Annotated in this window: 111 protein-coding genes and 1 riboswitch (2 of these 112 running past the window's edge); of the genes, 50 read left to right on the top strand and 61 right to left on the bottom strand. The window is 67.6% G+C overall.

The window, feature by feature from the left end:
• A protein-coding gene (locus IEV93_RS06630) for a TetR/AcrR family transcriptional regulator (RefSeq protein WP_188488071.1) crosses the window boundary here: on the bottom strand, window positions 1-495 show its 5' portion. The gene continues 81 nt to the left of window position 1, outside the view; 495 of the gene's 576 nt are visible here — the first part of the coding sequence; it begins with the start codon at window positions 493-495; its stop codon lies beyond the left edge, outside the window.
• Between the two features lie 35 nt (window positions 496-530).
• Here IEV93_RS06630 and IEV93_RS06625 point away from each other — a divergent pair, with 35 nt between their 5' ends.
• Window positions 531-1,568 carry a DMT family transporter gene (locus IEV93_RS06625; RefSeq protein WP_188488069.1) on the top strand — a complete coding sequence of 346 codons (1,038 nt, stop codon included), beginning with the start codon at window positions 531-533 and terminating at the stop codon, window positions 1,566-1,568.
• Here IEV93_RS06625 and IEV93_RS06620 read toward each other — a convergent pair.
• The 5 genes from IEV93_RS06620 to IEV93_RS06600 all read right to left on the bottom strand — a co-directional run bounded on the left by IEV93_RS06620 (window position 1,453) and on the right by IEV93_RS06600 (window position 5,671).
• Window positions 1,453-1,893, bottom strand: coding sequence for a DoxX family protein (locus IEV93_RS06620; protein WP_188488067.1), 441 nt, complete (start codon window positions 1,891-1,893; stop codon window positions 1,453-1,455). The genes IEV93_RS06625 and IEV93_RS06620 overlap by 116 nt on opposite strands.
• 79 nt (window positions 1,894-1,972) lie before the next feature.
• The gene (locus IEV93_RS06615; RefSeq protein WP_229704933.1) at window positions 1,973-2,365 is read right to left on the bottom strand and encodes a PLD nuclease N-terminal domain-containing protein; all 393 of its coding nucleotides are present in this window, start codon (window positions 2,363-2,365) and stop codon (window positions 1,973-1,975) included.
• Window positions 2,366-2,513: 148 nt separating this feature from the next.
• Window positions 2,514-3,833: an alpha-hydroxy-acid oxidizing protein gene (locus IEV93_RS06610; RefSeq protein ID WP_188488065.1), complete on the bottom strand. Its 1,320-nt coding sequence runs from the start codon at window positions 3,831-3,833 to the stop codon at window positions 2,514-2,516.
• The gene (locus IEV93_RS06605; RefSeq protein WP_188488063.1) at window positions 3,830-4,432 is read right to left on the bottom strand and encodes a DinB family protein; all 603 of its coding nucleotides are present in this window, start codon (window positions 4,430-4,432) and stop codon (window positions 3,830-3,832) included. Before IEV93_RS06605 ends, IEV93_RS06610 begins: the two co-directional genes overlap by 4 nt.
• Before the next feature lie 27 nt (window positions 4,433-4,459).
• Complete coding sequence (locus IEV93_RS06600; RefSeq protein WP_188488062.1) at window positions 4,460-5,671, bottom strand: glycosyltransferase; 1,212 nt, start codon at window positions 5,669-5,671, stop codon at window positions 4,460-4,462.
• A 52-nt stretch (window positions 5,672-5,723) separates the two neighbouring features.
• Here IEV93_RS06600 and IEV93_RS06595 point away from each other — a divergent pair, with 52 nt between their 5' ends.
• Entirely contained in the window at window positions 5,724-6,401 is a 678-nt protein-coding gene (locus IEV93_RS06595; RefSeq protein WP_188488060.1) for a DUF1275 family protein, read from the top strand.
• A 35-nt stretch (window positions 6,402-6,436) separates the two neighbouring features.
• Here IEV93_RS06595 and IEV93_RS06590 read toward each other — a convergent pair whose 3' ends face one another.
• The 5 genes from IEV93_RS06590 to IEV93_RS06570 all read right to left on the bottom strand — a co-directional run bounded on the left by IEV93_RS06590 (window position 6,437) and on the right by IEV93_RS06570 (window position 10,593).
• Window positions 6,437-7,078, bottom strand: a complete 642-nt coding sequence (locus tag IEV93_RS06590) for a response regulator (protein WP_268237458.1) — start codon at window positions 7,076-7,078, stop codon at window positions 6,437-6,439.
• Window positions 7,075-8,271 carry a sensor histidine kinase gene (locus IEV93_RS06585; protein WP_188488056.1) on the bottom strand — a complete coding sequence of 399 codons (1,197 nt, stop codon included), beginning with the start codon at window positions 8,269-8,271 and terminating at the stop codon, window positions 7,075-7,077. The genes IEV93_RS06590 and IEV93_RS06585 overlap by 4 nt, the downstream gene beginning before the upstream one ends.
• A gap of 50 nt (window positions 8,272-8,321) precedes the next feature.
• Window positions 8,322-9,119 (bottom strand): ABC transporter permease, encoded by a 798-nt coding sequence (locus IEV93_RS06580; RefSeq protein ID WP_229704932.1) that lies wholly within the window; start codon window positions 9,117-9,119, stop codon window positions 8,322-8,324.
• Window positions 9,116-10,024, bottom strand: coding sequence for an ABC transporter ATP-binding protein (locus IEV93_RS06575; RefSeq protein ID WP_188488054.1), 909 nt, complete (start codon window positions 10,022-10,024; stop codon window positions 9,116-9,118). Before IEV93_RS06575 ends, IEV93_RS06580 begins: the two co-directional genes overlap by 4 nt.
• A 101-nt stretch (window positions 10,025-10,125) precedes the next feature.
• Entirely contained in the window at window positions 10,126-10,593 is a 468-nt protein-coding gene (locus IEV93_RS06570) for a DUF4334 domain-containing protein (RefSeq protein WP_188488052.1), read from the bottom strand.
• A gap of 409 nt (window positions 10,594-11,002) precedes the next feature.
• Here IEV93_RS06570 and IEV93_RS06565 point away from each other — a divergent pair, with 409 nt between their 5' ends.
• Window positions 11,003-12,259, top strand: a complete 1,257-nt coding sequence (locus IEV93_RS06565; RefSeq protein ID WP_188488050.1) for an EAL domain-containing protein — start codon at window positions 11,003-11,005, stop codon at window positions 12,257-12,259.
• On the opposite strand, the gene IEV93_RS06560 is transcribed toward IEV93_RS06565, so the two are convergent.
• Complete coding sequence (locus IEV93_RS06560; protein WP_188488048.1) at window positions 12,260-12,874, bottom strand: LysE/ArgO family amino acid transporter; 615 nt, start codon at window positions 12,872-12,874, stop codon at window positions 12,260-12,262.
• A 72-nt stretch (window positions 12,875-12,946) separates the two neighbouring features.
• Between IEV93_RS06560 and IEV93_RS06555 the strand changes: the two genes are divergently transcribed.
• A complete protein-coding gene (locus tag IEV93_RS06555) occupies window positions 12,947-13,855 on the top strand; it encodes a LysR family transcriptional regulator ArgP (RefSeq protein WP_188488046.1) in 909 nt (302 codons plus the stop codon).
• On the opposite strand, the gene IEV93_RS06550 is transcribed toward IEV93_RS06555, so the two are convergent.
• The gene (locus tag IEV93_RS06550) at window positions 13,843-15,183 is read right to left on the bottom strand and encodes an MFS transporter (RefSeq protein ID WP_229704931.1); all 1,341 of its coding nucleotides are present in this window, start codon (window positions 15,181-15,183) and stop codon (window positions 13,843-13,845) included. The two genes, IEV93_RS06555 and IEV93_RS06550, sit on opposite strands and share 13 nt — an antisense overlap.
• 111 nt (window positions 15,184-15,294) lie before the next feature.
• Between IEV93_RS06550 and IEV93_RS06545 the strand changes: the two genes are divergently transcribed.
• The 4 genes from IEV93_RS06545 to IEV93_RS06530 all read left to right on the top strand — a co-directional run bounded on the left by IEV93_RS06545 (window position 15,295) and on the right by IEV93_RS06530 (window position 18,831).
• The gene (locus tag IEV93_RS06545; protein WP_188488044.1) at window positions 15,295-16,020 is read left to right on the top strand and encodes a DUF2071 domain-containing protein; all 726 of its coding nucleotides are present in this window, start codon (window positions 15,295-15,297) and stop codon (window positions 16,018-16,020) included.
• A 254-nt stretch (window positions 16,021-16,274) separates the two neighbouring features.
• On the top strand, window positions 16,275-16,874 hold the full coding sequence (locus tag IEV93_RS06540; protein WP_229704930.1) for a DUF3159 domain-containing protein: 600 nt from the start codon (window positions 16,275-16,277) through the stop codon (window positions 16,872-16,874).
• A 2-nt stretch (window positions 16,875-16,876) separates the two neighbouring features.
• Entirely contained in the window at window positions 16,877-18,274 is a 1,398-nt protein-coding gene (locus IEV93_RS06535; protein WP_188488042.1) for a carotenoid oxygenase family protein, read from the top strand.
• 116 nt (window positions 18,275-18,390) lie between these two features.
• Entirely contained in the window at window positions 18,391-18,831 is a 441-nt protein-coding gene (locus tag IEV93_RS06530; RefSeq protein WP_188488040.1) for a hypothetical protein, read from the top strand.
• Here the strand turns inward: IEV93_RS06530 and IEV93_RS06525 are convergent, their stop codons facing one another.
• The gene (locus tag IEV93_RS06525; RefSeq protein ID WP_188488038.1) at window positions 18,832-20,373 is read right to left on the bottom strand and encodes a hypothetical protein; all 1,542 of its coding nucleotides are present in this window, start codon (window positions 20,371-20,373) and stop codon (window positions 18,832-18,834) included.
• Between the two features lie 94 nt (window positions 20,374-20,467).
• Here IEV93_RS06525 and IEV93_RS06520 point away from each other — a divergent pair, with 94 nt between their 5' ends.
• Complete coding sequence (locus IEV93_RS06520) at window positions 20,468-21,256, top strand: alpha/beta fold hydrolase (RefSeq protein WP_229704929.1); 789 nt, start codon at window positions 20,468-20,470, stop codon at window positions 21,254-21,256.
• Here the strand turns inward: IEV93_RS06520 and IEV93_RS06515 are convergent.
• The gene (locus IEV93_RS06515) at window positions 21,243-22,748 is read right to left on the bottom strand and encodes a flavin-containing monooxygenase (RefSeq protein ID WP_188488034.1); all 1,506 of its coding nucleotides are present in this window, start codon (window positions 22,746-22,748) and stop codon (window positions 21,243-21,245) included. The two genes, IEV93_RS06520 and IEV93_RS06515, sit on opposite strands and share 14 nt — an antisense overlap.
• A 127-nt stretch (window positions 22,749-22,875) precedes the next feature.
• A complete protein-coding gene (locus IEV93_RS06510; protein ID WP_188488032.1) occupies window positions 22,876-25,683 on the bottom strand; it encodes an ATP-binding cassette domain-containing protein in 2,808 nt (935 codons plus the stop codon).
• Window positions 25,684-25,844: 161 nt separating this feature from the next.
• On the opposite strand from IEV93_RS06510, the gene IEV93_RS06505 reads away from it, so the two are divergent.
• The 5 genes from IEV93_RS06505 to IEV93_RS06485 are packed head-to-tail and all read left to right on the top strand — an operon-like array spanning window position 25,845 to window position 31,066.
• Window positions 25,845-26,888 (top strand): hypothetical protein, encoded by a 1,044-nt coding sequence (locus tag IEV93_RS06505; protein WP_188488030.1) that lies wholly within the window; start codon window positions 25,845-25,847, stop codon window positions 26,886-26,888.
• Window positions 26,885-27,904: a crotonase/enoyl-CoA hydratase family protein gene (locus IEV93_RS06500; protein ID WP_188488028.1), complete on the top strand. Its 1,020-nt coding sequence runs from the start codon at window positions 26,885-26,887 to the stop codon at window positions 27,902-27,904. Before IEV93_RS06505 ends, IEV93_RS06500 begins: the two co-directional genes overlap by 4 nt.
• Window positions 27,905-27,925: 21 nt before the next feature.
• Entirely contained in the window at window positions 27,926-28,546 is a 621-nt protein-coding gene (locus tag IEV93_RS06495) for a TetR/AcrR family transcriptional regulator (RefSeq protein WP_188488025.1), read from the top strand.
• 58 nt (window positions 28,547-28,604) lie between these two features.
• Complete coding sequence (locus IEV93_RS06490; protein WP_229704928.1) at window positions 28,605-30,221, top strand: FAD-dependent oxidoreductase; 1,617 nt, start codon at window positions 28,605-28,607, stop codon at window positions 30,219-30,221.
• Window positions 30,218-31,066, top strand: a complete 849-nt coding sequence (locus IEV93_RS06485) for an SDR family NAD(P)-dependent oxidoreductase (protein ID WP_188488021.1) — start codon at window positions 30,218-30,220, stop codon at window positions 31,064-31,066. Before IEV93_RS06490 ends, IEV93_RS06485 begins: the two co-directional genes overlap by 4 nt.
• Before the next feature lie 32 nt (window positions 31,067-31,098).
• On the opposite strand, the gene IEV93_RS06480 is transcribed toward IEV93_RS06485, so the two are convergent.
• From IEV93_RS06480 to IEV93_RS06470, 3 genes are all read right to left on the bottom strand, one after another.
• Window positions 31,099-31,968, bottom strand: a complete 870-nt coding sequence (locus tag IEV93_RS06480; protein ID WP_188490415.1) for an AurF N-oxygenase family protein — start codon at window positions 31,966-31,968, stop codon at window positions 31,099-31,101.
• 125 nt (window positions 31,969-32,093) lie between these two features.
• The gene (gene ku, locus IEV93_RS06475) at window positions 32,094-33,032 is read right to left on the bottom strand and encodes a non-homologous end joining protein Ku (RefSeq protein ID WP_188488019.1); all 939 of its coding nucleotides are present in this window, start codon (window positions 33,030-33,032) and stop codon (window positions 32,094-32,096) included.
• 151 nt (window positions 33,033-33,183) lie between these two features.
• Entirely contained in the window at window positions 33,184-34,107 is a 924-nt protein-coding gene (locus IEV93_RS06470; protein WP_188488017.1) for an FAD:protein FMN transferase, read from the bottom strand.
• 155 nt (window positions 34,108-34,262) lie between these two features.
• Here IEV93_RS06470 and IEV93_RS06465 point away from each other — a divergent pair, with 155 nt between their 5' ends.
• Both IEV93_RS06465 and curA read left to right on the top strand, forming a co-directional pair.
• Window positions 34,263-34,718, top strand: coding sequence for an NUDIX hydrolase (locus IEV93_RS06465; protein ID WP_229704927.1), 456 nt, complete (start codon window positions 34,263-34,265; stop codon window positions 34,716-34,718).
• Between the two features lie 92 nt (window positions 34,719-34,810).
• A complete protein-coding gene (gene curA / locus IEV93_RS06460) occupies window positions 34,811-35,842 on the top strand; it encodes an NADPH-dependent curcumin/dihydrocurcumin reductase (protein ID WP_188488013.1) in 1,032 nt (343 codons plus the stop codon).
• A gap of 17 nt (window positions 35,843-35,859) precedes the next feature.
• Here the strand turns inward: curA and IEV93_RS06455 are convergent, their stop codons facing one another.
• On the bottom strand, window positions 35,860-37,485 hold the full coding sequence (locus IEV93_RS06455; RefSeq protein WP_229704925.1) for a serine hydrolase: 1,626 nt from the start codon (window positions 37,483-37,485) through the stop codon (window positions 35,860-35,862).
• Window positions 37,486-37,637: 152 nt separating this feature from the next.
• On the opposite strand from IEV93_RS06455, the gene IEV93_RS06450 reads away from it, so the two are divergent.
• Window positions 37,638-38,102 (top strand): SRPBCC family protein, encoded by a 465-nt coding sequence (locus IEV93_RS06450; protein ID WP_188488011.1) that lies wholly within the window; start codon window positions 37,638-37,640, stop codon window positions 38,100-38,102.
• Between the two features lie 11 nt (window positions 38,103-38,113).
• On the opposite strand, the gene IEV93_RS06445 is transcribed toward IEV93_RS06450, so the two are convergent.
• On the bottom strand, window positions 38,114-38,677 hold the full coding sequence (locus IEV93_RS06445) for a hypothetical protein (protein WP_188488009.1): 564 nt from the start codon (window positions 38,675-38,677) through the stop codon (window positions 38,114-38,116).
• A gap of 273 nt (window positions 38,678-38,950) precedes the next feature.
• On the opposite strand from IEV93_RS06445, the gene IEV93_RS06440 reads away from it, so the two are divergent.
• The gene (locus tag IEV93_RS06440; RefSeq protein WP_188488007.1) at window positions 38,951-41,311 is read left to right on the top strand and encodes an ATP-dependent DNA ligase; all 2,361 of its coding nucleotides are present in this window, start codon (window positions 38,951-38,953) and stop codon (window positions 41,309-41,311) included.
• A 58-nt stretch (window positions 41,312-41,369) separates the two neighbouring features.
• Window positions 41,370-42,110 carry a metallophosphoesterase gene (locus IEV93_RS06435; RefSeq protein WP_188488005.1) on the top strand — a complete coding sequence of 247 codons (741 nt, stop codon included), beginning with the start codon at window positions 41,370-41,372 and terminating at the stop codon, window positions 42,108-42,110.
• A gap of 16 nt (window positions 42,111-42,126) precedes the next feature.
• On the opposite strand, the gene IEV93_RS06430 is transcribed toward IEV93_RS06435, so the two are convergent.
• The 3 genes from IEV93_RS06430 to IEV93_RS06420 all read right to left on the bottom strand — a co-directional run bounded on the left by IEV93_RS06430 (window position 42,127) and on the right by IEV93_RS06420 (window position 45,525).
• Window positions 42,127-43,380, bottom strand: a complete 1,254-nt coding sequence (locus IEV93_RS06430) for an acyl-CoA dehydrogenase family protein (protein WP_229704924.1) — start codon at window positions 43,378-43,380, stop codon at window positions 42,127-42,129.
• Between the two features lie 89 nt (window positions 43,381-43,469).
• Window positions 43,470-44,087 (bottom strand): TetR/AcrR family transcriptional regulator, encoded by a 618-nt coding sequence (locus IEV93_RS06425; protein ID WP_188488003.1) that lies wholly within the window; start codon window positions 44,085-44,087, stop codon window positions 43,470-43,472.
• 52 nt (window positions 44,088-44,139) lie between these two features.
• Window positions 44,140-45,525 (bottom strand): DUF2252 domain-containing protein, encoded by a 1,386-nt coding sequence (locus IEV93_RS06420; RefSeq protein WP_188488001.1) that lies wholly within the window; start codon window positions 45,523-45,525, stop codon window positions 44,140-44,142.
• 107 nt (window positions 45,526-45,632) lie between these two features.
• Window positions 45,633-45,810, top strand: a riboswitch (cobalamin riboswitch).
• 183 nt (window positions 45,811-45,993) lie between these two features.
• Here IEV93_RS06420 and metE point away from each other — a divergent pair.
• From metE to IEV93_RS06405, 3 genes are all read left to right on the top strand, one after another.
• Window positions 45,994-48,264 carry a 5-methyltetrahydropteroyltriglutamate--homocysteine S-methyltransferase gene (metE, locus tag IEV93_RS06415; RefSeq protein WP_188487999.1) on the top strand — a complete coding sequence of 757 codons (2,271 nt, stop codon included), beginning with the start codon at window positions 45,994-45,996 and terminating at the stop codon, window positions 48,262-48,264.
• 73 nt (window positions 48,265-48,337) lie between these two features.
• Window positions 48,338-48,727, top strand: a complete 390-nt coding sequence (locus tag IEV93_RS06410; RefSeq protein ID WP_188487997.1) for a VOC family protein — start codon at window positions 48,338-48,340, stop codon at window positions 48,725-48,727.
• A gap of 163 nt (window positions 48,728-48,890) precedes the next feature.
• A complete protein-coding gene (locus IEV93_RS06405) occupies window positions 48,891-49,307 on the top strand; it encodes a CARDB domain-containing protein (RefSeq protein WP_188487995.1) in 417 nt (138 codons plus the stop codon).
• Window positions 49,308-49,401: 94 nt separating this feature from the next.
• On the opposite strand, the gene IEV93_RS06400 is transcribed toward IEV93_RS06405, so the two are convergent.
• From IEV93_RS06400 to sigK, 5 genes are all read right to left on the bottom strand, one after another.
• Complete coding sequence (locus IEV93_RS06400; protein WP_188490412.1) at window positions 49,402-50,916, bottom strand: NAD(P)(+) transhydrogenase (Re/Si-specific) subunit beta; 1,515 nt, start codon at window positions 50,914-50,916, stop codon at window positions 49,402-49,404.
• A gap of 11 nt (window positions 50,917-50,927) precedes the next feature.
• On the bottom strand, window positions 50,928-51,236 hold the full coding sequence (locus IEV93_RS06395; RefSeq protein WP_188487992.1) for an NAD(P) transhydrogenase subunit alpha part 2: 309 nt from the start codon (window positions 51,234-51,236) through the stop codon (window positions 50,928-50,930).
• A 58-nt stretch (window positions 51,237-51,294) separates the two neighbouring features.
• On the bottom strand, window positions 51,295-52,377 hold the full coding sequence (locus tag IEV93_RS06390) for a Re/Si-specific NAD(P)(+) transhydrogenase subunit alpha (RefSeq protein WP_188487990.1): 1,083 nt from the start codon (window positions 52,375-52,377) through the stop codon (window positions 51,295-51,297).
• Between the two features lie 209 nt (window positions 52,378-52,586).
• Window positions 52,587-53,447 (bottom strand): anti-sigma factor, encoded by an 861-nt coding sequence (locus tag IEV93_RS06385; protein ID WP_188487988.1) that lies wholly within the window; start codon window positions 53,445-53,447, stop codon window positions 52,587-52,589.
• Window positions 53,437-54,012, bottom strand: coding sequence for an ECF RNA polymerase sigma factor SigK (gene sigK, locus IEV93_RS06380; RefSeq protein ID WP_188487986.1), 576 nt, complete (start codon window positions 54,010-54,012; stop codon window positions 53,437-53,439). Before sigK ends, IEV93_RS06385 begins: the two co-directional genes overlap by 11 nt.
• Before the next feature lie 361 nt (window positions 54,013-54,373).
• On the opposite strand from sigK, the gene IEV93_RS06375 reads away from it, so the two are divergent.
• Complete coding sequence (locus tag IEV93_RS06375; protein WP_188487984.1) at window positions 54,374-55,024, top strand: fasciclin domain-containing protein; 651 nt, start codon at window positions 54,374-54,376, stop codon at window positions 55,022-55,024.
• Between the two features lie 154 nt (window positions 55,025-55,178).
• Here the strand turns inward: IEV93_RS06375 and IEV93_RS06370 are convergent, their stop codons facing one another.
• From IEV93_RS06370 to IEV93_RS06360, 3 genes are all read right to left on the bottom strand, one after another.
• The gene (locus tag IEV93_RS06370; RefSeq protein ID WP_188487982.1) at window positions 55,179-56,636 is read right to left on the bottom strand and encodes an FAD-binding protein; all 1,458 of its coding nucleotides are present in this window, start codon (window positions 56,634-56,636) and stop codon (window positions 55,179-55,181) included.
• A 72-nt stretch (window positions 56,637-56,708) separates the two neighbouring features.
• On the bottom strand, window positions 56,709-57,185 hold the full coding sequence (locus IEV93_RS06365) for a hypothetical protein (protein ID WP_188487980.1): 477 nt from the start codon (window positions 57,183-57,185) through the stop codon (window positions 56,709-56,711).
• 29 nt (window positions 57,186-57,214) lie between these two features.
• Window positions 57,215-57,958, bottom strand: coding sequence for an RNA polymerase sigma factor (locus IEV93_RS06360; RefSeq protein WP_229704923.1), 744 nt, complete (start codon window positions 57,956-57,958; stop codon window positions 57,215-57,217).
• Window positions 57,959-58,175: 217 nt separating this feature from the next.
• Here IEV93_RS06360 and IEV93_RS06355 point away from each other — a divergent pair, with 217 nt between their 5' ends.
• From IEV93_RS06355 to IEV93_RS06320, 8 genes are all read left to right on the top strand, one after another.
• Window positions 58,176-58,658, top strand: a complete 483-nt coding sequence (locus tag IEV93_RS06355) for an Asp23/Gls24 family envelope stress response protein (protein WP_188487978.1) — start codon at window positions 58,176-58,178, stop codon at window positions 58,656-58,658.
• Window positions 58,655-58,960, top strand: coding sequence for a hypothetical protein (locus IEV93_RS06350; RefSeq protein WP_188487976.1), 306 nt, complete (start codon window positions 58,655-58,657; stop codon window positions 58,958-58,960). Before IEV93_RS06355 ends, IEV93_RS06350 begins: the two co-directional genes overlap by 4 nt.
• Before the next feature lie 18 nt (window positions 58,961-58,978).
• Window positions 58,979-59,287, top strand: a complete 309-nt coding sequence (locus IEV93_RS06345) for a hypothetical protein (RefSeq protein ID WP_188487974.1) — start codon at window positions 58,979-58,981, stop codon at window positions 59,285-59,287.
• Window positions 59,288-59,321: 34 nt separating this feature from the next.
• Window positions 59,322-59,504: a DUF2273 domain-containing protein gene (locus tag IEV93_RS06340; RefSeq protein WP_188487972.1), complete on the top strand. Its 183-nt coding sequence runs from the start codon at window positions 59,322-59,324 to the stop codon at window positions 59,502-59,504.
• Window positions 59,497-59,883 (top strand): Asp23/Gls24 family envelope stress response protein, encoded by a 387-nt coding sequence (locus tag IEV93_RS06335; RefSeq protein WP_188487971.1) that lies wholly within the window; start codon window positions 59,497-59,499, stop codon window positions 59,881-59,883. Before IEV93_RS06340 ends, IEV93_RS06335 begins: the two co-directional genes overlap by 8 nt.
• Window positions 59,880-60,602, top strand: a complete 723-nt coding sequence (locus tag IEV93_RS06330) for a DUF6286 domain-containing protein (protein WP_188487969.1) — start codon at window positions 59,880-59,882, stop codon at window positions 60,600-60,602. The genes IEV93_RS06335 and IEV93_RS06330 overlap by 4 nt, the downstream gene beginning before the upstream one ends.
• Complete coding sequence (locus IEV93_RS06325; protein ID WP_188487966.1) at window positions 60,599-61,174, top strand: Asp23/Gls24 family envelope stress response protein; 576 nt, start codon at window positions 60,599-60,601, stop codon at window positions 61,172-61,174. The genes IEV93_RS06330 and IEV93_RS06325 overlap by 4 nt, the downstream gene beginning before the upstream one ends.
• Before the next feature lie 196 nt (window positions 61,175-61,370).
• Window positions 61,371-61,937 (top strand): dihydrofolate reductase family protein, encoded by a 567-nt coding sequence (locus tag IEV93_RS06320; RefSeq protein WP_188487964.1) that lies wholly within the window; start codon window positions 61,371-61,373, stop codon window positions 61,935-61,937.
• Here the strand turns inward: IEV93_RS06320 and IEV93_RS06315 are convergent.
• From IEV93_RS06315 to IEV93_RS06305, 3 genes are read right to left on the bottom strand one after another with little or no spacing between them, the layout of a single operon-like run.
• A complete protein-coding gene (locus IEV93_RS06315) occupies window positions 61,924-64,152 on the bottom strand; it encodes a heavy metal translocating P-type ATPase (protein ID WP_268237456.1) in 2,229 nt (742 codons plus the stop codon). The genes IEV93_RS06320 and IEV93_RS06315 overlap by 14 nt on opposite strands.
• A complete protein-coding gene (locus IEV93_RS06310; RefSeq protein ID WP_188487962.1) occupies window positions 64,149-64,358 on the bottom strand; it encodes a heavy-metal-associated domain-containing protein in 210 nt (69 codons plus the stop codon). Before IEV93_RS06310 ends, IEV93_RS06315 begins: the two co-directional genes overlap by 4 nt.
• Window positions 64,355-64,648 (bottom strand): metal-sensitive transcriptional regulator, encoded by a 294-nt coding sequence (locus IEV93_RS06305; RefSeq protein ID WP_188487960.1) that lies wholly within the window; start codon window positions 64,646-64,648, stop codon window positions 64,355-64,357. Before IEV93_RS06305 ends, IEV93_RS06310 begins: the two co-directional genes overlap by 4 nt.
• A gap of 266 nt (window positions 64,649-64,914) precedes the next feature.
• Here IEV93_RS06305 and IEV93_RS06300 point away from each other — a divergent pair, with 266 nt between their 5' ends.
• Window positions 64,915-66,690, top strand: coding sequence for a S53 family peptidase (locus IEV93_RS06300; RefSeq protein ID WP_188487958.1), 1,776 nt, complete (start codon window positions 64,915-64,917; stop codon window positions 66,688-66,690).
• A 15-nt stretch (window positions 66,691-66,705) separates the two neighbouring features.
• On the opposite strand, the gene IEV93_RS06295 is transcribed toward IEV93_RS06300, so the two are convergent.
• Complete coding sequence (locus IEV93_RS06295; protein WP_188487955.1) at window positions 66,706-67,293, bottom strand: hypothetical protein; 588 nt, start codon at window positions 67,291-67,293, stop codon at window positions 66,706-66,708.
• Between the two features lie 229 nt (window positions 67,294-67,522).
• Window positions 67,523-69,118 carry an FMN-binding glutamate synthase family protein gene (locus tag IEV93_RS06290; RefSeq protein WP_371873796.1) on the bottom strand — a complete coding sequence of 532 codons (1,596 nt, stop codon included), beginning with the start codon at window positions 69,116-69,118 and terminating at the stop codon, window positions 67,523-67,525.
• Window positions 69,119-69,564: 446 nt separating this feature from the next.
• Here IEV93_RS06290 and IEV93_RS06285 point away from each other — a divergent pair, with 446 nt between their 5' ends.
• The 3 genes from IEV93_RS06285 to IEV93_RS06275 all read left to right on the top strand — a co-directional run bounded on the left by IEV93_RS06285 (window position 69,565) and on the right by IEV93_RS06275 (window position 72,250).
• Window positions 69,565-70,518, top strand: a complete 954-nt coding sequence (locus IEV93_RS06285; RefSeq protein ID WP_188487953.1) for a TIGR03557 family F420-dependent LLM class oxidoreductase — start codon at window positions 69,565-69,567, stop codon at window positions 70,516-70,518.
• Complete coding sequence (locus IEV93_RS06280; protein WP_188487950.1) at window positions 70,515-71,540, top strand: iron-containing redox enzyme family protein; 1,026 nt, start codon at window positions 70,515-70,517, stop codon at window positions 71,538-71,540. Before IEV93_RS06285 ends, IEV93_RS06280 begins: the two co-directional genes overlap by 4 nt.
• 152 nt (window positions 71,541-71,692) lie before the next feature.
• A complete protein-coding gene (locus IEV93_RS06275; RefSeq protein WP_188487948.1) occupies window positions 71,693-72,250 on the top strand; it encodes a TetR/AcrR family transcriptional regulator in 558 nt (185 codons plus the stop codon).
• Between the two features lie 74 nt (window positions 72,251-72,324).
• Here IEV93_RS06275 and IEV93_RS06270 read toward each other — a convergent pair whose 3' ends face one another.
• The 3 genes from IEV93_RS06270 to IEV93_RS06260 all read right to left on the bottom strand — a co-directional run bounded on the left by IEV93_RS06270 (window position 72,325) and on the right by IEV93_RS06260 (window position 75,802).
• Complete coding sequence (locus tag IEV93_RS06270; RefSeq protein ID WP_188487946.1) at window positions 72,325-74,769, bottom strand: cytochrome P450/oxidoreductase; 2,445 nt, start codon at window positions 74,767-74,769, stop codon at window positions 72,325-72,327.
• Window positions 74,770-74,912: 143 nt separating this feature from the next.
• Window positions 74,913-75,113, bottom strand: a complete 201-nt coding sequence (locus IEV93_RS06265) for a CDGSH iron-sulfur domain-containing protein (RefSeq protein ID WP_188487945.1) — start codon at window positions 75,111-75,113, stop codon at window positions 74,913-74,915.
• Window positions 75,110-75,802, bottom strand: coding sequence for a HemK2/MTQ2 family protein methyltransferase (locus IEV93_RS06260; RefSeq protein WP_268237455.1), 693 nt, complete (start codon window positions 75,800-75,802; stop codon window positions 75,110-75,112). Before IEV93_RS06260 ends, IEV93_RS06265 begins: the two co-directional genes overlap by 4 nt.
• A gap of 126 nt (window positions 75,803-75,928) precedes the next feature.
• On the opposite strand from IEV93_RS06260, the gene IEV93_RS06255 reads away from it, so the two are divergent.
• Window positions 75,929-76,429, top strand: coding sequence for a winged helix-turn-helix transcriptional regulator (locus IEV93_RS06255; RefSeq protein ID WP_188487943.1), 501 nt, complete (start codon window positions 75,929-75,931; stop codon window positions 76,427-76,429).
• Here the strand turns inward: IEV93_RS06255 and IEV93_RS06250 are convergent.
• Complete coding sequence (locus tag IEV93_RS06250; RefSeq protein WP_188487941.1) at window positions 76,426-77,568, bottom strand: acyl-CoA dehydrogenase family protein; 1,143 nt, start codon at window positions 77,566-77,568, stop codon at window positions 76,426-76,428. The genes IEV93_RS06255 and IEV93_RS06250 overlap by 4 nt on opposite strands.
• Window positions 77,569-77,803: 235 nt before the next feature.
• On the opposite strand from IEV93_RS06250, the gene IEV93_RS06245 reads away from it, so the two are divergent.
• The 5 genes from IEV93_RS06245 to IEV93_RS06225 all read left to right on the top strand — a co-directional run bounded on the left by IEV93_RS06245 (window position 77,804) and on the right by IEV93_RS06225 (window position 82,845).
• The gene (locus IEV93_RS06245; protein WP_188487939.1) at window positions 77,804-78,736 is read left to right on the top strand and encodes a hypothetical protein; all 933 of its coding nucleotides are present in this window, start codon (window positions 77,804-77,806) and stop codon (window positions 78,734-78,736) included.
• A 49-nt stretch (window positions 78,737-78,785) separates the two neighbouring features.
• Entirely contained in the window at window positions 78,786-79,316 is a 531-nt protein-coding gene (locus IEV93_RS06240) for a pyridoxamine 5'-phosphate oxidase family protein (RefSeq protein ID WP_188487937.1), read from the top strand.
• Window positions 79,317-79,420: 104 nt separating this feature from the next.
• Window positions 79,421-80,197 carry a hypothetical protein gene (locus tag IEV93_RS06235; RefSeq protein WP_188487935.1) on the top strand — a complete coding sequence of 259 codons (777 nt, stop codon included), beginning with the start codon at window positions 79,421-79,423 and terminating at the stop codon, window positions 80,195-80,197.
• 286 nt (window positions 80,198-80,483) lie between these two features.
• Window positions 80,484-81,803, top strand: coding sequence for a hypothetical protein (locus IEV93_RS06230; protein WP_229704920.1), 1,320 nt, complete (start codon window positions 80,484-80,486; stop codon window positions 81,801-81,803).
• A 61-nt stretch (window positions 81,804-81,864) separates the two neighbouring features.
• Entirely contained in the window at window positions 81,865-82,845 is a 981-nt protein-coding gene (locus tag IEV93_RS06225) for an SMI1/KNR4 family protein (protein ID WP_188487931.1), read from the top strand.
• A gap of 369 nt (window positions 82,846-83,214) precedes the next feature.
• Here IEV93_RS06225 and IEV93_RS06220 read toward each other — a convergent pair whose 3' ends face one another.
• Window positions 83,215-84,186, bottom strand: a complete 972-nt coding sequence (locus tag IEV93_RS06220; protein ID WP_188490608.1) for a hypothetical protein — start codon at window positions 84,184-84,186, stop codon at window positions 83,215-83,217.
• A 507-nt stretch (window positions 84,187-84,693) separates the two neighbouring features.
• On the opposite strand from IEV93_RS06220, the gene IEV93_RS06215 reads away from it, so the two are divergent.
• Both IEV93_RS06215 and IEV93_RS06210 read left to right on the top strand, forming a co-directional pair.
• Window positions 84,694-85,641 (top strand): ferritin-like domain-containing protein, encoded by a 948-nt coding sequence (locus IEV93_RS06215; RefSeq protein WP_229704919.1) that lies wholly within the window; start codon window positions 84,694-84,696, stop codon window positions 85,639-85,641.
• Between the two features lies 1 nt (window position 85,642).
• On the top strand, window positions 85,643-86,725 hold the full coding sequence (locus tag IEV93_RS06210) for a ferredoxin--NADP reductase (RefSeq protein WP_188487929.1): 1,083 nt from the start codon (window positions 85,643-85,645) through the stop codon (window positions 86,723-86,725).
• Here IEV93_RS06210 and nadB read toward each other — a convergent pair.
• On the bottom strand, window positions 86,712-88,307 hold the full coding sequence (gene nadB, locus IEV93_RS06205) for an L-aspartate oxidase (RefSeq protein WP_188487927.1): 1,596 nt from the start codon (window positions 88,305-88,307) through the stop codon (window positions 86,712-86,714). The genes IEV93_RS06210 and nadB overlap by 14 nt on opposite strands.
• 142 nt (window positions 88,308-88,449) lie before the next feature.
• On the opposite strand from nadB, the gene IEV93_RS06200 reads away from it, so the two are divergent.
• The 5 genes from IEV93_RS06200 (at window position 88,450) to IEV93_RS06180 (ending at window position 94,853) form a co-directional block, all read left to right on the top strand.
• Complete coding sequence (locus IEV93_RS06200) at window positions 88,450-90,789, top strand: acetyl-CoA acetyltransferase (protein ID WP_229704918.1); 2,340 nt, start codon at window positions 88,450-88,452, stop codon at window positions 90,787-90,789.
• Window positions 90,790-90,836: 47 nt separating this feature from the next.
• Window positions 90,837-92,519 carry a DUF7800 domain-containing protein gene (locus tag IEV93_RS06195; protein ID WP_188487925.1) on the top strand — a complete coding sequence of 561 codons (1,683 nt, stop codon included), beginning with the start codon at window positions 90,837-90,839 and terminating at the stop codon, window positions 92,517-92,519.
• A 101-nt stretch (window positions 92,520-92,620) separates the two neighbouring features.
• Complete coding sequence (locus IEV93_RS06190) at window positions 92,621-92,842, top strand: hypothetical protein (protein WP_188487923.1); 222 nt, start codon at window positions 92,621-92,623, stop codon at window positions 92,840-92,842.
• Window positions 92,842-94,218: an NADP-dependent succinic semialdehyde dehydrogenase gene (locus IEV93_RS06185; protein WP_188487921.1), complete on the top strand. Its 1,377-nt coding sequence runs from the start codon at window positions 92,842-92,844 to the stop codon at window positions 94,216-94,218. Before IEV93_RS06190 ends, IEV93_RS06185 begins: the two co-directional genes overlap by 1 nt.
• 17 nt (window positions 94,219-94,235) lie before the next feature.
• Entirely contained in the window at window positions 94,236-94,853 is a 618-nt protein-coding gene (locus IEV93_RS06180) for a lipocalin family protein (protein ID WP_229704917.1), read from the top strand.
• Window positions 94,854-94,868: 15 nt separating this feature from the next.
• Here the strand turns inward: IEV93_RS06180 and IEV93_RS06175 are convergent, their stop codons facing one another.
• From IEV93_RS06175 to IEV93_RS06150, 6 genes are all read right to left on the bottom strand, one after another.
• Window positions 94,869-95,939 carry a serine hydrolase domain-containing protein gene (locus IEV93_RS06175; protein WP_188487917.1) on the bottom strand — a complete coding sequence of 357 codons (1,071 nt, stop codon included), beginning with the start codon at window positions 95,937-95,939 and terminating at the stop codon, window positions 94,869-94,871.
• Window positions 95,940-97,019, bottom strand: a complete 1,080-nt coding sequence (locus IEV93_RS06170) for an HTTM domain-containing protein (protein ID WP_188487915.1) — start codon at window positions 97,017-97,019, stop codon at window positions 95,940-95,942.
• Window positions 97,016-97,690, bottom strand: coding sequence for a DUF5819 family protein (locus tag IEV93_RS06165; protein ID WP_188487913.1), 675 nt, complete (start codon window positions 97,688-97,690; stop codon window positions 97,016-97,018). Before IEV93_RS06165 ends, IEV93_RS06170 begins: the two co-directional genes overlap by 4 nt.
• 9 nt (window positions 97,691-97,699) lie before the next feature.
• Window positions 97,700-98,137 (bottom strand): hypothetical protein, encoded by a 438-nt coding sequence (locus IEV93_RS06160; protein ID WP_188487911.1) that lies wholly within the window; start codon window positions 98,135-98,137, stop codon window positions 97,700-97,702.
• A 316-nt stretch (window positions 98,138-98,453) separates the two neighbouring features.
• Entirely contained in the window at window positions 98,454-99,068 is a 615-nt protein-coding gene (locus tag IEV93_RS06155) for a class I SAM-dependent methyltransferase (RefSeq protein WP_188487909.1), read from the bottom strand.
• Between the two features lie 94 nt (window positions 99,069-99,162).
• Window positions 99,163-99,777: a dihydrofolate reductase family protein gene (locus IEV93_RS06150; protein WP_188487907.1), complete on the bottom strand. Its 615-nt coding sequence runs from the start codon at window positions 99,775-99,777 to the stop codon at window positions 99,163-99,165.
• A gap of 153 nt (window positions 99,778-99,930) precedes the next feature.
• Between IEV93_RS06150 and IEV93_RS06145 the strand changes: the two genes are divergently transcribed.
• A complete protein-coding gene (locus IEV93_RS06145; protein ID WP_229704916.1) occupies window positions 99,931-101,637 on the top strand; it encodes an alpha/beta fold hydrolase in 1,707 nt (568 codons plus the stop codon).
• Window positions 101,638-101,658: 21 nt separating this feature from the next.
• On the opposite strand, the gene IEV93_RS06140 is transcribed toward IEV93_RS06145, so the two are convergent.
• From IEV93_RS06140 to IEV93_RS06110, 7 genes are all read right to left on the bottom strand, one after another.
• Window positions 101,659-102,570 carry an NADP-dependent oxidoreductase gene (locus tag IEV93_RS06140; protein ID WP_188487903.1) on the bottom strand — a complete coding sequence of 304 codons (912 nt, stop codon included), beginning with the start codon at window positions 102,568-102,570 and terminating at the stop codon, window positions 101,659-101,661.
• Between the two features lie 125 nt (window positions 102,571-102,695).
• Complete coding sequence (locus IEV93_RS06135; protein WP_229704915.1) at window positions 102,696-103,127, bottom strand: GNAT family N-acetyltransferase; 432 nt, start codon at window positions 103,125-103,127, stop codon at window positions 102,696-102,698.
• A gap of 127 nt (window positions 103,128-103,254) precedes the next feature.
• Complete coding sequence (locus IEV93_RS06130; RefSeq protein ID WP_188487899.1) at window positions 103,255-104,379, bottom strand: MBL fold metallo-hydrolase; 1,125 nt, start codon at window positions 104,377-104,379, stop codon at window positions 103,255-103,257.
• A 254-nt stretch (window positions 104,380-104,633) separates the two neighbouring features.
• The gene (locus IEV93_RS06125; protein WP_188487896.1) at window positions 104,634-105,494 is read right to left on the bottom strand and encodes a hypothetical protein; all 861 of its coding nucleotides are present in this window, start codon (window positions 105,492-105,494) and stop codon (window positions 104,634-104,636) included.
• A gap of 122 nt (window positions 105,495-105,616) precedes the next feature.
• The gene (locus IEV93_RS06120) at window positions 105,617-106,240 is read right to left on the bottom strand and encodes a GNAT family N-acetyltransferase (RefSeq protein ID WP_229704914.1); all 624 of its coding nucleotides are present in this window, start codon (window positions 106,238-106,240) and stop codon (window positions 105,617-105,619) included.
• A gap of 172 nt (window positions 106,241-106,412) precedes the next feature.
• On the bottom strand, window positions 106,413-106,568 hold the full coding sequence (locus IEV93_RS06115) for a hypothetical protein (protein WP_188487892.1): 156 nt from the start codon (window positions 106,566-106,568) through the stop codon (window positions 106,413-106,415).
• An 83-nt stretch (window positions 106,569-106,651) separates the two neighbouring features.
• Entirely contained in the window at window positions 106,652-107,923 is a 1,272-nt protein-coding gene (locus tag IEV93_RS06110; protein ID WP_308690892.1) for a cytochrome P450, read from the bottom strand.
• Between the two features lie 219 nt (window positions 107,924-108,142).
• Between IEV93_RS06110 and IEV93_RS06105 the strand changes: the two genes are divergently transcribed.
• A complete protein-coding gene (locus IEV93_RS06105; RefSeq protein WP_188487890.1) occupies window positions 108,143-108,670 on the top strand; it encodes a TetR/AcrR family transcriptional regulator in 528 nt (175 codons plus the stop codon).
• A gap of 83 nt (window positions 108,671-108,753) precedes the next feature.
• Here IEV93_RS06105 and egtD read toward each other — a convergent pair whose 3' ends face one another.
• The 5 genes from egtD to IEV93_RS06080 all read right to left on the bottom strand — a co-directional run.
• On the bottom strand, window positions 108,754-109,725 hold the full coding sequence (gene egtD / locus IEV93_RS06100; protein WP_188487888.1) for an L-histidine N(alpha)-methyltransferase: 972 nt from the start codon (window positions 109,723-109,725) through the stop codon (window positions 108,754-108,756).
• Between the two features lie 73 nt (window positions 109,726-109,798).
• The gene (gene egtC, locus IEV93_RS06095) at window positions 109,799-110,551 is read right to left on the bottom strand and encodes an ergothioneine biosynthesis protein EgtC (protein WP_188487885.1); all 753 of its coding nucleotides are present in this window, start codon (window positions 110,549-110,551) and stop codon (window positions 109,799-109,801) included.
• Between the two features lie 4 nt (window positions 110,552-110,555).
• Window positions 110,556-111,869, bottom strand: a complete 1,314-nt coding sequence (egtB, locus tag IEV93_RS06090; RefSeq protein WP_188487883.1) for an ergothioneine biosynthesis protein EgtB — start codon at window positions 111,867-111,869, stop codon at window positions 110,556-110,558.
• Complete coding sequence (egtA, locus tag IEV93_RS06085; RefSeq protein ID WP_188487881.1) at window positions 111,866-113,119, bottom strand: ergothioneine biosynthesis glutamate--cysteine ligase EgtA; 1,254 nt, start codon at window positions 113,117-113,119, stop codon at window positions 111,866-111,868. The genes egtB and egtA overlap by 4 nt, the downstream gene beginning before the upstream one ends.
• A 157-nt stretch (window positions 113,120-113,276) precedes the next feature.
• Window positions 113,277-114,606 carry the 3' portion of a HAMP domain-containing sensor histidine kinase gene (locus tag IEV93_RS06080; RefSeq protein WP_229705127.1) on the bottom strand. It continues 248 nt past the right edge of the window, so only the last 1,330 of its 1,578 coding nucleotides appear in the window; its start codon lies off the right edge, out of view; the stop codon is at window positions 113,277-113,279.

Genomic DNA, 114,606 nt, shown 5'->3' with positions numbered 1-114,606 from the left:
CAGGGCTCCCTCGTGCAATGCCATGACGGCCTCGATCACGCCCTCATCGGTGATGCCGCCGACGGCCAGGATCTGCCGGAAGAAGTCCAGGGTCTCGCGCTTCTGGTCGGCGATCAGCACCGCCACCGGGTGCGTCGCGTCGCTGAACTCGGCGTGCGCGTTGATCGAACCGCACCCTTTGCCGCCGTCGGTGTCCGACCAGGTGGCCGACGCGTCGAACGCCGCCCGTAACCGCTCCGCGCATCCCGGACCCGCGGCCTCGACGGCGCCGTCGCGTCGACCACGCCACCGTTGGTCGCGGTCCCGCAGATAGGTCAGGACCAGCCCGTCCTTCGATCCGAACCTCTCGTAGAGCGTCTTCTTCGTCACCCCTGCGTCGTGCGCGATCGTGTCCACGCCGACGGCGTGAATCCCCCTTTCGTAGAACAACTTCGAGGCGAACTCGAGGATGCGCCGGGCTTTCGGGGTCAGCTCGATGTCGGTGTCGGTGGCCATGGACGTCGAGTATACCGATCTGTATAGTCGCCGTCATGACTAAACAGATCGGTATACCCGCTGGCGTACGTGCGCACCCCGCCGTGACCGTCGGCCTGTCCGCCCTGTTCGTCGCGTGTTGGAGCTCGGGGTTCATCGGCGCCAAGCTCGGAGCGGGAGACGCCGAGGTCACCACTGTGTTGATGTGGCGGTTCCTACCCCTGGCCCTGGTGCTGCTGCCCATCGCCTGGTGGTCGGCCCGCCGCCGCGCCACGATGCCCACCTCCCGCACCCTGGCCCGGCAGGCGGTCATCGGCGTGCTGTCGCAGAGCGGGTATCTGCTCACCGTCTACTGGGCCATCGGGATCGGGGTGAACACCGGGACCACCGCCCTTGTCGACGGCATCCAGCCGTTGGTGGCCGCAGCCCTGATCGGGCCGCTGCTCGGCGTCGCCGTCTCCGGCCGCCAGTGGATCGGACTGCTCCTCGGGCTCGGCGGGGTCGCCATCGTCACCGCGGCCGACGCCGGGTCGAACGCCCTCGCGCCGTGGTGGTCATACACGATCCCGTTCGTCGGGATGCTCAGCCTGGTCGCGGCCACCTTCGTCGAACAACGTGGCTCCGCGGCGGTGTCACCGCTGCAGGGCCTGGCCGTCCACTGCTCCACGAGCGCGATCGTCTTCACGCTGCTCGCCCTGGCCACCGGCCACGCCACGCCCCCCGATGATTTCGCGTTCTGGCGGGCGATGGTCTGGCTCGTCGTGCTGTCGACGTTCGGGGGCTACGGGCTGTACTGGATCCTGTTGCGCAGGGTCGGGGTGACTCGCGTCAACACGCTGATGTTCCTCATCGCCCCGGTGACCGCGGTCTGGGGAGCGCTGATGTTCGGCGAATCCTTCACCGTCGTCACCGCTGCGGGACTGGCAATCGGGATCGCCGCCGTCACGGTGGTGACGGCGACGCCCGGGGACGGTCCGGTCAGACCGAGCGGTGCGGGGCGCGCAACCCGAGGACCTCGAGCAGCTGCGGGCGTCGCAGGATCATCGCGATCCACAGCGCCACACCGAAATACACCGCGAACAGTGTCGTGCTGACCAGCGGCGCATCGTTGTTCCAGTTCGCACTCACCGCGCCGCCCAGGTAGGCGGTCAGACCGATCGCGCCGAGGACGGCGGTCCGCGGGATGGCCCACACGATCACGCACAGCGCGAGCACGATGGCCATGACGGTCGCCTGGGTCATGGTGAACCCGAGCTTCTCCGTCCCCTCGACGACACTCTCGGGCTGGAACAGCTTGCCGAGGATGTCGAAAAGCAGGAAGGCGCCGATCAGGACGCTGAGGACCACTCCTGCGAGGCGGGTGCGCGAGCGCGTGCCGGACGATGTCGCTGCGGGGGAGGTGGAGACGGTGGCGGTCATGGTGGCTCCTGGGGATGAGTTCGGGTGCTGCTGTCGTACGGGTAGACACCGGCCACCGGGAAAACTCATCGTGAGCCGCTCAGCCGGCGTCGAACCCCCGACGACGGCGTTCGATCTCCGCGGTCCGACGCTGCTGCTCGGCCCGTTCACGGCACTGTCGGAGGAAGGCCGCGTCGGCGACCGGGTCCGCGGGCACGAACCGACCCTTGCGGTCGTATTCGGGGAAGGCCTCGATCACGCGGTCCGATGTGGTCGGCCGTGGTCGGCGACGACGGCGACGCCCGATGGTCAGCCACGCGAGCAGCCCGACGCCCGGCAGTGCCACGACCACCAGGAACCAGGCCCACTGCGGGAGCCCGCGGATGTACACCGAGTCGCGCCCGAGCACATCGATGGCCCCGATCAGCGCCAACAGGATGAGCACACCCGCTATCGCCGCCGAGTACGGCAGCGCCGGAGAACCGATCATCATCACGTAGTCCACGACCCCGCCGACCCACCTCTCTGCCCATGGCGTCGATCAGGATCCCACAGCCGACCGCCGACGACCAGAGAGCTTTCAGACGACAGCAAACCGCGCGCGGCCGATCGTTCATCGCCCCCGGCCGGGGTCGGCGAGGTCACCGGTCGCGGTGATCGCACCCCATGTGGCGCAGGACGTCCGGGGTGAGGGACGCGATGTCGGTGTGCCCGGACAGGCCGAGGGTGAGATCGAGTTCGGCGATGATGTTGGCGACCGCGTCACGCGCGCCGTCGCGGCCGTTGATCGCGAGGCCGTACATGTGCGGACGTCCGATGCAGACCGCGTCCGCACCCAATGCCAGGGCCGTGAACGCGTCCGAGCCGGTGTAGATCCCGGAGTCGATGAGAACCTTCGCCCGTCCGCCGACCGCCTCGACGACGTCGGGCAGAGCGTCGAGCGACGAGATCGAACCGTCGACCTGCCGGCCACCGTGATTCGACACGATGATCCCGTCGATGCCGAGGTCGACGGCCTGCCGGGCGTCGTCGGGATGCAGGATGCCCTTGAGGACGACCGGAAGACTGGTCCGCTTCTGCAACCCGGCGATGTCGTCCCAACTCAGCGAGGGCCGGGAGTAGATGTCGAGGAAGGTCTGCACCGACTGCTTCGGCACCGGCGACCGCAGGTTCGACAGGAACGAACCCGGGAGGTGCCGAGCCATCGAGAACAGTGCCGACACCGCCGCCCGGGTGATCTCCACCTTCGGTCCGGCGTCAGCCGACGGGTTGGCGATCCGCTCGGCCACGATCTCCCGGAACCGTGGGTCCGAGGTGTACTGCGCGATGCCCTCGGCGCGGGCGAACGGCAGTGATCCGATGTTGAGGTCCTGCGGACGCCACCCCAGCATCGTGGTGTCGAGGGTGACGACGATGGCCTGGGCGCCCATCGTCTCGGCGCGGTGGACGAGGCTGTCGACGAGCGCGTCGTCGGTGGACCAGTAGAGCTGGAACCACCGCGGGGCGCCGGGGACCACGGCCTCCATCGCGGCGGCGACGTCCTCCATCGGGTTACAGCCCTGGTTGGAGAAGATGTACGGGACACCGAGATCGGCTGCGGCGCGGCCGATGTGCAGATCGGAGTCGGAATGGGCGAGCTCACCGGCACCCACCGGGGAGAAGAGGATCGGTGCCGGGAGCGTCGTCCCGAACAGGTCGATCGACAGGTCGCGTCGCGACACGTCGCGCAGGACCCGGGGCACGATGGCCCAGCGGTCGAAGGCCGCCCGGTTGGCCCGCATCGTCGCGCCCTCGCCGGCACCGCCCGCGATGTAGGCCCACCCACGGGGACCCATCGCCTTCTTCGCGCGACGTTCGAGTTCGGCGAAGTCGGCGGGCACCGACGGGTGGTGGCCGAACACGCCTGCGGAGTAGATGGCGTTCTGGCGGGCGCGACCTGGCGCGGCAGCGGGCTGGGTCATCGGGGTCCTCTCACGGAATCTGCGACCTCCTGGAGTTTGGCGACGTAGTCGCGCAGTGCGGAGGCCTCCTTGTGGGCCATGTTGTCATTGGTCGCATAGAGCCCCGCCGCTCCGTCGACGGACTCGCGCAGGATGTCCATCTGGCCGACGTGTCGCGCGGTCTCGCCGAGCATGTGGACCAGGATCTGCCCGAGCGTCACGTCGCGGCGATCGTCCGGCCACCAGGGCACCACCCCCGGTGTCGCGAGGTCGGAGGCGTCGAAAGTCTCCTGCGCGTGGGCCCACGCCCCACGATAGAGACCGACGATGTCGTCGACCGATTCGTCTGCGGTGGCCCACATGTCGGCGTTGTCGGACCACTCGCCCTCGAGCCAGGGCGTCGCGATCTCGGGTGGGCGACCGAACGTGTCACCGAAATAGCCGTACTCGACGACTGCGAGGTGTTTGACGACGCCCAGCAGGTTCAGTCCGGTCGGTGTCAGTGGACGCCGGAGGTCGTGTTCGTCGACGCCGTCGATCTTCCACAGTGCGGCGTCCCGGTTGAACTGCAGGCGTGCGAGAAGGAAGTCCTTGAGGTCCGCGGCATCATCGGTGGCCATGGAGAACGACAGTAGCCGCCGGTCCGGTCATCGTGAGCTGACCTGGTTCAGGACGTCGGCAAGGCTCTCCGTGAAGGCCGCGGGTGAGCAGAAACGATCGACGTAAGCCAACCCGCCGTCCCGGATCACCTCCCACGCGGCCGGATCGGAGTACAGACGCGCGCAGGCCTGCGCGAAGCCATCCGCGTCGTCCGCACTCGCCATCGTCGAGTCGTCCGCCCGGAGCTGCACGGCGAGTAGCCGCGTCACGACCGACGGCACCCCTTCGCTCATCGCCCCGATGACCTTCAGCGGGATACCTGCCGCAAATCGTGTGGGGGCCACGAACACCCGACAACTGTCGTACAGCGGTTCCAGGTCCTCGACGACTCCCTCGAACACGACGCGGTCGGACTCCAGCGCCCGTACCTCCGCCGAATCCACGAGGCCCGCGATCCGGAGTCGGTGATCCGACCCGATCAGGAGGTCGAGCCGCGGCATCACCTCGGTCACGAAATACCGGACGGAGTCGACGTTCGGCGATTCCGAGGGGTCGCCGACAAGCGGGCCGACGAACAGGAGGTCGCGGCGCTCGGCGAACCCGGGCGCCCCGACACGGACGGTCTCGGCGTGGGGCACCACGAAGGTGGGGACGCCGAGGCGGGTGCGGAGCAGGTCGGCGTCGGCGGGTCCGACCGTGGTGACGGCGTCTGCGCCGCGCACCGCGTCCAGCTCCTCCGAGAGTTCACGCTCGAACGCGTCGTCGGACATCGCAGGCGGGTACAGCGCCCGGCGGATCTTCTCACGCAGTACGACAACAGTTTCCGCGTCGTAGATGACGGCCGGCCGAGCGGAACTGTCCCGCGGCCGCCACCGGATGCCCATGAACTTTTTCATGGTCGTCGGCCTGCTGACGAACAGCACGTCGAACGCGTCGCCGTCCCGCCAGAGGAGTCGGCGCAACCCTCGCACACCCTGTCCCTTGTGGAATCGGACGGCTCCGTCGAACAGGGAGGTCACCCGCGCCCGCTCGGCCGGCGTCGACGTCATGGGATAGAGGTCGACCTGATGGCCGGAGTCCACCAGGGTCCGCACGATCTCGTGAGCACGCGGGAACCCTGCGCCGAACAGGGGGTCGGGCACCAACTCGTCGATGACCAGGATCCTCGGTCGGGCGTCTGGATCCCGGGTGCGTCCGCGGCGCGGCACCATCGCGCACCGCACACGCGTGAACAGGTCCATGACCACATCGACCCACATCTGCCTCTCCTTCGCCGATCGAACCTATCGACTCAGGCCCTATTGTGACGCCGTGAGCCCCACCACGCGACCCTCCGCCATCGCGTTCGCGGCGCTGCTCGGCGCGCTGTCGGGATCCGTTGACGTCCTCGTGTTCACCCGTCTCGGCGAGGTGTTCGCCAGCGTCATCACCGGCAACGTCGTGGTCGTCGGTGTGGCCATCGGGGGCGGTCACCTCGGCGTGATGTCGCACGCGGCGATCTCCGTGGGGTGTTACGCGATCGGGGTCGTCGTCGCGACGCTGATGACCCGTCGGGACGACGAACATCCGGTGCACGGTGCCGCGAACCCGGTCATCGCCGTCTACGGGATCGAGTTCGCGCTGCTGTGTGGCCTGGGCGCGATCTGGGTGGCGACCGACGGCCGGCCGACAGGGATCGCCCAGTTCGTTGCGCTCGCACTGACCGCGGCGGCGATGGGCATGCAGAGCAGGGCGTTCGCGATGTACCGGCTGCCGGGCGTCACCACGACCTATTTCACGGGCACACTCACCAATCTGTTGACCGGACTCGTGACCGATTCGACGGTGAACCGCGCGGCCGCCGTCGCGCTCATGTCGTTGCTGGTGGGAGCGGCCGCGTCAGGAGCGCTGGTGTCGGTGCTCCCGATCGCGGCGCCCGCGCTTCCCCTGGGTCTGCTCGCCGCGGCGCTGGCGATGATCGCCGTCCGCCGGTACCGCCACACCACCTGACGCCACCGTGTCGGGCCGTGGCCGTCGTGTCGGGGTCAGAGAAGCCCGCGTTCGTAGGCGACGCGGACCGCCGCGGCCCGATCACGAACGCCCAGCTTCGAATAGATGTGCAGCAGATGCGTCTTGACGGTGGCCTCGCTGATGACCAGCCCCTTCGCGACCGTGCGGTTGGTGCCGCCGTCGGCGATCCGCGCGAGCACCTCGATCTCACGGTTGGTCAGCTCCTCCAGATGACGACGCGCCATGAGGCTCTGCGCCGCACTCGACGCCAGCACACTCCGTCCCGCCGCGACATCGATGATCGCCGCGATCAACTCCTCCCGACTCAACGCCTTCAGCAGGTAGCCGTCGGCGCCCGCGTCTATCGCCGAGGCGATGTCCCGGTCGGTGTCGTATGTCGTCAGCACGAGGATCCTGGGTCGCCGCTGATCACGTTGTCGCAGAGCTCGGATGGCCGGCACACCGTCGCCGTCGGGCATGCGCAGGTCCATCAGCACGACATCGGGGTCCAGGCGCGCCACGAGCGCCTCGGCCTGCGGCCCCGAGGACGCCTCCGCCACCACCGTCACCCCGTCGTCGGTGGCCAACATCCCGGTGACCCCGTCACGGACGATCGGGTGGTCGTCGGCGATCACCACGGTGATCGCGACGTTGACCGGAGAACCGGCAACGGTCACGCCGGCACCACCGCACTGACCAGACATCCGGCGCCCGGTCCGGCCGAGATGTCAACCGTGCCACCGGACGCGGACACCCGTTCGCGCATACCCCGCAGTCCGTTGCCCTCGTGGAGACCCACCGGGTCGAAGCCCCGGCCGTCGTCTTTGATGTCGAGCAAAACCCCCTCCTCCACGTAGGACAGGCAGACGCCCACCGAGGTCGCGTCAGCGTGCCGGGACACGTTCGACAAGGCCTCCTGGCAGATCCTCAGCAGGTTCTGGTCGTCGTCGGTGGGTATCGGATCTCCGTCGATGTCGATACGGGCACGCAGGTGATGCACTGTCGCCCAGGCGTTCACGAGCTCGGTGAGCGCCAATGGAAGGGGCTGCGAGTCGAGCATGGGCGATCGCAGCGCGTACACCGCCCGACGGGCCTCCCCGAGCCCCGAACGGGCCAGCGTCTTCGCGGTCTCGACCCGCCCGGCCCAGTCGGCGTCGCCGTCGATGGCCTCGAGCTGGCTGACGATCGCGACGAGGTCCTGGGCGACCGTGTCGTGGATCTCGCGGGAGAGTCGAGCGCGTTCCTCGAGTACACCCTGCTCGCGTGCACGTTCGAGAAGCTGCTCGTGCAGAACGACATTGCGCTGCTGAGCCTCCTCGAGCGCCGCGACCGCGGCCTCACGCTCGGCGACCTCGCGGTCCCGTCGGGCGCCCACCCAGCTGAACAGGACCACCAGGCCGGTGTTGATACCGACGAGCACGATCAGGGCCGGCCAGGCGTGCGGGATCTGGGTGAAGCCACCGATCTGCGACACCGCGGCCAGAACGGCGTTGGCACTCATCGCCGTCCACAGCGCGATGCCCGAGAACATCATCAACGCGGTCATGTATCCCATGAAGGCGTAGATGCCGAAGAACGGGCTCGCCCAGATCAGGGCCGCGGTCACCGCGAACTGCGCGACGAAGATCAGACAGCGCGCGGGCATCGACAGCGTCGGGCGTCGGATCCAGGTGCACTGCAGCGCGAACGCCCCGGCCGACACCGCGATGAGGAGTCCCGGTGACCAGTTGCCCGATGTCGAACCGGTCAGCACGCTGATGAGCAGTGACGCGAGGATCAGACCACCGGGGACGACGACGAGCAGCCCGGGCGCGATGTCGAAACGGTCCCAGTTCAGGGGCTGTGGCGGGTGTGCGTCGTGCTCACGCATGCGCTGATCCTCCCACGGATCGTCGGTGTCGTCGGGGCTTCGTCGTCGCGTCATTCCCATCGGAAGATGCGCACCGACACCGCCGCGAGAACGACCATCCACACCGCGAGCACCCCGAGATGGAGCAACTGTGGCCACGCGCCGTCGACCCCGTCGGTCAGCGCTCCCACCGCGGCGCCGGTGGGGGTGGCGTCGGAGATCCCGCGCAGCCATCCCGGCATCGTGGCCCGTGGAATCCACAGTCCGGCAAAGAACTGCAGGACGAAGAACAGCACCGTGCCCACCGCGCCCGCGACCTTGCTGTTGCGGAATGCGCTGGCCAGGACCATTCCGATCGCCAGCATCGCGCCGGTCGAGAAGACGAACGCGATCGCGAACCCGACGATGTCGCGGGGCAGCGGGGCACCGAACGCGGCGGGCACGAACACCATGACCGCTGCGACCACGATCTCGACGGCCACCGCGAGGATCACCTGCGCCGCGAGCAGTGCAGTCGGCGAGGCCGGCGTGGTGCGCAGACGTTTGAGGATGCCCATCTCGCGGTAGCGGGTGAGGACATCGGGCAGGATCTGCACGCTCAGCAGAACCGCCGAGAACATGATCAGGATCGGTTGGTACACCGCGAACCAGCTCAGCCCGTCCAGTCCGTCGCGCGGTTCGCGGGTCGCAGGTAGGGCACCCAGGACGATCGATGCGATCACCGGTATCGCGGCGACCCACGCGATCAACGCCGGGTTGCGCAGCATCAGCCGCGACTCGGAGACCAGGAGGCCACGAAGCCCCCTGGGCATCGCGCTCCGCGAGGCGTGCGGGCGCGGTGCGGTGGTCAGTGTGGTGGTGGTGCTCATCGATTCACCTTTCCGGAAGACACGAGGGACACGAATGCGTCGTCGAGGCTGGGCCGGTCGACGCGCAGGTGCGCGGCGGTGGCGCCCTGCGCACCGAGTTCGACGATCACCTCGGCGACGACGTCGTCCCCGCCGCTGACGTGGAGTTGCTCGCCGCGCTGGTCGACCTCCCCGACCGAGGGGAGCGTCCGGAGGCGGCCGAGATCGACCGGCACCGACGGGGTGAAGACCATCACCTGGACCCCGGCCCGGTCCGCGAGCTCGTTCGGCGTCCCGATGGCAGCCACCCGACCGTTGTCGATCACCGCCACGCGGTCGCAGAGTCGCTGCGCTTCCTCCATGAAGTGCGACACCAGCAGCAGCGTCACGCCGGTGGAACGCAGGTCTTCGAGAAGCCCCCACACGTCGCGGCGGGCCTGCGGATCCAGACCTGTCGTCAGCTCGTCGAGGATGGCGACCCTCGGCCTGCCGATCAGCGCCAACGCCACCGACAGCCGCTGCTTCTGACCGCCGGACAGTTTGCCGTACTGCATACGGGCGTGGGCGGCGAGTCCGAGTCGCTCGGCGAGTTCGCCGGCATCCGCCGGATCGTCGTGGAACGACGCGAACAGCGCGAGTGCCTCGCCAACGCGGATCTTGTCCGGCAGCGTCGACTCCTGCAGTTGGACGCCCAGCACCTCCCGCAGACCGACGGAGTCGGACGCCGGATCGAATCCGGCGACGTCGATGACGCCGCCGTCCCGAGACCGGAGACCGCCGATGCACTCGACGGTCGTGGTCTTCCCGGCACCGTTGGGTCCGAGGATCCCGAAGATCTCGCCCTCGTCGACGGTGAAGCCGACATCGGCGACACCACGGCCGCCCGGATACGCCTTGCTCAATTGCTCGACTCGAATGATTGACATGCATCCACCGTCGTCGAGCGGGACGGCGGCGGCATCCACCGGTCGGCTACGCCGCCATCAACCGATCGGTGGACTCGCGCGGTGTCCAGGCACCGCCGGGGTCAGTCCCGCCGCAGGTAGAAGTAGTAGTGATGGTCGCGGACGAGGCTGCTCTTGCCGTTCATGATCCCCATGACGGTCTGCTCGTCCACGCGCTTGAAGTGGTCGATCACGGGCTGGCCGTCGTAGACCATCGACGCGGTCACCTCACCCCGGAACTCGACCGGCCACAGACTCGCCTCGCCCTTGCCCAGATCGATGTTCGAGAAGAGCTCACCGGTGTCGTCACGGCAGATGAGCGGCTTGACGTCGGTGACCGAATCGAAGGTCTTGCCGTACCAGCGGGCCTTCTCGAGCGCCCCGTCCATCGCGTGGCCGGACGGGAGCTCACCTCCCCGCCATGCCCCGAGCATCTCCTCGACCGCCACCGTCGGCAGCGGCGCCCAGATCTCGTCGAGCAGGTCGGTGGTGCTCACCTCGCCGGATGCTGCGATGGCGTTGAACTTCTCGACTGCGGCGGTGACGTCCATGCCCACACAGTAGGACGCGCGTCACATCGGACGGAAGACCCGGACAACGGCCCTCGACGCCATTCGTAATTGTGTACACATTGCAGAACGTGAATTGAATTCGAAGCAGAGCATCAACAATTGCGTGAATAGACATCGCAATACATGTCGGCCCCGCGAATAATGTCCGTTAATCGGACATGGTGAGAGATCACAGATCGCGGCCGTCCCCGAGCACTCATCGGTGAAATACGACGCCGCAGCGGGCTTTTGCGACGGTGCAGGGTATCGTCGGCCCCAGCGGTGTCGGGGGCCGCATCAACGGGGATATCGACTCGTCACCACATGTATTCGGGTCGATCATCAATTCATCGCACGACTGACGGACATTCTTCTGCGCGCGCGGAGGAAGAAGACGGGTGGGGCCGAGTTGTCGAACACAGACGATTTCGCCGCGGGCAAGAACGGTATGACGCAGATACTGGACGACCCCTCCGGCGTGGTGCCGGTGTTCCAACCGGTGGTCGAACTGAGCGGTCGACGCATCATCGGTTTCGAGGCTCTCGCGCGCTGGCCCGAGTTCCCCGGCATCAACCCCGCCGACGCCTTCGATCGGGCCCGCCGTGAGGGCTCACTTCCCGGACTCGACTGGTGGTGTCGCCGCCGCGCCGTCGAGGTCACCCGCGCCCGCCGGATGGACCCGTCGCGGTACCTCTTCATCAATGTCGAGCCGCACTCGATGTCGACTCCCCCACCGTGGGGCTCGGCCGACGACCTGCTGCGCGAGGTGCTCGACGACGACACCGAGATCATCCTCGAACTGACCGAGCGCACCCTGCTGTCGGATCCGCCCGCCATGCTCGCGACGGTGGCGTGGGCGCGCCGCAATTCCTTCGGCATCGCACTCGACGACGTCGGATCCCGCCCCGAATGCATCGCATTGCTCGACGTGATCGCTCCCGATGTCGTGAAACTCGATCGCGACATCACCCAGATGACCGACGTCTCGGTCGAGTCCGCCACCGTCATCAGTGCGACCGCCGACTACGCCCGCCGCCACGGGGCCACGGTCCTCGCCGAGGGGATCGAGCAGGACTTCGACGCGACCTGCGCCGATCACATGGGTGCGACGCTGGGTCAGGGCTTCCTCTACGGGCGGCCCGGCCCCCTACCGGATCTCGCACCGCTGGCCGGCCCACGTCCCGAGCTGATCTCGGCCGAGCGCGGCAGCATTCGGGCTTTGGGCGACATCCTCGCGGCGAGCCCGACCACCGTCGGGCCGCTCGCCGACGTCATCGCGATGTGCGAGCTGATCGAGAACAGCGCCGCCACCGACTACGCACCCGGATGTGTCGTCGCCGCGCTCCGAGGTCCGCGCCACGTCGGCGCCGACCTCGGCGTGCGATACCGGGCCATGGCCGGGCGTCACCACCTGGTCGGCCTGTCCGGCTCCGGCCTGGGAGACCGCCCGATCCCCGGCGTCTACGGTCCGACGACGCCGACCGGCTCCGGCGACGGGGTGTTCGCGGTGGCCGCGATCGGCGCCGACTACGCGATCGCGGTCCTCGGGCGCGGAGTCGGTGCCCCGGTCGACCCGACCGACAGCTATCGCTGGTCGGTCACCACCGACCGCGCCGTGGTCGCCGACATCGCGCGGTCGATCGCCACGGAGCTGTCGCGGGTCTGATCACCACACCGAGACGATCAGGCTCACACCGACCGTCAGCATGATCGCGGCGACCACCCCGTCGAGGATCCGCCAGGCGCGCGGACGAGCGAACAGGGGCGCCAGCTTGACCGCGGCCAGGGCCAAGGCGGCGAACCAGACGACGCTGGCGATGCAGGCACCGAGCGCGAACTGCCACTTGCCCTCCGGCCCATGACTGTTCGCGATGGCTCCCAGCGTCAGCACCGTGTCGAGGTAGACGTGTGGGTTGAGCCAGGTCAGAGCCAACGCGGTGCCGATCGTCGCCCACCGACCACCGATGCCGCCGGTGGTGATGGTCATCGCCGACGGCGCCAGACTGCGCCGCGCCGCCATCAGCCCGAGAACGATGACGTAGCCGCCGCCGACCACCGTCGCCACCGTGACCAGCATCGGGTGCCCGGACACCAGAGCGCCGAGACCGGCGACGCCGGCGGTGATCAGGATCAGGTCGGACACCGTGCAGACGGCCAGCACCGACACGACGTGACGACGGGCCACACCGGTGCGCAGGACGAGGACATTCTGTGGCCCGATGGCGATGATCAGGGCGGCTCCGGTCATCAGACCGGCCGCGGCGGTGAGCAGTGCGTTCATGTCGGTAACGGTAAGAGGCCTTCGCTGATGAATCCAGCGAATGTTTTTCACGATTGATTAGGATGTCTGTTCATGGCGATCAACAGCGACGGTCTGGCGACACTGGCGGCGGTGGTGCGAGGCGGGACGTTCGAGGCCGCAGCCCGGTCGCTGCACATCACGCCGTCGGCGGTCAGTCAACGGATCAAGGCGCTGGAGACATCCGTGGGACGAGTGCTGGTACAGCGAACCAAGCCGGCGGTGGCCACCGCAGACGGTGAGGTGTTGCTACGCCTGGCCAAGCAGTGGGATCTGTTGACCACCAGCGCCTTCGCCGAGCTGACCGGTGAGGACGACGGTGCGCACGCCGACCCACGTGACCGCCCGCGCGTCCACCTCCCGATCGCGAGCAATGCCGACTCCCTCGCGATCTGGTTGCTACCGGTCATCGTCGCGATGCAGGAACGTTTCGCCGTGGCGGTCGAGGTGCTCCGCGACGACGAGAGCCACAACACCGAGTTCCTGCGAACGGGGGCGGTGTTGGGCGCGTTGACCTCCGACCCGCACACGGTCCGAGGTTGCACGACCCGGCGACTCGGGGCGACCCGGTATCTGGCCGTCGCGAACACCGAGTTCGCGGCACACTGGTTCCCGAACGGCCTGCACTCACGCGATCTCGGCCGCGCACCCATGGTCGCCTTCGACCGGAAGGACACCATCATGGCGGCGCTGATCCGGCGCCACACCCGCGCCGCGATCTCCCCGCCGACGACGTACATCCCGTCGTCGACCGAGTACCACCGCGCGGTCGAACTGGGAGCCGGATGGGGCACCGTACCGCAGGCACAGATCGCCGACGCCCTGGCGGCGGGCACGGTGACGCAACTGTCCGACCACCACGTCGACATCGAACTGTTTTGGCAGCACTGGACGTTGAACTCGCCGCTGATCGACGAGCTGACCGCGCTCATCGTCGCCGCGGCCGTCGACTACCTGGTCTGAGCGGGCAGTGGGTCGGATTCGACGGTCTCGTTGCTCAGCGGATTCTCGATCTCGTCCCGATCCAGCCGCGCCCACACGAAGGCGATCACCGCCAGCGGTACCGGAACGAGTCCACCGATGAGGAAGGTCGCGGTCAGACCGATCGTGGCCGCCACGGGCGCCGCCACCGCCATGGAGATGGGCATGAACGCGATCGAGACGAAGAAGTCCAGGCTCGCCACCCGCCCGAGCATCTCCGGTGGGACACGTCGTTGCAGGAGCGTCCCCCAGATGACCATCGGGCAGTCGAGCGCGAGACCCATCACGAAACCGGCGATCACGAACGCGAGCAGTCGATCCCCGAACGCGAACACCACCATCGGCAGACTGCTGACACCCCAGATCGCGAACATCACACTGAGGTAGCGCCGCGGCATGGGCAGCGACGCCATCAGCAACGATCCTACTGCTCCGCCGAATCCGAACGCCGCCAACACCATCGCGTGCGATCCGGCGTCGCCACCGAACCGATCCCGCATCGCGAAGGGAACCAGGACCTCGATGGGACCCATCGTCATCATCACCAGGATCGAGGCGAACAACAGAGTCGAGAGCAACCACGGCGTGCGCCACATGTACGCGAAACCCGCGGCGATGTCGGACAGCGCGGACCGTACCGGGTGGGGTCCCGCCGCGTCGGTCTGGACGACCCGTCGCGGGGGAACGCGCCGCATGAACACGTAGAGCACCGCTGAACCCGCACTCGCACAGGCCGAGCCGATGATCGCCAGCGCCGGGGAGGAGACCGCGATCAGACCGCCGGCCATCGCCGGGCCCGCCGCACTGAGGATCACCGGCCGAAGGGTTCCCTCGATCCCGTTGGCCGCCATCAGCTCTCCCGGGGGCACCAGCGCGGGTAACAGCGCCGAGTACGCGGGGTAGTAGATGCCGGTGGTGACGCCGCCGATCAACGCGACCGCCATCAGCATCGGCAGGTCGAGCACACCGGCGGCGGCCAGCACACCCACCACACCGATCGCCGTCAGCTTGATCAGCTCCAACGCGATCAGGATCGTGCGTTGCGACATCCGGTCGGCCAACACCCCGCCGAACAGCGTGGATGCCACCATCCCGACCGCGGCGACGCCGGTGACGAGCGACAGCTGGACCGGGCCACCCCCCATGGCGATCACCTGCCAGACGACGCCCACCGTCCAGATGCCGTCGGCGAACATCGCCAACACCAGACCCATGGCGAGGAAGCGGTACTGGGTGCGCGCGAACGGCGCCAGGGCCCGCGGGTAGCGCGTCGCCCTGGCGCTCGTCTTCGTCTCGGACGGGGCGCTCACGGGTCCAGCATGCCCGATTCGACAGCTGGTCAGCGACCGGATTTCTCCCCTACCGAGGTGGTCCGGAACCGAGGGGCCGATACGCTTTCCGGTCAGACGTAGTGTGACGACATGCCGCTGTCACTGGGACGCATGAACGCAACCATCGAACGTCGGATGCTGATCAACTACCGGGTCGACCCGGCGCTGGCGCAGACGTGGCTACCCGACGGCTTCCGCGTGCAGGTCGTCGACGGGGTCGCGATCGCGGGAATCTGCATGATCCGGCTCGCGCGAATGGCTCCGGTGGGCGTGCCCACGGTGTTGGGATGGGGCGGAGAGAACGCCGCCGAACGTGTGGCGGTCGAATGGACCTCGTCCGATGGAACGCCGTCACGGGGCGTGTTCATCACCCGACGATTCAGCGCATCGCGGACCGCGGTGGCTCTGGGCGGACGACTGTTCCCCGGGGTGCACACGAAGGCGGCCATCACGAGCGACGAATCGCCGGAGCGGATCGCACTGCGCATGACAACACCCACCGACACCGTCGATGCCGACGTCCGGTTGTCCACGACGTTGTCGAACAGTGTTCTCGGGAGCATCGACGAGGCGTCGGAGTTCTTCCGAGCCGGCAGCACCGGTTGGTCACCGGCATCGAAGAAGGGTGACCTCGACGGGTTGCGGCTCGACACCGATGCGTGGCGGGTCGAGCCGACCACCCCGGTGCATGTGCGCGCCTCACTGTTCGACACCCTGCCCACAGGTTCCGCCGAGTTCGACAGCGTGCTCGTGATGCGAAACGTGCCCGCGGTCTGGAATCCGGTCGGCAACGCCGAGCGGGGGATCCGCGTCTGACGACCAGACCTGCACCCTTCCGAGATCGTTAGCTGCGCACTGCAAAGCATTCCCCGCCAACGGTACTCACGGTGCGTCGTGTTCGGATCCGACAACTTTTTCACCAAAACGGCCCCACGAGACATGTGACGCAGCGCACAATCCGACTACGACGGACACCTCCGGTGAGGTCCGTGGGTCACTGGTCCACCCACGACAGCCGTCGACGCGATGAACGCACACGACAGGGCCATGTGACACCTAGGACGAAACCCATGAGCAGTGTCGAGGCCACCAATTCCTCGTCGATCGCGAACACCGCGTCACGCCTGTCCAGCAACCCCGTGGTCGGGTTCGCACCGTGGATCATCTTCTGGATCGTGGCGTCCGGCCCGAGCAACTGGCTCTTCGGAGCCATCGCAGCAGCGATCGCCGCGATCATCTTGGCCGTTCCGGACATGTACCGCCGACGGCCGAAGATTCTCGACTACGGGACGATCGCGTTCTTCGTGGCGTTGATCGTCGCGGGGATCACTCTGTCGGCCAAAGACGGGGACTGGCTCGACCGCTATTCCAACCCCATCTCCACCGGCGTACTGGCCGTCATCGCCCTGGGATCACTGCTGTTCGTGCCCTTCACCGAGCAGTACGCCCGTGAGACGACCCCGCGCGAGTACTGGGACACCCCTCTGTTCAAGAAGATCAACCGCGTTCTCACCTTCATGTGGGGCGTGGTCTTCGTCATCAGCGCAGTGTGCGGGCTCATCGCGATCTGGGCGCCGAGTACCAGGGACTGGACCAGCTGGGTCATCCCGATCGTGCTACTGGTGGGCGCCATCAAATTCACCTCCCGCTACCCCGACACCGCGAAGTAGTCGTGTCCGTCGACTCCGGTATCAATCGCCCAGCGCCGGTCGACATCACGCGCCATGCGCACCTGTCGGGCGTCTTCGCCCCGCAGCGCGATGAGGTGTGGGTCGACCGCCTCGAGGTGATCGGACAGATCCCCGCAGACCTGCAGGGCAGGTACCTGCGCAACGGACCGAATCCCCGGTTCGATCCGATCGGCAGCTACGTCTACCCTCTCGACGGCGACAGCATGGTGCACTCGCTGTCGATCTCCGAGGGAGAAGCGGCGTACACGAACCGGTTCGTCCGCACCCCGATGGTGCTCGCCGAAGAGGCAGCCGGACACGCTATCTGGTCGGGCATCACCGATGGGTACACCCCGTCGGCCGAGGAGGTCGGGTCGGAGCTGGCCGGAACGATGCGTGAGTTGCCCGACATCAACGTCGTCCGTCACGGCGGCCGGTTGCTCGCCATGGCCGAATCCGACCGGCCGTACCGACTCGACCCGACGGATCTCTCGACGCTGGGCCGCGACAGTTGCGACGGCGCAATGGAGGTCGGCAGCACGGCGCACCCGAAGATCGATCCGACCACCGGCGAGATGATCGTCTTCAACTACGCATTCGAGCGCCCGTACCTCACCTGGTCGGTCGTCGGACCGGATGGCCGCACGGTACGTCCCCCGACCGGGGTGGACGGCGTGGACTCGACGCTCATGATCCACGACATGGCCCTGACCTCGCGCTACGTCGTGTTGTTCCTGTGTCCGTTGGTGTTCGACCTCGCCGCCGCCATGGCCGGGGGATCGATCCTGGACTGGCGGCCCGACGACGGCACCCGGATCGCGCTGGTCCCGCGCGACGGTTCGCCGGTGCGGTGGCTGCACGGTGACCCGTTCTGGGTGTGGCACTTCGGCAACGCGTTCGACAATCCCGACGGCACGGTCACCGTCGACTACGTGGAGTGGAGCTATCCCGGCGGCTTCGCCGAGATTGCGGATCCATCGGTAGCCAGTCTTGTACGCGCGGTGCTGCATCCCGATTCAGGGCGAATCGCCAAGACGGTCGTCAGTGACCGGAACATGGAGTTCCCGCGCGTGGACGATCGCCTTCTCACGAGAGACCACCACGTGGTGGCGAGCGTCGGGCAGGTCGACCGAGCCCCGGAAGCGACCGACGGCCTGCTGTTCCATGACATGGACCGGGGGACCGAACGGTCGTGGGACCCGGGCGTGGCGGTCGGTGAACCGATCCACATGCCCGGCGACGACCACGACTACTGGGGTGCATACGGAACCGACCCGACCGATCTGACGTCCGCGTTCTACATCCTCTCCGCCGACGACCCCGCCGCCGGCCCGCTGGCGACCATCCGGATGCCGATCCGCGTTCCTGCCGGCCTCCACGGTGTCTGGCTGGCGGACTGACCACTCGCCCCCTCACTCGACGAGGATGGCTTGCCGTGTAACGAGCCGCCGTGTCGTTTCGATGTTTCGTATGCGTCACGAACAAGTGTGGCGCGCCACGACAAGGAGCGTTCGACATGCGAACCACACGTACGACAGCAATCGCCGGAAGCGCGGTGGCTTTGGCCGCCATCGCCGCGACTGCTCTGGGCACGGGCACCGCAGCCGCGGACACCGCAGCCAACAGTCCGATCTACACCCTGGCGACCAACGGCGCCTGTGCGGGGACCTTCACCTCCGGGCTGGGCCACTATCCCGGCCAGGTCGACCTGGGTGCGCAGGGGTATCTGGTCGGAGTCGGACCCTGCAGCCTCGGCATCGATTTCGTCTTCACCAGCCGGGCAGACGGTCACGTCGCCACATTCACACGCCACCTGAGCGGACCGGGCGCCATCGGACTCGCGGGCAAGGATGTCGTCAGTCCCGGCAAATCAGGCGTCTACGACGTCACCGTGGAGCCTCGCGCACAGTTCATCGGCAAGCAGAGCTTCACGTTCGACACGACCTACCGGCCCTGATCAGCGTGTGACGGACGCCGCCGACGGATGTGCTTTGCCGAGCAGCCCCGAGAGGTCGATCATCTCCGGCTCCAGCATCGACTTTTCGCTCAGCAGACGCAGTCCGTCGGCGACAACCCAGATACGTCCGCTCGCATCGGATGCCACACGTGGGCCACTCGTGAAGATCGGTGCGGTGTGGACCACCTCCATCGTGGCCGGATCGCGGAGTTCGAGCATCCAGTACTGCCGCGTGTCGCCCGCCTCATCGGACGGGCCGATGGGCCACCGCCCGACGCAACCGGTGCGTCCACTCGGATGCGACACCGTCCACAAGAGACGGCCGGCGCCACCACCTCCGAAACGCATGTGCGGCAACCTCGTAACGGCGCCGACCGTGAGATTGTCGTGCACCTCGGCGATGTCCGACCCGGAGATGACGTGCACCGGGTCGCCACCCAGGCGGGGTCGATCGTGATTGTCCGGCAGGGCCTGCACCGGCCCGATCTCCACGTCGCCGGCCACGGAGACCCGGACCATGCGGTAGGCCATCTCACGTTCGTCGCGCCGTTTGTCGGTGACGACGACCAGGAGGAACCGGTCATGGAACCCCGTTGCGGCACTGACTGACCCGGGACAGTCGTCAATCGCCAGGGGCACGCATCCCGGGGTGTGCAGCCACCACCCGCTGTCGTGGGTACAGGTGAGCAGCGTCTCGCCGACCACCGCGGACACCGACACCGGATCGCCGGCGATCAGCCGGGGTCGGGTCTCCATCTCACAGCGATACACACCGTCGGTACCGACCACCCAGCATCCGGTGGGTGTCGCATGAACCCGGCGCGCGTGACTGCCGATGGCACCGGGTAGGACATGTTGTGTCGCAGTACCACCCGCATCCAGACGGACAACCACGGGTAGATGCGTGTCGACGGTCCACACCGTGTCGCCGGCGCAGGAGACGTCGCCGGGCACCACGTCCGGTCGCGGCGCGGGCGGCGACACGTCGTCGAGGTCGAGGTCGACCAACACACCCACCGGGACGTCGATGGAAGCCGCCTCGTCGTAGGGGGATTCGAGGTCTGCGGGGCGCTCGAAGAACCGCGGCGCGGCGTCGAGATCAGCACCGATGCTGGTCGGGAATCCTGGTGTCGGTTCCCAGTGTGGCGGGTTGTGCCCGGTTGCGCGGTACTCCACGGTGACGAGCCGGATCCGGGTCACCAGTCCGCGCACGTCCGGTGGTGACGACCCGATCTCGTAGAGACTGACGAAGCGCCCGGTCAGTTCGACGTGGCCGACACGGGGACGATCCCCTGACCACTCTGCCGTCCATCCGTCGCCGCGGAGCAGGCCGCTCCAACTGAGGTCGGCGTCGTCGGCACGTGGTGTCGTGCGGTGGGGTTCGAGAAGCGCTCGGATGACCGTCGTGCGGTCGTCACCGGGAGATTGCTCCGAGAACCGGAGCGGAAGGGAACTGATCGAACCGACGCGGGGAGGCGGGATCGCGCCGTCCTCTATGAGCAGTTCATCGACGAGCACCGTGAGGGTGCGAGGGCGCGTCATGCGCCTTTCTGCAGAGTCATGTCAGCGAAGGTACGCGCCGCACGTCGCCTACGGCAAGGGCGATGTGTTGGTGCCGGTGGTGCATGGTGGAAGCGTGGATCGAGCAACCAACCCCGCAGACAACGTGTCCGTCAGCTATCGCACCGTCGGCGACGGACCGCCCGTGGTCATGCTGCACGCGACGGCGCTGTCACAGGCCATGTGGCGCGCCTTCGGGTACGTCAACGCTCTGCGCGACTCACATCGACTGGTGCTCATCGACTTTCGTGGTCACGGCCGGAGTGACAAGCCGCACGTGTCGAGTGCCTACGCGATGGATCTACTGGTCGGTGACGTCCTCGCCGTTCTCGATGAGGAACGAATCGACAGTGCCGACGTGTTCGGCTACTCGTTGGGCTCGCGCGTCGCGCTCTCGTTGGCCACCTCGACTCCCGAGCGGGTCCGGCGGCTGGTGCTGGGCGGCACCAGCAGTCGGGTCCAGGCTGGTGCGTTCGACGCGTTGTTCTTCCCCGGGTGCGCGGCGGTACTGGCCGAGGACGGGATGGACGCGTTCATCGACCGGTGGGAGCAGCATCGGGGAACGCCCGTGGACCCGGCCACCCGAATGGCGTTCTCGGTCAACGACGCAATCGCTCTGGCGGCGTACATGCGTGAACTCGACCGCGATCCGGGCGTGCCCGATTCCGCGCTCGCGGCACTCCCCCACCCGACGCTCGCCTTCGTCGGCGCCGATGACGACACACGACTCGCCGACACCGAGCACGTGGTCGAGGCGATCCCCGACGCACGGATGCTGATCGTTCCGGGCCGCGACCATGCGACGACCCCGGCCGCATCCGAGGAGATCCTGGCCGAGGTCGCGCCGTTCCTCAGCGAGAACTGACGCCCGAACCCACCTTCGCGGTACCGAATTTCATCGACTCGGTGATCTTGTCGCGCCGGGCGTCGATGTTGTCCAGCAACACGTTCTGCCGGAAGGTCCAGGGCCGGGCCGTGGACGACTTCGGCAGCTCGTCGGCGGCGCGCTGGATGTAGCCCGACTGCAGATCGAGAGCCGGCACCTCGGGCAACGTCTGTCCGCCACGATCCGGGTAGGCGTGGGTGTAACCGTGCGAGTCCATGTAGTGGATCAGCTCGGCCACCGACTTCGCGGTCACGTCGGCTCGCAGCGTCCATGAGGCGTTGGTGTATCCCAGCGACCACGCGAAGTTCGGGACCTCTTCGAGCATGCGTCCGCGGTAGAGGAACTTCTCGTTCGGCTTGAGCTCGGTCCCGTCGATGCTCAGGTCGATGCCACCGAACGCCAGCACCTGCAGGCCGGTCGCGGTGACGACGATGTCGGCGTCGAGACGGTCGCCGGACTTCAGAACGATGCCTGCCGAGTCGAAGTGGTCGATGTGGTCGGTGACGACGTCGGCCTTGCCGGACTTGATGGCACGGAACAGGTCGGCATCCGGGATGACGCACAGACGCTGATCCCACGGGTTGTAGGAGGGGTTGAAGTGGGTGTCCACGTCGTAGCCCTCGGGGAGGATGCGAGTGGCCAGTCCGCGCAACAGCTTTCGCGCGCGATCCGGGAAGCGCCGACAGAAGAGGTAGAACCCGAGTGCGACACCTGCGTTCTTCTGGCGGATCACCCGATGAGCAAGCTTTGCGGGCAACACCTTCCGCAACCGCTGAGCGTTCTTGTCCACCAGCGGCAACACCGTGATGTAGGTGGGCGAGCGCTGCAGCATGGTCACGTGCTCGGCGTCGCGCGACATCGTCGGAATGAGGGTGATCGCGGTGGCGCCGCTGCCGATGACGACGACCTTCTTGCCCGCGTACTCGAGATCCTGCGGCCACTGCTGCGGGTGCACCACCGTCCCGCCGAACTCCTCGATGCCGGGGAAGTCCGGGGTGTAGCCGCCGTCGTAGTCGTAGTACCCGGTGCACAGGTAGAGGAAGCGCGATGAGTAGGTGACCGGGGCGCCGTCGACCGTCGCGTCCACGGTCCAGCGATCCTGGGTGCGGTCGAAGTCGGCGCGCAGCACGTGGACGCCGTGCCGGATGTTCTTGTCGATGCCGAACTCACGGGCGGTGTCGACGAGGTACTGGCGGATGTCGCCGCCGTCGGCGATGCTGCGCTCGCCCTCCCACGGACGGTAGGGGTAGCTGAGGGTGTAGATGTCGCTGTCGGAACGGACTCCGGGGTAGCGGAACAGGTCCCAGGTGCCGCCGATGTTCTCGCGACGCTCGAGGATCGCGTAGCTCAGTCCGGGATTGCGCTCGTGGACGCGGTAGGCGGCGTTGATGCCGGACAGTCCGGCCCCGATGATGAGGACATCGCGGAACTCGACTGCGGAATCACTGCGCTTCTCAGATGCTTGCGTCATTGCTCACCCTCTCGATGCGGCCGCTCCGACGGGCTGTCCACGGTCGGCCAGTTATTGACTATCTGACAATAGCGCGCTTATTGACCAAATTTCAATAGCGTGATGTCTCCGATGGTACGACGGTGTATCACCCCAGTACGAGGGCCGCGGCGACGATCGCCACGATGCCCGCGATCACCACCACGTCGAGCAGTCCCGGTCGTCGGTCGGGCCTCGACACCGAGCCGATACCACCACGGTTGTCCATCGACGCGGCGACCTCGCGGGCGTTCTGCGCGGCGAGCGCGCACGCGATCGGCATGCACGCCGACCACTGTTCGGCCCGATCGCGCACCGAACGCTGTCCCGGCGACCGTCGCTGCGCCACCGTCTGCAGCAACACCCGGAAGTCGCCGATCATGAACGGCAGCAGCCGCAGCGCGACGGTCACCGACACCGCCACCGACTGCGCCGGGACACCGATCTTGGCGGCGTAGCCGACCAGCCGCTGCGAGAACGCGGGGACCTCGACCATCGGCGTCGTCCAGCAGAACAACAGCGACACGTAGAAGGAGATGATGGTGATCGAGATCAGGATCGCCCACGTGCTCGCGCCGCCGAGGCCCAGTTCCACCCCGGCGATCGTCACGAACGGCGCGCCACCACCCATCGCGGTGACGAACCCACCGCCCAGCATCACCAGGAAGATCCACCACGGCAGACGCGGGAGCGCCGCGACGGGCACCCGTCCGGCCGCCGTCCAGGCGACCGCGATGATGACCGCAGCGGCGACGCTCACCCACGTGGGGTTGATGCCGAACATCAGCGCGAGCGCGGCGATCGCGAAGACTTTGCTCCCCACCCACAGGCGCTTCGCGGGCGACGTCCCCGGCAGCACGCGACCGACCACACCGGCCAGGGACGCGCGCGACGACCTCGCGAGTCGCACCGGGCCGGGCTCGATCTGGGGGACCTCGAGGAGTCGGTCGGCGATCGGTGTGAGCTCGTCGACGTCGTGGGTGACGACGATCAGCGTCGTCCCCGACGCCCGCACCCGGGCGAGCGCGGTCACCATCGCCACCCGGGACGGTTCGTCCAGACCCGCGAGGGGCTCGTCGAGTACGAGCACCCGCGGCCGCGCCGCGAGCAGACCGGCCAGCGCGACCCGTCGCTGCTGACCGACGCTGAGATGGTCGACGCGCTGATCGGCGATCGACCGGTCCAGGCCCATCTCGCGCAGGGACTCCACGATCACCGGGTTCGACGACGAGATCAGGCCGGCGGCGTCGGCGATGTCGTCGCGCACACGCGCCCGCACCAACGACAGCCGTGCGTACTGATGGCCGAACAGGGCGCCGGTCCTGTTGTTCTGCACCGGGACGCCGTCGAGCAGCACGACTCCCTCGTCGGGTCGCTCGATACCGGCCAACAGGCGGGCCAGTGTCGACTTGCCGGCACCGTTGGCGCCCGTGATCAGGACCGTCTGCCCCGGGGCGATGATCAGGTCCACCTGCGCGAGCACGTCGCGATGCCAGGGGGTCCCGCTGTCGTGGGCGAAACGCAGACCGCGCACGTCGATGCGCCCGCCGCCCGCCACCATCCGGCCGCGTGCCGACGACGGCGCCTCATGGGTCGTGGTGTCTCCGCCGGGGACGGCGATCGTGTGGTCGGCTCTGTCGATCTCGTCGGCGTCGTGGGTGATGTGGACGACGGTGGTGCCCGTGCCGGCCAGGCCGCGGTAGACGCTCATCAACTCGTCGCGACCGGATTTGTCGACCATCGCGGTGCTCTCGTCGCTGACCAGCAGCTGCGGGTTCCGGGCCAGGGCGCCGGCGATCGCGAGGCGTTGCAACTGGCCGCCGGACAGTCGTGCCGTCTCGGCGTCGAGGCCCACGCGGAGTCCCACCCGGTCGAGCAGGTCGGCCGCCTGCTGCGGCGTCAGATGCGGGTCACCCCAGGCGAGGTCGTCCCCCACCTGGAGACCGAGCACGCTCGTCTCGGGTCGCTGACCGATGACCGCGGTGCCACCCGGCGCGCCGAGTCCGGGGTTGCCGCGCCGGAAGACGCTGCCCATCGTGGGCCGACGGCCCGAGATCACGCTCGCGAGAGTGGACTTGCCCGCACCGTTGCGGCCGGTGACGCTGACCAGTCCCCCCACGCCGATGTCGGCGTTGATGCCGGAGATCGTCGGGGTGATCGCACCGGGATGGGTGACCGACACATCACGTAGCGACACCGGTACCGGGGCGATGAGCCCCGTCTCCTCGACGACGGAGTCGGTCACCGGTTGCCCCAGGCGTTTCATCAGCGACACCACCGGCGCCCGGACAACGACGGCGGTAGCCATCGCGGCCAGGACCACGCCGACCAGGGTGCCGACGCTGATGGTGAGCGGCCAGACGCGGAGTGCCGCGGTCACGGCGCGATCGAGCGCTTGGACATCGGTGAGCCCGGCGTTGGACAGGATCCGGGCGGTACCGCCCACGCCGTTGCGGATCTGGTCGAACATGAACTCGCGGTAGGTGCTGAACACCGCCAGCAGGCCGGTGAAGAACACCGCCGCCGGGATGCCCAGCGCGACGATCGAGACCCCGAACGTCGTCGGACCCGACCAGCGTCGCCGGATCGCGATGCCGCAGAAGACCCCCATCACCGCCGCGGAGCCCACCATGTTGGCCGTGCCGTAACCGCCGAACAGCAGGGCGACGATCCACCCGGTCACACCGGCGAGGAGACCCACGCGGAGTCGTCTGCGGGCTCCGAGCAGCGCAAACGGGATCGACGAGACCAGGATGGCGGCGCCCGCGATGGGCAGCACCCGGCTGAGCACGCAGATCGCGGCGGCGACGTCGGCGAACGCTGCCGCCTCGGCGGCCTCGATCGCGGTGATCGGTCGGCGGATGCGCTTGCGCTGCGGTTTCTGCAGCACCCGATCGGAGTCCAGGACGGAACTCATGGTCACCGTCCTCTCCGGTCGGTACTGCGAAGGTGTCCGTTCCAGGGTGCCAGAGCGACGGCATCAGGGTTCGGCACGAGATGGCGGTCACGCGACTACCTAGTCTGAGGTGGACCGATCCCCGGTCAGTTGTCCCGTGTGTCGAAGAAGAGGTGACGGCGATGCTCTCCCGCCTGCCCGGACGGGTGCCGGTGTTCCTGGCCGTGGTGCTGGTGTCCGCGATCGTCGGCGGATCGGTCTTCGCCGCCGGTGCGCCGTCGCGGCCGATCACCGCTCCCCAGACCGCCGACCCGCGCCCGGAAAAGGTCCAGTCCGCGCGCGACTCGCTGTCCGAGGCGAAGCTCCTGTTCAGCTTTCTCACCGCGGCCGTCTCCGGCGGTACCGCCACCATCACCACGCTGACGACGGGTGTCGGGCAGGTCTTCGACTCCGTCGACACCGCTCGCACCGGCGCCCAGCAGTTGGCAGGCGCGCTGCAGCAGGCCCCGTCGCTGTCGGCCGCGGGGGACGACCTGGCCCAGGCGACCACCGCCGCATCCCGGGCGTTGACGCAGGTCTCGTCGCTGTCGGGTGCGGTCGGTCCGCTCAGCGCGTTGATCGACCGGGTCGTCGCGGCGGTGCAGTCCAACGCCATCCCCGGTGCACGCCCGAGTCTCCCGGCGCTGCGGTCGTTGCAGAGCGCGGCGCGCAGTCTCACCTCGGCGACCGGCGGGGTGGCCGGTCTGCAGGGTGCGCTAGCGGGGCTGGGGCCGTCGGCGCGGTCGGCGGCGGGCAGTGTCGACGGCGTCATCGGTTCGGCCCGGCGGTCCGCCACCCAGCTCAGCGACGGGTTCGGGACACTGTCGTCGGCCCGGCCGCGCGCGGTCGAGGCGGCGAACACGCTGTCGAAGTCGTTCGGGCAGTTGACCAACGTCCTGAAGTCCATCGACGGCAACATCGCCGCGGCGCAGGCCGATCTGGGTCCGGAGTCCGCACTCACCCCGCCCGCGTCGGTGGACGCGACCGACCGCCAGGTCGTCCTCGCCCGCGACAACGCCCCGCTGATCGCGCGCTCGATCCTGTGGGCCGCGGTCGCCGGGCTGCTGACGTTGCTGGTCCTCGGGGGCGGGACGCTGATTCTCCGACACCGCGCGCGCCGAGGCGGGAGGATCGACGACGATCCCCCGGTGGACGATCCGACCGACGACGAAGGGCTGCAGCGATGAGCACCGACAGCGAGAAGAGCGCGGCCGAGCGGCCGGCGGCGTGGCGTGAGGGATGGGACGAGGGCATCGACTCGCTCTACTCCGCGACCCGCGACACTCCCCCACCCGATTCGCTGGAGTTCCCGACGCTGACCTACGAGGTGACCGGGCGCATCGCGCGGATCACGTTCAACCGGCCCAAGCAGGGCAACGCGATCACCGCCGACACCCCGCTCGATCTGGTGGCGTCGGTCGAACGTGCCGATCTCGATCCACGGGTTCACGTCATCCTGTTGTCCGGTCGGGGCAAGGGATTCTGCGGCGGTTACGACCTCGGCGCCTTCGCCGAGCGGAGCCAGCGACCCGAGGGCGACGGCCCCGACCGCGTCCGCGACACCCCGTTGGACCCGAGAGTCCAGGCGGCGAACCATGATCCGAGCGGCGTCTGGGATCCGATGATCGACTACGCCATGATGAGCCGCTACAACCGCGGCTTCGCGAGCCTGATGCACGCCAACAAGCCGGTGGTGGCCAAGCTGCACGGATTCTGCGTGGCCGGCGGCACCGACATCGCCCTGCACTGCGACCAGATCATCGCCGCGGACGACACCAAGATCGGCTATCCACCCACCCGCGTGTGGGGTGTCCCGGCCACCGGGTTGTGGGCGCACCGCATCGGGGACCAACGGGCCAAACGACTGCTGTTCACCGGCGACTGCATCACCGGCCGCCAGGCCCTGGACTGGGGACTCGCCGTCGATGCCGCCCCCGCCGAGGAGCTCGACCAACTCGTCGAGGACTACGTGGCCCGCATCGCACAGATGCCCGTCAACCAGCTGATGATGATCAAGCTGGCGCTGAACTCGGCCCTACACGCCCAGGGCATCGCCAACTCGGCGTTGATCAGCACGGTGTTCGACGGGGTGTCGCGACACAGCCGCGAGGGCTACGCCTTCCAGACCCGTTCGGCCACAGTCGGCTTCCGCCAGGCGGTCCGCGAACGCGACGAGGCCTTCGGGGACCAGAAGAAATCCTGAGGCGTCGGGTATACAACCGGGATGAGCAGCCGGAGCTATGGGGGCGAGACGTCGGCCGCGCGCGACGACCGGCGACGCCGACAGATCCTCGACGCAGGTCTGGAGATCTTCGGGTCGGTGGGCTTCCGTGCGGCGACCGTGCGCGGCGTGTGTCGCGACGCGAAGGTGGCCGATCGCTACTTCTACGACCAGTTCCCGACCCTCGAGGACCTTCTCCTCGCGGTGTACGCCGAGTGCGTCGAGACGATGATGTCGGCCGTGGTCACCGAACTGTCTGCGCTGCCGCCTGACGCCGATCCGGCGACGCTCGCCCGCCACGGACTCGACGCGTTTTTCCGCGTCACCGAGAACCCCCTGTTGGCGCGGGTGGTCTGGCTCGAGGTCCTCGGCGTCAGCCGGCGGGTCGACCAGTTGTACCTCGAGACCCTCAACCGGTTCGGCGACCTGCTCGCTTCGCAGATCCGTGTCGATCCGTCCGTCACCGACCACGACGACGAACGTCGGGTGCTGATGACATCGGCGGTGGGCGGCATCCGTCAGGTCGGTACCGCATGGCTGATCGAGGGGTACGCCACGGACCGCGCCGTGCTCGTCTCGGCCTCCACACGGATTCTGGTGGCCATCGCCGACTCCCTCCGTTGATCGCTACCGCTGCGCTAATGTGATGACGCTTGTCATCACATTGAGGAGAGTGCTTGCCTTGTCGCCGCATCAGAAGGACTGGATCGTCGTCGGTTCCGGTTTCGGTGGGAGCGTCGCGGCGCTACGCCTGACCGAGAAGGGGTACGACGTCACCGTCGTCGAGAAGGGCCGCCGCTTCGCCGACACCGACTTCGCGGCCAGCGCCTGGCAGGTGGGCAAACTGCTCTGGGCGCCGTTCGCGGGGCTGCACGGCATCATGGCGATGACTCCGTTCTCGCACGTCACGGTCATCAGCGGCGTCGGCGTCGGCGGTGGCTCGCTGGTCTACGGGAACACCCTGTACGTCCCGCACTCCGACGACTTCTACCGCCACCCCCAGTGGTCCGAGCTCGCCGACTGGCGTTCTGCGCTCGCCCCGCACTTCGACACCGCCAAACACATGCTGGGCGTCACGACCTTCGCAGGCGACGGTCCGAGCGAGACCCTGATGCACGCGATCGCCGACGACCTCGGCGTCGCGGACCGCTGCCACCCGACTGAGGTCGGAGTCTTCCTCGGCGAGCCGGGCGTCCGAGTCCCCGACCCCTATTTCAGCGGTGACGGACCCGACCGCGCCGGCTGCATCCGTTGCGGTCAGTGCATGCTCGGCTGCCGACACAACGCCAAGAACACCCTCGAGAAGAACTACCTCCACATGGCCGAGAAGCGTGGCGCACGAATCGAACCCGGCCGGACCGTCGTCGACATCACCCCGATCGGGGCGCCCGACGGGTCCGGGGGATACGCCGTGACAACGGTTCGCTCCGGCTCGATTCTGCGGCGTGACCGGCGAACGGTCACCACCGGTGGCGTGGTCATGGCGGGCGGGGCACTGGGGACGAACCTGTTGTTGCGCACCCTGCGAGATCGAGGTTCACTGCCGCGGCTGTCCGACCGGCTCGGACACCTTGTGCGAACCAACAGCGAGGCCATCGTCGCGGTCACCGCGGCCGACAAGACCGCTGACTTCCGCAGCGACATCGCCATCACGACCAGCATCCATCCGACCGATCAGATCCACTTCACCAACAACACCTACGGCCTCGGCGGTGACGCGATGGGCCTCACCTTCGGGCCGCTCACCGGGGGTCGGATGCGTCTGATGCAGTTCATCGTCGCCACGCTGACACGTCCCTTGCGGTGGCTCAGTCCCACCCGGTTGTCCGGCTGGTCGAGGCGATCGGTGGTTTTCACCATCATGCAGAGCACCGACACCGCGTTACGACTCCGACGCCGACATCGGTTCGGCCGCATCAACACCGCACTCGGTGACGGCCCGGCACCCGAGGGCGACCTGCCGATAGCACGGACGATCGCCGAGTCGGCGCTCCGTCACATGGGTGGATACGGTTCGACGGCCATCACGGAGTCGCTGCTGGCCCGACCGACGACTGCCCACATCCTCGGTGGCGCGGTGATCGCGGACGGGCCCGAACACGGTGTGGTCGATCGGTACCGACGCGCCTTCGGCTACCGCAACCTGCTCATCACCGACGGGTCCACCGTTCCCGCCAACGCCGGCGTCAACCCGAGCCTCACCATCACCGCGATGGCGGAGGAGGCGATGTCGCACGTCCCCGACAAAGCCCCCGCGGCAGCGGCCGACGCCGCCGCGACACCGGCGGGGACACGATGACGCGGCGTCGCGACCCGTGGTTGCGACCCGGCCGTCATTCGGTGGTCACCGGCGGTTCGTCCGGGCTGGGCCTGGAGATCAGCAGGCAGCTGGTGGCGCGCGGCGTCTCGGTCACCCTGCTCGCCCGCGACGAGTCCCGCTTGGCGGCGGCAGCGGAATCGCTACGGGCACGGGCTGCTTCTGGAACAGAGGTCGGGACGCTTTCGGTCGACATCGGCGACGCGGACGGAGTGGTCGGGGCGCTGGGAACGCTCGCAGGGACCCATCCCTTCGAGCTCCTGGTCAACTCAGCGGGCATCATGCGCGAGGGATACTTCGAGACCCTGCCTGCCACGGCATTCACCGAGGTCATGGACATCAACTTCCACGGCACGGTGAAAGTCATCCGTGCCGCGTTGCCGCACCTTCCCCATCCGGGCGGTCGGATCGTGACCATCGCGTCCATCGCCGGCCTCACCGGGGTCTTCGGTTACACGCCGTACTGCGCGGCGAAGCACGCACTCGTCGGCTTCACCGATGCGCTGCGTTTCGAACTCGAGCCGCAGGGACTCGAAATCCACCTGATCTGCCCAGGCGAGTTCGACTCACCACTGGTGGCCGCCCTCGACGCCACGCGCACCCCGGAGAACCGCGCGCACACGCTGACCATTCCGAAGGTCGATGTCGCCCAGATCGCGACGCAGACCCTCGACGCCGTCGACTCCGGACGTGAGCAGGTGATCCCGGGGCGGATCCCTGCTCTGATGAGCGCCGGTCGGCGACTCTTCCCGGCGACCGGTCGGATGATCGGCCGCCGAAAGATCGCCGCGGTCTACCGGGGTCCGCGGACCAGCAGACGCCCCTGACCATCGAAACGCCGGTCGGGCGACCCAGATCTCTACAGCAGATGCGTGCGCCGGTAGATCTTCTCGGCGGACGGGGTCAGCAGACCGACCTCGTCGAGGAACTGCATCAGGTGCACGCAACCGCTCCGCAACATCCGGTGCCGGTGCTCGTTCGAGAGCATCGCGCCGACGGCACGGTGTTTGTCCAGACCGGCATCGACGAACGCCTGCGGGCGAACGAGATTGAGCACGATCATCTCGGCGCCGAGGGCGACGAGCACCGCACTGGTCTCGCGGCGGAGACGTCCGACTCCGGCCATCGACCCCCGGACCTGTTCCCGTGCGAACCGCATGTGGCGGGACTCTTCCAGGACGTGGATCTCGTTGACCGTGTGGATCATCGGCAGCACCGTGTCGTCGCCGATGGACCCGCGCTGCATCACGTCGAGGATCTCCTCGGCGATCAGGATCCCCGCGTACGCGACCTCGTTCTTGGCGGTGTTCATGAAGACCTTGCCCATCCGGGCCACCCGACGCGACGGGTGGTACGACGCCCCGACCATCTTCTGCGAGGCGAGCGCGAACATGAGTGAGTGTCGGCACTCGTCGGCGACCTCGGTCATCGCGAACTGGAACTCCGACGAGTGGTAGTCGGCCGACCGCTGGTCGCGGATGATCATCTCCTGCAGCATCATCTCGAACCAGATGCCGATGGTCATGACCGACGCGAACTCGTAGCGGGTCAGACGGATCCGTTGCTCGGTGGTCAGTTCGTCCCAGTACTCGGTCCCGTAGAGCGCCGACCACTCCGGGCGACACGCGTACATCGTCGGATCCAGGGGCAGATCCCAGTCGATCTCGGCCATCGCGTTGCGCGACGATCGGGTCGAGGACTCCACCAGGCGACTCGAGACCTGGTCCATGCCCCGGTCCAGCGAACTCTGCAGCACGGTCACGCGATACTCCCACCATTGAATGTGCCATTCATCAGTGTCACTGTATACGCGATCGGAGATCGACGACAGAGCGAACGAGTCGAGGAGGGGACTCAGCCGGCCTTGCGCTCGGCGGCCTTCTTCGCGGGAGCCTTCTTCGCCGTGGTCTTCTTCGCGGCCGCCTTCTTGGCCGGGGCTTTCTTGGCAGCGGCCTTCTTCGCGGGAGCTTTGGCGGCCGGCGCCTTCTCCGACGCCTCCGACTCATCGGAACCGCCGCGGCTCTTCACCGACGCCCGCAGCGCTGCGAGCAGGTCGGCGACCTCGGAGTCCTCGTCGTCGTCGGAGTCGGCCTTCTCCGGGGTCGGGAATGCCTCGGTGCCATCGGCTTTCGCCTCGATCAGCTTCGAGAGCTCGAGCTGGTAGGTGTCCTCGTGTTCGGACGGATCGAAATCGCCGGCCATGCTGTCGATCAACGACGCGGCCATCTCGAGTTCCTGCGGCCGGATGGTCGGCTCCTCCTCGAGCGACGGGAAGTCAGCCTGCCGGACCTCGTCCGGCCAGAGCAGTGTCTGCAGGGTCATCACGTTGCCAACGACCCGCAACGCGGCCAGCCGGGTGCGGTTGCGCAGGGTGAACGTCACGACGGCCACGCGGTCGGTGTCGGCGAGGGCCTGACGCAACAACACGTAGGCCTTGGGCGACTTGGACGCCGGTTCGAGGTAGTACGGCTTGTCGTAGTAGATCGGGTCGATCTGCTCGCGCGGGACGAACCCGGTGATCGAGATCTCGGGGCTGCGTTGCACCGGCAGCTCGGCGAGGTCGGACTTCGTGAGGATCACCGTCTCGCCGCTGTCGCTCTCGTAGGCGTTGGCGATGTCGGAGAACTGGATCTCCTCATCGGTTCCCTCCCGTACCTTGCGGTATCGGATCCGGGTGCCGTCCTTCGAGTCGACCTGGTGCGAGCTGCGGTCGTGGCTCTCCGTCGCCGAATAGACCTTGACCGGTACGTTCACCAGGCCAAAGCTCAGATCGCCTTTCCAGATCGAGCGCATGGACATCATTGTGCCGACACCACGCTCCCTGCGCAGCCCCCTGTGTGCATTCCGTGACCTCCTGTTCGCCCCCGGCGCGCACGGGCGTGCACGCCGGGGTCGTCAGGTCAGACCACCGCCGATGCCGAAAGTCATCGCGGGTCGCCGACGGTCAGGCCGCGAGTCGATCGGGGGCGGGCCAGCCGTTGCACCCGATGATCGACCGGTCCGCCGCGACCAGGCGGGCCGGAAGTCCGGTCGCGGCAACCCAGTCCGCCCCCGCCGCGCCCTTGACGATGCACGCGGTGCTGACGGTGTTGGCGTCGACGCAGCGTCCGGCGACCACGGTCACGGTGCGCCACCGCTCCTCGGCCGGCAGGCCGGTGGCGGGATCGATGATGTGGTGCATAGACCGACCGCGGTGACGCCACCGAGGGTGCAGCGTGCTCGAGGTGGCCACGGCGCAGTCGCCCTGCAGGGCGATCTGGGTGCGTGGTTCGTCCGGCCCGTCGTCGATGGTCACCTGCCAACCACCCACGGGCGTCTCGCCCCGGGCGGCGATGTCGCCACCCAGGTCCACCATGACGCCGCATCCGATCTCGTCGGCGATGACGTCGGCGGCGAGATCCGCGGCGACGGCCTTCGCGGTCGCATCCAGGTCCAACGTGATGCCCTCGGGTACGACGAGCATGTCACCGTGCCTGCGGATCACGGTGTGATCGGCGGGCCCGACGTGCAGCGTGCCGTCCGCGTGGGCGGCCTGTTCCGGACGGCCCGACTCGGTCGCGAGATGCCGGTTGCGGCCGAGGGAGACCAGCGCCCGGCCCACGGTGGGGTCCACCGCGCCGTCGGATGCACGGGCGGCGTCGAGGGCCGCGTCGACGAGAGTGCACAGCGCCGGTGAGATCCGCGTCGGACGTCCGCGACGTATCGACCTGCCGTAGAGCTCGGCATCCGGACGCGACCGGCTGCATGCGCGGTCGACGTCGGCCACGATCGTGTCGACGATCGACCGTGCCTCGCCCAGTCGGTGCGGGTCGGTCACGGTCAGCGACGCCTCGAGGCCCCAGATCCGCCAGGTGCATGTGGCGGTCATCCCCGGCCCCGCTCGTCCTGTCGCCGGGTATCTCGTTCTGGAGTGCTCACGACACTCTCCCTTCTGCTGTGCGCTCCAGTGTCGAGGCCGCGGCTGTGAGGTCGCTGAGCTGCGGCTGGGAGTTGTCCGCAGCGATCAGCAGGCATCATGGGCGCGTGCCCGACACCTCCGCCGACGCCCCGGTCATCCATGTGTCTGCCGTCGTCATCACCGATACCGACGGTCGGATCCTCACCGTCCGCAAGCGCGGCACCAGCACGTTCATGCTCCCGGGAGGGAAGTTCGAGTCCGGGGAGTCGCCCGTCGACGCGGCCGTGCGGGAGAGCGCCGAGGAGGTCGGTGTGATCGTTGCCGACGCCTCGCTCGAGCTGCTGGGCCACTTCCGCGCCGACGCGGCCAACGAGCCCGACCACGTCGTCGACGCACACGTGTACGTCGTCGCGGGCAGATTCGACGCCGCAGTCGTCCTGGCCGGCGTGCCCGTGTCGGAGATCGACGAGGTCCGCTGGCTGGACCTGCGGCACGACGACGCCGGCGTACCGCTTGCGCCGCTGCTGACCGACCGCGTGTGGCCTGCCCTCACCGACCGGGGCTCCGCGACGCCGCTGTGAGTCACCGCACCGACCGCAGGCTTGTGGAACAAAGTGCCACAAGGCGGTCGTTACGCGGAGCAAGAAAGTACGGACACACACGAAGGAGCACGATGAGCAGCGAGCAGCAGACCACCCGACGGATCGTCCTGGCGGCACGGCCGCACGGCGAACCGAAGGACTCCGACGTCCGATTCGAGGAGGCTCCGCTCCCCGAGCTCGCTGACGGACAGGCGCTGCTGCAGACGCTGGACCTGTCGCTCGACCCGTACATGCGTGGACGGATGAGCTCGGCCAAGTCGTATGCCGCGCCGGTGGAGATCGACCAGACCATGGTCGGTGCGACCGTCTCCCGCGTGCTGCAGTCCACCGACTCCGCCTTCGCGCCCGGCGACATCGTCCTCGGCTACGGCGGCTGGCAGACCCATTCGGTCGAGTCCACCTCCTACCTGCGCAAGCTCGACACCAGTTCGGTGCCCGCGTCGACGGCCCTCGGGGTCCTCGGGATGCCCGGGTTCACCGCCTACTCGGGTCTGCTCACCATCGGGGCGCCGAAGGAGGGCGAGACCGTCGTGGTCGCCGCGGCCACCGGTCCCGTCGGCTCGGCCGTCGGCCAGATCGCGAAGATCAAGGGCGCCCGTGCCGTCGGCATCGCCGGTGGACCGGACAAGGTCGCCTACCTCACCGACGAGCTCGGATTCGACGCCGCCATCGACCACCGCGCCGACGACTTCGCCGACCAGCTCAAGGCGGCGGTCCCCGGTGGTATCGACGTCTACTTCGAGAACGTCGGCGGCAAGGTGTTCGACGCGGTGTTGCCGCGGATGAACACCTACGGTCGGATCCCGGTGTGCGGCCTGGTCGCCAACTACAACCTCACCGAGCTGCCCGACGGGCCCGATCGCAGCGGGGCCCTGATGGGTCAGATCCTCTCTCGGAGCCTCACCGTGCGCGGCTTCATCCAGACCGAGTTCGCGAACGACCAGTTCGACTCGTTCCTGCGCGACGCGTCGGGCTGGGTCGCCGACGGATCGCTGAAGTACCGCGAGCACGTCGTCGAGGGATTCGACAACACCCTCGACGCGTTCCGCGGCATGCTCTCGGGCAAGAACTTCGGCAAGACGGTGGTACGGATCGCCGAGTAGCGCTTCGCGTTCGGCGCTCAGCGGGTGAACACGCCGTTGCTCTCCTCGTCGTCGTAGTACTCGATCGTCATCGACGGGCCGTCGAAGGTCACCTTCGAGATCGACCCGTCCTCGGCGTTCTCGTCCCGCATCGAGTAGGTGAACTCGTTGCCACTCCAATGTGTGAGCGGGTACGTGGTGCGTCCGTCGGGTCCGAGCGAGAGCTGCAGCGTGCCACCGCGTTCGGCCACCGTCGCCGGACCGTAGTAACCGTTGGTGTACGTACCGGCGTAAGACGCCAACGGCTGCGTCGGTGTCGACGGGGCGGGTCGCGTGACGCCGACCAACGACCCGAACGGCTTGCTCTGCTCCTCGAAGGCCGGGCCGTACAGGTCGAACCAGTCCGTGCGCCGTTCGCCGTACTGGACCAGATCGGCGAACTGCATGCCGAGCGACTCCGCGGCCCCGGTCGGCGCGGCGTTGGTCAGCGTCACGATGGCGACGTCGGCGGACGGGATCACGACGAAATTCGTTCCCGCGCCGGAACTGAACGCCCCGGAGTGCGAGTACATCGTGCGGCCGTCGGCGGTGACCGACGAGTTGAACCCGTATCCGTAGAAGCCCGCACGGTCGGCGGGGCCGGCGGGCGGGTTCGACACGATCTCGGGTGAGATGGCGGGGGTCATGGACTCGGGGCTGACGATCTGGCGACCCTGATAGGTGCCGTCACCGAGCATCATCTCCAGCCAGTGCGACAGGTCGTCGACCGACGAACTGACACCACCGGCGGGTGATTGGGCGTCGGGCTCCCGCTGGAACGTGGTCGGGGCCCACTTGCCGTCGATCTTGATGTGTCCGACTGCGCGGTCGGGGCGCGAGACGAAGTCGGAGTACCGCGAACTCGTCGAGGACATCCCCAGCGGGGTGTAGATGGTGTCGGCCGACAGTGTGGCCCAGTCCTTCCCGGCCTTCGCCGCAACCGACTCCGCGGCCGCGGTGAGGCCGAAGTTGGTGTAGTCGTACGTCGCACGGAACGGCGACAGCGGGACGCTGCGCATCCGGGCCAACACATCCTGTTGCGAGTAGCCGATCGACTCGAGCTTGTCGCCGGCGTGTTCGGGCAGACCCGAACGGTGCGAGTACATGTCGGCGACGGTGACGTGGGTCGTGACCCACGGGTCCGACAGCGTGAACGACGGGAGATTGGCCACGACCGGGGTATCCCAGGTGATGGCCTTCTTCGTGACCTCGGCGGCGACCACCGACGACCCGATCGACTTCGACACCGAGGCCAGCTGGAAGACGGTGTCGGCGTCGACCTTGGCACCGGTCGCCATGTTCGCGACCCCGAACCCTTTGGCGTAGACCTGTTTGTCCCCGTGCACCACGGCCACCGCCATGCCGGGGGTGCCGGTCGCGCGCATCAGTTCGTCGACCATGCCGTCGATCTGACCGACCGCCTTGTCGATGGCGCCGGGGTCGATCGGGTTGGCGGCCGCGGCGTTCACGTCGGCGGCGTCGGACGCGCTCGACGCGGCCGGACCCGATGACGACCCGGAATCGCATGCGGCGCCGAGGGCACACACGGCGACCAAGGATATGGCGGTGGTCCACGCACGCTTCTGTCGATGTCCGTCACGACGCATGTCCACAGATGCACGCATTGTTCGTCTCCGCTCGACGCGCCGCCCTCGTCGGCGGCTGTGCTGGTCGGAGCGTAAACCCACTGATCAGCGTCGTGGGCCGACTACGACATATGCGACATCGTTGATGAGGCTTAGCGACTGCGGAATTCGCCCGGGGTTACGGTCGGACCATGAGCAATCTGACATTCTCCGATTCGATCGTCATCGATGCGACTCCAGACGCGCTGTACGCGTTGGTCTCCGACGTCACCCGCACCGGGGAGTGGAGTCCGATCTGTGCGGCGTGCTGGTGGGACGACGGTCAGGGTCCCGAGGTGGGCGCGTGGTTCACCGGACGCAACGAAACCCCCGATCGGACCTGGGAGACCCGATCGGAGGTCGTCGCGGCGACTCCCGGCGAGGAGTTCGCCTGGAAGGTGGGCGGCAAGTACAGCCGGTGGGGCTACACACTCGCACCCGTGGACGGCGGTACCCGACTGACCGAGTCGTGGCACTTCACGGACGACGGAATCGCGTACTTCCACGAGAAGTACGGCGACGAGGCGGACGCGCAGATCCAGAACCGGATCGATGCCGCGCACAGCGGGATCCCCAAGACGCTGGCCCGCATCAAGGGGATCGCCGAGCGCGACTGAGGGAGCCTCGGTCAGCTCGCGACGCGACGCGCGAGGGTGCTCGCGAGTCCCGAGGCGATCTGTGTCGGACGCTGCTGCTCACCCTGCTGTGCGCCGAGCACCACGATGGTTCCGGTCAGCACGGGGAGCGCCCACTGCAGGTAGCGGAGCTGCTTCTGCGCGTTGGCGACCTCCGGCGGGGTCGACGGTGCGGGATCGGTCGCGCCGTGAACGGGCGATCCGTCACCCTGTGCCGTCTTCGCACCCAGCACACCGCTGTACAGGGTCGCGCCCAGCGCCGCCCCGGTCACGACCAGCTTGGTGACGGTGTTGGAGCGCACACCGGCCTGGTGCACTGCCCGACCGCGGTTGTCGTAGAGGACGATGGCGCCGCCGACGACGTGGGCGGCGATGGCCGCGGCGTTGGCCGGCGACCACTTGGCCCACCCCACAGCCGCGACCCGGGCGCGGTCCTTGGGATCGCGGACCGCTGCGGCCGCGCCGTTGACGCCCAGGGCGCCCATCAGCGAACCGCCGAACCAGGCTGCGGCACCGAGATCATGGAGTGAGCGGGCGGTGGTGATACGTACGGACATGGGTGTCCTCTCGGGACGTGCCGCACGGCCATCGGCCTAACCGACGGGCGGCGACGAGAGCGACGACATCGCGTCGTCGGGAGACGATGGAATGTGTTGTCGCTTCGGGTGAATCCGCGACCGGTGATTCCCGGAGCGGGTGGACGAACAGAAGTTCTGTCGACCCGGCTGACTTCAGGAGCAACCACTCCACCGTAGACCGAAATCGCCAGACGGGGGGCGCGGCGGTACGTGACCCGTGACGGGGACTGCCGCGGCTGGGACACTGGACGCATGGCCGGTGACTCGATCGACGTCGACGGGCGGCTCGTCGCCGTCACCCACCTCGACAAGGTCATCTATCCCGAGACGGGGACCCGCAAGTACGAGGTGATCGATTACTACAACCGCGTCGCCGACGTGATGCTGCCGCATCTGTGGCGACGCCCCATCACCCGCAAGCGGTGGCCCGACGGGGTTGCGAAACAACCGTTCTTCGAGAAGAACCTTCCCGACAGTGCACCGAGTTGGATCGAGCGGCGGTCGATCGAGCACAGCGATCGCGAGGCGACCTATCCGGTGGCGGCGTCGCGCGCCGACCTGGTGTGGCTCGGGCAGCAGGCGGCACTCGAACTGCATGTGCCGCAATGGACGTTCCCGCCTGACGCCACCGAGGTCACGATGGCGAAGGCGGACCGCCGCGCGAACCGTCTCGTGCTCGACCTCGACCCTGGCCCCGACGTCGCGCTGTCGCAGTGCGCGGAGATCGCGCTGCTCGTGCGCGATCTGTTGGCGAGCGCGGGACTGGAGTCCTACCCGGTGACCAGTGGCAGCAAGGGAATTCACGTCTACGCCCCGTTGCCCAGGGCGGTGTCGTCGGACGGCGCGCGGGCCGTCGCGAAGCAGATCGCGACCGCGCTGGCGGCCGAGCGACCCGACGATGTCACCGCCTCCATGAGCAAGGCGTTACGCCCGGGCAAGGTGTTCATCGACTGGAGCCAGAACAGCGGTTCCAAGACGACGTTGTCGCCGTATTCGCTGCGCGGTCGGGAACGCCCGTGGGCGGCGGCTCCGCGTTTCTGGGACGAGTTGACCGACAGCGACATCCGTCAGCTCGACTTCACCGAGGTGCTCGAGCGCATCGACACCCACGGCGACATCCTCGCCGGACTCGACGACGCCATCGACGCCCCGGAGGCGCCGCCGGCCGCCGCCGCCGAGGGTGAACGGGAGGTCGTCGACCTGGGCGAGTACCGCCGCAAGCGGGACGAGGCGAAGACCCCGGAGCCGTTCGGCGACACCGCGCACACGACTGCCGCGGCGACCGCCGAGCCCGCAGCGCCGATCTTCGTCATCCAGGAGCACCACGCCCGTCGCCTGCACTACGACTTCCGGCTCGAACGCGACGGGGTCCTGGTGTCGTGGGCCGTTCCGAAGAACCTGCCGCTCGACGGCGACCAGAACCGGCTCGCGGTACACACCGAGGATCACCCGCTCGACTACGCGACGTTCGCCGGTGACATCCCGTCCGGCGAGTACGGCGGTGGCCACGTCGAGATCTGGGATCACGGCACCTACGAGACCGAGAAGTGGCGTGACAACGAGGTGATCGTGCGGTTGCACGGCGAACGCATCCAGGGTCGTTACGCCCTGATCAAGACCGGCGACAAGAACTGGCTCGCCCACCTCATGTCGGACGAGCCGCGACCGATCCTGCCCGACAGCCTGCGCGATCCCCGACCGATGCTCGCCACCGAGGACCCCGTCGAGAAGCTCGATCCGACCACGTGGGCGTTCGAGGGCAAGTGGGACGGCTACCGCATCCTGCTCGAGTACACCCGGGGCGAGCTACGACTGCGCAGCCGGTCCGGGATCGACATGACCAAGGACTTCCCGCAACTGCACTCCGTCGCCGACGACCTCGGGCTCATCGACGCGGTGCTCGACGGCGAGGTCGTGGCCGTGGACAGCAACGGCCGCACCAACTTCACACTGTTGGCGAGCCGCGCACACACCGACGAGAAGTTCGACATCAAGCTGCTCCTGTTCGACGTGCTCTACCTCAACGGGTCGTCGTTGATCCGGATGCCGTGGGAGGACCGCCGCGCCCTGCTCGACGAGCTCGCGCCGGTCTTCGCGTCCAACCCGGCGATCGAGGTGCCACCGCTGCTGGCCGGTTCCGGGGTCGAGGCGGTGGCCCAGAGTCGGGAGAAGGGCTGGGAGGGGGTCGTGGCCAAGCGCCGCGACTCGGTCTACCAGCAGGGACGACGTTCGCAGACGTGGCTCAAACAGAAGAACTGGAGCGACATCGAGGTCGTCGTCGGCGGGTGGCGCCCGGGGAAGGGCAACCGCGCCAACACCATCGGCTCCCTATTGGTCGGCCTGCCCGAGGAGACGGGGCTGCGCTACGTCGGGCGGGTCGGCACCGGACTGACCGACAAGCAGCTGACCGCACTCGCGGCGGAACTCCTCCCGCTCAAGCGGAAGACGTCGCCGTTCGTCGATCGGCTCGATCGGCCGGTCGAGCACGACGCGGTGTGGGTGCTGCCGAAGGTGGTCGCCGAGGTGCGCTTCATGGACTGGACCAGCACCGGTCACCTCCGCCACCCGAGCTGGCGGGGCATCCGCAGGGACAAATTGCCGGGGGATCTGTGATCATTGATCTTCACGCAGGAGTCGGGGAGGTCGGATCGGTGCAGTTCGGAGCAGTGCGGTGCTGACCGTCGCGCACATCAGCGACCTCCACTTCGACGGGGGTGAGCACAACCGCCGCCGCATCCAGGCCGTCCTCGACTACCTGGCGGTTCGGTCGGGGGCGATCGACGCGCTCGTGGTCACCGGGGACATCACCGACGAGGGCACGCCCGCCCAGTACGAGGAGGCCGCGGCGACGCTGCGGTCACCGATCCCGACGCTGATCATCCCGGGCAACCACGATCGGCGCGACGAGTTCGGGTACGGGCTGCTGGGCAGGCACACCCACGACAATCCCATCAATCGGGCCGAGGTCATCGCCGGCGCTCTGTTCCTGATGTGCGACAGTAGCGTTCCCGGACGCAACGACGGTTACCTCAGCAACGCGACGTTGGCATGGATGGACGAGCAGATCACCGCCGTGGGGCCGCAGATCCCGGTGTTCGTCTGCTTCCACCATCCGCCCGTGATGCTGCTGATGCCGTTCATGGACAACATCCGCCAACGCGGCGAGGAGCGGCTCGCGGCGGTCGCCGGCAAGCATCCCAACATCGTCGGATTCCTCTGCGGGCATGCGCACACCGGCGCCGTCACCAGCTTCGCCGGGCGCCCACTGTGTATCGCGCCGGGGGTGTCGTCGACACTGAACCTGCCGTGCGAGGGCGACGACATCGTCAACACGTCGCAGCCCGCGGGACTGGCCTTCCACACCCTCGACGGCTGGCGGATGATCACGCATTTCCGATCCGTCGTGGTCTGATCTCCCACGGGTGCGGTCAGCCGGTGACGTCGCGGCCGATCAGTCGGCGGGCGACGATCCACTGCTGGAGTTCGTTCGCGCCCTCGAAGATCTCGAGGATCTTCGCGTCGCGATACATCTCCTCGAGCCGGACCGACTCCCCGCTCTCCGAGACCTGTCGCGCGAAGCCCAGTGCACCGTGGATCTGGATGGCCTCACGGACGATGTCGTTGGCCAGCCTCGTCCCGTAGGCCTTGGCCATCGCCGCTTCGGGCTCCGCGCTGCGATCCCCACGGTCGAGCAGGGTGGCCGCCTTCTGATACAGCGTTCTGGCGCACTCGATCTCGGTCGCGCGCTGCGCCATGGTGAACTGCCAGTGCTGCATCGCCCCCAGCGGGGCACCGAAGACGTGTCGGGTGCGTAGCCGATCGACGGCGAGATCCAACGCCGCCTGGGCCACCCCGACGCCGGCTGCCCCGACACCGATCCGACCGCGGACCAGAGCCGACAACGCGACTCCCAGTCCGTCGCCCGCTGCGCCGAGCAGATTGGCGCGGGGAACGAGCACGTCGGTGAACACGATGTCGGCGGTGATCTGACCGCGGTGCCCCATCTTGAGGTCGGGGGTGCCGATGCGGATACCCGGTGACGACAGATCCACCAGCAGCATGGTGGCCCGATTGCTCCCGGATCCCGCACGCACCAGCACCGAGACCCAGCCGGCGACGACGCTGTTGGTGATCCACCGCTTCCGCCCGTTCACGACGAACCCGTCCGCGGTCTCCTCGGCCACCGTGCACATCCGTTCGGCGGTGAGATCGGAACTCGTGTCCGGTTCGGTGGTGGCGAACGAGAACGCCGTCGCGCCGCTGATCAACTCGGGTATCAGTCGTGCCCGCAGCTCCTCGGACGCGAAGGACAGCGTCTGGGGGACGAGGATGCACTGCCCGTCATAGACACCGGCCATCGACGACGAGTGATAGGCGATCTCCTCGGTGACGGTGCAGGTCCCGAGGATCGGGTGGTCCAGACCCCGTCCGTGTTCGGAGTCGAACGGCACCGCGAACAACCCCTCGTCGGCGAGGCCTCGGAAGGCCTCCCACGGAAAACTGTCCACCGACTCCTCGCGTTCGCCGATCTCGCGGGCGAACGGGACGAGTCGCTTCTCGACGGCGGCCCGCGCCTCGGCTCGCAGGTCGACGATCTCATCGGGGAGCCACACGTCGTGGGTCATGGTGTCCTGCGTGCGCGGGACCCGCCTACGGACCTCGGCGGCTGTGGTCGCTGTCATGGACGTTCTCCTTCGAGGAGGGGTGGGCGGACTCACTTACAGTCACGGTTGACCGTAAGTGAACCAGAACTCCTGCCAGAGGTCGAGGATCAGTCGTCGAGCAGACGGTGCGCTGTCTGCCGCCAGAGCACGAGGTGGGGATCACCGTCCGGATCCCGCCGCTCGATCGCGTAGGTCAGGGCGACGCCTCGCATGCTGGTGAAGAGCAGCTCTCGCACGTCACCGAAGGCGGGATGGCTGCTGTGCCGGGGACCGAACATGGTGGCGACGACGACCTGGATCGCACGACCGAGTCGATGCTCGGATCTGTCGAGTTCGCCCCGCAGGTCGTCATTCGTCCTCGCCGCCGACCACAGCTCCATCGCCGCCCAGAAGTAGGGCTGACGAAAGGTCCGCCACAGGGAGTCCACGGCGACGTCGATGCGATCGCCGATCGTTCGTTCTTCGATGAACCACTGTTCCATCTCATCGATGCGCTCGATGGCCAGATGTTCGGCAGCGGCCACGAGAAGTGCGTCACGAGAGGGAAAGTGATGCAGCAACCTCCCCCGGGACACCCCGGCGAGCGCCTGGATCGTGACGGTGGTCGTGTCGGCGTACCCGTTGCGGACCAGCGACTCGACCGCCGCGTCAAGGATGAGGGTGCGGCTGTCGGCGCGACGCTCCCGCTGCGTCCGCCGCACGGGATCGGGGGTCGCCTGCGTCATCCGTGGAGGCTATCCGCGGCGCAATCGACGGTCAACGATGACCGCACCCGGGTCAGATCGCGCCCGACGCGGCCGCTGCGAGGAAGTCCGCGTAATCGCGGTCGACCTGATCGGCGTAACCGATGGACCAGCGGGCGACGGCCCGATCCACGCTGTTCTTCTTGCCGAGATAGCCCGCGATCTGACCGAACGCCGGACTCTGGCTGTGCGACCGCGCCAGGAGCCGAGCGCACAGACGCCCGTAGCGCCGTAGTTCCCGTGCGCTGAGGTCGGTGGCGTCGATCGACCCCTTCATGTCGCGGAACTGTCGCCAGTAGAACGCGCCCTCCGACGTCGCCGTCCACCCGAGGAACGGATCGGAGTTCGCCTGCAGCACATGTGCACTCGCCACCACTCGGACGGCGTCGCGGGCGAAGGCCGGGGTGTGCTCGGTCTCGGGGATCACATCGGTCCGGCCACCACTGGTCTCCAGGACCGACGGCGCGGCCTGCTTGAGCTGCAACACCATCGGCTCCCTCGACGGACCCTCCAACAGCACGATCAGCGCGATGTTGCCGATGGATCCGACGCCGACGACCCGCCGTGCGACGTCGACGATCTCGAACTGCGACAGCAACAGCGCGACATCGGTGCGCACCGAGGCGAGGTAGTGCGTGAAGATCTCGTCGACGCGCTGCCCGGCGAGTTCCACCCGGCTCGGATCCTGCGCCGAGAGCGGTACGACGATCGGGGGATCCGGGGTGATGCGCCGACGCCCGTCGGCACCGACCTCGGTGATCTTGTCGACTATCGACGCAGCAGTTCGCCTGCGCGCCTTGACCAGTGCCTCCTCGATGACATCGGCGACCGATCCGCCCGCTGTGTCGGCGAGTTCCTCGGCGTCGACCGAGGTGTAGTACCGATCGATCACCGACTCCGAGGCCGCGCTGCGGATCGCCGATCGGTATCCCTCGACGACCTCCTCGGCCAGTTCGCGTTGGTCGTCGCGATCGGCACCGTCGGCCCGGGCGCACAGCACCGCGCTGACGGCGAGGCGTTTCAGGTCCCATTCCCACGGTCCGACCCCGGACTCGTCGAAGTCGTTCAGGTCGAACAGGATCCGACGCTCTGGACTCGCGTAGAAACCGAAGTTGCCCAGGTGCGCATCACCGCTGATGACCACGTCCACACCGGTGACCGGCGAGGCGGCGAGGTCGCCGGCCATGATGTCGGCCGTCGCACGGTAGAACGCGAACGGCGACTCACTCATCCGCGCGATCCGCAGCGGGATGAGCTCGGGGATCCGGCCCGCATGTTGCGCCCGGACGAGTGACACCAGGTCACGGTCGTAGGCGGGCACATCGGCCAGCGCCGAGCGGGGCAGGACGTCTCGGACGGACTTTCCCAACGCGACGGCGGCGTCGTGGTCGTGACGCTCGAGAAAGTGATGGAAAGGCATGCCTGGATGCTATCGGTGGTCCGATGGGCGTACTGTCGCGATCGCAGCTGGTCTGCCGTACGAGTGACGCCCAGGAGCCCCTGAGTCCGTCGTGCGGCATCGAGCGCGGTCATCGCCAAGGCGATGACCGGGCGAGAGGGAACCCGGTGAGAATCCGGGACTGTCCCGCAGCGGTGAGTGGGAACGACCGCCGACATGAGCACTGGTGGGTCCGCGTGAGCGGAGCCGCTGGGAAGCGTCGGCCACTAGGCCAGAGTTCTGTGCCCACGAGTCCGAAGACCTGCCAACTGTGCCGGGTGCGCCGCACCCGGCGGATCATCGCCTCGTGGACTGGGCGTGTGACCGCAAGAGTCGTGCCGTGCCCTCTCACGGGGTCGGATCGTCGCGTGCCATCGGTACGCGACCGGCTCGTCGGTACCACGTTCTTTGGTGATGTCCATCCGCACGCACCGAAGGATCTGCACGTACATGACTGGTACACCTTTCACCGCAACAACTCTGGGCTCCGCACGAATCGGGCCGAAGAGGCAGCTCAAACGTGCGATCGAGTCGTACTGGGCGGGACGCACCGACCAGACCCAGCTGCACGCACTGGCCACCGACCTCCGACGCGACGGTCTGCAGAAGTTGCATACCGCCGGACTGGACTCGGTCCCGGTGAACACCTTCTCGTTCTACGACCAGATGCTCGACACGGCCGTCCTGCTCGGCGCACTGCCACCCCGGGTCGCCGGGATCGCCGACGACCTGGATCGCTACTTCGCGGCCGCCCGGGGAACCGGACGGATCGCACCGCTGGAGATGACGAAGTGGTTCGACACGAACTACCACTACCTCGTCCCGGAGATCTCCGCGTCCACCGAGTTCTCGCTGAACCCGGGCAAGGTGCTCGGTGAGCTCGACGAGGCTCTCTCGCTGGGCATCCCGGCCCGGCCGGTCATCATCGGACCGATCACGTTCCTGCTGCTGAGCAAGGCGGTCGACGACGGTGGCGCCCCGATTGGCCGGCTCGACGAAGTGATCCCGCTGTACCGCGAGCTGCTGTCGACACTGCGATCTGCGGGCGCCGAGTGGGTGCAGATCGACGAGCCCGCCCTGGTCACCGACCTGCACGACGACCCGGCCGGACTCGCGTCACGCGTCTATGGCGAACTCGGCAGCGCGACCGACCGCCCGGCGATCCTCGTCGCGAGCTACTTCGGCGACCTGCGCGACGCACTGCCCGCACTGGCGGCCACCGACGTCGAGGGCATCGCGCTCGACCTGGTCCGCGGCACCGCCGACGCGGTCGCCACGGTGCCGACGTTGACGTCGAAGCTCCTCGTCGCCGGCGTCGTCAACGGCCGCAACATCTGGCGCAACGACCTGTCGGCGTCGTTGGCGACGCTGGCCACCCTGTTGGGTTCGGCTGCGTCGGTGGCGGTGTCGACCTCCTGCTCGACGCTGCATGTCCCGTACAGCCTCGACCCGGAGACCGAGCTCGACGACACTCTGCGGAGTTGGCTCGCGTTCGGAGAGGAGAAGGTCGCCGAGGTGGTCACCCTGGCCACCGCGCTGCGCGACGGACGCGAATCGGTCAGCACGACACTGGATGACTGCTCGCAGGCGTTGGCCGCGCGGCGGTCGGATCCCCGCGTGCACGACGACCGCGTCCGTGAGCAGGTGGCGGAGGCATTGCGCGCAGGGATCGCCCGTGGGCCGTCGGCCGACCGTCGGACGGCGCAGAACGAGCGGTTGAACCTGCCCGAGGTGCCCACGACCACCATCGGGTCCTACCCGCAGACGTCGGCGATCCGGCTCGCGCGAGCGGCGCTGCGCAAGAACGAGATCGGCGTCGCCGAGTACGAGCAGCGGATGCGCGACGAGGTCGCGAGCGTGATCGCGTTGCAGGAGGACCTGGGACTCGACGTCCTCGTGCACGGCGAGCCCGAACGCAACGACATGGTCCAGTACTTCGCCGAGCAGCTCGACGGGTTCTTCGCCACCGAGAACGGGTGGGTGCAGTCCTACGGGACGCGCTGCGTGCGTCCGCCGATCCTCTACGGCGACGTCCGCAGGCCGCACGCGATGACAGTGGCTTGGATCGACTACGCGCAGTCGCTCACCGATCGTCCGGTCAAGGGCATGCTGACCGGACCGGTGACCATCCTGGCGTGGTCGTTCGTCCGCGACGATCAGCCGTTGGCGGACAGCGCCAATCAGATCGCGGTCGCGATCCGCGCCGAGACCGTCGACCTAGAGGCCGCAGGCATCGGCATCATCCAGGTCGACGAGCCGGCGTTGCGTGAGCTGTTGCCGCTACGGTCCGAGGACCAGGCGGCGTACCTCACGTGGGCTGTCGACGCCTTCCGGCTGTCGACATCCGGCGTACGCGATTCGACGCAGATCCACACCCACCTCTGCTACTCCGAGTTCGGCACCGTCATCGGCGCGATCTCCGACCTGGACGCCGATGTGACGTCCATCGAGGCCGCGCGGTCGCACATGGAGGTGCTCGACGATCTGAACGCCATCGGCTACGCGAACGGTGTCGGACCGGGTGTCTACGACATCCACTCACCGCGCGTCCCGGAGGTCGGCGAGATCGTGGCATCGCTGAAGGCCGCGCTGGATGCGGTTCCGGCGCAGCGGCTCTGGATCAATCCCGACTGCGGACTGAAGACGCGCTCGACCGACGAGGTGGAGGCCTCACTGCGCAATCTCGTCACCGCGGCGCACATGGTGCGCTCGGAGCTGTAGACCGCCTGAGCCCGTCGGATGGACACGGATGTTCCGTGTCCATCCGATCGGGGTTCGACTTACCCTCATTCGCATGACAAGCCGCATCGAGTCGATCGCCATCGACACCCACGATTCCCACCTGCTCGCGGAGTTCTGGACTCGAGTCCTCGGTTGGGAGATCGTCGACGTCGACGGTCCCCTCATCGAGATCGGCCCGGCCGACGGATCGGGACCGACCATCGACCTCCTTGCCGTCCCCGAGTCCAAGACGGTGAAGAACAGACTCCATCTGGATCTTCGCGCCGACGGCTGCACCACGGAGGAGGAGATCGACCGCGTGGTGGCGTTGGGCGCGCGGCGCGTCGACGTCGGTCAGGATCCGTCGGTCACCTGGACCGTCCTGGCCGACCCGGAGGGCAACGAGTTCTGCATACTCGGACGCACCCACGACGAGGCCCACGGACCCGAGTCCAGCGCCTGACCCGTCGACTGGGCGGTTGCGGACGCCGAGTGGGCGGATACGGACGTCGAGTGGGCGGATACGGACGTCGAGTGGGCAGTTCACGGGATTCGCAACGCCCGACTCGTAGAACTGCTAAATATCTCTGCAACAGTTCTGTGTACATCTGAACGAGGGAGCGCACATGAGATCTCTGATCACCCGGTCGGTGGCCACCACGATCGCTGCGGCATGCGTCCTCGGCGGCGTCACGGGGACGGCGGTCGCGCAGGCAGCGCCCGCCCGTCCCGACCTCACCGTCACCCTCCCGGTTCTCGGACCGCGGGCGCAGGGAAATCAGATCCCGTTCAGCATCACCATCCGCAACCGCGGGAACGCGACGGCCACCGACATCGCCGTCGTCGTCACGTCGATCCCGCCCACCGGCAGCGACGGCTTCACCGTCGATTCGATCCGTCCGGGTGAGACGCGCAGGATCGCCACGCGCAGCATGATCGGGCGGATCCTCATCGGCCAGGTCACGGTGTCGGCGAAAGAGAAGCAGCGCGACGCCAACCCGGCCAACAACACGATCAGCGGGTTCCGCTTCCTCGTCGGCTGAGATCCGGCGTCCGCAAACGCCCGGTCAGCGTCCGCAGCCGCCCACTCGGCGTCCGCAGCCGCCCAGTCGACGGGTTTACGTGCCCAACTGGGGCTTACAGGGCCTTGAGTTCCTCGATGACCGCACCGACCGACTTCTTGGCGTCGCCGAAGAGCATCGACGTCTGGTCGGCGAAGAACAACGGGTTCTCGATACCGGCGTAGCCCGACGACATCGACCGCTTCAGCACGATCACCGACCGCGACTGGTCGACGTTGAGGATCGGCATGCCGTGGATGGGTGAACTCGGATCGTTGCGGGCCGCGGGGTTGGTGACGTCGTTGGCGCCGATGACGATGGTGACGTCGGTACGGGAGAACTCCCCGTTGATGTCGTCCATCTCCTTCATCGCGTCGTACTCGACGTCGGCTTCGGCGAGCAGCACGTTCATGTGTCCCGGCATACGTCCGGCCACCGGGTGGATCGCGTACTTCACCTCGACGCCCTTCGACTCGAGGATCGACGCCATGTCCTTGACCGCGTGTTGCGCCTGCGCGACGGCGAGGCCGTAGCCGGGGACGACGATGACCTGTCCGGCGTAGGCCATCTGGATCGCGGCGTCGGCGGCCGAGGTCGCCTTGACGGTGCCCTGATCTCCGCCCGGGCCGACTGCTGCGCCGGCGTCTCCGCCGCCGAAGGATCCGAACACGATCGCGGGGATCGACCGGTTCATGGCGGTCGCCATGAGGTTGGTCAGGATGGAGCCCGAGGCACCGACGATCATGCCCGCGACGATCAGCGCGGTGTTGTCGAGCGCGATTCCCGCAGCCGCGGCCGACAGACCGGTCATGGCGTTGAGCAGCGAGATGACCACCGGCATGTCGGCGCCACCGATGGGGAACACGACGAACAGACCCATGACGCCGGCGGCGATCAGCAGTCCGACGATCCACCAGACGCTTGCTCCGCCACCGTCGGTGGCCTGCACACCCAGGAAGATAGCGATGCCCACCGACAGCGCCAGCAGGACGATGTTCGCGACCTGGAACACCTTCGCGTTGCCGACGAAGAACTTCTCCAGGCCCTTGGGCAGGATCTCCTGCAGCTTCGAGAACGCGACCAGCGAACCCCAGAACGAGATCGAACCGATGATGGCGGCGATCAACGAACCGATGACGAGCGGCGAAGCCGGCTCGGTGTCCCCGAACTCCGAGAAGCCCGACGTCTCGATGAACTCCGACCACGCGATGAGCGCGACGGTGCCGCCGCCCACGCCGTTGAACAGCGCGACCAGCTGCGGCATCGCGGTCATCTTCGTCTTCAACGCGGGCGGGATGCCCAGTGCGACACCGATGATCAGGCCCACCGCGATGAGGATCCAGTTGATGGTGGGCACGCCGGTCTTCTCGCCGTCGTCGCCCGTCGAACCGTTGTTGTAGACCGAGACCAGGGTGGCGACCACGGCCACACCCATGCCGACCGCGGCGATCCAGTTGCCGCGCACCGCGGTCTTGGGGCCGGTCAGACCGGAGAGACCGTAGATGAACAGCGCGAACGCGACGATGTAGAGGGCCGTCACCAGGTAGGACAGGCCCTGGCTGGGAGTATGGGCATCCGCCGCCAGCAGCATTACCGAACCGCTCACTTCGATGCCTCCTTCTTCTTGCCCTTGAACATGCCGAGCATGCGGTCGGTGACGGCGAAGCCACCGATCACGTTGAGCGTGCCGAAGATCAGCGCGACGAACGCGATGATCCGGACGCCCCAGTTCGCGTCCGCGGGCAGTTCACCGAGGACGATGAGCGCACCGAGCACCACGATGCCGTGAATGGCGTTGGTGCCGGACATGAGTGGGGTGTGCAGGGTGTTGGGGACCTTGGAGATGACGGCGAAGCCCACGAACCCGGCCAAGACGAGGATGGCAATGTTTGCCAGAAGACCGGTGTACATCAGACACCCACCTCTCCGGTGACCCACGACGTGGCAAGAGAAATCAGACCGGTGTACATCAGGCGGTGCCTGCCTCTCGGGTGACACACGACTTGGCGAGGACCTCGTCGGAGAAGTCCGGTGCCACGGCACCGTTCTCGTCGAGGATCAGTTCGATCAAGGCGAGGAGGTTCTTGGAGTACAGCTCGCTGGCGTGCTCGGGCATCCCGGCGGGCAGGTTGAGCGGCGAGCAGATCGTCACGTCGTGCTTGACGACGTTCTGGCCCGGCTCGGTCAGTTCGCAGTTGCCGCCGGTCTCCCCGGCGAGGTCGACGATGACGCTGCCGGGCTTCATGCCCTCGACGGCCGCTGCCGTCACCAGGCGCGGCGCGGGCCGGCCGGGGACGAGGGCGGTCGTGATGACGACGTCGAAACCCTTGATCGCTTCCTCGAGGGCCTTCTGCTGCTGTGCGCGCTCGTCATCGGTGAGCTCACGGGCGTACCCGCCCTCACCGGCGGCGTCGATGCCGAGATCGAGCCACTGGGCGCCGACCGACTTCACCTGATCGGCGACCTCGGGTCGGACGTCGTATCCGGTGGTACGGGCACCGAGGCGCTTGGCGGTGGCCAGCGCCTGCAGCCCGGCGACACCGACACCGAGGATCAGGGCGGTCGCGGGCTTCACCGTGCCCGCCGCAGTGGTCAGCATGGGGAAGTAGCGCGTCGACTTCTCCGCCGCGAGCAACACGGCCTTGTAGCCCGAGACGTTGCCCTGCGAACTCAACGCGTCCATCACCTGGGCGCGGGAGATACGGGGGATCGCCTCGACCGCGAAGGCCTGTACCCCGGCGGCCTTGAGCGCGCCGATCTGGTTGGTCTGGTTACGCGGGGCGAGGAACCCGAGCAGGGTCTGCCCGGAGTGGAGCTTGGCCACCTCGTCGTCCGACGGGGCGACGACCTTGGCGACGATGTCGGCCGACCAGGCGTCGCCGATCGTGGCCCCGGCGTCGGAGTACAACTGGTCCGGGATCAGCGCGTTCACGCCCGCACCGGACTCGACGATGACCTCGACACCCTTGTTCACCAACGTCGCAACGACTTTGGGTACCAGCGCCACGCGCCGTTCCCCCTCCGCGCTCTCGCGCACGACACCGACGCTCATACACCCACCTGTCTCACACTGCTGACGTAGATCTACCCGGCAAGGTCATCACAGACGTTGCTCGTAGCCGCGTCCGGGGGTTCACCGACGCAGGCTGGAGAGGCAAACGGTCACGATCGGCGACCGAAGGTTGAACGAAAGATAGCATGCCGCACCGGCGGCACCCGGACGACTGTCCAGACACCCGTCCGACGATGCGGGTTGTCAGATCAGATGGGTAGGGCGGCGACGACCTCGCCCGTGGGCTGCGGCGACCCGGTGGCCGGCTCAACGGTCATGCCCACGGTTCGGGACCCGGCGAGATCGGTCACGACGATCGCGGTCTTCGTCGCCGCGGCGTCGACGAGACCCGCCGGACGAGGCGAGTGGTCGTTGCCGATCAGCCAGAGTTGGTAGGCACGGTCCTGCGGGGGGTGCGGGGCGTCGTCGAGCAGCACCACCGCGCGGTCCATCGACCGCGACGAGGCGATCACGACCGTCCCGGGAATCCCGGTCATCTCGGTGCGATGCACCTCGGCGTCGGGGGCGCTCATGACGTTGCGGAGTTCGTCGAACGAGTCGGTCTGGGCGACGGCGGGCTTGTCGGTCACCGGGTCCGACAGCACCGAGCGTCCGACGAACACACCACCGATGACGAGGATGATCGCCGCGGCAGCAGAGGTCACCGCGACCGCGATACGACGTCGTCGTCCCAGGCGCCGGGCCGCGAGCTCGTCGGTCGGCTGCGGTTGCGCAGGTACGGGCTGTCCGGATGCCTCGCCCATCGGCAGTTCGGCGGACGCCAACGACGAGATGGTCGACGCCGAGTCCGGAGCGATGTCGCCGGAGTCGAGGGCATCGAGGATGCGGGCGCGCAGGTGCACCGGCGGGACAGCGGCCACCTCGACGGCCATCCGGCCGACGGCGTCGCGGGTCGCCCGGATCCGTTCCACGGCCGCGACCCGCTCCGCTGCGGCCAGCGACAGCAGCGCGGTCTCGAAGAGTTGCGTCTCGTGCGCTTCGAGAGCGTTGATGGAGTAGAGCTCCAGCAGGTCGTCGACGGTGTCCCGACCGGTCGGGTCAGGCCTCATCGTCGGACTCCAAGCAGGTACGGAGTCGGCGCAGACCATCGCGGATCCGCGACTTCACGGTGGGCAGTCCGGCCTTCAGCCGCTCCGCGACCTGTGGATAGCTCAGTCCGCCGTAGTAGGAGAGTTCGATGCTCTCGCGCTGCATGTCGGTCAGCGTGCCGAGACATTTGATGACCTCGCGGCGATCCTCCCGCGTGACCACGGACTCGACCACCTCGTCGGACGGGGTCACCGAATTCGAGACCGAGTACTCCGTACCCCGCCTCGACGACGCCTCCTCCGAGCGCACCCGATCGACCGCGCGACGATGTCCGATGGTCAGCATCCACGACACGACCGAACCCATGTCGGGTCGGTAGTTGTGTGCGTTCTGCCAGACCTGCAGATAGACCTCCTGCAGCGTCTCCTCGGCGTAGCCGGGATCGCGGATCACTCGCAGGATGAGACCGTAGACACGCGCGCTCGTCGCGTCGTAGAGAGCTGCGAACGCAGCTCGGTCGCGCGCTGCCGTTCGCTCCAGCAGGTCCGCCAGTTCCGGCGTCCGTGCGAGAGATCGGTCGGTCACAGGACCGACAGTAGCGTGTCTGTTTCATCGCCTTATGCAATCGTCAGTACCCGTCTCGGCCATCTGGTGGCCATCCGGGCTGTGGGCGTGTGATCCGTTGTGTGGGTCACACCTGTCTCGGGCTCGTCCGCGGAGCGTGTGCGGCCGAGTGGAAAAGCATCCATCAAACTGTCATCTAGGCATTCGTCGCCGTCTGCCTGTCGGATGCCGTGACGGGCACGACAATTTGTCGGGGCGTGACCTGACCGTGACCGACACCTGCAAGCCCGGCGATTCGGGCGGGATCGGGTGTACCGACCCATCCGGCGGGCGCCACATTCCGAATCACGATGGTCTTGCCACCACGACGAACGGACCGTTCATGCCCCGCACCAGACCCCGACGGCTCGCCGGGATCGTGGTTGCGGTGGGTGTCCTGGTCGCCACCGCCGGGTGCTCGGACGGCGACTCGGACTCGTCGGACTCCGCGGCCGGCCCGTCCGCGGCAGTGCCGCTGACGTCGGTGGACCCGTCTGCCGGTCTCGTCGGCCCCGGGTGCGGGTCCTACATGGCCGCGAATCCCCGCGGCGCGGCGTCGGTGGATGCGATGGCCCTGGACCCGGTGGCGACCGCAACCGCGAACAACCCGCTGCTCACGCAGCTGAGCGAGTCGTTCACCGGAGCCTTCAACCCGCGGGTGAACATCGCCGACACGCTCAACAGCAGTCAGTTCACGCTGTTCGCACCGACAGACGCCGCTTTCGCCAAGTTGCCGGAAGCGACGATGAGCATCCTCAAGACCGACGACCAGTTGCTGACGAAGGTGCTCTTCTATCACGTGATCCAGGGCCAGCTGAAGCCCTCGGAGATCACCGGAACCCACAAGACCGTCGAGGGCCAGGACATCACCGTCTCCGGCAACGGCAGCGCGCTCACGGTCGACGGGGACACGTCGGTCATCTGCGGAGGCATCCGGACCTCCAACGCCACCGTCTACTTCACCGACTCCGTCCTGATGCCACCGAAGTCATGACCCACCGCGACGACCCCACGACCACAGAGGTCAGTGTTCACTCACCGGCTGACCTGTAGGACGCCCCCGGGGATGCCCGGGGACGTCACCCCACAGAGAAGCGGATCGGAACCATCTGCCCCATGGTTCCGGTCCGCTTTTCCATGTCAGGCGATCAGCTCCGGACGCCCGCCGCGTGCCTGCCCGCGCGGCGTCCGAAGTAGGACCCCTCACCGAGCTGGGTACCGCTGGCGTATCCCTTGCCGTCCTGGGCGATGTTGGCCGCACCGGCTCCGGCTGCGTACAGCCCCGCGATCGGTGCGCCCGACTCGGCGAGGACCTCACCGTCGAGGCTCGTCGCCAGACCGCCCATCGTGAACCCGGCGTAGAGCGCCTCGCCGAGGCTCATGTTGAACGCCGCCCACGGTCCCTGGGTCTGCGGGGCCAGCCACTCGGCGCTCTTGTGGAAATCCGGGTCCTCGCCCGCGGCCGCGTTCTCGTTGTAGCGGGCCATCGACTTCTCGAGGTTCCCGGCGGGGATGCCGAGGTCGGCCTCCATCTCGGCGATGGTCTCCCACCCGTCGATGAACTTGATGAGCGGGAAGTCCGGCCGCTCCATGTGTTCCTCGTCGACGATGAGGTAGGCCACCGCGCCGGGCTGGTCGAGCACGAAACCCGACGTGCGCGAGTGGTAGGAGTCCTCGGCGACGAATCGGTCACCGTTGGCGTTGACGATCAGACCGGTGATGAGCAGCGACGGCGGGTAGGCGGGCGCGGTCACGAACGTCTGGTCCATGTGTTTGAGGGCGGCGCCGACCGACGCGCCCATACGGATGCCGAGCCCGTCGTCGAACGGATTGCCCAGCACGAACGGCTTCTCGGCCAGCGACGGCACGAACTCGTCGACCATGGTCGAGTTCATGACGAATCCGCCCGCCGCGATGACGACGCTGCGCGTCCGGATGGCACCGGTCTCCTCGAAACGCTTCCACGCCAGCCCGACGACGGCGCCGGTGTCGTCGGTGATCAGGTTGCGCGCCCCGGTCTCGTACCGGATCTCGACCTCGAGGTCGGCCAGGCGCTTGACCAGCAGATCGATGACCATTCCGGCGCCGCCGGTGTCGCCGGGGACGGGGACCTTGTGTCCGCGGGGCGCCGGGATGGCGATGTCCTTGAACGGCCACACCTTCTCGTTGCCGGTGTACATCAGCCCCTGCGTCTCGGGCTGGATCACGGCCTTGCCGGGGAAGAAGCTGCGTTCGAAGCGGAAGCCGAGGGCCTCGATCCAGTCGAAGTGCTCGACGCTGTCGCGGCAGTAGGCGTGGATCTTGTCCGGCTCTGGATCGCGGCTGACCGCGGTGATGTACTTCTCCATCTCCTCGGCCGAGTCCTCGTGGCCCGTCGCCTGCTGCACGGCCGTCCCGCCACCGAGATAGAAGTGCCCGCCGGCCATCGACGTGGTCCCGCCCGCGACCGCGGCGCGCTCGAGTACGAGCACCTTCGCGCCCGCGTCGGCGGCCTCGACGGCGGCACACGCCCCGGAGATGCCGCAGCCGATCACCACGACATCGACCTCGTCGCTCCATGAGTCGACCGACGACTGACTGATGACCTCGGGTATCTCGGCGCGCACCGCGAGTCCTCTCGTTCGAGCGCGGGCACCTGCTGCCCGCTCTCGCAGCGTACCGCCCTACTAGAACAGGTTCTAGTTCTCCTGCGGATTCGAGGTCCGGCGCTTGTACTCGTCGAGATCGACCCAGTCGATGTCGACGAGCGCCGCGGCACGCCGACCACGCTCGGGACCCAGGGTCCCGACGAACACGTCGGCGATCACCTCACGGGTCCGAGCGGCGAGATCGATCAGTTCGTCGTCGTACCAACACACGACACCGAGGTGGATCGCCGTCACCTCACCGGCGTCGGAGTCGACCACGACCCGCAGCACCGGTCGGCGCATCCGGCGACGGACCTCGATGAGCAGCAGACGACGCAGGACGCGGTCGGTCACGACGACCCGGTCGATGTCGGTGGCCAACGTCGCCCGTGAATGCGACATCTTGCGCGCGGAGTCGATCACCGACCTGGTCAGGCGTTCGACGTCGCTCTGCGGCGGATCGAGTTGACGGCCCGCGTCCACGAGCCACTGTTCCGAGCCCACATCGACCGGTTCTGGTTCCGACATCGCGCCTCCTCCCTGAGCTGGTGCGGGCGTCATGTGCCCACCGACCGTTCCGTCGCGTCGCGTGCGCCGACCGGTCCTGCGCGGGAGTGCTTGCGCGCCCCGACATCGGTCCGCCCTCGGCCTCCGGTGGGAGCATCACGCGGGATCAGTGCCGACCGCGGCTCGGCGACACCCGTGGGATCGCCGGTCCCGCCGGGTCGCCACGGCTCCATCCGCTCGGCCAGGCGGGCGCGGGTCCGTTGAAGATGACCCCGGACGGATCCGGGGGTGATCTGCAGGATCCGCGCGATCTCCGGATGCGACAGACCTTCCATCTCACGCAACCACCAGGCGGCGCGCGAGTTGTAGGGCAGCTCGGCCAGTTCACGCTCGAGCGCGTCCATCAGCGACGTCTCCATCGCGTCGTCGACCGGTGTCGGCGACGACGACGGCACAGCGGTCAGGAACTCGTCGTCGGCGGCGAGTTCGCTGCGCTTGCGGCGGATATCGATGATCTTGCGGTGCGCGATGGAGAAGACCCAGGTTCGGAAGCTGCTCTGGAAACCGAACCGAGGCAGCCCCTTCCAGGCGGCCAGCAGTGTCTCCTGGACGACGTCCTCGGCGTTCTGCCGGTCCGGGGTCATCCGGTTCGCATACCGCAGCAGCATCGGCAGCGTCCGACGGACGAGCTCGTCGAACGCGGCCCGGTCTCCGATGGCGGCCGCGCGTGCGAGCAGCTCGTCGGAATCCGTCGCCACATCAGATGGACCGGCCGTGTCTTCGCCGAACTCCACGTGCGCGCCTCCGTTCGTACGTACTGTTTCCACAGAACCACAGTGTGGCCCAGATCACGTCAGATCCCGCGTGCAGAACCCGCGCCGAGCCCGACTCACCTTGTACATCGGGAGCAAGCGACGCCACCAGTGTCGCCCACCCGGTGGACAACGTTCCACCCCACACGGGTTCCGGCCGACACGGCCGTGACCCACGCGCACACACGAAGGAGTGCAGATGACCTCGGCATCGACCACCAAGGCAACCACGACCCCGTCCGCCACCGCCGGAGCGAGCACGGAGATCTCCGCCGACCACCGCGAACTGGTCGGCGCGCACGGCCGCACCACCATCGCCGACCAGGTCGTCTCGAAGATCGCCGGCATCGCCGCCCGCGAGATCGACGGCGTCTTCGCGCTCGGCGGCCAGACCGCCCGCATCGTCGGCCGCGTCCGTGAGGCCATCCCCGGCGGCGGCCCCAGCATCACCCAGGGCGTCACCGTCGAGGTCGGCGAGAAGCAGGCCGCCGTCGATCTCGGACTCGTCGCCAACTACGGCGTCGCGATCCACGAGCTCGCCGCCGCCGTGCGCTCGAACGTCATCAACGCGATCCAGGACATGACGAGCCTCGAGGTCACCGAGGTCAACATCGCCATCCACGACATCCACTTCGAGGACGACGAGACCACCGCCGAGCCCGCAGAGCCCCGCGTCCAGTGAGCTCCAGCGCCGAGGTCGCCGACGCGGTGGCCACAGCCGCCACGTCGGTCCCCGGTGTGACCGGTCTCAACGCCGGCCGGTTCGGTGAGGTGGCCACGTACACACCCGGTCGACGGGTGGTCGGGGTACGCCTGCAGGACTACAGCGGCGAGGTGCACATCGAGGTGGATCTCCATCGCAGTGTCACCGACACCGCCGAGGCCGTTCGCGAGGCCGTCGAGGCGGTCGCGAATCGTCCGATGACGGTCATCGTCGAGGACGTGTCGGTCGACGAGCAGCCCGGGACACCGGACTCCGTCTGATTCGGCGACAATCTGACGATGACAACCTCTCCGGAGTACGCCGCCCGTCGTCGCGAGGTGATCCGTTCGCATCACCCCGACGTGGGCGGCGACCCGGAGCGGCTCCGCCTCGAACTGTCCCGACTCGATCGGGAGTTCGGGCGGGCGCCGCAACCCGCGTCGACATTCCGGGTCCCGTCGAACGTCGACGCGAACGACGTCCGGTTGACCGTGCGGCCCAGCAAACCTCTACGACGACTGCAGCGGCGCACCGCCGCGCAGATCCGTCAGATCCGGGGACGCCTGCCGCGGTCCGTCCCGGGTAGCAGACGATATTTCGACATCTGATCCATTCACGCAGCACGGCAATCGGAGGATTGACATGAACAACAACGCAACCATCGGCCTCATCGTCGGACTACTCCTGGCGATCGCTGCCACCACCGGCGGTTTCGGCGGTTTCATCCTCGCGATCGTGCTCGGCGCGGTCGGTCTGGCCATCGGCCTGCAGCGGGACGGCACCATCGACATGTCCGGTCTGCTGAAGAGCCGCAACCGTGGCTGACGATGCCCCCGGCACCGCCGCACCGACCGTGGAGAACGGTGGGCCGGGCACGACCACCATCGCCGACCGCGTCGGCGAACAGATCAGTCGACAGACGGCTCTCGACATCGAGGGCGTACTGCGCCATCGCGGGTCGATGGGTCTGATCACCGGCGCCGACTACCCCAAGGTCTCGATCGACATGTCGGCCGCCCATCCGCGTGTCCAGGTGTCGATCGCCGTGCGCTGGCCAACGCAGATCACCACTGTCGCGCAGGAGGTCCGGGCGCAGGTGCACCACGAGCTCGCCCGGCTCGCCGGCGTCACCCCCCACCGGGTCGACGTCACGATCGCCGAGTTCGTCCCCGGCGAACAACCATCCACGAGGAGAGTTCAGTGACCACCCCGACACCATCGGACGCGTACGACGTCCCGGTACCGGACGCGCGCAAGCTCAAGCCGCCGACGGCCACCCCCGGGTCGGTCGTGGTCACGACGCTGTTCGCCCTCGTCCTGCTGGCGCTCGCCGGCATCGCGATCCGCGACTTCATCATCGAGATGAAGTGGATCTCCGGCACCCAGTGGATCGCCGCCGCCTCGCGGTGGATCTCGTCGCTGTCGTGGCAGGTGTGGATGCGGCCGGCCGCGGTCGCGCTGATCATCATCGGCCTCTGGTTCCTCATCGTCTCGATCACGCCCCGCTCCAAGACGCACTTCGCGGTCGACGGAGTCGAGGATGTCGACGGATACTCGCCGAGCACGTGGACACGCCGCGTCGACGTCGCCCGCCGCAGCAGCGCGGTCGCCCGTGATGTCCGTGGCGTGCTGGAGGCGAACTCCGTCGTCAAGAGGCGCAAGGTCAAGGTCAGTGTGCTGCTCTCGGAGGATTCGTCCGAGACCCGCGCCGACATCACCGAACGCATCACCGCGGCGATCGCACCGGTCGCCCCCGGGCGCACCGTGAAGCTCAAGGCCCGCGTGAAGAAGGTCGACCAGTCGGTCGCGCCGCCTGCTCCCATCGCGCGGCCGGCCATGCCCGAGTCGTTCGCGACCGAGGCCGCGAAGTCCGAGTCCGCGTCGGAGTCCGAGTCGCCCACCCTGATCAAGGAGCAATCGTGAATGCCCTCCCCGCTGCACTGAACCGTGTGGTCGCGTTCCTGGTCGCCGTCGCGATGATCGTCGTCGGCGCCGCCGCGATCGCGTGGGAACTGAAGGTGACGTGGGTGCGTGACCGCATCGCCGACATCGACCCGTCCTGGTTCGACCGTGCCCCCGACGCCGGGTGGTGGGTCTACGTCCTCGCCGGGATCGCGGTGGGCGGCATCGTCATCGGCTTCTTCCTTCTGTCGGTCAACGCCCGCCCCCGTAAGATCGGCGATGTCGAACTGCCGGGCAGCGACAACTCGGGCACCCTCGCGGTGTCGCCGGGCAAGATCGCCAATGCCGTGGCCGACGACCTCGCCCACCACCGGCTGGTGTCCTCGACCCGGTCGAAGGCCGTCGACGATCGCAAGCGAAAGCTGCTGGAGATCACGGTGATCGCCGATCCGACGACGTCGTTCGACGACCTGCTGCCGGTGGTCGAGAACGCGCAGCGCCAGATCCGCGGTGCGCTGCCCGGCAGCGATCTGCGTGCCCGGATCCTGATCCACCTCGAGAAGTCGAAGGGCTCGACCCAGCGCGTGTCCTGACCTCCGAGCGCATGTCGCCCGATTTCGATCGTCCCGCCCGCAATGCATTGCGGGCGGGACGACTCGTTGTGGGCACCGGCGACCGGCGGCGGGCGTGTCCTGACCTCTGAGCCAGAAAATCGCTGGAGGTTGTCCGCTACCCCGACTAGCTTTGCGCTCGACCGCACCGATGCGGATGGGTTGAGAGGAGTCTGTGGTGCGCAAGCTCGTGTACTTCGTCGCGACCACGCTGGATGGTTTCATCGCAGACGAGAACGACGGGTACGAGGCCTTCTCGTTCGACGGGCCCGAAGCCGTCGACCTGGTGGCCGAGTTCCCGGAGATGATTCCCACCCACGTTCGAGGACCGCTCGGCATCGATGGGCCGAACCTGCGGTTCGACACCGTGATCATGGGTCGCCGAACCTACGACGCCGGTATCCCCCACGGTGTCATCAGTCCGTATCAGCACCTCCGGCAGCTGGTCGCGTCCACGTCTCCGGAGGGCGCACAGGGGACCGAGGTCGAGGTGGTCGCCGACCCCGTCGCGGCAATTCGGGAATTGAAGGCGCGGCCGGGCAAGGACATCTGGCTCCCGGGCGGCGGTCGTCTCGCGGCCGCGCTCGCCGACGAAATCGACGAAGTGATCCTCAAGATCCATCCACTAGTCTTCGGGGCGGGGATCCCGCTCTTCGGTCCGCTCGGAGCGCCGCGCAGGTTGTCGGTGACCAATCGACGCGTCTACGACAGCGGCTTCTCGATCGTGCGGGCTACCTGGTCTTGACGCGAAAGCGCCTCAGCCGCAAGCTGTTCAGCACGACGAACACCGACGAGAAGGCCATCGCCGCCCCCGCGAACATCGGGTTGAGCAGACCGAACGCGGCAAGGGGCAGCGCGGCGACGTTGTAGCCGAACGCCCAGAACAGATTCGCGCGAATCGTGCGCAACGTGGCGCGCGCCAATCGGATCGCATCGCCGGCAGCCCGGAGATCACCCGACATCAGCGTCAGGTCGGACGCCTCGATGGCCACATCGGTCCCGGTACCCATCGCCAGTCCGAGATCGGAGGCGGCAAGGGCGGCGGCGTCGTTGACCCCGTCGCCGATCATCGCCACCCGAGACCCGTCGGCCTGCAGCGTGCGAACGGTGTCGACCTTGTCCTGCGGCAGGACACCGGCGATGACCCGGTCGATGCCGACAGCATCGGCGACGGCGCGGGCGGCACCCTCGTTGTCGCCGGTCAGCAGGACCGGCGTCAGACCGAGTCGGCGCAGATCGGCCACCGCGGCCGCCGACGACGGCTTGACCTCGTCGGCCACCACCAGCGCCCCGCGGACCGCGCCGTCCCAGCCGACGACGATCGCGGTCGCACCGGACGCCTCGGCCTCGTCGATCGCACGGGTCACCTCCGGAACAGCGGCGAGTCCGCGCTCGGACGCCCACGTCGCCCGACCGGCCAGCACGTCGACACCGTCGACCGTTCCGCGCACACCCAGCCCGGCGACGTTCTCGAACCCGACGACATCGGCGAGTCGCCCGAGCCGCTCCGTCCCGGCGCGCGCGATGGCCCGGGCGATCGGGTGTTCCGACATCGACTCGACCGACGCGGCCCACCGCAGGACCTGATCGCCGGATTCTCCCGGCGCGGCGACCACGTCGGCGAGTGTCATCACTCCGGTGGTGATCGTGCCCGTCTTGTCCAGCACGACGGTGTCGATGCGGCTGGTGCGTTCGAGGACCTGCGGCCCGCGGATGAGGATGCCGAGCTGCGCGCCGCGGCCGCTACCCGCCATCAGCGCGGTGGGTGTGGCCAGTCCGAGAGCACAGGGGCACGCGATGATCAGCACCGCGACGGCCGCGGTGATCGCCGCAGTCAGACCGCCACCGACGATCAACCACGCCGCAAACGTCACCGCAGCGAGCACGAGCACGACCGGCACGAAGTACGCCGAGATGGCGTCGGCCAAGCGCTGCACGCCGGCCTTGCCGTTCTGGGCGTCCGCGACGAGCCGGGCGATCTGCGACATCTGTGTGTCGGCTCCGACCGAGGTCGCGCGGACGGTGATGGTCCCGCCACCGTTGACCGTCGCCCCGATGACACGGTCGCCGACGGCGACGTCCACCGGCACGGATTCTCCGGTGATCACCGACTGGTCGACCACCGACGATCCCGAGACCACCTCGCCGTCGGTGGCGATCTTCTCCCCTGGTCGGACCAGGAAACGATCGTCGACCACGAGAGTGTCGGTGGCGACCTGCTTCTCGACCGGCCCGTGCGGACCGTCGACGAGCAGCGTCGCCTGTTTGGCTCCGAGTTCGGCGAGCGCTCGCATGGCGGCCCCCGCCTCCCGGGTCGACCGCGACTCGAGATACCGCCCGGCGATCAGGAACGTCGTGACGCCCGCGGCGACCTCGAGGTAGATGTTGGCCGACGCGTCACCACGGGCGAGGGTGAGCTCGAACCCGTGCCGCATGCCGATCATGCCCGCGGACCCGAAAACCAGTGCGTAGAGCGACCATCCGTAGGCGGCGGTGATCCCGATCGACACCAGGGTGTCCATCGACGTCGCCAGATGTCGCGCACCGGCGACGGTCGCGCGGTGGAACGGCCAGGCGCCCCACACCACGACCGGGGTGGCGAGCGCCAAAGACACCCACTGCCAGTAGTCGAACTGCCAGGCTGGAACCATGGCAAGGACCACGACGGGGCCGCTCAGGATCGCCGAGACGATCAACCGACGCCGCAAACCCGTCGCACCTGCAGAATGGTCGGAATGGTTGTGCCCGTGGGCGTCCTGTTCGACGGCCCGGTAACCGGCGGCGGCGACCACCTCGGCGAGCTCGCCGGTGGTGACCTCGTCAGGGTGGTGGACCTCGACGGTCTCGGTCGCGAAGTTGACCGACGCCTCGACGCCGTCGAGTTTGTTGAGCTTGCGCTCGATCCGCGTCGCGCACGAGGCGCAGGTCATGCCCTCGAGGTCGAACACCGCGGTGCTCACGGCGCGACCAGGTCGTACCCCGCCTCGGCCACGGCAGCCGCGACGGCGGCCGGATCGATCGGGTCCGAGCTGGTGACGGTGAGTGCACCGCTGTCGAGATCGACCTCCACACCGTCGACACCGGCGATCTCGGAGACCTCTTCGGTGACCGAGGCGACGCAATGCGCGCACGTCATACCGGTGACGGTGTAGGTCGCGGTGCTCATGAGCGCACCAACCGGGTGACGGCGTCCATCGCCTCGCGCACCTTGATCTGACCCGCCTCGTCGCTCTCCTGTGCCGCGTTGATCACGCAGTGGTTCATGTGTTCCTCCAATAGTCCCAGACTGACCGCCTGCAGCGCCTTCGTCATTGCCGTGACCTGCGTCAGGATGTCGATGCAGTAGCTCTCCTCGTCGACCATCCGCTGCAGGCCCCGCGCCTGGCCCTCGATGCGGCGTAGCCGCTTGAGGTAGTCGTCCTTGCGCTGGATGTATCCGTGCGTGGCGCCGTCCATTGGCTGCCTCCTCCGTAGTTCATACCCCTGTCCGGTATACCACCGATCGTGACTCTACGGTACCCCCCTACCGTATCTGAGCTCTTGAGCGCTGAACGTCGACCTCGGTCTCACACGGTCGAATCGTCTGCACGACGGGGGTTTTGCCCGGTTCTCGTGACGTCGGCGTGAACACCGACCGCGTTTCGGTCACGACTGTTCGTATAGCTAGTTACCTATGCGCAGTAACTGCTAGGTTCCTGAGAACACAAGAAGGTGAGGCCGACATGACGATGAAGCGTCTGGTTCCGTTCGTGGTGGGTGTGGCGACGGTGATGACCGTGAGCTCCGGGGTGGCGTGGGCCGCACCGGCCTCGAATGCGCCGGTGGCCCCGGTGGATTCGGGGCGCGCGCTGGTGAGTCCGCGCGTGGCCCGTTCGGCGAAGGTGGGCGCCGCGCCCGCTGCACAGCGGCGGACGGTGACGGTGGCGCTGGCGTCACGTGATCCGCAGGGGCTGGCCGCTTTCGATGCGGCGGTGAGCGATCCGGGGTCGGCACAGTTCCGCCGGTTCCTCACCCCGGCCGAGTTCGCGTCGCGCTTCGGTCCGTCGCCGAGTGAGGTGACCACGGCCACCGACTATCTGCGCTCGCACGGTCTGCAGGTGAGCGCGCTCGCCCCGGGTCAGCAGACCATCTCGGCGACCGGGACCGTCGATCAGCTCGGCGCCACGTTCGGCACCGGCCTCTCGCAGTACCGCGATCCGAAGAACGGATCGGAGTTCATCGGCGCCGACAGCTCCGCCAAGGCGTCCCCGGCCGCCGCCTCGGTCATCACCGACGTCTCCGGACTCACCGATGCACCCCTCCCGGTGACCCCTCCTCCGACAGCGCAGGTCCCGCAGAAGCCGAAACTCGCGCCCAACGCGGTGACGGACAAGGGCAGCGGACCCAAGGGCGGCTTCACCGCGGGCGAGTTGAGCAGCGCCTATGCGGCCTCGACGATCGGCGGCAACGGGGGCAGCGGGCAGACCATCGCGCTGGTCGAGTTCTCCGGGTACAAGCCCGCGAACTACAAGGCCTTTGACAGCCAGTACGGAATCACCGCCCCCGCGGTACAGACGATCGACGTCGACGGCGGGCCGGCCGGTGACCTCTCGGGGCAGGGTGAGGTCGACCTCGACATCGAGGTCCTGCACTCGATCGCCCCCAAGGCCACGATCCTGAACTACCAGGCACCGAATGTCGGCAACGCCGACGTAGACCTGTACTCGAAGATCGTCTCCGACAACCGCGCCTCGATCGTGTCGATCAGCTGGGGCGAATCCGAACTGGCCGAGGGCACATCCGGGATCCGGGCGCTGTCGAACATCATCGCCCAGGGCGTCGCGCAGGGACAGACCTTCGTCGACGCCGCCGGTGATCACGGGTCGTCGGATCAGTGGAACTCGTCGTCACGCGACACGACCATCACCGTCGACTACCCCGCCTCCGATCCCAACGTCACCGGCGTCGGCGGGAGCCGACTGTTCATCAACTCCACCACCGGGGCGTGGGCCAACGAGAAGGTGTGGAACGACTACGCCGCGGGCACCGACCCGTCTTTCCGCGGCGCCAGTGGTGGTGGCGTGTCGACCTACTTCGCCAAGCCGTCCTGGCAGACCGGTGCCGGCGTCGACACCGGCGCCAAGCGTCAGGTCCCCGACATCGCCGGGGTGGCCGCGGAATACCAGTTCAGCACCTACACCGAGCTGACCGACGCGAGTGGCAACGACACCGGCGGCGGGTGGACCGCCTCGGCGGGCACCAGTGGCGCGGCTCCGCTCAACGCCGCGCTGCTGGCGCTGACCTCGGCCAAGGCCGGCGGCAAACGCTTCGGCAACATCAACCCGACGCTCTACCGTGTCGCGGCGTCCACACCGGGTGCGTTCCACGACATCGCAACCGGGACGAACTCGATCACCGGCAACACGGCCGTGTATCCGACGACGTCGAGCTACGACAAGACGACCGGACTGGGCGCGCCGAACAACCCGGCGTACGCCACGGCGATCACCACGCCGTAGTCACACCGTGGTGGGTCAGCGCTCGTTCTCGGCGCGGCGAAGGGCCTCGGCGAGTTGCGCCAGCGCGGCCACCACAGCGTCGAGGGCTGCGCTCACCGACGGATGCCCTGCCGCGGCGGTGTCCCCGGAGCGGACGGGCTCGACGGAGCCCAGACGGTCCGTCGGCGGCTGCCCGCGGACGGCACGGCCACGCAGGTTGGGGATCTCGGCGAGATCGGCGACACCGTGGTTGTCGGCGATGTCGCCGAGGTCGTACCCGACATCGCTCTCCCGGTGTGCGCCCGTCTCGAACACGTCATGGGCCTGGGTGGGCGTGGCCACGTCACCGTAGGAATGGTGCAACTCGTGGTGGCCGCCCTCGCGGTGACCGTTCTCGTCGGCGTGGTCGACGGTGGCGACGTTCGAGCGCGTCTGTGAGTCGGACTCGTCGACCCGACGGCGGCCGGTCCCCGCTGACGTCAGATAGCCGTTGCTCGGGGCGTACCAGTGGACGCCACCGTGCCCCTCGAAGAGCATGCACCGCGCCCCGACGCCACCCGTGCAGGGCATCCGGTCGATCAACGACTGCGCGTGCTCTTCGTGGTCGTTCCACTCCAGCCACAACCGGCGGTCGTACCGCGGGACGCTCTCGGCGTCGGTCGCGTGATCACCCCGGTGCCCGATGCTGAGACGACAACCCAGTACCCACCCGTTGTCGCTGGTATTCCCCAGTTCCGTCCGATCATGGGCGCTGCATATGACCGTCGCCCAACATCCGTCGTGCACCATGACGCATTCCCCCTCGACCCCTGCGCCCAGACTAGTACCGATGGGCTCGAAACCAGCGCAGAGTTCAGTGGCGAACGGTGCGGCGGAACGAGTCGGCGTCGGCGTGCGCCCAGTCCCGCACCCAGTCCACCGGTGGATCGGCCAGCAACTCACCGTCGTCGAGCCATTCGTGGATCTCCGCGTAGGACCGCTGGGTCACCGTGTCGACGCGTTTGCGCAGCATGCTCGGGTCGAGCTGGTCAGGGGAATCGAGACCCATCGAGGCCATCAGCTGCATGGCCTGCTCGACGGTCGCCTGGTGGTAGCGGTGCACCCGTTCGGCCTTGTCCGGGATGTCGAGGGCTCTGGCGCGACGCGGGTCCTGGGTGGCGACACCGACCGGGCAGTGGTTGGTGTGACACCGCTGCGACTGGATGCACCCCACGGCCATCATCATCGCCCGCGCCGCGTTGGTGAAGTCCGCGCCCTGGATCAGCCGCTTGACGATGTCGCTGCCGGTCGCGACCTTGCCGCTCGCGCCGATGCGCACCGTGTCCCGCAGCCCGCATCCGACCAGCGCGTTGTGTACGGTCATCAACCCGTCGGTGAGCGGGAGGCCCACATGGTCCTCGAACTCCAGCGGCGCGGCCGCGGTCCCGCCCTCGGCCCCGTCGACGATGATGAAGTCGGGTCCGTCGTTCTCGGCGATCATCGCCTTGCAGATCGCGAGGACCTCGCTGCGGTCGCCGACGCACAGCTTGATCCCGACCGGTTTGCCGCCCGAGAGCTCCCGCAACTCGGCCACGAACCGGACGAGCTGCCGCGGGGTGGAGAAGGCGGAGTGATACGCCGGGCTCACGCATTTCTCGTGGGCGGGCACTCCCCGGTACTCGGCGATCTCGGCACTCACCTTCGCGGCGGGCAACACACCGCCGATACCCGGCTTGGCCCCCTGACTCAGCTTGATCGAGATGGCCTTCACCCGGCCGTCGGTCGCCTTCTCCGCGAACGTCGTCGGGTCGAACCTGCCGTCGTCGGTGCGGGCTCCGAAGTAGCCCGATCCGAGCTCCCAGATCACGTCGGCCCCACCCGACAGGTGGTACGGCGTCAGTCCGCCCTCGCCGGTGTCGTGTGCGAACCCGCCGGCGGCCGCCCCCCGATTGAGGGCGGTCAGCGCGGCGCCGGACAACGCGCCGAAGCTCATCGACGACACGTTCAGCAGCGACATCGAGTACGGCTGCGTGCAGTGCGGCCCGCCGATCGTCACGCGTGGCGGGGTGTCGGCGACCGGTAGCGGGACGGTCGAGTGGACGAGGTGTTCGTAGCCCACCTGCTCGATGTCGCGCTCGGTGCCGAACGACAGCTCGCCGTGGATCCCCTTCGCGCGTTCGTAGATGATCGTGCGCACGTCACGGTCGAACGGGCGACCGTCGTAGTTGCGCTCGATGAAGTACTGCTGCAACTCGGGCCGGATGGCCTCGAGGAGAAAGCGCATGTGTCCCACCAACGGGTAGATCCGCAACACCGAGTGTCTGCGTTGGACGAGGTCGTACACCGCGACCGCTGCCGCACAGACGAACAACGCGCAGGCGACCCACCACACTGCCGACGCGAACACCGCCGCGCCTGCCGTCAGCACGGCTCCCCCGACGGTGGACACGAGGACCACGAGCTTCACCACGGACGACTCCCATCACTGCCCCGGGACGGACTCAGCCGCCTTCTCACGACAGTCCTACACCCGCACGGCGAACAGACGGCAACGGCGCACTGGGCCCGTCCGACCCCCGCACCACGCCAACGTCTCTCGTTGTTCCTCCCGCAAGACGTAGCGGGTCGACCCGACGCCCGCGTACCGTCGAGGACAGGTTGGGTTGCCATGGACGGTTGCTTCCTAGCCCGATCCGAACGCGGTGGTGGGAGTCAACCGGTGTCAAGCAGAGCGCGCCCCCATCATTCGCTCGCCACGAACGTAGATCTCCCGACCCGCTGATCGCGTACGGTCGAAGGTGCCAGTCCAGTCCGTTGCTGTGCACACGTCGCCGACCTCCATGACCGCACTCGCGGTCAGTTGAGCTCGCCGAGGCACATGAACACCGATCTGCACTGTGAAGGGCTGGACTCCTGATGACCGACGTCGGCTATTTCCTGTCGTGCGAGCAGTACGGCCCGAAGGAACTCATCGAACAGGCCCGGATGGCCGAGGCCGCCGGGTTCACCCGACTCTGGATCTCCGATCACTTCCACCCGTGGAACTCCGAGCAGGGCCAGAGCCCGTTCGTGTGGGGCGTGCTCGGCGCGCTGTCGGAGGTGACCTCGTTACCTGTCACCACGGCGGTCACGTGCCCCACCATCCGCATCCACCCCGCGATCCTCGCGCAGGCCGTCGCCACGGCGGCGGTGCAGCTCGACAACCGGTTCGTCTTCGGGGTCGGTAGCGGCGAAGCGCTCAACGAGCACGTGCTCGGCGACCCCTGGCCGTCACCGGGGGTACGTCTCGAGATGCTCGAGGAGGCCATCGACGTGATCCGACTGCTGCACGGCGGCAACGAGATCAGTCACCACGGCAAGCACTACGAGGTCCAGGAGGCACGGATCTACACGCTGCCCTCGGAGACGGTCCCCATCTACGTCTCCGGATTCGGCCCGCAGGCCGCCGAGCTGGCCGGCCGCATCGGCGACGGATTCTGCACGGTCACGCCGGACAAGGAGTCGATCGAGGTGTTCCGGTCGAGCGGCGGAGGCTCCAAGCCCGTCCAGGCAGGCACGAAGGTCTGCTGGGACAACGATCCCGACCGCGCCCTCGAGACCGCCCACCGACTGTGGTCCAACGACGCCCTGCCGGGTCAGCTCGCCCAGATCCTCCCGCGCCCGCGGGATTTCGAGAGTGTCGCCGGACTGGTCCCGAAGGCCGACATCGCCGAGACCATCACATGCAACGCCGATCCCGACGCCCACCTGACGCAGCTGCGACAATATGTCGACGCGGGCGTCGACGAGATCTACGTCCAACAGATAGGACCCGACATGCACGGCTTCTTCGATGCCTACCGCGATCACATCCTCCCGGCGCTGTCATGACCCTGACGACGAGCACGCCTGCGCGCGTGACCACCGACCCGGCCCTGCCCGCCCCCGACGGCCCGCTGTCGACGGCGGTGGTGAACGCCCTGGCGTCCGGTGTCGTCGACGGTTCGGTGCTCACCGATGTCGTTGTCGGCGATGCCGATCCGTACGGTCGCGACCTCCAGCTGGCGCTCTACGTCTGCTACGAACTGCACTACCGCGGTTTCGCCGACGTGAGCGACGAGTGGGAATGGCAGCCGGACCTCCTCCGGCTCCGCGCCGCCATGGAGTCCGCCTTCCGTACCGCGTTGCGAGCCGACGTCGGCGATGTCGGATCAGACAGCGTTGTCGCCGAGATGGATTCGCTGTCGATCGAACCGATCGACGGAGACGGCCCCTCGTACTTCCTGCGCGACACCGCCACCTGGGATCAGATGCGTGAGTACCTGGCGCTGCGGTCGATCTACCACCTCAAGGAGGCCGACCCCCACGCCTGGGCCATCCCGCGGCTCACCGGGCAGGCCAAGGCCTCCTACGTGGCCGTCGAGTTCGACGAGTACGGCGGTGGGCATGGAGATCGCGTGCACCAGCAGCTGTTCGCCGACCTGATGGTGGCGGCCGAACTGAATGCCGACTACCTCGGTTACCTGGACGCGGCTCCGGCGCAGGCTCTCGCCACGGTCAACATGATGTCGATGTTCGGGCTGCACCGGTCGTCGCGGGGCGCGACCGTCGGGCATCTCGCGGCCACCGAGATCACGTCCTCACCGGGGGCACAGCGGCTCGCCGACGCCCTGGTGCGTCTCGAGGCGCCGGATGCGTGCATCGGCTTCTATCGTGAGCACGTCGAGGCCGACGCCGTGCACGAGCAGGTGCTCCGCACCGATGTGGTCGGCGCGCTCGTGGAGTCCGATCCGAGCATCGAGGCCGACGTGGTCTTCGGCATCCGGGCGTTCAACCTCATCGAGGACCGGCTCGCCGAGCACGTCATGACCTGTTGGACCGCAGGCGAATCGGCGATGCTCCGCCCTCTGTGAGGGTGCACCGATCACCACACCCGCGCACCAGGGACGCGCACGTGCGACACCCGACGCGACCCGACGGACCGACGGGGACACCGAATCGACGTCACGGCCCGGAAGAGGGCAGGTGTTGAGTGCGCGCGTCCCGGGTGTCTTAGGCTCGCCCCATGAGTACGCCCGCCTTCTACGCTGAACTGCGGACGTTGCGATTCGAGCGCGTCCTCGACGCCGCGGTGGAGATCATCTCCCTCGAGGGCTGGGACGGCCTGAGCATGACCGAGGTCGCCAAGCGGTCCGGGGTTCCCCGGCCGAGCCTCTACAAAGAGGTGGGAACCAAGTCGGCGCTCGGTCGCGCCGTGGTGGATCGAGAAGTCGATCGTTTCCTGGGGCGAGTGCGCGCCGGCGTCACGGCTCATCCCGACTCACTGGAGGACGGACTGGCGGCTGCCGCACGCGGGGTCCTGGAGCACGGCCGAGCGAACGCGGTCCTCGCCGCTGTCCTTCAACCGGGTCACGATCCCGGGCTCCTCGCCCTGGTCACCGTGAATCCGGACGTCGTGCTCGGTCACGCGACCGACGCCCTGTCGTCGCTGCTGGGCGATGCGGCCTCCGAGGCCCTGGTCGACTCGGCGGTGAGGCTGACGGTGAGTCATCTACTCCAGCCCACGGTGGACGTCGATGAAGCCGTGGATCGCATCCTCAAGTCCGTCCGCGGGTTTGCTTGACCACTTCTCGACATTGCGCGACGTCCGGCGCTCACCGGTCCGGGTGGGGTAGCCGTACCTCGTGTGACGCGGTCCTACAGGTCGAGCACCAGTTTCGATGACAGCGAGCGGGACACGCACATCATGACGGTGTCTCCACGCTCCCGTTCGGCGCGCGACAGGATCGAGTCGCGGTGGTCGGGAGTGCCCTCGAGAACGTCGGCCTCACAGGTGCCGCAGATGCCTTCCATGCAGGACCCGATCACATCGACACCCGCCTCCTCGACCGCAGCGAATATCGAGGTGCCATCGGGAACGGTGACCGTCACTCCTGACATCGCGCATTCGACCTCGAACGAATCGAGCGCGTTCTCGGGCGCGTCGACCTGCTTGGCCATGAAACGCTCCAGGTGCAAGCTCCCGTCAGGCCACACCGCACACTTCTCCTCAACGGCATCGAGGAGTGCGGCGGGACCGCAGCAGTACACCAGCGTGTCGGATCGGGGCTCGCCGAGAACCGAGTCGAGATCGAATCGACCTCGTTCGTCCCCGGGCCAGACCGTCACCCGGTCGTCGTCTCCGAGATCGTCGAGGAACGCCATCGTCGCCCTCGACCGACCGACGTAGACGAGGTTCCAGTCAGCGCCCTCGGCCCGGGCCGCGTCGATCATGGCGCGGATCGGGGTGATGCCGATCCCGCCTGCGATGAACAGGTAGCGCGGCGAGGCGACGAGAGGGAAGTTGTTGCGCGGGGCCCGGACCCGCAGTGATGCCCCCTCGTCGAGATCGTCGTGGACGTACGCCGACCCACCCCGTCCGACCGGTTCTCGCAGAACCGCGACCGTCCACGACGACCGTTCGGACGTCTTGCCACACAGGGAGTAGTGCCGGGTCAGCCCGGGGCGCAGGAAGAGCTCGACATGCGCGCCCGGGCTCCAGGTGGGCAGTGGCCCGCCGGAGGGGTCGGTCAGGGTGAGTTCGACGACGCCATCGGCCGCCGTGCGTCGCTGTTCGATCCGGAGCTCGAGCTGGTCCTCGGCGGGGACCCGGCCGGCGCCGGACGAGCGACTGGTCGCCGATGCAGTTGCGCCGGAGGTACTTTCAGTGCGGAGTCGCGCGGCGATGTGGTCGGCACGGTAGGGTCCCGGCTCGCCGCGGCGACCGCCGATCGGAGTCAAGGTCACCATCATCGAGCTGTAGCCGCGCACGAAGTTGGATTGCACGCGCTCGGGCTCGGCGAGGACCTCGATGTCGTCGAAGCGGGTCAGTAGCTCCTCCCACAGGATCCGCAGCTGCATCTCCGCCAGCCGGCTTCCCATGCAGCGGTGCGTACCGATGCCGAAGGCCAGATGGTGGCGGGCGTTGCGCCTGTCGATCACGAAGTGATCCGGGTTCTCGAACGTGCGCTCGTCGCGGTTGGCGGAGGCGTACCACATCACGACCTTGTCGCCCTTGCGGATGAACTGGCCGTTCAACACCGTGTCGCGAGTGGCGACTCGGCGCATGTAGGCCAGAGGTGTCTGCCACCGGAGGATCTCGTGGACCATCTTCGGCACGAGGCCAGGGTTCGCCCGGAGGCGGTCGAACTGGTCCGGGAACTGGTTGAGGGCCAGGACGCCGCCCGTCATGGAGTTGCGTGTGGTGTCGTTGCCGCCCACGACGAGGAGAACGAGGTTGCCGAGGAACTCCATCGGACGGTTGATGAGGTCTTTGGTGTCCTCGGACTGCTGCATGAGCGTGATCAGGTCGTATCCGGGCTTCTCCCCTGCCGCGAGTCGGGCCGCCTTGTCGCGCCACAGCGCGCTGAAACTCCCCGCCATCTCAGCGGCACCACGGTAGATCTCGTCGGTGTTGTTGGCGCCACCGGTTGCTGACGAGCTCGTGGCCACCAGGTCGGTCCACTGCACGAGTTTGCGGCGTTCGTCGTAGGGGAAGTCGAGCAGCGTGGCCAACATTCGTGAGGTCAGCTCGACGCTGACCCGATCGACCCAGTCGAAGGGCTCATCGAGGGGCAGGTCGTCGAGGACCTCGCCGACCCGGGACCGGATCAGGCCCTCCATCTCCTCCAGATTCTGCGGAGCGACGACTCCTTGGACTGCCCCACGATGCTGGTCGTGGCGAGGGGGATCCATCGCGATGAACATCTCGATGTCGAGTCCCGCCGGCGGCGAGCCGATGACGATCTGCGGTTCGGCGGAGAAGGTCTCGAAGTCCTTGTCGACCGCGAGGATGTCGGCGTAGCGGGTCACCGACCAGTACGGACCGAACGCGCTGTCGGCCCGGAAGTGCACCGGAGCCTCGTCTCGCAGTCGCTCGAAGTAGGCCTTCCACTTTCCCTGACGCCACAGGAACGGGTTGCTGACGTCGATGTCGGTCAGATCCAGATCCGCCACATCGGGGACCTCGGACTCGGCGAAGTGTGGCTGGTTGTCGCCGACCACCAGCCTCTTGACCCGTTCGACCAGGTGCAACCCCTGAATCTGGCGCTCCATCGGTACCACTGCCTGGGCTTTGTTGATGACCTGGTCGAGAACGCGCATATCGACAACCACTTTCGTGCTGAGATCGAATTGTGTCGGGGGTTACACAACTAAACCACGCGTATCCAGTGATGACAATATGTAGTTTTTTGTCTCGTGCGTCAGCGCGATTCCCGATGGGTGCCCGCGGCGGCCCTGCGACCTCAGTCGACCGTGCGCGCCCGCTTGCGGTGACTGGTGTCGCACAGCGGATAGGTCTTGCTGCGCCGACAGGCGCAGATGGCGACCATGAACCGGTCCGAGGTCACGGTGGATCCGTCGGGCATCTCGATGTCCACCGGGCCCTGGACCATGATCGGCCCACCCGCCACCACGCGCACGGCGCGACGGTCGCCGTCGCTCATCGCTTCGTCGCCATGATCACGACCAGTGTCTCCTCGTGGCAGCCCTCGTCCATCAGGCCCTGCTCCCACATCCACGTGGCTCGCGATTTCATCACCGGGCCGAATTCGACGCGCTGCTCGGCGATCACGTCGACGTGCAGACCGACGCGACGCAGCGCGTCCACCGTCTGTCGGGTTCCCGAATACTCCGACTGCACGATCAGCAGGGTTCCGTTGGTGAACAACAGATCTGGTGCGGCAGCGCACAACGGGTCGAGGACGAGCCGACCGTCGACACTGGCGTCCCAGGCCTGAGTGGGACCGGTCAATCGGATCGACTGATCCTGTATCGCGGGAGCTGGAACGTAGGGCGGGTTGGACACCACCACGTCGTACGGTCCGGCTGCCAACGCCTCGGCGAACGAGCCCACCACCACGTCGATGTCGAGACCGGCCGCAACGGCGTTGTCGTGAGCGCATTGCGCCGCGTCGGGACACAGGTCGACAGCGGTGACGGCATCGGCTCCGGAGGACGCCGCCGCGATGGCGACGACACCGCTGCCGGTACAGAAATCGAGCACTGTCTTGCCGACGAGTCCGCCGGGGAGTGTCGTCATCTGCTCGATCAAGAGAAACGAATCCTCTTGCGGCGCATAGACCTTGTCGCTGGTCGTGATGTCCGACGAGATCGGGGATGCGGAGAGCGTCACAGGGACCACCCATCAGTAGTGGGGAATTTTCCGTACCTGCTGATGGCTCAACGTGGTTGGTCGATCGTCTCCACTCTGCCACACTGCTGACTCAGATTCACGAAAGTCAGCGAGTACGGTGGAGCGATGCACGCAATCATGGACGGACCGTTGGCGCGACTGGACTCGTGGGAGCCCGGCGACCGTTGTTCGATCGTCCGGGCACTCGAAGTGGTCGGAACCCGGACCGCCCTGTTGATCCTACGTGAGGCGTACTACGGCACAACCCGTTTCGACGGCTTCGCCCGACGGGTCGGCATCACCGATGCAGCCGCCTCCACCCGACTACGCGAACTGGTGGCGCACGGACTGCTGACGAAATCCCCGTACCAACAGCCGGGCCGGCGCACCCGCTTCGAGTACCTGCTCACCGAGAAGGGCACCGACATGCTGCCCGTCGTCCTGGGCCTGATGCAGTGGGGCGACAAGTACCTACAGCCCGACGGGGCACCACTACAGGTCGTGGCCGACGCCGACGGCGAACCGCTGCGGGTGTCCGTGACGTCGACCGAGACGGCCGCGGTGCCACTCGACGGGGTGCGGATCAGGGTGGCGCCGGAGTCCGACGCCCCGGAGACGATCCTCTAGAACCCGAGGTCGCGGCCGATGATGTCCTTCATGATCTCGGTGGTGCCGCCGTAGATCGTCTCGATCCGGACGTCGGCGTAGATGCGCGAGATCGGGTACTCGGCCATGTAGCCGTATCCGCCGTGCAGTTGGAGGCAGGTGTCGACGATGCGCTTGGCCAGTTCGGTGCACCACCACTTCGCCTTCGACGCATCGACAGCGGTCAGCTCACCGTCGACGGCACCCTGGATGCAGCGGTCGACGAAGGCCTGGGCGATGTCGAGTTCGGTGGCGATCTCGGCGATCTTGTGGCGGTTGGCCTGGAACGAGCCGACCGACTGGCCGAACGCCTTGCGCTCGGAGACGTAGACCAGCGTGTCCTCGAACGCCTTGCGGGCGCCGGCCACTGCGCCGACACCGATCGCGAGTCGCTCGGACGGCAGGTTGTGCATCAGGTGGTAGAAGCCCTTGTTGACCTCGCCGATGACGTTGGCGGCGGGCACGCGGACGTTGGTGAAGGACAGTTCTGCGGTGTCCTGGGCGTGCTGGCCGAGCTTGTCGAGGTTGCGACCACGCTCGAAACCCTCCATCCCACGCTCGACACCGAGGAGGGTGAAGCCCTTGTGTCCCGCCTCGGGATCGGTGCGGGTGACCACGATGACGAGGTCGGCGTTGATGCCGCACGAGATGAAGGTCTTGGCGCCGTTGAGAACCCAGTGGTCGCCGTCGAGGACCGCGGAGGTCTTGATGCCGGCGAGGTCGCTGCCCGCGCCGGGCTCGGTCATCGCGATCGCACCGATGATCTCGCCGGAGGCGAAGCCGGGGAGCCAGCGTTCCTTCTGCTCGTCGGTGCACAGCTTCTTGAGGTAGGGGCCGATGACGTCGTTCTGCAACGTGAACGCCGGAGCGCGCGAACCGAACTTGGCCATCTCCTCGATGACGACGGCGTTGAAGCGGAAGTCGTCGATGTCGGATCCGCCGAACTCCTCCGGCATGTAGAAGCCGACCAGTCCGGCCTCGCCCGCCTTCTTGAAGGCCTCGCGGTCGATGATGCCGTCGCGTTCCCACGTCTCTGCGTACGGAGCGATCTCGCGCTCGACGAACGCCTTGGCGGAGGCGCGCAACTGCTCGTGCTCGGACTCGAAGATCAGACGCTTCATCGTTGGATCACCTTCACATCGTGGCTGCGGGCGCGGCTGCACCGAGCGCTCGCTCTGTCCGCCTCACGGTACGCCGTTGACACAGTTTCTGACAATCGTTTCAGGTTTGCCCGGCCTGTCCTCGATGTCTCGCGACCACCCTCGTCGGCGCGCGTCGGGGCGGCCCTTAGGGTGACTCACAGATCGGAACGAACGAGTTCGTGAGCAATGAAGTCACAGGGGGGGGCGGTCCGCGATGCGTCGGTGGGATCAGCGGTCGGTCCTCGTGGTCCTCGTCGTGACCATCGCACTCCTGGCGGGCGCCTGTGGGACGTCGCCGAGCCGGCCGAACAGTGCCGATGGGTTGACCTCGTCGTCGCCGTCCGCCTCGCCCGTCGCTGCGCGCCCGGTGGAGCTGCCCCGAGGCGGACGCACCGTGTTCCCCCGCTTCCGGATGGTCGCTCTCTACGGTGCCGCCGACGGCGGCGGGCTGGGCGCGCTCGGTCTCGGTACTCCGGATCAGGCCGCCCGCCGCCTCGACCAGCAGGCCGACACCTATGCGCGACCGGACCGGCCGGTCCTGCCCGTGATGGAGCTGATCGTGACCATCGCCGATCCGTCGCCGGGCCCGGACGGGTGCTTCGCCCATGCGACCGACATCGACGACGGATGGCGGTACCTGCGTGCTGCTCGCGCACACCGCCAGATGCTCGTCCTCGACGTCCAGCCGGGTCGGTGCGACTTCCTGAGCCAGACGCGGCGGTGGGAGCCGCTGCTGGCCCAACCCGATGTGGGGCTGGCCCTCGACGCCGAGTGGCGCATGCCCGCGGGCGCCGTCCCCGGCCAGGAGATCGGGACGGTCAGCGCGGCCGAGATCAACACGGTCACGTCCTGGCTGGCGGACCTGACGCGACGCCGAGCGCTCCCTCAGAAGCCGGTGCTGTTGCACCAGTTCACGCCGGACATGATCACCGACCGCGACGCTCTCGCCTCGCCCCCGGAGCTCGCCGTCATCAGCCACACCGACGGGTTCGGGTCCATCCCGGACAAGACCACGAAGTACCGAGCGCTGACGAACCCGCGACTGCACTCGGGGTTCAAGCTCTTCTACACGCAGGACAAGCCGTTGATGAGTCCCGCGCAGGTGCTCGGCCTGCAACCGCCACCGGACTTCATCAGCTACCAGTAGTCCCGCGGCCTCTTCCCGGATGTCGGCCGTCGGTCCTACCCTCTGTCCCATGTCCGATTCGGTTCCGGGTCCCGCTGTGTCATGGGACGAGTTCGTCGACGCCGCGCCCACCGTGTCGGCCGTCTTCCGCCGACGGCACGCCGCCGCGGGCAACCTGGTCATGATGGCGACCGTGCGTGCCGACGGTTCCCCGCGCATCAGCCCGGTCGAGCCGCGCGAGTTCGAGGGCAGGCTGTGGATCGTGGGCATGCCCGACACCACGAAGTTCTGGGACCTCGGTCGCGATCGGAGGTTCTGTCTGCACACGGCCACCGTCGACAGCCAGGTCTCCGAGGGCGACGCGAAGCTGTTCGGGCGCGTCGTCGACGTGCCCGATCCCGCTCTGCACCAGCGCTTCGCGCAGATGATCTTCGACGACATCGGGCTCGACCTCCGGGGCCAGACGTTCGACCACTTCTACTCGGCCGAGATCACCGGGGCATCCTCGGTCGCGATCGTCAGCGGAGACGACACCCCGGACCGCATGGAGGTCACCGTGTGGACGCCCGGCGCCCCCGAGCGCGTCGTCGTCAAACACTGAAAGATATCGCCGGGCCTCTGTCCGAGACGGGCCGTACCGTGCTCATCGCCGGTCACCACCCTGCGTAAGGACACCGTTTGGCTCCCGCTGACAACCTCGGAGGCGTGGCGCCCTCGCGACGCGTCTGTCGATGTTGCGACAATCGCGTGATGCCAAGCCGCCGTCTCGTCGCCATGGAAGTCGCGGCGGTCGTGGTCGCTGTCGTTGTACTAGTCGCCGGCTGCTCGGTACGAGCGGTCGATCCGCGCCGAACTCCAGCGGCGACGCCCGCCACGTCGAGTGCGACACCGAAGGTCCGATATTTCACAGCACCACCGATCGGCGTCGAGAAGAACCCGGCCGCCCGCTGTATCGATGCAACGCTGCCTAACATCACCCTTGACGATTACCTCGCTGATTGGCGGACCATCTTCGCCGACCAGCGCAACGCGCATCCTGAAGGGTCGTTCCCAACAGACGCCGGGTCCGACGCACAGCGGAGCGAGCGATGGGCGAGCGCGCCACAAATACTTGCCGACATCACCCCCGGGGCAGATGCGCGGTTCGCCGCTGACGTCTGCGGTCTGTCCACCATTGACGGCGCCCTGTACTCAGGCCTGGAGCTGCGGAAGCTTCGCGGACACGTCGCATCGCTGGGCCGCGAAACGTGCATCACGATCGCCGACGACGGCACCAAGGCAGTCTGGGAACGCAGCCGCAGCCTGAGCCGCGACGACGGTCAGCGGCTGGCGTCGGAATACCAGATCTATTCAGCGATCAAGAACGTCTGCCCACAACTCGTCGACTTCACCGTGCCGCCCAACCAGATTCAGAAGTGCTCCGAGTATCGGCCCGATCCATCCGCACGCGAGGGCGACGGCTACATCTGCCTCGGTGGCTGAACCCCGCCGGTGTGCCTCGAATGATTAGCTCGAGTTCACCTCACCTGTGGTGTCCAGCTGATGCTCGATACGCTCGCTGACCCCAAGGCGCCTTGGCGAACAAGCGATCAACAGGCTGGGAAGAGCTGACTCGGGTCCGTCGAAACTGTCACCATTTCAAGTGGAACGAGTTCAGCCACAGCTTGCTCGACACCAAGGCCATGCCAATCCACGACGATGAGAAACGGGTCAGCAGCATTCGCTCACATGTCTAGGATCAGCTGATGTGGTTGTGTGCCTTCGGCAAATGCTCAGCGACGACGTTGTCGCCTCTAGGTACTGCCGCGGCGGCGCAACGTCGTCGGCCACGTTCCCCGGTGTGGAGGCGTTGATGTCGCAGATGGGTGAGCCGTTGTCTGCCGTGCGGTTAACGGTGCCGATGAATGGTGGCCGGTTCTTTCTTCGCGGTGGCCCAGAGCAGTCCAGAGGTGTGCAACAGCTGATTGATGAAGCTGAGGTTGATGGGGTTGCCGCCGGGGACGGTCATACCGTGGTGGTGCTCAACCCTCACGACAGCAGCCCGGAGATGCCCGTGCAGGTGGTGCTGGAGCAGGCGCGACCGCGCGACGACCACCATCTGTGGGATCAGGTGTGTGAGCAGCGACTCGAGGTGGGTGCAAGCGGGGTGGTGCAGCTCGCGTCGAGCACTGAAAGCGTCAACTGCGCCGTCGCTCCAGACCGTTACATCGCTCGGATCAGCGGTCGGGGTTTCAACCTTGACGGCATGCCGAGCGATGCCTGGCGCATCCAGATGTGGCCCGATGACGGAGCCCCGCTTGTGGGAAGTAAGCGGTGGCAGCCATCGGAGCTCCTCGCCTCCGAACTGGTGGCGTCTGACACCGTCATCCTGGCGTCAGTCGGTCGTCTCGAGGACGACTCGTCAGCGCTCCCCTACATTCGGCCAGGCAGCATCGATGAGGACGAGTACTACGCCGCCCTACTTGTCGCCGACGTCGACATCAGCGATATCGAGCGGTGGGACACCATATTCCATGCCGACGGGTCGGTCGAGAGCGTGCAGCGCGCCGGCTATGCCGATGCTGTGCGTCAACGTCAGTGGGATGCCTGGGGTGGTGGTCCCCCACTGCCGGAGGTGAACTCCTACAACGCCGGGCGTGAGTTGCTGGTCGCTGCCCGCGATGTGGTGGTCGGAATCCTTGCCGCCGATGACAGCACCGCTCGCGCCGCGGCGGCATGGTGCGCGCGGGCCGCGTGCGAGCAGGCACGGCTGGCGCACCGAGCGTGGGTATCTACCGCGCTCGACGACCTCGATGCGCAACGGCCGGCGGGTGGTGTGTTCACCGATCACCGTGATGCGTTTGATCGGCTCGAGACCGAAATCGACATCGAACGCACAGAGGGCGGATCGGGGTGGGGTCCAGGATCGCCCTACGCCGCGATCCCCGCAGTGTTCTCAGCGAGTGATCCCGATCCGCGACGAGCGGCGATGGAAGCATTGAGCCACACCCACTTCACCTTCAAACCCGACCACAGCACCGAGCTGTATGACCGGTTGCGCGCCGCGTTCCCCAACTTGCCCCGCGACGACACCACCAGCCAGCCGTGACGCCAGCGCTCGCAGTAGTTGACGAAGTAGCTGGTCAGTTCGAGTACCGAGGGGCAATGAGATGAGTGTCAGCAGCGAGTGGACCGAACTCATGGCAGCTCTCGATTCGTTGTCTGATCGGGCGTTGACGTTTTTGCCGCCGGCACCAGCCGCCGACCTCGCCGCCGCCGAAGCGGCCACCGAAGCGGTGTGGCCCGAACAGCTGCGTGAGTTCTACAGATTGCACAACGGCCAAGACCCCGACAACCGGGGACGGTTCCACGGTGAGTTGCTGCCGATGTCGTGGATCTTTTCCGTGGACCATCTCGTCAGCGAATATCAGACAATGGTCGAGTACGGCCAACACGAGCTTGCCGACAATCAGTGGGTCCGCGACAACGCCCGCGACTCGCAGGCTGGGGCGACCGCGTGGTGCTGGTTGCCGTCGTACATACCGATCGGCGGGTTGGACTCCAATTACTACTTCGTCGACACCCGACCCGGACCGCACTCCGGGTGCATCCGCGAATGGGCCCGCGACGACGGCGACACCAGCAGCGAACCCATCTGGGACTCCATCGCTGAGATGCTCGCCGACATCCGTCGCAGCGTCGTGACCGACTCCGTCCTAGTCGAGCCGTGGCACCCCTGGTTCGTGCACGAGGACGATGAGGCCTATCACGGCACGCTGACGTGGAATGCGACCATCGCGCTACCCCTCAGCGCCAAACCGCCGGCAGTCCCGCCCTCAACACCTCTCCACCTACCGTTCCCGCTGATCGACTTCCTGCCCTCCGAGGTCGGACCTGACGATGACTGCGTCGACCTCGAAGCAGTCGGCGCATCCGTCGCCGCGGTCGCCCGCCGGGTACACCCCACGGCCACCATTGACGGCGGAAACACGGTCTACCAACGACTCCCCCGCCGCCAAGGCATCACAGCCAACTGGTTCACCATCATCGACGGCGTACCGGCAATCTTTCTCGTCATCGTGACCGGAGACGGCGACCGCGTCATCGTCCACGAACACCCACCCGGCGGGTTCACCATCACCACCGACTGACCGTGCCACCTGGACACTGGCGACACAGCAAGTACTGCGGGCACATTCGCGGTCTGAGACGCAGGCGGACGGACAGATGACAGCCATATGCAGCGAGGTTCTTCAGGGATCAGCCACATTTAGCCCCCATACGTCCACACCCGTCTACCCGACAGCCCTTGCCTGCGAAAACACGCTGGCAGACAAACTCGGATCAATCGCTACCGCACAGCTCGCCGACGATGGATACGGCGCGAAAGTAGGCGGCTACTCCGACCCTGAGCTTCGATCCCTTGTCGACGACGGATGGTCCGTCCTAGCTCGTATCAACTGATCAGCCAACTTGACTGCGCTGGCGACCATCGTGGCGCACGATGATGCCGGCGGCGTTCACCAGCCCGCGGAGAACCGGTACCAGTCACCGGAGATGTGACTGAAATCGATCGACTCGAACCGCGCCCGGATCGCATCCGATGGACCATCGGGCAGGTAGACGACGCCGACGTCGTCGAGGAAGCCGCCGCTGGTGTAGAACTGGCATCCCGATTCGCCGATCACCGCGACCCGTCGAACGCTGTAGACACCGATCCTGGAGTGTCCGGCCGACGGTGAACAGGTCGCCGCGGAGTCGGCCAGTCGGTTCTCCGACACCGCGAACCCAACACGGAACGGGACAGAAAACACCACCAGCACCGCGGTGGCCACGACCAATGCAGGTGCGATCAGACTGCGTCGGGCCGTGCGATACAGAAACCACCCGATGACAGTGAAAGCCAGCCATGCGACACCGATGATCACCAACGCCCAGAACGCTAAAATGCTGTAGATCAGAGTGATCACGGGAGTAACCGAAGCCCAGAGGATCGTCACGCACGCTGCGCCAGTGAGGATCCCCAGTGTGGGTCCTTGCCAGATCCGCCACCACCGAGGTACGGGTCGGGCGGGCTGCTCGGCGTCGATCACCGCCTGGACGCTATCGGAAAAACGTGCAGACGCCGTGCAGGTGATGCGCCGGCTTTGTGCCAGTGAGTGCGCACTTCTTGCTTGGCGTGCATTGAGCGAGAGGGCAACAACAAGCAAGGCCACAAGGGGACCCGCCACCGTGACCGCGCTGCGGACGCGGTGTCGAACGACCACCGCTTCAAACATCGCAGCCAGCATTACGGCCACAAAAGCAATCAGCGACAGCGCGGTGAGCCAGTTGGGTCTCCCCCCGGCGACGTCGTAGCTGATGTTCAATGAAGTGGCGTACGCCTTGCTCATCTCGACGCCGTTCAGCGGCTTGTACGAGCCGTGATAGCTCACCTCGGTAAACGAGCCGAATCCAACCCATCGAACACTCCCCACAACCAGGGTGACCACAACGAACACCCACCAAGCGCCACGATGCACGACACGAACGGGTGTCCACCATTTGTTCAAGGCGACCGCAGCATTGTGATCTATCCCGATATCTGGCGGTCAAGCCACAATATTGGCGGCGTGTCCGAATACGAACGGTTTCGAGCCCCGTATCGGCGGAGAAGTAACGACTTGCCGACGCTATCTCACAACTCGCGTTCACACCTGTTGCCCCCAACCAGCGTCTTCAGTCGGTGTTGAGACGTGCAACCTCGCAAAGAAGCGATGGGGCTACGCAGGGGCCGCACGGCCGATTCGCCCCTCGGAGGGTTCGTGCAGAGGGATCTCAACCAAGCGTCCGTGCGCGGCAGACCTGGCGCGCCATTGACAACTGTGACAATGCAGGGTGACACTGTTGGGGACACCGCACGCGCCGGTTGCACCACGACGGCCGCGCTGCCCCAATCAACCGGGATCTGCACGACGGGCGCGATCCGCGCCCTGTGCACACGGAACAGGAGACCCCAGATGTCTGCACCGACCACGACTTCACCGACCACGTTCGACTTCGACGCGATGCTGTCGAAGATCAAGGACAAGCAGTGGTCTTTGGCCGACATCGACTGGGACGCCCCCGGCGCCGAGATGATCGACCCGGAGCTGTGGGATCGGCTCAAGCCCTTCATGTCGGACCTGATGTGGATCGAGAACGTCGGCGCCCGCGGGTTCGCGGCGATGGCGAAGAAGGCCCCGACCGACACGCTCCGTGAGATCTACACCTACTTCCACGCCGAGGAGCAGAAGCACGCCAACGCCGAACTCGCGCTCATGCGTCGGTGGGGGATGCTCGACGGCGACGAGATGCCCGAGCCGAACGTCAACGTCAAGCTGATCATCGACTGGCTCGACAAGCACGCCGACGGGCTGAGCCTCAGCGTGCTGGGCACCGTGATCCCGATGCTCGAGGTCGCCCTCGACGGCGCCCTGGTCAAGTTCATCATGGACGAGATCCACGACCCGATCTGCCAGGAGGCGTTCAAGCACATCAATGCCGACGAATCCCGCCATCTCGCTGTCGATTTCGCGGTGATCGAGCTGCTCGGCAACTCGACGATGCGCAAGCTGCTCGTCGACACCGTCGGCGCATGGATGAACCCGTCGCTGATCATCGGGACCCTGCGGTACATCCCGCTGCTGAACAAGATGCGCGACAACATCGTCACCATGGGTGTCGACGAAGAGCGCCTCTACAGCGCGATGAAGCGTTTCAAGAAGGTCGGGCAGCGCAATCCCGCGGCTCTCCGAGTTCCCATGTACCGCTTCATCCAGTGGCACGGCGACATGGTGATCGACCGCAATCACCCCTACCATCTTCTCGCCGACCGTCTGGTGAAGATCAGCAAGCACTACCCGACGCGCACGCTCAACTCGAGCCCCACCTGGTCGAAGGAACTCACCTACGAGCCGACCGCCTGACGTGGGCCCCTCCCCCGAGTCGGCCGGCGACGCGCCGTCGCGCACGTCCGGCCGGCTGCAACTCCAGGTCCGCGAGGTGATCCGGGAGACCGCCGACGCCGCGTCGGTGGTGTTCGAGGCTCCCGACGACGGATTCAGCTACCGCCCAGGTCAGTTCATCACCGTGGGTGCACAACTGCCCGACGGTATGGCACCGCGCTGCTACTCGCTGTCGAGTGCACCCGGTCACGATCCGCACCCGGCCATCACCGTCAAACGGGTTCCCGGCGGCCAGGTGTCGAACTGGTTGATCGACCACGCCACCCCGGGCATGAGCGTCGACATCATCCCCCCGACCGGCGCCTTCACGCCTCGCGAGTGGACCGACGACTTCGTGGTCGTGGCCGCCGGCAGTGGGATCACGCCCGCGATGTCGATCATCAAGACCGCGTTGATGACCCACGACAACGCCGTGACGCTGATCTACGCCAATCGCGACGAGCAGTCGGTCATCTTCGCCGCGGCCATCGCGGAGTTGCAGGACGCGTACCCGGAGAGATTCGTCGTCCGACACTGGCTCGAGTCCGAGCGGGGGCTGCCGACCGCAGCCGAGTTGACCCCGCTGGTGGCCGGTGACGGTGCGAACCGGGTCGCGTACCTGTGCGGTCCGACGCCCTTCATGGATGTCGCACACGCGGCCCTGGACGCCGCCGGCCTGCCGTCGACGCAGATCCATCGGGAGCTGTTCTATTCGCTGACCACGAACCCGTTCTCGGCTGCAGCAGCAACGACGACCGCGACCCCTGCGGCCCGGTCCGCCCCGCCGGAGGACGGGGTCCGGGTCACCGTCGACATCGAGGGTGAGACCCACGAGGTGGCGTGGCCGCGCGACGCATTCCTGCTCGACGCCCTGCTGGACAACGGCATCGAGGCGCCCTACGTGTGCCGCGAGGGCAACTGCGGTGGTTGCGAATACATCCTCACCGAGGGTGAGGTGGAGATGCGGGTGAACGACACCCTCGACGACTTCGACCTCCGCCGCGGCGCACGTCTGGCGTGTCAGTCGACGCCGGTCTCCGACGTCATCGCCATCACGTACGACTGACCGCGAGCCGATTCGTCGCGTGGAACCCGTTCTCCGGCCCAGCCTCTGACACGAGATCATCCGACCGGAAGTGGCAACCCAGCGATCCCTCCCGTCGCACCGCGGCGTGGACGACCGCCGCCGCCACCGCGGTCAGGTTCGCGTCCTCGACGTCGCGGATCGATCGGATCCGGCGGATCGGGGCGGAGTCGATCAGATCGTTGAGTCGCCCCAGTCCCGATGCGTCACGGACCACCGCGGCGGAGGCGGACATGGCATCCTGTAGCAGCGACCGCGACACCACCGGACGCACGTCGGTGTCCGACGACGCGACCCGGTCAGTGACGGAGATACCTGCTCGCACTGCGGTTTCCGCGGTGACCGCGGCACGTCGCCCCATCACCAAACCCTCGAGCAGGCTGTTCGACGCGAGCCGGTTGGCGCCATGCAGTCCGGTCCGCGCCACCTCGCCGGCCGCGAGCAGACCGTCGATCGAGGTGCGCCCGTCGATGTCGGTGACCACCCCGCCGCACAGGTAATGCGCCCCGGGCACCACCGGGATCAGCTGCCGCTGTGGGTCGATGCCGATCGCACGCACCCCCGCGGTCACGGTCGGGAACCGCTCGGCGACGTCGGGGACCCCGCGGGCGTCGAGGTAGACGCACGGCTCGCCGCGCTCGGCCTTCGCGGAATGCACGGCACGCGCCACCACATCACGCGGTGCGAGATCGCGCAGCGGGTGCACGCCGTCCATGATCGAACGTCCCGACGAGTCGACGAGCACAGCGCCCTCGCCGCGGACGGCCTCACTGATGAGCGTCCGCCGACCACGGGCGCCAGGTGAATACAGCATCGTCGGATGGAACTGGATGAACTCGAGATCCGACACCTCCGCACCGACGCAGAGTGCCAACGCGATGCCGTCGCCGGTGCTGCCTGCGGGGTTCGTGGTCGCGGCGTAGAGGTGGCCGAGACCGCCGGTGGCGAGCAGGACCGACGACCCGGTGATGTGGGCGACACGGCCGTCGGCGTCACGCACCGCCACACCGACCGCGCGCCCCTGCGACATCAGGATGGACGTCACGATGCTGTCGTCGACGACGCGGACCCGACCGGCGTCGATCCACCGACGCACCGCGACCCCGAGGGCACGCTGCACCTGCGCCCCGGTCGCATCACCCCCGGCGTGGATGATCCGCCGGACGCCGTGTCCGCCCTCGCGCGTGCGCAACAGACGGCCGTCGATGTCGGTGTCGAAGTGCGCGCCCCACCCGATCAGCGCGGCGACGGCGTCGTAACCGTCGGCGAGGATCGCGCGCGCGGCCACCGGGTCCGAGTGGCCCGCACCGGCCACGAGGGTGTCGGCGAGGTGGCGGGCGACGGAGTCCACCCCGTCGTCGGGGTCGACTGCCGAGGTCGGATCGACGACGGCGATGCCGCCCTGGGCGTACTGGGTGGCGGTGTCGGACGCGACCCCGAGACGCCACGGACGCCCCTTGTTGATCACGGTGACCTGCAGGCCCGCCTCCGCGGCACTGATCGCCGCAGTGAGGCCCGCCACGCCCGCGCCCACCACCACTAGGTCGGTCCGTATCTCATCCATCACGACCTCCGTCGCGCCCGGTTTTCGCCTGTGAGTCGAAAACGTCGATTCAGCATAGCTCTCGCTGCGATCCACACACCCGGAGCGCCGTTGCCCACTGCCCGATCAAGCGCTTGGTCGGGAGTGTTGTTCACTGATCGGCGTGGATGAACTCGATCTCCGGACGCCGGTCATCGTCGGCGTGGCGCAGGTGTCGGAACGGATCACCGACGACGACTATCGCGCCCGATCCGCCGCCGACCTCGCGGCCGATGCCGTACGCGCCGCCCTCTCCGACACCGGCGTGCCATCCGATGTCGTCGCGTCGGCGATCGACACCATGGCGGCCATGCGGGCCTTCGATGACTCCAGCCCCTACTCACACGCCGCGCTCGGATCCGCCGACAACGTGCCACGTGCGGTGGCCGCACGCATCGGTGCCGATCCGTCGCGTGCGATCCTCGATGTCACCGGCGGGCAGAGTCCGCAGCACTCGGTGACCGAGCTGTGCGCGGCCATCGCCTCGGGCACGAGCGAGGTCGCCGTCTCGTTCGGCGCCGAGGTCATCTCCACCACCCGATATCTCGCGGGGACGGACTCACCGCCCGATTTCACCGAGTACGTCGGCGGGTCCCTCGACGACCGCGGATTCGGTATCCGCGGGCTGACGTCAGCGCAGTCCGCGCTGCACGACCTCACCACCCCGCCGACGCAGTACTCGATCCTGGAGAACGCACGCCGCGCCCGTCTCGGCGTGACCCGGGGCGAGTACCTCGCGATGATGGGCAGGCTCTTCGCCCCGTTCTCCGCAGTGGCCGCGGTCAACCCACATGCGGCTGCGCCGGTGGAACGCGACGCCGAGGAACTCGTCACGGTCACCGACCGCAATCGTCGGATCACCGACGCCTATCCCCGGTACCTCATTGCTCGTGATCAGGTGAATCAGGCTGCGGCGGTGGTCATCATGTCGCTGGGCCGGGCGCGCGCACTGGGCGTTCCGGAGGGCCGGTGGGTGTTCGTGCACGGACACGCCGACCTCACCGAACACGGTCTGAACACCCGACCCGATCTCGGCTCGAGTCCGGCCGCGGTCGCCGCGGTCCGTGAGGCCCTCGCGATGGCCGACGTGAGCCTCGAACAGTTGGCCGCCATGGACCTCTACAGCTGTTTCGCAGTCCCGGTGTTCAACCTGTGCGACGGCCTCGGCCTGGCGCCTGACGACCCGCGCGGTCTCACGGTCACGGGCGGGTTGCCGTTCTTCGGCGGCCCGGGCAACAACTACTCGATGCACGCGATCGTCGAGATCGCCCGCCGCGCGCGTGCCGATCCCGGTTCGTTCGGGATGGTCGCGGCCAACGGCGGCATCCTCAGCAAACACTCGGTGGCGATCTACTCGACGACCCCGACGCCGTGGCGACCGAGCACGAGCGCCTCGGTACAGGCGGACCTCGACCGGGTGCCGACCGTGCCGTTCGCCTACCGCGCCGATGGCCCCGCCACGATCGAGTCGTATTCGGTTGCGTTCGATCGCAACGGATCCCGTACCGCAGTCGTCATCGGCCGACTCGACAACGGTGCGCGGTTCGTCGCCACTCCCGTCCATGGCGACGCCGCGTTGCCCGACCTGCTGACCGGAGACGCCGAGCCGATCGGACAACGGATCCACGCGCGCGCCGTCGATGCCGGCAATCGGGTCGCGACCGACCGGCCGAGCATGGACCGGTTGCTGCCCCGGGCCGTACCGGTCTTCCGTGATCGCTACGAGGGTCTGCGGCTGGCACGCCACGGCCACGTCCTGGAGGTGACGATTGACCGGCCCTCCTCCGACAATGCGGTCGACGCCACCACCCAGCGGGACCTCGACGAGATCATCGGGGCCTTCTGCGCCGACGACGACCTCCGGGTCGCGATCCTTACCGGCGCCGGGACCGAGTGCTTCAGTGTCGGAATCGATCTCGACGGTGTCGGATCGTCCATGCAGATCACGCGACCGATCAACGGGTTCGCCGGGTTGGGCGGTCGACGCCACCTGTCGAAGCCGGTCATCGCCGCGATCAACGGTCGAGCCGAGGGTGCGGCCATCGACATGGTCGTGTCCTGCCATCTCGCGATCGCCGACGAGAACGCATCATTCGCGCTGCCGGAGACCGGGGTCGGATTGGCGCCGGGCCTCGAGACGCTCGGTCGGCTGCCCGACGTGGTCGGCCGCGCCCTGGCGCACGACATGATCCTGACCGGTCGCCGCCTCGACGCGTCCGCGGCCGCGGCCGCCGGGCTCATCTCACGCGTCGCTCCCGCGGGCACCGTTCTCGACATGGCGCGTGAGATGGCCGCGGCCATCACGTCCCGATCACCCATCGCGGCACGGGCAGCTCTGTCGTTCATGGCATCCGACGACACCGACCCGTCACCGATCGACGACGAGTTGATGGTCCACGCCGACACCCTGGAGGGATTGCGGGCACATACCGAGGGGCGTGCGCCGCACTTCCGGAACCGGTGATCGCCCGTTTTGTGGCGCGATGACCGATTCGATGGAAACGTGTGGGGGTGAGCAATTCCCCTGACCTGGTACTCGGTCCGATCCTGCGCTACGTCGACACCCACCAGGCCACGGTCTGGGTCGAGACCGACCGGGCGTGCACGGTGGAGGTCTCGACATCCACCGGGTCCACCGGTAGCGAGCCGACGTGGGGCATCGGTGGACACCACTTCGCGATCGTCGTCCTCGACGACCTGCCCGCAGCCTCCCTCGTCGACTACCGGGTCGAACTGCGCGCCGACTCCGCCAGCGCGAGCTGCTGGCCGCCCGAGGACGTCCGCGCGGTCTTCCGCACCGCCGATCCCGACGGTGACGTGGCGATCTCGTTCGGTTCGTGTCGTCGTGGCGACACCTACGACGACGAGTCCCTGCAGCGCATCGGCGCCGACGCGCTCGTCGGGCTGGCGCGTCGGGTCCGTACCGAGGCGCCCGCCCACTGGCCGGATCTGTTGCTGCTGCTCGGCGACCAGGTCTACGCCGACGACCCGTCGCCGGAGATCCTCGCGCAACTCCACCGGCATCGGGCCGCGAACCCGGAGACGACCGCCGCACTCGGCGACGAGGTCGCGGACGAGATCTGCGACTTCGAGGAGTACACGTGGCTCTACCGGGAGTCCTGGGGCACGCCGAAGGTTCGCGCGCTCATGGCGAGCGTCCCGAGCTGCATGATCCTCGACGACCACGACTTGCGCGATGACTGGAACTCCTCGGCCGACTGGCGACGGACCGTCACCGCCACCGACTGGTGGCCGCGGCGCGTGGTGGGCGCGTTCACGTCGTATTGGATCTATCAACATCTGGGCAACCTCTCGCCCACCGAACTCGCCGTCGACCCGGTCTATGCGGCCGTCCGCGAGGCACCCGACGACGTCGCGCGGGAGAAGATCCTCGCCGACTTCTCGCTGCGTGCCGACGCCGAACCCGACTCGACCCGGTGGAGCTACGTGCGCGACCTCGGCCACACGCGCCTGATCATGATCGACTCCCGCTGTTCGCGAGACCTGACCCCGGAACATCGCGCGATGCTCGACGTGCCCGAGTGGGAGTGGTTGCGCACGGTCACGCTCGAGACGGACGCGCGGCACATCCTGTTCGGCACCTCGCTGCCCTACCTGATGCTCCCGGCGCTGCACCACCTCGAACAGTGGAACGAGGCCGTTGCGCAGGGGGCCTGGGGTCCCCGCGCGGCGAAGGTCGGCGAGAAGCTGCGGCTGGAGCTCGACCTCGAGCACTGGGCCGCGTTCGACAACTCCTTCCGGGACATGGCCGGACTCGTCTCCGAACTCACCGCCCGACCCACCCCGCCGGCATCGGTGGTGTGGCTCTCCGGTGACGTGCACTGTTCCTATGTGGCGGAAGCACAGTTGACCGAGAAGTCGACACCGCAGACCGCGCTCTACCAACTGACGATGTCGCCGTTCCGCAACCCGCTGGAGCGGCCGATCCGTGTGGTCAACCGCATCGCGATCCGCAAGCCGATGGTCGGTCTGATGCGTCGCCTGTCCCGGCGCGCGCACGTACCGGAGACGCCGATGAGTTGGCGGGCCACGGCGGGCCCGTGGTTCGACAACGGGGTGATGTCGTTGACCATCACCGGCGAACGCCTGCTGATCCGGGTGGAGCACGCCTTCGTCGCCCCCGACCGGTCGCAGCGACTGTCGCAGACCCACACCGGGGAACTGACTCGCTGATCCTCGCCCGACACGGCCTGCGAGACGGTCAGTAGGGTGGAAAGCGCTTCATCCACCACTGACTCCAGACCCGGGTTCGTGCACAACCGTCAGGAGATCTCATGGCCGAATATCGCGTGATCAACCCCACCGGCGACACCGTGGGCACCAAGGACTTCGATGCCGCGGACGACGCGTACTCGTGGTTCAAGGAGACGCAGGACAACACCGAGCTCGGCTGGCGCCTCGAGGTGAACCACGACGGTGACTGGGCGTTCGTCGACGATTCCGAGGGCACCGACGACTCGACGTCCATCGACGATTCGGACGGACCGTCCAACTGATGTCCGTCGACGCCACCAACCCGGCCACCGGGGAGACGATCGGGACGTTCGAGCAGCTCACCGACGACGCGGTCGCGGACAAGATCGCGATCGCGGCGGAGGCAGCGCGCAGCTACCGCCTCACCTCGCTGGACGAGCGCGCCGCCGGTTTACGCCGCGCGGCCGACATCCTCGACGAGGACAGCGAATCGTTGGCGGCGACCATGACCGCGGAGATGGGCAAGACCCTGACCGCGGCGAAGGCCGAGATCGCGAAGTGCGCGAAGGGGCTGCGGTACTACGCCGAGCACGCTCCGGAGATGCTGGCCGACGACATCGCCGACGCCGGGGCGGTGAACGCCTCGCGGGCGTTCCACCGTTTCCAGCCACTCGGGGTGATCCTCGCGGTCATGCCGTGGAACTTCCCGCTGTGGCAGGTCATCCGGTTCGCCGCCCCCGGTTTGATGGCCGGCAACGTGGGGCTGCTCAAGCACGCGTCGAACGTCCCCCAGACCGCGCTCTACCTCGAGGACCTGTTCCGTCGGGCGGGGTTGCCCGACGGGGTGTTCCAGACGTTGATCATCTCCTCGAAGCAGGTGGAGAAGATCCTGCGCGACAAGCGCGTCGCCGCAGCCACTCTGACCGGCAGTGAGGGCGCGGGACGTTCCATCGGTGAGATCGCGGGCAGCGAACTGAAGAAGGTCGTCCTCGAACTCGGTGGCTCGGATCCGTTCGTGGTGCTGCCCTCGGCAGACCTCGCGGCCGCAGCGAAGACCGCCACCACAGCGCGCTGCCAGAACAACGGGCAGTCGTGCATCGCAGCCAAGCGGTTCATCGTCCACACCGATGTCTACGACGAGTTCGCGGAGCACTTCGTCCGCGAGATGGCGGCGCAGAAGGTCGGCGATCCGACGGCCGACGACACCGACATCGGTCCGCTGGCGACCGAGCAGGGTCGCACCGACGTGGTGGAACTCGTCGAGGACGCGGTCGCCAAGGGCGCGAAGGTGCTGACCGGCGGGACTGTTCCCGACGGTCCGGGGTGGTTCTATCCGCCCACGGTGATCAGTGAGATCACCACCGAGATGGACATCTACGGCGAGGAGGTCTTCGGACCGGTGGCTTCGCTGTACCGCGCCACCGACACCGACGACGCCCTGCGCATCGCCAACGACACCGACTTCGGTCTCGGGTCGAACGTGTGGACCACCGACGACTCGGAGATCGAGATGTTCGTCAACGGTCTCGACGCCGGGCAGGTGTTCGTCAACGGGATGACGGCGTCGTACCCGGAGATCTCGTTCGGCGGCATCAAGAACAGCGGTCACGGGCGTGAGCTGACGAAGTTCGGCATCCGGGAGTTCTGTAATGTCAAGACCGTTTGGATCGCCGGATGACCTGGAGGAGAAGCACTGTGAGCACCACCCGTAAGCGCAGTCCGATTGCGTTGTCGCTACTGGCCGCGGTCGCGGCGGTCATCGCTCTGGTCGCCGGATCGGCGACCGCCTCGGCGGCCCCCGGCCCGCTCAAGCCGATCGCGAAGCTCGACGTCGCGCGCTACATGGGCGTCTGGAACCAGGTCGCGGCGATCCCGCAGCCGTTCAACCTCGACTGCCTGCGCAACACCCAGGCGCGCTACACGCTGCTTGACCCGAACAACGTCAAGGTGGAGAACAGCTGCACCAAGTTCACCGGGCAGCGCAGCGGGATCAACGGCAACGCCCGCGTCAACGACCAGCGGACCAAGGCGCAGCTGCACGTCAGCTTCCCGGGCGTTCCGTTCCAGTCCAACAAGTCCGGACCGACGAACTACATCGTCACCTACATCGCCCCGGATTACTCGTGGGCACTGGTCGGCAGTCCGGATCGCCTGTCGGGCTTCGTCCTCAAGCGCGACAAGGGAGTCAACTCGTCGCAGTGGCGCTCGATCAAGAACGTGATCTCCTCGCGCGGCTACAACCCGTGCTTCTTCATCACGACCCCGATCGACGGTGCGTACAAGAACATCCAGCCCTTGTGCACCGTGCGCTGACCGCACACACGAGCATCACCTGACCGACAACGCATCGCCGATCTTCTCGGCGATGCGTTGTTGTTCATCGGCCGGGATCGAATCCGCGACGACAACGACCACCCGCCGCACGGGAGTGACCTCGAGCCTCAGATAGCTCGAGTACCCGCCGGTCTCACCGTTGTGCCAGACCCCACCGCGGTCGCCGCCGAGCACCCAGAAGATCCCGTGACCTGCGCCGACAGGTTCGACTGAGGTGTCGATGCCGGGGGCGGTCCGGTCGGCGATGGCCTGGGCCAGCCGCGCGATGTCCGCCGGTGTCGATACCACCCCACCGGCCGGTGCGTACCCGTCCATCCGCCACCGTGCCGCACGTCGGCCGCCGTGCCAACCGCGCGGTGCGGGCGCTCCCGCCGACGACGCCGACGTGGCGGTCATCCCGATCGGGGTGAACAACCGGTTCTGCACCAGCTCTGCGTACGAGACACCCTGCGCAGCAGCCACGGTGATCCCGGCGACGGATGCCCCGAGGTTGGAGTACAGCGACTCCCCCACCCGGCCACGTCGCGACCGCGCCGCGTCGGTCAGCACCCGCTGCTCCGACATGCGCGCGTAGGGGTTGGTCAGGAACAGGCCGTGGGCGAGCGCCCGCAGGGTCATCGCCGGAGTCGACGGCAGTCGCGGGAGACCCGATGTGTGCGTGACCAACCGGGCCACGGTGATGTCGCTCAGCGACGGTGAGATGCCGTCGACGAGCGAGTCGAGGCGGGTGGCGAGGGTCAGTTCCCCGCGATCGATGCCATCCGCGATCATCAGTCCGGTCACGACCTTGCTCAGGGAGCCGAGTTCGAAACGGTCGTCCGCGGACGCGTCGACGACCGCGGTTCGCGGAGACCGACCTTCCTCGGCGACGATCACGGCGAGTCGATGCGTGCGGTGGGTGACGAGGGTGTCGAGCAGGCCGGCGAGTTCGCGGTCGCCCGTGGCAGTCGCCGGCCGGTGCGCGTGGGCCCGCAACCACAGCAGCAGACGTGACAAGATCACGATGGCCACCACGAGGCTGACTGCACCCGTGACGTTCTCGTAGATCGCGGACGCCACCGACATCTAGCGGGCCACCGTCGCGGTCGCGTGCGCAAGGACCTTGGGACGCTCCTGCGCAGTCGTCTCGTCGGCGACCGGTGTCCCGGTGGCGGCACGGCGGCGTCGTTGCCGTATCCGTCGCACCCGTGCCCCGAGGTAGCGGTAGTCACTGTCCTTGAGCAGGGTGAAGTCGGCGCCGATCATTATGAGTCCGAACGCGACCAGTCCCATGCACACGATGATCCCGACGTGCATCGATTCGAGGCCTGCGACGACCATCTCGCGGAGCCATCGACGCCGGGTGAAGATGACGAACGGAACCGCACACTCGACGACGATGGTGAACGTGCTGACGAACCATCCGAGCCACAGGTTGTTCATCGCGCTCGGGTACAGACCGAACATCGTGAACTGGTTGATGTGGCTGACGTAGTACGCCGCGACGCCGGTGTTCCACATCGATCCGGTGAGCTTGTAGTACCCGGCGACGGCGTAGACGACCACGACCTGGAAGACGATGAGGGTGGCGGCGATGTTGTGGGCGGATGTCGACAGGTACCGCAACTGCGGGCGCGTCGCGGGCGCGGGCGCGGAAACGCGTTGTCGCGATGTCTTCGATCGCGGGGTCAGGTAGCGATTGGTCACGGCGAACACCATGAAGATCAGAATGATGCGCACGAGGTTGTCGCCGCCCTCGAGGACGTCCTGGTTGCGGTCGTAGATGGACCACATGAAGATCAGGTGCACGAACGTCAGGCCGCGTCCGCCGTAGACGGTGAACAACGCCGCCACGGCGAGGCCGACGAAGAACACCGCGTTGAACCACACCTCGGAGTGCGACCAGAAGTACAGGGAGGTCAATGGTTCCGGGAGAGTGCCCCGTGCGTCGGCGATGGAGATGTAGGCGTTCGGACCCCACAGCATGTCGCGGTGTCCCAGGTCGGACACGTAGTACTCCACACCGCAGACCCCGACGATCAAGCGCAGGATCGACAGACCGATCAGTCGATGCTCGGTGGTACCGACCCGCAGCAACCACCGGTCGACCACGTCGATCGAACAAACAGCTCTGTGGCGCAGCGATGTTGATGTGTCGAGTGTCATGATCCACCGTCGATGTCGGCGATATAGGGCAGCCACGAGGTCTGCAGCAATGGCTTGACCGGCATGACCGGGTGGTCGTTTCGTCGGGAGAACGGCACCATGTCCTGCTTGTAGAACGTCACGCGCACCTTGACGATCTGAGTTCCTGGGAACCGGGCGTGGGCGTAGTACGACGCGGCGCGGTCGAGGCTGTCGTAGGTGAAGCGGTACTGGTGATCGAGCTCGGCGATCGCGGCCTGTCGATTCTGCGGCGCCACCGTGCTCTTGATCGCCTGCAGCTTGGTGCGGTAGGTGTTCCACTCCTCGTTGGCGGCGAGACTCAGCCCGGCCAGCTTGGTGGGGACCACCGGATTCGCTATCGCCGCTTTCTCCAGTGGGGCCTCTATGTCGAACGGCGCCTGGGTCGTTCGCGTCCCACCTCTCTCCGTCACCGCGGTCACCTTGATCAGGCTGTTGGAGGTGGCCGGAGTGGGGGCGAAGAGCTGCCAGTCCTGGTCGAACACCGGGTGAATGACCTTGTTCGCCGGTACCGCGACGCGCGTCTGCACCGGCGACGACGGCATGTCGACCACGACGGCACAGACGACGTAGATCGCAGCGCACAGAAGGAGAAGGCAGACCACGGCTTTGGGGCCGCGGCCCACCTTCTCCGTCGAGTCCTGATCGGTCACAGGGTCAGATCAGCTCGTCGGTACGTCGAACTGAGCGTCCAGCGGGTCGCTCGACACGCTCAGCGAGTCGTAGATGCGTGCGTTGCCCGCGCTCGACGACGACGAGCTGCTCGACTCCGAGCTCGAGGAGGACTCCGAGCTCGACGACTTGACGGCGGTGACGGCTTTCGCGGTCACCTTCACCGCGGTCTCGACGGCTTTGCCGCCCACCGCACCGGTGACGCCGGCGACGACGTCGTTGGCGATGTCATGGAAGAACCTCGGCTGCGCGACGGTGCCGTCGCCCAGGACCTCCGCGCTCGGTGAACTCGGCGCCGCCGACTCGGTCGACGACGACGACGTGGTCGTGGTGGCCGGGGCGGCACTGGCCACCGCCTGGCCGCCGACGACAGCAGCGACTGCAGCCACGGCCGTGGCCACCGCGGTCATTCTGATTCGAGAATTCATGGTCGGACCTCTCCTACTCGTTGAATGGTTCTCTCACAACACATTTCGAGAAGTGGATCCGTGCGCCGACGCGGGACCCGTGTGCGAGAGATTGCGCACCCGGGCTCGGGTACGCACAACAATCGATGCAGCAATCCGCGTCGTCCGGCTCGTCTGGGACGGAGACCGGGAACCCCGTGAGGGGCGCGTGCACTGAAACTAGATCAGGCCGCGATTATTTGCAAGGGTAAGGTTTCACCCTGCGGGATCGAAAGGCGTTGGCCGCAAGGCAGATCCGCGTCTGATTCGGGCCGTATGCCCCAATAGTCCGCTTCGATCAGAGGTAGCGACCGACCGCCCAGCCGCGACGGGCCTCCGGGCCCACCTCGTCGACCTCGACACCGTCGGCGTACAGGCCCGTCTGCACGACCAGGCCGTCGGCGATGGCGTCACCCCAGGCACGAACGGGGTCAGGACCCCACGGCTTGTGCGGCAGGAGGTCGTCGAACACGACGATGGTGTTCTCGTCGGCGCACGCGCGCATGTTGCGGATGTCGGCTGTCGCGACCTCGTAGGTGTGCCCGCCGTCGATGAAGATCAGATCGAACGGGAGGTTCCGACCCTGCTCGACGAACCGAGGGACGGTCTCGCGGGAGTCACCGGGGACGAGGGTATGCCGTCCCGGGAACTCGTTGTCCATGAACTCCTTGGCCATGGTCACGTACTCGTGCTCGACCAGATCGAACGATGTCACCCGGGCATCGTGGGCGGCGCTGAGAAACGCAAAGCTCGAGAACCCGGCGTTGAACCCGATCTCCGCGACATCGCGAGCCGAGGACGTGCGTGTCAAGTTCTCCAGAAAGGCGATCTGCTCGTCACTGACGGACCCCTCGATCGTCCATCCGCGGCCCCGCGCGTCGTCGACAACCCGGATCAGGTCCTGCATGCCCATGCGACATCTCCTCGTCACTGGTGAGGCAGATCGGCGGCCTCACGATCTCCCATCCTATGAAGTCGCCTCGGCCATATCCGGCCCCCCCGGGGGGCTAGCGCATCACGCGATAGCGCAGGTGCGCGACACCCGGCGCCTCGAGCACTCGGACCAGCTCCATCGCCGGGCGACCCGGCGCGAATCCGTCGAACAACCGTTCCCCGGAACCCAGCAGCTGCGGACTCATTTGCAGGTCGATCTCGTCGACGATCCCCGCCGCGATCGCCTGGCGGGCGCACGATGCACCACCGGCGATGGAGATCGGACGGTCCGACGCGGCGGAGACGGCTTGGTCGTACGCCGCCTCGATACCGTCGGTGACGAAGAAGAAGGTGGTCCCGCCGGCCATCTCGATCGGCTCGTGCGCGTGATGGGTCAGCACGAACACCGGGCAGTGGTACGGCGGCTCATCCCCCCACCAGCCCCGCCAGTCCGAGTCACCCCACTCGCCGCGGACCGGGCCGAACATGTTGCGGCCCATGATGGTCGCGCCCATACCGTCCATCATGTCCGACATCACCTGGCGGTTGACCGGATGCTCTGCGGCGGGTCCGATGTGCCACGTGTGCAGCGCGTGGCCGCCGATCCCCAGCGGGTTGTCCTCACTCTGCGACGGCCCGGCGATGTATCCGTCGGCCGATATCGACATGGACAGGTTCGTTCTGGTCATGCGTTCTCCCCTCCGCTCCGTGAAGACCATTGTGTGGTGCTGACTCGACAGACTGCGCAGGACGACAAAAATCATCGCATGGCGTTGGGACGGCTCCCACCGCTGCGCCGATCGTCCCGCCGGCGACCTGGGGCTCGGCTACCGTTACCCCTCGTGCGCGCATTCGTCGTCTCGGTCGCTGTCCTGCTCCTCACCACCGTCGCCGCGGTCGTCCCGGCGGCGTCGGCCGCGCCGGGTCCCGGCTATCGGACCACCCTGTTGTACTTCTCGGTGCACACCGGGCCGAACCGTGCGACCCCGTGCACCATCGTCGGCGAGCTACGGGTGCCGAACGCGGCCACCGCCCGCAACCGCGCCCCGGCGATGCTGACGACCAACGGGTTCGGCGGGTCGTACAAGACGCAGGAACCCACCGCGAAGTACCTGGCCTCGCAGGGCTACGTGACCCTGGCCTACTCCGGGCTGGGCTTCGGGGGCAGCAGCTGCAAGATCACCCTGGACAGCCCGGGCAACGACGGTGTCGCGGCATCGCAGCTGATCAGCTACCTCGGGGGCGCACGCGGTATCGCCTTCACCGACAAGGCCCTGCGTCGGCCCGCACCGGTGCTCGACTCGGTGCGACGCGACCGTGTCGCCCACGACGGCAGGCCGCACGCCAACGATCCCCGCGTCGGGATGATCGGTGGATCTTACGGCGGCGGAATCCAGTTCGCGGCCGCGAGCGTGGACCCGCGGATCGACACTATCGTCCCGCTGATCACGTGGAACGACCTGTCCTACTCACTGGCCCCGAACTCGACGAGCGCGTTCTCCGGTGTCAGCTCGCGGGTGCCCGGCGCCTCGAAGACGAGCTACACCACCGACCTTTTCGAGACCGGCGTGAAGAATCCCGGCCGCGCCGGGTACGCCAGTGACCCGGCGCGTGCCGTGGGCTGCCCGAACTTCGTCGCCTTCCAGTGTGCCGCGATCACGGAGGGCACTCTGACCGGTCAGCTCAGCCAGGCATCGGTGAACAGCTTCCGCGCCACCTCGGTCACCAGCTATGTCGATCGGATCAAGGTGCCGGTACTGCTCGGTCAAGGTCAGCAGGACACCCTGTTCGACCTCAACGAGGGCCTCGCAACCTACCGTGCGCTGCGGGCGCGCGGTGTCGAGACGAAGATGATCTGGCACTACTGGGGACACAGCGGCGAACCCGCCCCCGGTGAGTACAGCGACGACGCACCCGACCGCACCACGCAGTACGAGACCGGGCGGATCCTCGACTGGCTGGACCACTACCTCAAGGACTCCGGCGCCGACACCGGTCCGCGGTTCGCGTACTTCCGCAACTGGATCGACTACCGCGGCAACGCCCGTCCCGCCTACGCCGCGGCGGACGAGGTCCCAAGGGGCGCACCGACCACCTTCGGTCTGTCCGCCGGTGGCCGACTCGTCAGCGCACCCGCACGCGCGGTTCCCGGCGCGACCACCATCGCGACCGCGTTCACGGGTCGTTCCGGTTCGGCGAGCTGGACCACCGGAGCGCTCTCGTCTCCGCTCGACGTCGTCGGCATCCCGACCATGACCCTGCGGGTCCGGGCGATCGGTCAGCCGGTGGTGTTCGCACAGATCTACGACGTCGCACCGAACGGCGCGGCCACGTCGATCAACGACCTCGTGGCGCCCGTACGCATCGCGAACCCCGCTGCACCGGTCCGGATCACGTTCCCCGGGTTGGTTCATCGCTTCGCCGCCGGCCATAGCCTGCAGGTCCGGATCACCGGCAGCGACCCCGGGTTCCGCGGAGGACTCCTCGGCCAGCCGGTGACGCTGCTCAGCGGACCGGGTCAGTCGCTGGCGGTTCCGGTCGTCGACTGACCCGCCCGTCCACGCTCGACGTCAGTCGAGCGACCCGATTCTCATCACGGTCTTGCCGCTACCCGCCTCGGATCTGGCGTGTGCGCGCGTGGCGTCGCGAAACGACATGACCTCGCTGACATGCGGCGTGTAGGCGCCGGCGGCGGCATGCTCAGCGGCTCGACGCAGCAGGGAGGAGTCGTTGTCGGCGTTGACGCTGCGCACTCCGAGCTCACTCGCTCGCTGGTGATCCGCGACTGTCACGACGTGCGCGACGTCCCCGGCGAGTTCGAGGAGGTGGGGAAGCGATCCCGTTCCGGCTGCATCGAGGGCGACGTCGACACCATCAGGCGCAACCGTGCGGACACGCTCGACGAGGCCGTCGCCGTAGGTGACGGGTAGGACGCCGAGTGCGCGCAGACGGTCGTGGTTGGCCTCGCTCGCAGTTCCGATCACGTGCGCCCCCTCCGCGATCGCGAACGCAGCGGCCGCGCTGCCGACGGCACCGGCGGCGCCGTCGATGAGGATCGTGGATCCCGTTGCCGGGCCGAGTGCATCCAACGCACGCAGCGCCGTGACCGACGCCAGTCCCGCCGCCGCGGCCTGCTCATCGGTCCAGGCCGCCGGTGCCGGGGCCCAGGCGGTGAGCACCGCGTACTGCGCCGTGGTGTCGCTGACCCCTCCGAGCCCGAACACCCTGTCCCCGAGCACGATGTCGCTGACTCCGTCACCGATCTCATCGACGATGCCCACGGCGTCGCGGCCAGGGATGGCCGGTAAGACGAGCGGGAAAACGTCTTTCAACTGGCCGGCGCGCAGTAATCGGTCGATTGGATTGACGCTGACAGCCAGGACGCGGATACGAACCGAGTCGGGGCCGGCGTGCGGTTCGGGTCGATCGGCGACCTCGAGCACGGAGGGATCTCCGTACGTACGGTATTGGACTGCCAACATCGTGAACCGTCGCTTTCGCTACAGGTGGATCGATACGTTCACCGTAGAACCTCTCGTTGATGTCAGATTCAACAAGATGTGGGAGGAGTCACCCATGCGCACCGGCCGGCGCATAGCTGTCGTTGTCATCGAGTGTGCGTTTCGACTTCGAGGGTCATGAACACACTGTTCGGGTCTGGTTTGTACGCGCCGAACGGTGCGCATTCGACGAACCCCGCTGCGCGATAAAGCGATCGGGCAGGGGCAAAGAAGTCCATGCTGCCCGTCTCCAGCGACAACCGCCGAATCCCCCGCTTCCGCGCGTCGCTGACCGCGAACTGAAGCAGCGCACGTCCGATGCCCGCCCCTCGCCGAACCGGATCGGCTCGCATGCTCTTCAACTCCTCGTGACCCGGCCCTGCAGACGCCAGCGCCACGGTGCCGACCAGAACCCCGTCGTCGTGGGCGACCCAGAGTCGGACGCCAGGGGCGCGTAACGCATCGACGTCCAAGGCGTGCCTGCTCTCGGCCGGCGCCGTCGGCGCCATCTCGTCCAGGTGCGCCGACAGGAACGACACCAGATCTGCATTCGAGAAGTCAGCGGGCGAGATGTGAAGGACCATGTGTTCATGGAATCAGAAGGCATCCACTTCACTCCGGGGCTCCCGCGTAAGACTTCGTCCGTCAGTGCGTAGAACCGAGGCTTCAGCGCACGGGTTTCTCTATGGTTCCGTAGTCGAGTCCGCGGTGAGAGAAGGTGGGCACCACCGGCCACTGCCGCTTCCACGAAGCGCATTCCGAGGACGCAATGATCTGCAACCACCGGGGATCCTTCGGCGACGGTGACGCCATGGTCTTCTCCTTGACCATCGAGTCGTATTGGTCGAGCGAGTCCTCCATGGTGTTCGCGTTGAGTACCACCTCGCGGTTGTAGAACGCGGCCTGCCTTCGCACGCCGGGGATCTTTGACAACTCGGGCTGCCAACTGTCGGCGGCCATCCCGTTCTCCGACGACACCCACACTCCGTCAGGCGTGTTGACCACCAGGGAGTGGTTGCCGTCGGTGTGCCCGGGCGTCCACAGCAGACTCACTCCGACACCGAGTTCCACGTCGCCGTCGAACACCCGGACCCGATCAATCGGCACTCCGTCCATACCGCCGTCGACGTACCACGACCACTGCAGTGGATGCGGCGATTCGAAGGTGCCCAGTTCCTTTCGGTGTACGAGGAGCTCGGCGTTCGGGAACAAGGGCTGACGCGGTGCCGACTCCCCAGGGATGACCTGTGAGCTGCCGAGGATCATCCGCACGTCTTGCACGTGCAGATGGTCGAAGCTGAGGAAGTCGACGTCGTCGTTGTTCAGGCCACACTGCGGCAACACGCCCTGCGGGTCGTTGTAGTACTTCGTGAACACTTTGTGGGACAGGAACTTGCCGGCGAGATTCTCCAGCTTGGCGTAGAACGGCGCCTCGGCGGAACCGGCGGCCACGGTCGGCTCCCACACCAGGGTCTTCAGTTCGCCGTCAAATCCCTCGAACTGGATCACGAACATCCGATTGATGATCGAGATCATCGGATTCGGCCCCACCGAGTACCCCTGGAACGCGAACCGTTGCGGGTACGGCGCCGCGGCGATGTCGAAACTCTTGATCGCGCGGACCTGCCCCTGCGCCACGAACCGCTCGCGGTAGGACGTCGCGGCCTCGCGTACCGCCTCGAGCCGTTTCCCACGCGGCCAGATCTCGTGCACCCCCTCGAACTCCGGGATGGGGCGGATCACCCGCTCGTCAATGGGAGCGGCCTGGGTCGGCGCCTCGAATGTCGTCATGCGGGACAGTGTACCCACATCTGACACGACGCCGTTCCTGATGAGCCGCACATGCGGCCCGCTCTGCACGAGCACGCCAATTCATCCGCGTTGAGGAGCGCCGGCCCCGCCCGAGCGGTGGACTGCCCGAACGTTGTTTTTTCACAGGGTGAACGACACAACACGGTTGACCTCGCATCAGCCGACCGCTTCGCCCGGCCCACTCGGGGCCGGGCGAATCCTGTTGCCGGGTGGTCTGTTCGCGTCCTCGTTGATCAGAAGGCGAAGCTGTCGGATCCGGTGTCGTGGCCGGGGTCGTTGGCCTGGTAGTCGAGGTGGACCTCGGTCTGGGGTGCGGGGTCGGTGTAGTTCGTCGTGGAGTGGTCGACGTCGCCGTCGTGATCGGAGTCGATGCGGGCGGTGTCGTAGTAGTGGTCGCCGTCGGTGTCGCGGATCTCGATGTCGGCGCGGCCGTCGTGGTTGGTGTCGACGTATTTGTGGTCCCAGGTGCCGTCGCCGTCTGCGTCGACCTGCACGACGTCGATGCGTCCGTCGCCGTCGGTGTCCCAGGAGGCTGTGTCGGCCTCGCCGTCGCTGTCGGTGTCGGTGAGCACGACGTCGTTGGTGCCGTCGTGGTTGGTGTCGAGTTCCCACCGACCGTCCTGGTCCTGCCCCTGCGACGAGGTGGTGGACCGATCGGCCGAGGAGCCGTAGGTCGAGTCGTGGCTGGAGGTCGTCGAGGACTCGGTGGTCGTCGAGCGGCTGTAGGACTCCGAGGACCGGTAGCCCTCCGACGCGGTGTTGCTGCTCGTCGAGTCGTTGTCGCTGCTCGACGTCGAGGTGGTGGGCTCGGAACCGGACAGGGCGTTGGCACGCAGGTCGACGCTGGTGGTCGAATCCGGGCGGCCGTCGCTGTCGGAGTCGACGACCTGACGGTCGTAGCGGCCGTCGTGATCGGTGTCGGTCACCAGGACATCGATACGTCCGTCGCCGTCGGTGTCCGAGGCGCGGACATCGGCGATGCCGTCACGATTGGTGTCGGCCTCGCCGTAGTCGACGGTGCCGTCGTTGTCGACGTCGGTGAGGACCACATCGGTGGTGCCGTCGTGGTTGGTGTCCATCTTCTTGGTGCTCATCGCATATCTCCTCGGTGCTGGGGAGTCGGTATCGACTCGGACACAGCATCAGATGCAGACACCATCCCGGAAAGTTCCCGAGGACCGGAAAATTTCTCGAACCCGCGGTCGTTCGACCCGCGTCACGCCCCCGTCGGGACGCGAAATCCGCGGAAGACGACCGATGCGCGGGTCTCGAACCCGAGTCGCCGGTACAACTCGAGCGCACTTCGATTCCCCTCCACCGCATGGAGGAACGACCGTTCACCGCGTGCTGCGATCCGGCCGACGAGGTCGTTGATCAGGTACGCGGCCAACCCCTGACCGCGTGCGGCCGGCGCGGTGCAGACCGCGCTGATCTCGGTCCACCCCGGCGGGCGGAGTCGTTCCCCGGCCATCGCGACGAGCTCGCCGCCGCGTCGCAGTCCGAGGTAGGTACCCATCTCGTGGGTGCGCGCGAAGAAGGGTCCGGGGCGGGTGGTCGCGACGAGACCCAGCATGTCCGGCACGTCGACAGCGGAGAGCGTGACGAGTTCGGTGCCGGCGGGAGCAGCCGCCGCCGTCGGCGCATCGCCCTCGTGTACGAACTGCAGACCGGGCAGGGTGAAGACCGGTTCCCACTCCGCCGGCGGTTGAGCGGGGCTGCTGAACATGTCCGCGAGCCCACCGGGCCCGAGCAGAGTCGCCAAGTCGTCCCACCGGGGATCGTCTGACGATGGGGCGTCCTCGACGCAGGTGAACGTGCTGACGTCGGACTCATAGGTCATTGCCGTGCCATGACGCCGCATCAGGTGGCGATGATGGCCCTGGAGCGACTCACGTACGGGGTTGTCCAGTGGATGGCTTCCATCGCGCATGGAACGGCGGCTCCTCGTCTGTCGTCGTCCGGTCACGTGCCGGACGACGACCATTGTGCCCGTGGACCGGGTCGACGAGGGGTCAGATGTAGTGCGCGCGCCCCGGGACGATCCGGGTGTGCACGCCGCGCAACGCGCTGAGCGCCGCGATACCGGCGATCACGATGCCGAGGATCCACAGCCACTGCGCGCCCACGATGAGGCCCAGCGTTATCAGGATCAATCCGAATACGGTCATGACAGAACTCCTCTCGTGGATGCCGATCACATCAGTGGGACAGGCGGTGCGTTCTCGACTGGATCGCCGAGACACGTTTGTGCTCAGTCGTATTCGACGGGAAGCCGCTTGACGCCGTTGAGCCATCCCGACCGCAGGCGGTCGGGCTCGGCGGTCTTGTGGATGTCGGGCATGTGGTCGGCGATGGCGTTGAAGATCAGATTGATCTCCATGCGCGCCAGGTTCGCGCCGATGCAGTAGTGGGTTCCGTGACCGCCGAAGCCGACGTGCGGGTTGGGATCACGGGTGATGTCGAAGGTGAACGGATCCTTGAACACCTCTTCGTCGTAGTTCGCCGAGCCGTAGAACATCCCGACCCGCTGCCCCTTCTTGATCTCCACGCCATCGAGGACGAGATCTTCACGGGCGGTGCGCTGGAACGAGTTGACCGGGGTCGCCCAGCGGACGATCTCGTCGGCCGTCGTGGCCGGCCGCTCGCGTTTGAACAGCTCCCACTGATCGGGGTTGTCGAGGAACGCGTTCATGCCGTGCGAGATGGCGTTTCGCGTGGTCTCGTTGCCCGCGACCGAGAGCAGGATGAAGAAGTAGCCGAATTCGATCTCGTCGAGGGACTGGCCGTCGATGTCGGCGTTGACGAGCGTCGAGACGATGTCGTCGACCGGGCACGCCTTGCGCGACTCGGCCATCTGATAGGCGTAGCCGAGTACCTCGGCGGACGCGGTGGTCGGGTCGATGGTGAACTCCGGGTCGTCCGCGTTCATCATCGAGTTCGACCACTCGAACAGCTTGTGTCGATCCTCCTGCGGCACGCCGAGCAGATCGGCGATGGCCTGGAGCGGCAGTTCGACGGCGACCTGGTGGACGAAGTCGCCCTTACCGGTGGCGGCAGCTTCTTTGACGATGGTCTCCGCGGCGTCGGCCAGCTTCTCCTCGAGACCCTGCACGGCACGCGGGGTGAACGCGCGCGACACGAGCTTGCGCAGCCGGGTGTGTGACGGCGGATCATTGTTGATCAGCAGCGCCTTGGTGATCTCCAGAGCCTCCGGCGGCATGTCGTCCTCGAACCGCATGATCACGCCGTTGTCGTTGGTCGACCACTGCGCGTCGTTCTTGGAGATCTCGCGGATGTGCTCGTGCTTGGTGACGACCCAGTAGCCGCCGTCGTGGAAACCTCCGCCGGTGCCGGGCTTCTGCGCGTTCCACCAGACCGGAGCGGTCTTGCGGAGCTGCGCGAACTCGTCCACCGGCAGTCCCTTGACCAACAGATCCGGACTCGTGAAGTCGAATCCGTCGTGCATGAACGGGCAGGCAGCCGGATCGAGCGCTGCGCTCGTCATACGATTGTCAGAGGTCATGGCGTATTCCCATCGCTGTGTGGCCGAACCAGTATCGATACCAGTGGATACGATACCACTGGTACAGGAAGGGTGGGAGTGGCTACACCTGAGATGTCTTCGTCAGGATCCGAGTCGTCCGAATCGACCGATTCGGCGCCCGAGGTGACGGGACAGGCGCGTGGCGGGCGGCCACGCGATGCCACCATCGACGCCCGAGTGCTGCCTGTGGTCCGGGAAATGCTGGTCGAGACGGGCTGGAACGACTTCAGCGTGCGCGCGGTCGCCGCTCGGACCGGCGTCGGACGGGCCACCATCTCCCGCCGCTGGGGGACGAAGGCCGAACTGGTGCTGACCGCGGTCCTGCGGGACCGGCTCGAGTTCTACGACATCGCCACCGAGAAGCCCGACGGCTGGATCGACGCGGTCATCAACCAGAGCCGCACCCTGTTCTCCGACCCCGGCCTGCGCGCGGCCATCCCGGGTCTCCTGAGCACCTTCGAGTCGGACCCCGCGATTGGCGAGGCGCTGTGGCAGAGCCTGGCGGGGTCGGCGGCGTCGCAGTACGCGGACGCGGCCGAGCCCGCCGATCGTGAGAACGCGGCGAACGACGCGCTCGCGATGATCCTGATCGCGGCGGGAACGGCGTTCTTCGCGAGCGTTCTGCCCGGCGACGTGACACCCGAGCCGGTACAGAAGCGGATCGACGCGCTGCTACGGATGATCGGCGAGCGTGTCGTCGACAATCAGGTGTTCACCGACGACTGAACGCGCCGGCGATCTTTCTGGTCAAACCGTTCGGGGCGAGCATGCGGGACTTCGACTGGACCGCATGCCCACCCCGCCGGGCCTCAGCGCTTGCGACCGAGAACCACTGCGAAACGCTCGTCTGCGTCGGTCCAGATCTGCTCGACGCCGAAGCCTGCGGTCGCCAACTCATCGGTGATGCCGGTGCGATGGAACTTCGCGGAGATCTCGGTGCGCATCTCCTCGCCCTCGGCGAACGAGACGTCGAGGTCGAGGTCCGCGATCCGGACGTCCTGGGCGCGGCGCGACCGCAGCCGCATCTCGATCCACTCGTTCTCGGCGTCCCAGATCGCGACGTGCTCGAAGCCGTCGAGGTCGAAATCTGCACCGAGGCGGGCGTTGAGAACCGACAGGACGTTGAGGTTGAACTCGGCGGTCACGCCCTGCGCGTCGTCGTAGGCCGGAACCAGCACGGCGGGGTCGATGACCAGACCGACACCGATGAGCAGGTGTTCGTCGGGGCGGAGGGCGGCCGCGATGTCGGCGAGGAACGACGCGCGCTGCTCGGGCACGAGGTTGCCCAGCGTTCCACCGAGGAAGGCGACGGTGCGGTTGGGGCGGACCGGGATCGAGGATCCGGTGTCGGTGAAGTCACTGACGATGCCCGCGACCTCCAGGCCCGGATACTCCTGCACCAACTCCTCGACCGCACCCTGCAGCGCGGTCACCGAGACATCCTGCGGGACATAGGTCTGCAGGGTGCCGCCCTTGAGCCCGGCGTCGAGCAGCAGGCGCGTCTTCTCCGAGGAGCCCGACCCCAGTTCGACCAGGGTCGTCATCCCGGTGGTGTCGACGATGTCGTCGGCGTGCGCGGCCAGGACGGCCTTCTCGGTGCGGGTCGGGTAGTACTCCGGCAGCGCGGTGATCTGCTCGAACAACTTGCTGCCCTGCTCGTCGTAGAACCACTTGGGCTGCAGATTCTTCGGTGACGCGGTCAGTCCGTCGCGGACGTCGTCGACGAGCGACTGGTCGACGTCGTCGGGGCTGATGTGGATCTCGAGTGCCGGCGTGGACACGTGGTGCCTCCTGGAGGGGATCAATGAGAAGTCGAAATGTGCGGAAAAGCGTTGTGCGGGTCGGGTCGATGGGTCACAACGACTCGACCGTCAGCACCGAACGGGTGGCGGTGACGATCGACCTGTCGGGAACCGGGGTCCACCGGGGGTCGTCGTCGAGAGGTTCCGACGCGACGAGTACTTCGCCGTCGCCGATGAGGGTGGACAGGGAGTGATGCACGGCGGTGGCCCAGATCGTGGTGCCGTCGCAGAGCATCAGGTTCAATCGCGAGCCCGGGCCCGAGATGTCGAGATCCGCGATGACGCGGCGTAACACCTCAGCCGGGGACTGGCTGCGCAGAAGGTGTTTGACGATGAGCCACAGTGCCGCCGAGTCGGTGGCGGCGGGCAGTCGGAGCAGATCGGTGACCGGCACGGCCTCGGCCGGCGTCGCCAGCGAGGCCGGCCAGTCGGCGACGACGCCGTTGTGACTGAAGGCCCACCCGCCGTCGACGAAGGGGGCGCAGGCGGTGTGGGTGATCGGCATGCCGGTCGTCGCCGATCGGATTGCACCGAGCACGGCCTGCGACCGGATGTGCGGGAGCACGTCGGTCACCGACGGGTCCGACCAGATCGGGGCGACGCTGCGATGGGAGGTGGCGTCCTTGCCGCCCGCGACGTCGTCGCTGCCGGGCCACCACGCGACACCGAAACCGTCGGCGTTGGCGACCGCACTGCACCGCATGTCGGTGGGCGCCCAGGACTGGACGACCAGCGAATGCGAACCGCGGGTGAGGATGTCACCGACACCGACGGCGGGACCGAGATAACCCAGATGACGACACATCTTCTCAGTCGACGTCCCGAGCCAGCCGGAAGCCGGAGAAGATCTGTCGACGAATGGGGTGATCCCAGTTGCGGAACGTCGACCGCACCGCGACCGGATCGGTCCCGAACGAACCGCCGCGCAGCATCTTGTAGTCGCCGCCGAAGAAGACCTCGGAGTACTCGGGGTAGGGGAACATCGCGAACTCGGGGTAGGCGGTGAAATCGCTGGAGGTCCATTCCCAGACGTCACCGAACATCTGCTCCACACCCAGTGCCGACGCCCCGTCGGGGTAGGCACCGATGTCGGCGGGCTCGAGGTGCCGCTGACCGAGGTTCGCTTGCGTGGCGGTGGGATCGTCCTCGCCCCATGGGTACCGGCCACCAGAACGACCGGTCACCGGGTCGAACCGGGCGGCCTTCTCCCATTCGGTCTCGGTGGGCAGACGCTTGCCCGCCCAACGGGCGAAGGCCTCCGCCTCGTGAAAGCAGACGTGGACGACAGGCTGGTTGGGGCGCACCGGGTTCCGGACACCGAAGGCGCGACGCCACCACGAACCGTCGCTGTCACGCTCCCAGAACTGGGGTGCGGTGAGGTCGGCGGTGACGCGGTGTTCCCACCCGCGCGCCGACCACAACTCTCGCCGCTGATACCCGCCGTCGGCGATGAACGCGAGGTACTGCCCGTTGGTCACCGGGAACCGGTCGATCGCGTAGGTCGGCAGGTGGACCCGGTGCGCGGGGCTCTCGTTGTCCAGTGCCCACGGGTCGGTGTCGGTGCCCATGGTGAACTCGCCTGCGGGGACGACGATCTCGTCACCCGGGACTGCGTTGCCGGCCGGCGGCTTGGGAGCGGTCAGCGCGGCCGAGCCCGCCCGGAGCTGATGTGTCGCCAACATGGTCTCGTCGTGCTGCTGCTCGTGCTGGGCGATCATGGCGAACGCGAATCCCCGGTCGACGAGCCTATCGCCGGTCAGCGGTGTCGAGTCGAGGACCTCGAGGGCGTGTGCGCGCACCGCGGCGGTATATTCGCGGGCCTGGGTCGGATCCAGGATCGGCAGTCCCGGACGCGACGACCGGGAGTGGCGGAACGCGTCGTACAGGTCGTCGAGATCCGCGCGGATCGGCGCCCGACGACCGACCTCGCGGATGAGCCACAGCTCCTCCTGGTTGCCGATGTGCGCGAGGTCCCACACCAGCGGACTCATCAGCTCGGAATGTTGTGCTCGCAGTTCGGAATCGGACACGGCGTCGGTCAGGCCGGCGGTACGCTCGCGCGCCCGGCGCAGCACCTCGGCGAGACGCCTGCGTTCGACGGATCCGGTGTCGGTCGTGGTCATGAGGTGGGTTCCTCTCCTGGCATCACTCCACGGGCGCAGCGCGCGGCGGCGGTCCCGAGGGTCTCTCGTTCGTCGGCGGTGTCGGTCGCGTCGGCGGCCAGGGTCAGCAGTCGGTGCGCGGCCGTGCGCAGTTCGGTGTCGTCGAGTCCGCACCGCGCCGCACGCGTCCACGCGTCGGCGGTCGGTGCAGCGATCTCGGTGGCCGCCTCGGCAACGGAGTCACCGGACATCAGTGCGGCCAGCGCGGCTATCGGCACGCCCCACAGACCGTCGGGCTGGCCGTCGAGGTAGCGCACCTCGAGGTAACCCTTGGGTCGGACCATCGGGAAGACGGTGCTGACGTGGTAGTCGAGGTCGTCGGCGGTGGGACGGCGTCCGACCCGCTCGTCGAGCCGCCCGTCCATCCAGTCGCCGAGGGTGGTGCCCGCGGGCGGCGACCACAGCGTCCCGTCGGCGCAGCGGATGCACAGCAACGGGATGTCGAGAACCCAGGCGGTGTAGTCGTCGACGGTCTGGGCCGGTGGTGGGATGCGGGTGCGGTCGATCTCGAGCCAGGCCCGCATGCGTTGCGACGCCCAGCGCTGGTCGGTTGCGCCGTGCAGGTCCGGCGAGTTGGCGAACGCCGCTATCAGGGCCGGCCCGATGGTGTGCAGCAGCGTCCAGCGGGCAACTGCCTTCTCGACGTCGGAGCCGGCGTCGAAGGCGACCTGGACGGCGGCGGTGTTGCACATCATCAGCCGACCGAACTGGCCGCGACGGGCGAAGGACTCCTCCATCGCGCGGTAGCGCTCGGTGGTCAGCAACCTGTGCGGAGGGCGGACACCGTCGGCGGCTCCGCCGACCATCTCGACACCGCGGGTGGCGAGCAGGGCTCGGAGCTGCTGTTCATCGGAGGCCAGGGCCGTGCGGAGTGACGCGACATCCGTCTCGGGGCTGCTGGAGAGCTCGACCTGCCCGCCCGGCTCGACGGAGACAACACTTCCGGAGCGCAGCGGGGTCGCGGGCGAGCCCGGGTCGATCGATTGGGGTGCGTGCGGGCCGAGAGCGACGGCGAGGTCGGTGAGCTCGGGCCGCGGGGAGTCGTCGGTGAGCGCACGGGTGCGTGGTGACGGGTCGGTCAGGTCGACGCGCCGGGTGAACCATTCGAGTTCGGCGCCGATGAGTCGGGGTGGCCCCAACTTGAAGCAGACGCGCGTCAGGTGCGCGGCCGCGGCGGGACGAGAGCTGATCTCGTCGGTACTGGTGGTCATCGAATCTCCGTGTCAGGCGTGGTCGCGGTATCAGGCGATGGCCGGCACCTGGGCTGCTTCAGGTGTCTCGGACGTCGTCGTCGGCAACATCAGGGCGCTGCGGATGTTCCGGGCACTTCCACCGATGTTACGGAGTTCTCGTCGAACCGCCGGGACTTCACGAACGTCCGGTGGCAGTCGTCGAGCGCGTGGAATCGACGCTACCCGAGAGGTCGGACAGAGATCGTGACGGATTCGTGACGCCCAGCGGAAGACTCAGGACGAATCGGGCACCTCCGACATGCGGGACGCAGACGACGTCGCCGCCGTGTGCCCGGGCCAGGGCGCGGGCGATGGGCAGCCCCAGTCCGGCGCCGACGCCGGCGCGGGATTCCTCCAGTCGGACCAGCCGCTCGAAGATGCGCTCGCGTTGCTCGTCGGGAACGCCGGGGCCGGTGTCGGTGACGGTCACCGTCGCCGTGGTGTCGGTGGCCGACACGTCGGCGGTGATGGTCCCGCCGGGAGGCGTGGCGCGCACGGCGTTGTCGATGAGGTTCGCGACCACCTGACCGATCCGGCCGGCGTCGACCGACACGGGCACGGCCGGCGATCCGGTCAGCTCGATCCGCGTACCGGGCGTCACCAGACGCGAACGGTCGGCGGCGAGGGAGACCACCTCGACGAGGTCGACGTCGGCGCGGATCAGGGCGGGGTCGGCGTCGATACGCGCGAGGTCGAGGAGGTCGTCGACGAGCCGGGCGGCGTGCCGCGATTCCCCCAGCAACAGCTCGGTCCACCGCGGCAACCGGTCGGGCCGGGAGATGCCGTCGCGACTCAGTGACTCTGCCACCGCCGACAATCCCGCGATGGGGGTCCGGAGTTCGTGGGCGGCGTCGGCGAGGAATCGCTTCGTCTCGGCCTCGGCGCGACGCGCGACGTCGGCGGCCGCCCGCTGAGCGGCCTCGGCCGACTCGAGGGCGTCGAGCATCTCGTCCACCGATCCAGCGGCCCGTCCGAGCTCGGTGTCGGGCGACTGCGGACGGACCCGTCGACCGCGGTCGCCGGAGGTGATGCCGCGGGCCACCGCGACCATCGCATCGAGCGGTCGCAACGCTCGACGAACCGCGACGACCATCGCCAACGCCGCGACGAGCAGCGTCGCCGCACCCGCGCCGGCCATCAGCCACCGCAGCTGGTGACGGACCTGGGTGATCGAGGTGGTGTCACCGAGCAGGGTCAGCACGGAACCGTCCGGCAGTCGGCGGGACACCACGAGCGAATCGGTGGCCGGCCGGGGTGGTCCGCCGCGACCGGGTCCGGCGCCGGGGCCCTGTGGCGGGCCGGACGGATCCGGGTTCGCCCCGGGCCCAGGGCGGGCACCATCCGGCGGAATCGGTGTGGCCGCCGGCTCGTCCGCGTCGGCGGGGAGCTGCGGCGGTCCGCCGTAGACGGTCCCGTCGCTGGTCTGCAGCCGCACCCGGATCGCGTCGCCCTGCAGCGCGGTCACC

This window comes from Williamsia phyllosphaerae, from assembly GCF_014635305.1.
In the GTDB taxonomy this organism is placed as follows: Bacteria; Actinomycetota; Actinomycetes; order Mycobacteriales; family Mycobacteriaceae; genus Williamsia_A; species Williamsia_A phyllosphaerae.
Note: the sequence above shows the minus strand (reverse complement) of the source record. Positions and strands in the feature narration are given on the sequence as shown.

Coding starts and splice junctions, on each gene's coding strand:
- IEV93_RS06625 (WP_188488069.1), top strand. CDS start 531: ATGACTAAACAGATCGGTATACCCGCTGGCGTACGTGCGCACCCCGCC.
- IEV93_RS06620 (WP_188488067.1), bottom strand. CDS start 1,893: ATGACCGCCACCGTCTCCACCTCCCCCGCAGCGACATCGTCCGGCACG.
- IEV93_RS06615 (WP_229704933.1), bottom strand. CDS start 2,365: ATGATGATCGGTTCTCCGGCGCTGCCGTACTCGGCGGCGATAGCGGGT.
- IEV93_RS06610 (WP_188488065.1), bottom strand. CDS start 3,833: ATGACCCAGCCCGCTGCCGCGCCAGGTCGCGCCCGCCAGAACGCCATC.
- IEV93_RS06605 (WP_188488063.1), bottom strand. CDS start 4,432: ATGGCCACCGATGATGCCGCGGACCTCAAGGACTTCCTTCTCGCACGC.
- IEV93_RS06600 (WP_188488062.1), bottom strand. CDS start 5,671: ATGTGGGTCGATGTGGTCATGGACCTGTTCACGCGTGTGCGGTGCGCG.
- IEV93_RS06585 (WP_188488056.1), bottom strand. CDS start 8,271: ATGCGTGAGCACGACGCACACCCGCCACAGCCCCTGAACTGGGACCGT.
- IEV93_RS06580 (WP_229704932.1), bottom strand. CDS start 9,119: ATGAGCACCACCACCACACTGACCACCGCACCGCGCCCGCACGCCTCG.
- IEV93_RS06575 (WP_188488054.1), bottom strand. CDS start 10,024: ATGTCAATCATTCGAGTCGAGCAATTGAGCAAGGCGTATCCGGGCGGC.
- IEV93_RS06570 (WP_188488052.1), bottom strand. CDS start 10,593: ATGGACGTCACCGCCGCAGTCGAGAAGTTCAACGCCATCGCAGCATCC.
- IEV93_RS06560 (WP_188488048.1), bottom strand. CDS start 12,874: ATGAACGCACTGCTCACCGCCGCGGCCGGTCTGATGACCGGAGCCGCC.
- IEV93_RS06555 (WP_188488046.1), top strand. CDS start 12,947: ATGGCGATCAACAGCGACGGTCTGGCGACACTGGCGGCGGTGGTGCGA.
- IEV93_RS06545 (WP_188488044.1), top strand. CDS start 15,295: ATGCCGCTGTCACTGGGACGCATGAACGCAACCATCGAACGTCGGATG.
- IEV93_RS06540 (WP_229704930.1), top strand. CDS start 16,275: ATGAGCAGTGTCGAGGCCACCAATTCCTCGTCGATCGCGAACACCGCG.
- IEV93_RS06530 (WP_188488040.1), top strand. CDS start 18,391: ATGCGAACCACACGTACGACAGCAATCGCCGGAAGCGCGGTGGCTTTG.
- IEV93_RS06525 (WP_188488038.1), bottom strand. CDS start 20,373: ATGACGCGCCCTCGCACCCTCACGGTGCTCGTCGATGAACTGCTCATA.
- IEV93_RS06515 (WP_188488034.1), bottom strand. CDS start 22,748: ATGACGCAAGCATCTGAGAAGCGCAGTGATTCCGCAGTCGAGTTCCGC.
- IEV93_RS06510 (WP_188488032.1), bottom strand. CDS start 25,683: ATGAGTTCCGTCCTGGACTCCGATCGGGTGCTGCAGAAACCGCAGCGC.
- IEV93_RS06505 (WP_188488030.1), top strand. CDS start 25,845: ATGCTCTCCCGCCTGCCCGGACGGGTGCCGGTGTTCCTGGCCGTGGTG.
- IEV93_RS06500 (WP_188488028.1), top strand. CDS start 26,885: ATGAGCACCGACAGCGAGAAGAGCGCGGCCGAGCGGCCGGCGGCGTGG.
- IEV93_RS06495 (WP_188488025.1), top strand. CDS start 27,926: ATGAGCAGCCGGAGCTATGGGGGCGAGACGTCGGCCGCGCGCGACGAC.
- IEV93_RS06485 (WP_188488021.1), top strand. CDS start 30,218: ATGACGCGGCGTCGCGACCCGTGGTTGCGACCCGGCCGTCATTCGGTG.
- IEV93_RS06480 (WP_188490415.1), bottom strand. CDS start 31,968: ATGGACCAGGTCTCGAGTCGCCTGGTGGAGTCCTCGACCCGATCGTCG.
- ku (WP_188488019.1), bottom strand. CDS start 33,032: ATGCGCTCGATCTGGAAAGGCGATCTGAGCTTTGGCCTGGTGAACGTA.
- IEV93_RS06470 (WP_188488017.1), bottom strand. CDS start 34,107: ATGACCGCCACATGCACCTGGCGGATCTGGGGCCTCGAGGCGTCGCTG.
- curA (WP_188488013.1), top strand. CDS start 34,811: ATGAGCAGCGAGCAGCAGACCACCCGACGGATCGTCCTGGCGGCACGG.
- IEV93_RS06455 (WP_229704925.1), bottom strand. CDS start 37,485: ATGCGTGCATCTGTGGACATGCGTCGTGACGGACATCGACAGAAGCGT.
- IEV93_RS06450 (WP_188488011.1), top strand. CDS start 37,638: ATGAGCAATCTGACATTCTCCGATTCGATCGTCATCGATGCGACTCCA.
- IEV93_RS06445 (WP_188488009.1), bottom strand. CDS start 38,677: ATGTCCGTACGTATCACCACCGCCCGCTCACTCCATGATCTCGGTGCC.
- IEV93_RS06440 (WP_188488007.1), top strand. CDS start 38,951: ATGGCCGGTGACTCGATCGACGTCGACGGGCGGCTCGTCGCCGTCACC.
- IEV93_RS06430 (WP_229704924.1), bottom strand. CDS start 43,380: ATGACAGCGACCACAGCCGCCGAGGTCCGTAGGCGGGTCCCGCGCACG.
- IEV93_RS06425 (WP_188488003.1), bottom strand. CDS start 44,087: ATGACGCAGGCGACCCCCGATCCCGTGCGGCGGACGCAGCGGGAGCGT.
- IEV93_RS06420 (WP_188488001.1), bottom strand. CDS start 45,525: ATGCCTTTCCATCACTTTCTCGAGCGTCACGACCACGACGCCGCCGTC.
- metE (WP_188487999.1), top strand. CDS start 45,994: ATGACTGGTACACCTTTCACCGCAACAACTCTGGGCTCCGCACGAATC.
- IEV93_RS06410 (WP_188487997.1), top strand. CDS start 48,338: ATGACAAGCCGCATCGAGTCGATCGCCATCGACACCCACGATTCCCAC.
- IEV93_RS06405 (WP_188487995.1), top strand. CDS start 48,891: ATGAGATCTCTGATCACCCGGTCGGTGGCCACCACGATCGCTGCGGCA.
- IEV93_RS06400 (WP_188490412.1), bottom strand. CDS start 50,916: ATGCTGCTGGCGGCGGATGCCCATACTCCCAGCCAGGGCCTGTCCTAC.
- IEV93_RS06395 (WP_188487992.1), bottom strand. CDS start 51,236: ATGTACACCGGTCTTCTGGCAAACATTGCCATCCTCGTCTTGGCCGGG.
- IEV93_RS06390 (WP_188487990.1), bottom strand. CDS start 52,377: ATGAGCGTCGGTGTCGTGCGCGAGAGCGCGGAGGGGGAACGGCGCGTG.
- IEV93_RS06385 (WP_188487988.1), bottom strand. CDS start 53,447: ATGAGGCCTGACCCGACCGGTCGGGACACCGTCGACGACCTGCTGGAG.
- IEV93_RS06375 (WP_188487984.1), top strand. CDS start 54,374: ATGCCCCGCACCAGACCCCGACGGCTCGCCGGGATCGTGGTTGCGGTG.
- IEV93_RS06365 (WP_188487980.1), bottom strand. CDS start 57,185: ATGTCGGAACCAGAACCGGTCGATGTGGGCTCGGAACAGTGGCTCGTG.
- IEV93_RS06355 (WP_188487978.1), top strand. CDS start 58,176: ATGACCTCGGCATCGACCACCAAGGCAACCACGACCCCGTCCGCCACC.
- IEV93_RS06345 (WP_188487974.1), top strand. CDS start 58,979: ATGACAACCTCTCCGGAGTACGCCGCCCGTCGTCGCGAGGTGATCCGT.
- IEV93_RS06340 (WP_188487972.1), top strand. CDS start 59,322: ATGAACAACAACGCAACCATCGGCCTCATCGTCGGACTACTCCTGGCG.
- IEV93_RS06310 (WP_188487962.1), bottom strand. CDS start 64,358: ATGAGCACCGCGACCTACACCGTCACCGGTATGACGTGCGCGCATTGC.
- IEV93_RS06305 (WP_188487960.1), bottom strand. CDS start 64,648: ATGGACGGCGCCACGCACGGATACATCCAGCGCAAGGACGACTACCTC.
- IEV93_RS06300 (WP_188487958.1), top strand. CDS start 64,915: ATGACGATGAAGCGTCTGGTTCCGTTCGTGGTGGGTGTGGCGACGGTG.
- IEV93_RS06285 (WP_188487953.1), top strand. CDS start 69,565: ATGACCGACGTCGGCTATTTCCTGTCGTGCGAGCAGTACGGCCCGAAG.
- IEV93_RS06280 (WP_188487950.1), top strand. CDS start 70,515: ATGACCCTGACGACGAGCACGCCTGCGCGCGTGACCACCGACCCGGCC.
- IEV93_RS06275 (WP_188487948.1), top strand. CDS start 71,693: ATGAGTACGCCCGCCTTCTACGCTGAACTGCGGACGTTGCGATTCGAG.
- IEV93_RS06270 (WP_188487946.1), bottom strand. CDS start 74,769: ATGCGCGTTCTCGACCAGGTCATCAACAAAGCCCAGGCAGTGGTACCG.
- IEV93_RS06265 (WP_188487945.1), bottom strand. CDS start 75,113: ATGAGCGACGGCGACCGTCGCGCCGTGCGCGTGGTGGCGGGTGGGCCG.
- IEV93_RS06255 (WP_188487943.1), top strand. CDS start 75,929: ATGCACGCAATCATGGACGGACCGTTGGCGCGACTGGACTCGTGGGAG.
- IEV93_RS06250 (WP_188487941.1), bottom strand. CDS start 77,568: ATGAAGCGTCTGATCTTCGAGTCCGAGCACGAGCAGTTGCGCGCCTCC.
- IEV93_RS06245 (WP_188487939.1), top strand. CDS start 77,804: ATGCGTCGGTGGGATCAGCGGTCGGTCCTCGTGGTCCTCGTCGTGACC.
- IEV93_RS06240 (WP_188487937.1), top strand. CDS start 78,786: ATGTCCGATTCGGTTCCGGGTCCCGCTGTGTCATGGGACGAGTTCGTC.
- IEV93_RS06230 (WP_229704920.1), top strand. CDS start 80,484: ATGCTCAGCGACGACGTTGTCGCCTCTAGGTACTGCCGCGGCGGCGCA.
- IEV93_RS06225 (WP_188487931.1), top strand. CDS start 81,865: ATGAGTGTCAGCAGCGAGTGGACCGAACTCATGGCAGCTCTCGATTCG.
- IEV93_RS06215 (WP_229704919.1), top strand. CDS start 84,694: ATGTCTGCACCGACCACGACTTCACCGACCACGTTCGACTTCGACGCG.
- nadB (WP_188487927.1), bottom strand. CDS start 88,307: ATGGATGAGATACGGACCGACCTAGTGGTGGTGGGCGCGGGCGTGGCG.
- IEV93_RS06190 (WP_188487923.1), top strand. CDS start 92,621: ATGGCCGAATATCGCGTGATCAACCCCACCGGCGACACCGTGGGCACC.
- IEV93_RS06185 (WP_188487921.1), top strand. CDS start 92,842: ATGTCCGTCGACGCCACCAACCCGGCCACCGGGGAGACGATCGGGACG.
- IEV93_RS06175 (WP_188487917.1), bottom strand. CDS start 95,939: ATGTCGGTGGCGTCCGCGATCTACGAGAACGTCACGGGTGCAGTCAGC.
- IEV93_RS06170 (WP_188487915.1), bottom strand. CDS start 97,019: ATGACACTCGACACATCAACATCGCTGCGCCACAGAGCTGTTTGTTCG.
- IEV93_RS06160 (WP_188487911.1), bottom strand. CDS start 98,137: ATGAATTCTCGAATCAGAATGACCGCGGTGGCCACGGCCGTGGCTGCA.
- IEV93_RS06155 (WP_188487909.1), bottom strand. CDS start 99,068: ATGGGCATGCAGGACCTGATCCGGGTTGTCGACGACGCGCGGGGCCGC.
- IEV93_RS06150 (WP_188487907.1), bottom strand. CDS start 99,777: ATGACCAGAACGAACCTGTCCATGTCGATATCGGCCGACGGATACATC.
- IEV93_RS06140 (WP_188487903.1), bottom strand. CDS start 102,570: ATGTTGGCAGTCCAATACCGTACGTACGGAGATCCCTCCGTGCTCGAG.
- IEV93_RS06130 (WP_188487899.1), bottom strand. CDS start 104,379: ATGACGACATTCGAGGCGCCGACCCAGGCCGCTCCCATTGACGAGCGG.
- IEV93_RS06125 (WP_188487896.1), bottom strand. CDS start 105,494: ATGAGCACCAAGAAGATGGACACCAACCACGACGGCACCACCGATGTG.
- IEV93_RS06120 (WP_229704914.1), bottom strand. CDS start 106,240: ATGACCTATGAGTCCGACGTCAGCACGTTCACCTGCGTCGAGGACGCC.
- IEV93_RS06115 (WP_188487892.1), bottom strand. CDS start 106,568: ATGACCGTATTCGGATTGATCCTGATAACGCTGGGCCTCATCGTGGGC.
- IEV93_RS06110 (WP_308690892.1), bottom strand. CDS start 107,923: ATGACCTCTGACAATCGTATGACGAGCGCAGCGCTCGATCCGGCTGCC.
- IEV93_RS06105 (WP_188487890.1), top strand. CDS start 108,143: ATGCTGGTCGAGACGGGCTGGAACGACTTCAGCGTGCGCGCGGTCGCC.
- egtC (WP_188487885.1), bottom strand. CDS start 110,551: ATGTGTCGTCATCTGGGTTATCTCGGTCCCGCCGTCGGTGTCGGTGAC.
- egtB (WP_188487883.1), bottom strand. CDS start 111,869: ATGACCACGACCGACACCGGATCCGTCGAACGCAGGCGTCTCGCCGAG.
- egtA (WP_188487881.1), bottom strand. CDS start 113,119: ATGACCACCAGTACCGACGAGATCAGCTCTCGTCCCGCCGCGGCCGCG.